The sequence below is a fragment of the Campylobacter sp. JMF_14 EL1 genome (genome assembly GCF_027737585.1).
Classification (GTDB): domain Bacteria; phylum Campylobacterota; class Campylobacteria; order Campylobacterales; family Campylobacteraceae; genus Campylobacter_B.
This window is the reverse complement of the sequence record NZ_JAOVTW010000005.1, coordinates 1-110,110: the sequence shown is the minus strand read 5'-3', so window position 1 is coordinate 110,110 and position 110,110 is coordinate 1. Positions and strand designations below refer to the sequence as shown.

The 110,110-nt window shown below is 41.2% G+C and carries 103 protein-coding genes and 1 tRNA gene; 71 read left to right on the top strand and 33 right to left on the bottom strand.

The window, feature by feature from the left end; genetic code table 11:
- Positions 1 to 382 precede the first annotated feature (382 nt).
- Genes OFN73_RS06930 through OFN73_RS06890 form a run of 9 tightly spaced genes read left to right on the top strand, consistent with a single transcriptional unit; the run spans position 383 to position 11,831 of the window.
- Positions 383 to 1,450, top strand: coding sequence for an epoxyqueuosine reductase QueH (locus tag OFN73_RS06930; protein WP_270862811.1), 1,068 nt, complete (start codon positions 383 to 385; stop codon positions 1,448 to 1,450).
- 30 nt (positions 1,451 to 1,480) lie between these two features.
- Positions 1,481 to 1,939: a 3-hydroxyacyl-ACP dehydratase FabZ gene (gene fabZ, locus OFN73_RS06925; protein WP_270862810.1), complete on the top strand. Its 459-nt coding sequence runs from the start codon at positions 1,481 to 1,483 to the stop codon at positions 1,937 to 1,939.
- Between the two features lies 1 nt (position 1,940).
- Entirely contained in the window at positions 1,941 to 2,729 is a 789-nt protein-coding gene (gene lpxA, locus OFN73_RS06920; RefSeq protein WP_270862809.1) for an acyl-ACP--UDP-N-acetylglucosamine O-acyltransferase, read from the top strand.
- The gene (gene clpX / locus OFN73_RS06915) at positions 2,729 to 3,964 is read left to right on the top strand and encodes an ATP-dependent Clp protease ATP-binding subunit ClpX (RefSeq protein ID WP_270862808.1); all 1,236 of its coding nucleotides are present in this window, start codon (positions 2,729 to 2,731) and stop codon (positions 3,962 to 3,964) included. Before lpxA ends, clpX begins: the two co-directional genes overlap by 1 nt.
- Before the next feature lie 8 nt (positions 3,965 to 3,972).
- On the top strand, positions 3,973 to 5,007 hold the full coding sequence (locus tag OFN73_RS06910) for a rod shape-determining protein (protein ID WP_270862807.1): 1,035 nt from the start codon (positions 3,973 to 3,975) through the stop codon (positions 5,005 to 5,007).
- On the top strand, positions 5,000 to 5,749 hold the full coding sequence (mreC, locus tag OFN73_RS06905; RefSeq protein ID WP_270859932.1) for a rod shape-determining protein MreC: 750 nt from the start codon (positions 5,000 to 5,002) through the stop codon (positions 5,747 to 5,749). The genes OFN73_RS06910 and mreC overlap by 8 nt, the downstream gene beginning before the upstream one ends.
- On the top strand, positions 5,749 to 9,009 hold the full coding sequence (carB, locus tag OFN73_RS06900; RefSeq protein WP_270862806.1) for a carbamoyl-phosphate synthase large subunit: 3,261 nt from the start codon (positions 5,749 to 5,751) through the stop codon (positions 9,007 to 9,009). The genes mreC and carB overlap by 1 nt, the downstream gene beginning before the upstream one ends.
- Entirely contained in the window at positions 8,999 to 10,951 is a 1,953-nt protein-coding gene (locus OFN73_RS06895; protein WP_270862805.1) for a hypothetical protein, read from the top strand. Before carB ends, OFN73_RS06895 begins: the two co-directional genes overlap by 11 nt.
- On the top strand, positions 10,938 to 11,831 hold the full coding sequence (locus OFN73_RS06890) for a DMT family transporter (protein WP_270862804.1): 894 nt from the start codon (positions 10,938 to 10,940) through the stop codon (positions 11,829 to 11,831). The genes OFN73_RS06895 and OFN73_RS06890 overlap by 14 nt, the downstream gene beginning before the upstream one ends.
- 79 nt (positions 11,832 to 11,910) lie before the next feature.
- Here the strand turns inward: OFN73_RS06890 and OFN73_RS06885 are convergent, their stop codons facing one another.
- The 4 genes from OFN73_RS06885 to OFN73_RS06870 all read right to left on the bottom strand — a co-directional run bounded on the left by OFN73_RS06885 (position 11,911) and on the right by OFN73_RS06870 (position 17,250).
- Positions 11,911 to 12,408 (bottom strand): flavodoxin, encoded by a 498-nt coding sequence (locus tag OFN73_RS06885; protein WP_270862803.1) that lies wholly within the window; start codon positions 12,406 to 12,408, stop codon positions 11,911 to 11,913.
- A gap of 246 nt (positions 12,409 to 12,654) precedes the next feature.
- Positions 12,655 to 12,978 carry a DUF2325 domain-containing protein gene (locus tag OFN73_RS06880; protein ID WP_270859923.1) on the bottom strand — a complete coding sequence of 108 codons (324 nt, stop codon included), beginning with the start codon at positions 12,976 to 12,978 and terminating at the stop codon, positions 12,655 to 12,657.
- Between the two features lie 168 nt (positions 12,979 to 13,146).
- Entirely contained in the window at positions 13,147 to 16,698 is a 3,552-nt protein-coding gene (gene nifJ / locus OFN73_RS06875) for a pyruvate:ferredoxin (flavodoxin) oxidoreductase (protein WP_270862802.1), read from the bottom strand.
- Positions 16,699 to 16,836: 138 nt separating this feature from the next.
- Positions 16,837 to 17,250: a hypothetical protein gene (locus tag OFN73_RS06870; RefSeq protein WP_270862801.1), complete on the bottom strand. Its 414-nt coding sequence runs from the start codon at positions 17,248 to 17,250 to the stop codon at positions 16,837 to 16,839.
- Between the two features lie 97 nt (positions 17,251 to 17,347).
- On the opposite strand from OFN73_RS06870, the gene dut reads away from it, so the two are divergent.
- From dut to OFN73_RS06855, 3 genes are read left to right on the top strand one after another with little or no spacing between them, the layout of a single operon-like run.
- Positions 17,348 to 18,040, top strand: a complete 693-nt coding sequence (gene dut / locus OFN73_RS06865) for a dUTPase (protein ID WP_270859920.1) — start codon at positions 17,348 to 17,350, stop codon at positions 18,038 to 18,040.
- A gap of 9 nt (positions 18,041 to 18,049) precedes the next feature.
- Positions 18,050 to 18,799 (top strand): EI24 domain-containing protein, encoded by a 750-nt coding sequence (locus tag OFN73_RS06860; RefSeq protein WP_270862800.1) that lies wholly within the window; start codon positions 18,050 to 18,052, stop codon positions 18,797 to 18,799.
- A gap of 55 nt (positions 18,800 to 18,854) precedes the next feature.
- Complete coding sequence (locus OFN73_RS06855; protein WP_270862799.1) at positions 18,855 to 19,070, top strand: hypothetical protein; 216 nt, start codon at positions 18,855 to 18,857, stop codon at positions 19,068 to 19,070.
- Between the two features lie 35 nt (positions 19,071 to 19,105).
- Here the strand turns inward: OFN73_RS06855 and OFN73_RS06850 are convergent, their stop codons facing one another.
- Positions 19,106 to 19,513 carry an acyl-CoA thioesterase gene (locus OFN73_RS06850; protein WP_270862798.1) on the bottom strand — a complete coding sequence of 136 codons (408 nt, stop codon included), beginning with the start codon at positions 19,511 to 19,513 and terminating at the stop codon, positions 19,106 to 19,108.
- 122 nt (positions 19,514 to 19,635) lie between these two features.
- Between OFN73_RS06850 and ciaB the strand changes: the two genes are divergently transcribed.
- A complete protein-coding gene (ciaB, locus tag OFN73_RS06845; protein ID WP_270862797.1) occupies positions 19,636 to 21,456 on the top strand; it encodes an invasion protein CiaB in 1,821 nt (606 codons plus the stop codon).
- 532 nt (positions 21,457 to 21,988) lie between these two features.
- On the opposite strand, the gene OFN73_RS06840 is transcribed toward ciaB, so the two are convergent.
- Both OFN73_RS06840 and OFN73_RS06835 read right to left on the bottom strand, forming a co-directional pair.
- Positions 21,989 to 25,210 carry a hypothetical protein gene (locus OFN73_RS06840; protein ID WP_270862796.1) on the bottom strand — a complete coding sequence of 1,074 codons (3,222 nt, stop codon included), beginning with the start codon at positions 25,208 to 25,210 and terminating at the stop codon, positions 21,989 to 21,991.
- A 222-nt stretch (positions 25,211 to 25,432) separates the two neighbouring features.
- Positions 25,433 to 25,960 carry a hypothetical protein gene (locus OFN73_RS06835; protein ID WP_270862795.1) on the bottom strand — a complete coding sequence of 176 codons (528 nt, stop codon included), beginning with the start codon at positions 25,958 to 25,960 and terminating at the stop codon, positions 25,433 to 25,435.
- Between the two features lie 100 nt (positions 25,961 to 26,060).
- Between OFN73_RS06835 and OFN73_RS06830 the strand changes: the two genes are divergently transcribed.
- Positions 26,061 to 29,504, top strand: a complete 3,444-nt coding sequence (locus tag OFN73_RS06830) for an acyl-[ACP]--phospholipid O-acyltransferase (protein WP_270862794.1) — start codon at positions 26,061 to 26,063, stop codon at positions 29,502 to 29,504.
- 64 nt (positions 29,505 to 29,568) lie between these two features.
- Here the strand turns inward: OFN73_RS06830 and luxS are convergent, their stop codons facing one another.
- The 4 genes from luxS to mqnF are packed head-to-tail and all read right to left on the bottom strand — an operon-like array spanning position 29,569 to position 32,329.
- Positions 29,569 to 30,072 (bottom strand): S-ribosylhomocysteine lyase, encoded by a 504-nt coding sequence (luxS, locus tag OFN73_RS06825; protein ID WP_270862793.1) that lies wholly within the window; start codon positions 30,070 to 30,072, stop codon positions 29,569 to 29,571.
- Between the two features lie 10 nt (positions 30,073 to 30,082).
- Positions 30,083 to 30,238 (bottom strand): hypothetical protein, encoded by a 156-nt coding sequence (locus tag OFN73_RS06820; RefSeq protein WP_270859783.1) that lies wholly within the window; start codon positions 30,236 to 30,238, stop codon positions 30,083 to 30,085.
- 16 nt (positions 30,239 to 30,254) lie between these two features.
- A complete protein-coding gene (gene sppA / locus OFN73_RS06815) occupies positions 30,255 to 31,127 on the bottom strand; it encodes a signal peptide peptidase SppA (protein WP_270862792.1) in 873 nt (290 codons plus the stop codon).
- Entirely contained in the window at positions 31,115 to 32,329 is a 1,215-nt protein-coding gene (mqnF, locus tag OFN73_RS06810; protein ID WP_270862791.1) for an aminofutalosine deaminase family hydrolase, read from the bottom strand. The genes sppA and mqnF overlap by 13 nt, the downstream gene beginning before the upstream one ends.
- Positions 32,330 to 32,450: 121 nt before the next feature.
- Here mqnF and aroQ point away from each other — a divergent pair, with 121 nt between their 5' ends.
- From aroQ to OFN73_RS06760, 10 genes are all read left to right on the top strand, one after another.
- Positions 32,451 to 32,918 (top strand): type II 3-dehydroquinate dehydratase, encoded by a 468-nt coding sequence (gene aroQ / locus OFN73_RS06805; RefSeq protein ID WP_270859780.1) that lies wholly within the window; start codon positions 32,451 to 32,453, stop codon positions 32,916 to 32,918.
- Positions 32,919 to 32,927: 9 nt separating this feature from the next.
- Positions 32,928 to 33,959: a M24 family metallopeptidase gene (locus OFN73_RS06800; RefSeq protein WP_270862790.1), complete on the top strand. Its 1,032-nt coding sequence runs from the start codon at positions 32,928 to 32,930 to the stop codon at positions 33,957 to 33,959.
- Positions 33,959 to 34,477: a 2-amino-4-hydroxy-6-hydroxymethyldihydropteridine diphosphokinase gene (gene folK / locus OFN73_RS06795; RefSeq protein ID WP_270862789.1), complete on the top strand. Its 519-nt coding sequence runs from the start codon at positions 33,959 to 33,961 to the stop codon at positions 34,475 to 34,477. Before OFN73_RS06800 ends, folK begins: the two co-directional genes overlap by 1 nt.
- Positions 34,474 to 35,247: a nucleotide-binding protein gene (locus OFN73_RS06790; protein ID WP_270862788.1), complete on the top strand. Its 774-nt coding sequence runs from the start codon at positions 34,474 to 34,476 to the stop codon at positions 35,245 to 35,247. Before folK ends, OFN73_RS06790 begins: the two co-directional genes overlap by 4 nt.
- A 14-nt stretch (positions 35,248 to 35,261) precedes the next feature.
- Positions 35,262 to 35,864 (top strand): TIGR00730 family Rossman fold protein, encoded by a 603-nt coding sequence (locus tag OFN73_RS06785; RefSeq protein WP_270862787.1) that lies wholly within the window; start codon positions 35,262 to 35,264, stop codon positions 35,862 to 35,864.
- Positions 35,861 to 36,892 (top strand): tRNA 2-thiouridine(34) synthase MnmA, encoded by a 1,032-nt coding sequence (mnmA, locus tag OFN73_RS06780; RefSeq protein ID WP_270862786.1) that lies wholly within the window; start codon positions 35,861 to 35,863, stop codon positions 36,890 to 36,892. Before OFN73_RS06785 ends, mnmA begins: the two co-directional genes overlap by 4 nt.
- Positions 36,893 to 37,514: 622 nt before the next feature.
- The gene (gene metE, locus OFN73_RS06775) at positions 37,515 to 39,791 is read left to right on the top strand and encodes a 5-methyltetrahydropteroyltriglutamate--homocysteine S-methyltransferase (RefSeq protein ID WP_270862785.1); all 2,277 of its coding nucleotides are present in this window, start codon (positions 37,515 to 37,517) and stop codon (positions 39,789 to 39,791) included.
- Positions 39,792 to 39,849: 58 nt separating this feature from the next.
- Positions 39,850 to 41,361 (top strand): MBOAT family O-acyltransferase, encoded by a 1,512-nt coding sequence (locus OFN73_RS06770; RefSeq protein WP_270862784.1) that lies wholly within the window; start codon positions 39,850 to 39,852, stop codon positions 41,359 to 41,361.
- The gene (locus tag OFN73_RS06765) at positions 41,362 to 42,444 is read left to right on the top strand and encodes an SGNH/GDSL hydrolase family protein (RefSeq protein WP_270862783.1); all 1,083 of its coding nucleotides are present in this window, start codon (positions 41,362 to 41,364) and stop codon (positions 42,442 to 42,444) included.
- Entirely contained in the window at positions 42,437 to 43,465 is a 1,029-nt protein-coding gene (locus OFN73_RS06760) for a GDSL-type esterase/lipase family protein (protein ID WP_270862782.1), read from the top strand. The genes OFN73_RS06765 and OFN73_RS06760 overlap by 8 nt, the downstream gene beginning before the upstream one ends.
- A 459-nt stretch (positions 43,466 to 43,924) precedes the next feature.
- On the opposite strand, the gene OFN73_RS06755 is transcribed toward OFN73_RS06760, so the two are convergent.
- Complete coding sequence (locus OFN73_RS06755; RefSeq protein ID WP_270862781.1) at positions 43,925 to 44,467, bottom strand: HD domain-containing protein; 543 nt, start codon at positions 44,465 to 44,467, stop codon at positions 43,925 to 43,927.
- Complete coding sequence (gene putP, locus OFN73_RS06750) at positions 44,467 to 45,972, bottom strand: sodium/proline symporter PutP (RefSeq protein WP_270862780.1); 1,506 nt, start codon at positions 45,970 to 45,972, stop codon at positions 44,467 to 44,469. Before putP ends, OFN73_RS06755 begins: the two co-directional genes overlap by 1 nt.
- Positions 45,973 to 46,071: 99 nt before the next feature.
- Here putP and OFN73_RS06745 point away from each other — a divergent pair, with 99 nt between their 5' ends.
- The 7 genes from OFN73_RS06745 to OFN73_RS06715 all read left to right on the top strand — a co-directional run bounded on the left by OFN73_RS06745 (position 46,072) and on the right by OFN73_RS06715 (position 52,231).
- A complete protein-coding gene (locus OFN73_RS06745; RefSeq protein ID WP_270859767.1) occupies positions 46,072 to 46,779 on the top strand; it encodes an amino acid ABC transporter permease in 708 nt (235 codons plus the stop codon).
- On the top strand, positions 46,772 to 47,500 hold the full coding sequence (locus tag OFN73_RS06740) for an amino acid ABC transporter ATP-binding protein (RefSeq protein ID WP_270862779.1): 729 nt from the start codon (positions 46,772 to 46,774) through the stop codon (positions 47,498 to 47,500). Before OFN73_RS06745 ends, OFN73_RS06740 begins: the two co-directional genes overlap by 8 nt.
- Positions 47,501 to 47,511: 11 nt before the next feature.
- A complete protein-coding gene (locus OFN73_RS06735) occupies positions 47,512 to 48,240 on the top strand; it encodes a basic amino acid ABC transporter substrate-binding protein (protein WP_270862778.1) in 729 nt (242 codons plus the stop codon).
- 63 nt (positions 48,241 to 48,303) lie between these two features.
- Positions 48,304 to 48,906 (top strand): hypothetical protein, encoded by a 603-nt coding sequence (locus tag OFN73_RS06730; RefSeq protein WP_270862777.1) that lies wholly within the window; start codon positions 48,304 to 48,306, stop codon positions 48,904 to 48,906.
- The gene (thiE, locus tag OFN73_RS06725; RefSeq protein ID WP_270862776.1) at positions 48,899 to 49,513 is read left to right on the top strand and encodes a thiamine phosphate synthase; all 615 of its coding nucleotides are present in this window, start codon (positions 48,899 to 48,901) and stop codon (positions 49,511 to 49,513) included. Before OFN73_RS06730 ends, thiE begins: the two co-directional genes overlap by 8 nt.
- Positions 49,500 to 50,276, top strand: a complete 777-nt coding sequence (locus OFN73_RS06720) for an undecaprenyl-diphosphate phosphatase (protein WP_270862775.1) — start codon at positions 49,500 to 49,502, stop codon at positions 50,274 to 50,276. The genes thiE and OFN73_RS06720 overlap by 14 nt, the downstream gene beginning before the upstream one ends.
- Positions 50,277 to 50,536: 260 nt before the next feature.
- A complete protein-coding gene (locus OFN73_RS06715; protein WP_270862774.1) occupies positions 50,537 to 52,231 on the top strand; it encodes an ankyrin repeat domain-containing protein in 1,695 nt (564 codons plus the stop codon).
- Between the two features lie 171 nt (positions 52,232 to 52,402).
- Here OFN73_RS06715 and OFN73_RS06710 read toward each other — a convergent pair whose 3' ends face one another.
- A complete protein-coding gene (locus tag OFN73_RS06710) occupies positions 52,403 to 53,716 on the bottom strand; it encodes an aminotransferase class V-fold PLP-dependent enzyme (protein WP_270862773.1) in 1,314 nt (437 codons plus the stop codon).
- Positions 53,717 to 53,841: 125 nt separating this feature from the next.
- Between OFN73_RS06710 and OFN73_RS06705 the strand changes: the two genes are divergently transcribed.
- A complete protein-coding gene (locus OFN73_RS06705) occupies positions 53,842 to 54,651 on the top strand; it encodes a DUF234 domain-containing protein (protein WP_270862772.1) in 810 nt (269 codons plus the stop codon).
- 71 nt (positions 54,652 to 54,722) lie between these two features.
- Positions 54,723 to 55,289 carry an elongation factor P gene (efp, locus tag OFN73_RS06700; RefSeq protein WP_270859759.1) on the top strand — a complete coding sequence of 189 codons (567 nt, stop codon included), beginning with the start codon at positions 54,723 to 54,725 and terminating at the stop codon, positions 55,287 to 55,289.
- Positions 55,290 to 55,372: 83 nt separating this feature from the next.
- On the opposite strand, the gene OFN73_RS06695 is transcribed toward efp, so the two are convergent.
- Entirely contained in the window at positions 55,373 to 55,681 is a 309-nt protein-coding gene (locus tag OFN73_RS06695; protein ID WP_270862771.1) for a hypothetical protein, read from the bottom strand.
- A 138-nt stretch (positions 55,682 to 55,819) separates the two neighbouring features.
- Between OFN73_RS06695 and OFN73_RS06690 the strand changes: the two genes are divergently transcribed.
- From OFN73_RS06690 to OFN73_RS06655, 8 genes are all read left to right on the top strand, one after another.
- Positions 55,820 to 55,896 (top strand) — tRNA-Ile (locus OFN73_RS06690).
- A gap of 197 nt (positions 55,897 to 56,093) precedes the next feature.
- Positions 56,094 to 57,335 carry a tyrosine-type recombinase/integrase gene (locus OFN73_RS06685; protein ID WP_270862770.1) on the top strand — a complete coding sequence of 414 codons (1,242 nt, stop codon included), beginning with the start codon at positions 56,094 to 56,096 and terminating at the stop codon, positions 57,333 to 57,335.
- The gene (locus OFN73_RS06680) at positions 57,329 to 58,252 is read left to right on the top strand and encodes a hypothetical protein (RefSeq protein ID WP_270862769.1); all 924 of its coding nucleotides are present in this window, start codon (positions 57,329 to 57,331) and stop codon (positions 58,250 to 58,252) included. Before OFN73_RS06685 ends, OFN73_RS06680 begins: the two co-directional genes overlap by 7 nt.
- Before the next feature lie 155 nt (positions 58,253 to 58,407).
- The gene (locus OFN73_RS06675) at positions 58,408 to 58,629 is read left to right on the top strand and encodes a helix-turn-helix transcriptional regulator (protein WP_270862768.1); all 222 of its coding nucleotides are present in this window, start codon (positions 58,408 to 58,410) and stop codon (positions 58,627 to 58,629) included.
- On the top strand, positions 58,626 to 58,922 hold the full coding sequence (locus tag OFN73_RS06670) for a helix-turn-helix domain-containing protein (protein ID WP_270862767.1): 297 nt from the start codon (positions 58,626 to 58,628) through the stop codon (positions 58,920 to 58,922). Before OFN73_RS06675 ends, OFN73_RS06670 begins: the two co-directional genes overlap by 4 nt.
- A gap of 61 nt (positions 58,923 to 58,983) precedes the next feature.
- On the top strand, positions 58,984 to 59,787 hold the full coding sequence (locus OFN73_RS06665) for a hypothetical protein (RefSeq protein WP_270862766.1): 804 nt from the start codon (positions 58,984 to 58,986) through the stop codon (positions 59,785 to 59,787).
- A gap of 41 nt (positions 59,788 to 59,828) precedes the next feature.
- Entirely contained in the window at positions 59,829 to 59,960 is a 132-nt protein-coding gene (locus OFN73_RS06660) for a hypothetical protein (protein ID WP_270862765.1), read from the top strand.
- A gap of 80 nt (positions 59,961 to 60,040) precedes the next feature.
- Complete coding sequence (locus OFN73_RS06655) at positions 60,041 to 60,580, top strand: hypothetical protein (RefSeq protein ID WP_270862764.1); 540 nt, start codon at positions 60,041 to 60,043, stop codon at positions 60,578 to 60,580.
- A 401-nt stretch (positions 60,581 to 60,981) separates the two neighbouring features.
- On the opposite strand, the gene OFN73_RS06650 is transcribed toward OFN73_RS06655, so the two are convergent.
- Positions 60,982 to 61,407, bottom strand: coding sequence for a desulfoferrodoxin family protein (locus tag OFN73_RS06650; RefSeq protein WP_270862763.1), 426 nt, complete (start codon positions 61,405 to 61,407; stop codon positions 60,982 to 60,984).
- A 208-nt stretch (positions 61,408 to 61,615) separates the two neighbouring features.
- On the opposite strand from OFN73_RS06650, the gene OFN73_RS06645 reads away from it, so the two are divergent.
- Entirely contained in the window at positions 61,616 to 62,935 is a 1,320-nt protein-coding gene (locus OFN73_RS06645; protein WP_270862762.1) for a dicarboxylate/amino acid:cation symporter, read from the top strand.
- Positions 62,936 to 63,616: an aspartate/glutamate racemase family protein gene (locus OFN73_RS06640; protein WP_270862761.1), complete on the top strand. Its 681-nt coding sequence runs from the start codon at positions 62,936 to 62,938 to the stop codon at positions 63,614 to 63,616.
- A gap of 89 nt (positions 63,617 to 63,705) precedes the next feature.
- On the opposite strand, the gene dnaE is transcribed toward OFN73_RS06640, so the two are convergent.
- The 4 genes from dnaE to OFN73_RS06620 all read right to left on the bottom strand — a co-directional run bounded on the left by dnaE (position 63,706) and on the right by OFN73_RS06620 (position 70,985).
- Positions 63,706 to 67,833 (bottom strand): DNA polymerase III subunit alpha, encoded by a 4,128-nt coding sequence (gene dnaE, locus OFN73_RS06635; protein WP_270862760.1) that lies wholly within the window; start codon positions 67,831 to 67,833, stop codon positions 63,706 to 63,708.
- A gap of 716 nt (positions 67,834 to 68,549) precedes the next feature.
- Positions 68,550 to 69,092: a DJ-1 family glyoxalase III gene (locus tag OFN73_RS06630; protein WP_270862759.1), complete on the bottom strand. Its 543-nt coding sequence runs from the start codon at positions 69,090 to 69,092 to the stop codon at positions 68,550 to 68,552.
- 9 nt (positions 69,093 to 69,101) lie between these two features.
- Entirely contained in the window at positions 69,102 to 69,671 is a 570-nt protein-coding gene (locus OFN73_RS06625) for a cytochrome c (RefSeq protein WP_270862758.1), read from the bottom strand.
- A 78-nt stretch (positions 69,672 to 69,749) separates the two neighbouring features.
- Positions 69,750 to 70,985 (bottom strand): OprD family outer membrane porin, encoded by a 1,236-nt coding sequence (locus tag OFN73_RS06620; RefSeq protein ID WP_270862757.1) that lies wholly within the window; start codon positions 70,983 to 70,985, stop codon positions 69,750 to 69,752.
- 230 nt (positions 70,986 to 71,215) lie between these two features.
- Here OFN73_RS06620 and OFN73_RS06615 point away from each other — a divergent pair, with 230 nt between their 5' ends.
- Positions 71,216 to 71,368 carry a hypothetical protein gene (locus OFN73_RS06615; protein ID WP_270862756.1) on the top strand — a complete coding sequence of 51 codons (153 nt, stop codon included), beginning with the start codon at positions 71,216 to 71,218 and terminating at the stop codon, positions 71,366 to 71,368.
- 4 nt (positions 71,369 to 71,372) lie between these two features.
- Here OFN73_RS06615 and OFN73_RS06610 read toward each other — a convergent pair whose 3' ends face one another.
- The 7 genes from OFN73_RS06610 to OFN73_RS06580 form a co-directional block, all read right to left on the bottom strand.
- Entirely contained in the window at positions 71,373 to 71,759 is a 387-nt protein-coding gene (locus OFN73_RS06610) for a hypothetical protein (protein WP_270862755.1), read from the bottom strand.
- Positions 71,760 to 71,998: 239 nt separating this feature from the next.
- Positions 71,999 to 72,130: a hypothetical protein gene (locus OFN73_RS06605; protein ID WP_270862754.1), complete on the bottom strand. Its 132-nt coding sequence runs from the start codon at positions 72,128 to 72,130 to the stop codon at positions 71,999 to 72,001.
- A gap of 598 nt (positions 72,131 to 72,728) precedes the next feature.
- On the bottom strand, positions 72,729 to 73,346 hold the full coding sequence (gene hisG, locus OFN73_RS06600) for an ATP phosphoribosyltransferase (protein WP_270862753.1): 618 nt from the start codon (positions 73,344 to 73,346) through the stop codon (positions 72,729 to 72,731).
- Positions 73,343 to 73,963: a type III pantothenate kinase gene (locus tag OFN73_RS06595; protein ID WP_270862752.1), complete on the bottom strand. Its 621-nt coding sequence runs from the start codon at positions 73,961 to 73,963 to the stop codon at positions 73,343 to 73,345. The genes hisG and OFN73_RS06595 overlap by 4 nt, the downstream gene beginning before the upstream one ends.
- On the bottom strand, positions 73,950 to 74,282 hold the full coding sequence (locus OFN73_RS06590; RefSeq protein WP_270862751.1) for a hypothetical protein: 333 nt from the start codon (positions 74,280 to 74,282) through the stop codon (positions 73,950 to 73,952). Before OFN73_RS06590 ends, OFN73_RS06595 begins: the two co-directional genes overlap by 14 nt.
- On the bottom strand, positions 74,272 to 75,282 hold the full coding sequence (locus OFN73_RS06585) for an L-seryl-tRNA selenium transferase (RefSeq protein ID WP_270862750.1): 1,011 nt from the start codon (positions 75,280 to 75,282) through the stop codon (positions 74,272 to 74,274). The genes OFN73_RS06590 and OFN73_RS06585 overlap by 11 nt, the downstream gene beginning before the upstream one ends.
- Positions 75,282 to 75,833 carry a hypothetical protein gene (locus OFN73_RS06580; protein WP_270862749.1) on the bottom strand — a complete coding sequence of 184 codons (552 nt, stop codon included), beginning with the start codon at positions 75,831 to 75,833 and terminating at the stop codon, positions 75,282 to 75,284. Before OFN73_RS06580 ends, OFN73_RS06585 begins: the two co-directional genes overlap by 1 nt.
- Before the next feature lie 116 nt (positions 75,834 to 75,949).
- Between OFN73_RS06580 and gatC the strand changes: the two genes are divergently transcribed.
- The 9 genes from gatC (at position 75,950) to OFN73_RS06535 (ending at position 84,181) form a co-directional block, all read left to right on the top strand.
- Positions 75,950 to 76,237, top strand: a complete 288-nt coding sequence (gatC, locus tag OFN73_RS06575; protein ID WP_270859743.1) for an Asp-tRNA(Asn)/Glu-tRNA(Gln) amidotransferase subunit GatC — start codon at positions 75,950 to 75,952, stop codon at positions 76,235 to 76,237.
- Positions 76,238 to 76,248: 11 nt separating this feature from the next.
- Entirely contained in the window at positions 76,249 to 77,331 is a 1,083-nt protein-coding gene (locus OFN73_RS06570; RefSeq protein ID WP_270859742.1) for a type IV pilus twitching motility protein PilT, read from the top strand.
- A 2-nt stretch (positions 77,332 to 77,333) separates the two neighbouring features.
- Positions 77,334 to 78,002: a CvpA family protein gene (locus OFN73_RS06565; RefSeq protein WP_270862748.1), complete on the top strand. Its 669-nt coding sequence runs from the start codon at positions 77,334 to 77,336 to the stop codon at positions 78,000 to 78,002.
- Positions 78,002 to 78,469, top strand: coding sequence for a Fur family transcriptional regulator (locus tag OFN73_RS06560; RefSeq protein WP_270859740.1), 468 nt, complete (start codon positions 78,002 to 78,004; stop codon positions 78,467 to 78,469). The genes OFN73_RS06565 and OFN73_RS06560 overlap by 1 nt, the downstream gene beginning before the upstream one ends.
- Before the next feature lies 1 nt (position 78,470).
- Complete coding sequence (gene lysS, locus OFN73_RS06555) at positions 78,471 to 79,964, top strand: lysine--tRNA ligase (protein WP_270862747.1); 1,494 nt, start codon at positions 78,471 to 78,473, stop codon at positions 79,962 to 79,964.
- 2 nt (positions 79,965 to 79,966) lie between these two features.
- Positions 79,967 to 81,208: a serine hydroxymethyltransferase gene (locus OFN73_RS06550; protein WP_270862746.1), complete on the top strand. Its 1,242-nt coding sequence runs from the start codon at positions 79,967 to 79,969 to the stop codon at positions 81,206 to 81,208.
- 87 nt (positions 81,209 to 81,295) lie between these two features.
- Positions 81,296 to 82,339, top strand: coding sequence for an SPOR domain-containing protein (locus tag OFN73_RS06545; RefSeq protein WP_270862745.1), 1,044 nt, complete (start codon positions 81,296 to 81,298; stop codon positions 82,337 to 82,339).
- On the top strand, positions 82,339 to 83,124 hold the full coding sequence (locus tag OFN73_RS06540; RefSeq protein ID WP_270862744.1) for a shikimate dehydrogenase: 786 nt from the start codon (positions 82,339 to 82,341) through the stop codon (positions 83,122 to 83,124). The genes OFN73_RS06545 and OFN73_RS06540 overlap by 1 nt, the downstream gene beginning before the upstream one ends.
- Before the next feature lie 631 nt (positions 83,125 to 83,755).
- On the top strand, positions 83,756 to 84,181 hold the full coding sequence (locus OFN73_RS06535) for a hypothetical protein (protein ID WP_270862743.1): 426 nt from the start codon (positions 83,756 to 83,758) through the stop codon (positions 84,179 to 84,181).
- A 317-nt stretch (positions 84,182 to 84,498) separates the two neighbouring features.
- On the opposite strand, the gene OFN73_RS06530 is transcribed toward OFN73_RS06535, so the two are convergent.
- Both OFN73_RS06530 and OFN73_RS06525 read right to left on the bottom strand, forming a co-directional pair.
- Complete coding sequence (locus OFN73_RS06530; RefSeq protein WP_270862742.1) at positions 84,499 to 87,234, bottom strand: M16 family metallopeptidase; 2,736 nt, start codon at positions 87,232 to 87,234, stop codon at positions 84,499 to 84,501.
- Positions 87,235 to 87,429: 195 nt separating this feature from the next.
- Entirely contained in the window at positions 87,430 to 88,026 is a 597-nt protein-coding gene (locus tag OFN73_RS06525; RefSeq protein ID WP_270862741.1) for a peroxiredoxin, read from the bottom strand.
- A 175-nt stretch (positions 88,027 to 88,201) separates the two neighbouring features.
- On the opposite strand from OFN73_RS06525, the gene OFN73_RS06520 reads away from it, so the two are divergent.
- From OFN73_RS06520 to OFN73_RS06490, 7 genes are all read left to right on the top strand, one after another.
- A complete protein-coding gene (locus OFN73_RS06520; protein WP_270859733.1) occupies positions 88,202 to 88,486 on the top strand; it encodes a DUF362 domain-containing protein in 285 nt (94 codons plus the stop codon).
- 106 nt (positions 88,487 to 88,592) lie between these two features.
- Positions 88,593 to 89,006: a nucleoside-diphosphate kinase gene (gene ndk, locus OFN73_RS06515; RefSeq protein WP_270859732.1), complete on the top strand. Its 414-nt coding sequence runs from the start codon at positions 88,593 to 88,595 to the stop codon at positions 89,004 to 89,006.
- A 9-nt stretch (positions 89,007 to 89,015) separates the two neighbouring features.
- Entirely contained in the window at positions 89,016 to 89,366 is a 351-nt protein-coding gene (locus tag OFN73_RS06510; protein ID WP_270862740.1) for a hypothetical protein, read from the top strand.
- 19 nt (positions 89,367 to 89,385) lie between these two features.
- Positions 89,386 to 89,532, top strand: a complete 147-nt coding sequence (gene rpmF, locus OFN73_RS06505; RefSeq protein ID WP_270859730.1) for a 50S ribosomal protein L32 — start codon at positions 89,386 to 89,388, stop codon at positions 89,530 to 89,532.
- Positions 89,533 to 89,536: 4 nt separating this feature from the next.
- Positions 89,537 to 90,529 (top strand): phosphate acyltransferase PlsX, encoded by a 993-nt coding sequence (plsX, locus tag OFN73_RS06500; RefSeq protein ID WP_270859729.1) that lies wholly within the window; start codon positions 89,537 to 89,539, stop codon positions 90,527 to 90,529.
- Between the two features lie 2 nt (positions 90,530 to 90,531).
- Complete coding sequence (locus OFN73_RS06495; protein WP_270862739.1) at positions 90,532 to 91,518, top strand: beta-ketoacyl-ACP synthase III; 987 nt, start codon at positions 90,532 to 90,534, stop codon at positions 91,516 to 91,518.
- A gap of 83 nt (positions 91,519 to 91,601) precedes the next feature.
- Positions 91,602 to 92,945: a DUF2130 domain-containing protein gene (locus OFN73_RS06490; RefSeq protein WP_270862738.1), complete on the top strand. Its 1,344-nt coding sequence runs from the start codon at positions 91,602 to 91,604 to the stop codon at positions 92,943 to 92,945.
- A gap of 89 nt (positions 92,946 to 93,034) precedes the next feature.
- On the opposite strand, the gene OFN73_RS06485 is transcribed toward OFN73_RS06490, so the two are convergent.
- On the bottom strand, positions 93,035 to 93,958 hold the full coding sequence (locus tag OFN73_RS06485; RefSeq protein WP_270862737.1) for a methylenetetrahydrofolate reductase: 924 nt from the start codon (positions 93,956 to 93,958) through the stop codon (positions 93,035 to 93,037).
- 90 nt (positions 93,959 to 94,048) lie between these two features.
- On the opposite strand from OFN73_RS06485, the gene OFN73_RS06480 reads away from it, so the two are divergent.
- The 8 genes from OFN73_RS06480 to polA all read left to right on the top strand — a co-directional run bounded on the left by OFN73_RS06480 (position 94,049) and on the right by polA (position 103,788).
- Complete coding sequence (locus OFN73_RS06480; protein WP_270862736.1) at positions 94,049 to 96,340, top strand: helicase HerA domain-containing protein; 2,292 nt, start codon at positions 94,049 to 94,051, stop codon at positions 96,338 to 96,340.
- 8 nt (positions 96,341 to 96,348) lie between these two features.
- Positions 96,349 to 96,993: a glycerol-3-phosphate 1-O-acyltransferase PlsY gene (plsY, locus tag OFN73_RS06475; RefSeq protein ID WP_270862735.1), complete on the top strand. Its 645-nt coding sequence runs from the start codon at positions 96,349 to 96,351 to the stop codon at positions 96,991 to 96,993.
- Positions 96,990 to 97,307 (top strand): dihydroneopterin aldolase, encoded by a 318-nt coding sequence (locus tag OFN73_RS06470; RefSeq protein ID WP_270859723.1) that lies wholly within the window; start codon positions 96,990 to 96,992, stop codon positions 97,305 to 97,307. Before plsY ends, OFN73_RS06470 begins: the two co-directional genes overlap by 4 nt.
- Before the next feature lie 76 nt (positions 97,308 to 97,383).
- Positions 97,384 to 98,055: a homeostatic response regulator transcription factor HsrA gene (gene hsrA / locus OFN73_RS06465; protein ID WP_270859722.1), complete on the top strand. Its 672-nt coding sequence runs from the start codon at positions 97,384 to 97,386 to the stop codon at positions 98,053 to 98,055.
- A gap of 38 nt (positions 98,056 to 98,093) precedes the next feature.
- Entirely contained in the window at positions 98,094 to 99,314 is a 1,221-nt protein-coding gene (locus OFN73_RS06460) for a sensor histidine kinase (RefSeq protein ID WP_270862734.1), read from the top strand.
- 81 nt (positions 99,315 to 99,395) lie between these two features.
- The gene (locus OFN73_RS06455) at positions 99,396 to 99,641 is read left to right on the top strand and encodes a YfhL family 4Fe-4S dicluster ferredoxin (RefSeq protein WP_270859720.1); all 246 of its coding nucleotides are present in this window, start codon (positions 99,396 to 99,398) and stop codon (positions 99,639 to 99,641) included.
- On the top strand, positions 99,641 to 101,083 hold the full coding sequence (locus OFN73_RS06450; protein WP_270862733.1) for a Ppx/GppA phosphatase family protein: 1,443 nt from the start codon (positions 99,641 to 99,643) through the stop codon (positions 101,081 to 101,083). Before OFN73_RS06455 ends, OFN73_RS06450 begins: the two co-directional genes overlap by 1 nt.
- A 74-nt stretch (positions 101,084 to 101,157) precedes the next feature.
- On the top strand, positions 101,158 to 103,788 hold the full coding sequence (gene polA, locus OFN73_RS06445) for a DNA polymerase I (RefSeq protein ID WP_270862732.1): 2,631 nt from the start codon (positions 101,158 to 101,160) through the stop codon (positions 103,786 to 103,788).
- Between the two features lie 184 nt (positions 103,789 to 103,972).
- On the opposite strand, the gene OFN73_RS06440 is transcribed toward polA, so the two are convergent.
- From OFN73_RS06440 to OFN73_RS06430, 3 genes are all read right to left on the bottom strand, one after another.
- Positions 103,973 to 104,587 (bottom strand): DUF3137 domain-containing protein, encoded by a 615-nt coding sequence (locus OFN73_RS06440; protein ID WP_270862731.1) that lies wholly within the window; start codon positions 104,585 to 104,587, stop codon positions 103,973 to 103,975.
- Positions 104,588 to 105,080: 493 nt separating this feature from the next.
- Entirely contained in the window at positions 105,081 to 106,004 is a 924-nt protein-coding gene (locus OFN73_RS06435; protein WP_270862730.1) for a DMT family transporter, read from the bottom strand.
- 2 nt (positions 106,005 to 106,006) lie between these two features.
- A complete protein-coding gene (locus tag OFN73_RS06430; protein ID WP_270862729.1) occupies positions 106,007 to 106,912 on the bottom strand; it encodes a DMT family transporter in 906 nt (301 codons plus the stop codon).
- A 98-nt stretch (positions 106,913 to 107,010) separates the two neighbouring features.
- On the opposite strand from OFN73_RS06430, the gene der reads away from it, so the two are divergent.
- From der to trpS, 3 genes are read left to right on the top strand one after another with little or no spacing between them, the layout of a single operon-like run.
- Complete coding sequence (gene der / locus OFN73_RS06425; RefSeq protein ID WP_270859715.1) at positions 107,011 to 108,420, top strand: ribosome biogenesis GTPase Der; 1,410 nt, start codon at positions 107,011 to 107,013, stop codon at positions 108,418 to 108,420.
- Positions 108,417 to 108,944 carry a shikimate kinase gene (locus OFN73_RS06420; protein ID WP_270862728.1) on the top strand — a complete coding sequence of 176 codons (528 nt, stop codon included), beginning with the start codon at positions 108,417 to 108,419 and terminating at the stop codon, positions 108,942 to 108,944. Before der ends, OFN73_RS06420 begins: the two co-directional genes overlap by 4 nt.
- A complete protein-coding gene (gene trpS, locus OFN73_RS06415; RefSeq protein ID WP_270862727.1) occupies positions 108,941 to 109,936 on the top strand; it encodes a tryptophan--tRNA ligase in 996 nt (331 codons plus the stop codon). The genes OFN73_RS06420 and trpS overlap by 4 nt, the downstream gene beginning before the upstream one ends.
- The last annotated feature ends 174 nt before the right edge of the window (positions 109,937 to 110,110 follow it).

Genomic DNA, 110,110 nt, shown 5'->3' with positions numbered 1-110,110 from the left:
GCCACTTCTAAGGTTTTACAGGGGTGGGGGTTGGTAAGGGGGAGGGTAGCGTCTCCTAAAAAGCGCGCCCTCCCCCTTACAAGGAATTTCACGGCGCAGGTAAATTTAAAAAATCGTTCAATGCAAAATTTGGGTTGAATTTTGAATTTAAATTTCTCTGGATTGCTTCGCTTTCTGCGAAAGCTCGCAATGACAGCAAATTTAGCGCATGGAATTTTAAAGTCGTAGATTGCTTCGTCGCTGTCAAAACAGCTCCTTGCAATGACAATGGTGAGCAAATTTTATATAATCTGTTATTGCGAGAATTCGCATAGCAAATTCAAAGCAATCTGCGAGCCAGAATTTAAGGCTAGTATTTTTGCGAAATTTAAAAGGAGATTTTTTGTTAGTTCATATCTGTTGTGCGGTGGATTGTGATTATTTTTTGCGTAGGTTAGCGCGCGAGTGCGATGAGCCATTAGTGGGGTATTTTTACGACCCAAACATACACCCTTACAGCGAGTATTTGCTGAGGTTGGAGGACGCAAAGAGCGTGTGCGAGGGGCTAGGGATCAAATTTTACGCTGGGGAATATGATTATGAGGCGTGGCTTAGTGGGGCAAAAGGCCTTGAAAACGAGCCAGAAAAGGGCAGGCGTTGTGAGTTTTGCTTCGATTTTCGTATGCAAAACACCGCCTGCTTCGCGCGCAGTATTGGCGAGCAAAAAATCACCACGACGCTTTTAATGAGCCCCAAAAAATCGCACGCCCAGCTCGCCCGTTCGCTAGAAAAAATCTGCAAAGAGCAAAATTTGGAGTTTATCGCGCCTGATTTTCGCAAAAACGGCGGCACGAACGAGCAGTTTGCCCTAGCCAAAAAAGATAGGCTCTATCACCAAAACTACTGTGGCTGCATGTTTGCGTTATGCGCACAGCGTGGAGAGGGCGAAATTTACGAGCTTATGTCGCCAGTTGGCGGGGAAATTTTGCCTGCTTCGATAGAGGAAAAGTTTAAAATTTATAAAAAAGTAGCGAAATTTAGGCGCGAGGGCGTGAAATTTGAGATTATCAGAGATGAGTTTTTAAACTACCGCTTGCTTAGGGCGTGGGTGAAATTCTCTGGGCAGATAAGGCCTTCGTTTATCTTGCATAACTCCCATTTTAGGCGTGAATTTGTCAAATTTAGCATAAATGAGAGTTGCGAGAAATTTTACTGCGACAAGGGTGAGATTAAAATTTTAAGCCTTAAATTTTTCAACGAAATTTTAAAAACAGATTTCAAAAACACAGCCGAAATTTTAAAAAATCCGCCAAGTCTGAAAAAACAAGAGCAAATTCGCGCGAAAATTTGTGGTGCGCGTTCGCTTTCGCCAATCATCGTCGCAGATGAAATTTACCCAGCCAAAGTGGAGATTTATGCGCTATCTCGGATATTTTTAGATGTTAGGGAAATTTTAGTAAAGTTAGGGTAAAATGGCAAGAATTTTTATCAAGGATACGAAATGATCGACATAACCGAAATCTTAAACATACTTCCGCACCGCTACCCGTTGCTTTTGATCGACAAAGTTACCGATATGGATATGGGAAAAACGATAATCGCTTACAAAAACATCACCTATGGCGAGCAAATTTTCCAAGGACATTTTCCTGGTCACCCGATTTATCCTGGTGTGATGATTATCGAGGGACTTGCCCAAGCTGGGGGAATTTTGGCGTTTAAAGCAATGGAAGCTGAGGGCACGGATTTAAGTGATAAGGTTGTGTATTTTATGAGTATCGACAAGGCAAAATTTCGCAAACCAGTGCGCCCAGGAGACCGCTTAGAATACCGCTTAGAGGCGATTAAACACAGAGGCAGAATTTGGCAGTTAAAGGGCGAAGCGTATATCAAAGATGACGCAGGAGGCGATGTTTTGGCAGCCGAGGCAGAACTTCAAGCAATGGTAATGGATAAATAAAATGAGCAAAATTCATCACACCGCTATCGTAGAAGATGGCGCAGTTTTGGGCGATGATGTCATAATCGAGCCTTATGCGTTTGTAAGCGCTCAGGCCAAAATCGGCTCTGGCACACTTATAAAGCAGGGTGCGCGCATCATCGGCGATACTACAATCGGCGAAAATTCTAAAATTTTCTCTTATGCGATTGTGGGCGATATCCCGCAAGATATCAGCTTCGAAGTAGGCGAAAAAACAGGCCTTATAATCGGCAAAAACGCCACAATCCACGAATTTTGCACCATTAGCTCTGGTTCGCACAAGGGAGACGGATTTACGCGCATTGGCGATAATATCTTTATGATGGCGTATTGCCATGTGGCGCATGATTGTATTTTGGGCGATAATATTATTTTGGCAAATTCAGCCACTTTGGCTGGGCATGTGCAAATGGGCGATTACGCAGTAATCGGTGGTCTAACCCCCGTGCATCAATTCGTCAAAATCGGCGAGAGTTGCATGATAGCAGGGGCTAGCGCGCTTGGACAAGACATAGTGCCGTTTTGTCTAGCGGAGGGAAATAGGGCCTATATCAGGGGGCTAAATTTAACAGGAATTCGCCGTAGATTTGACAGAGATACGGTCGAAATCATCAACAAAGCATATAAATTTTTGTTTAACCAAGGCGTAGGATTAAAAGAACAAGCCGAAATTTTGATAAACGAAACAGATAATGAGCATGTGAAAAAAATGTGCGATTTTATATTAAACACAAAACGCGGAATTCCGCTAGATAAGGGTAGAAATTAATGTCAGATAAATGTAGTTTTTGTGGTTCGAGCGAAAAGGACGGACTTACGATTTTCCCAAACGATAGTGGCACGGCTTCGATTTGTAGCTATTGTATAGATCAGGCTTATGCAGCACTTCATGGCGGGGAGGTCGCGAAAAAGAGCGAACGAATCGCAGGTGAGATAGATTTCGAGGCGATTAAACCAAAGGCTTTAATGGAGGTTTTGGACAGATATGTAATCGGCCAAGAAAGGGCGAAAAAGATTTTTAGCGTGGGTGTTTATAACCACTACAAACGAATTTTTCGCAAAGATGAGATAGAGGGCGACGATACTGAAATTTCAAAATCAAATATTTTGCTAATCGGCCCCACAGGAAGTGGCAAAACGCTTATGGCGCAGACTTTGGCTAGGTTTTTAGATGTGCCTATTGCAATCAGCGACGCCACAAGCCTAACAGAGGCTGGATATGTGGGCGAAGATGTCGAAAATATCCTAACTCGCCTGCTTCAAGCAGCCGGTGGCGATGTCGAGAGGGCTCAAAGAGGCATTGTATTTGTCGATGAGATCGATAAAATCGCTAGAATGAGCGAAAATCGCTCGATTACGCGTGATGTCAGTGGCGAGGGCGTGCAACAAGCGCTTTTGAAAATCATCGAAGGAAGCGTGGTAAATATCCCGCCAAAAGGTGGCAGAAAACACCCTAACCAGGACTTTATTCAGATTGATACGACAAATATTTTATTCGTTTGCGGTGGCGCGTTTGACGGTATAAACGAGATTATCGGACGCAGAATCGGCAAAAATGTGCTTGGTTTTGGGCAAGAAAAACGAAGCAAAAAAGAAAACCAAAATTTGCTTGGCATGGTAGAGGCCGATGATTTGGTGCATTATGGGCTAATCCCTGAGCTTATCGGCAGACTTCATGTCATGGCGAGTTTAAACGAAATCGACGAGGCGGCAATGGTTAGAATTTTAACCGAGCCAAAAAATGCGATTTTAAAACAATACCAAAAACTTTTCGCAATCGACGGGGCAAATTTGAAATTTGACGATGAAGCTCTAAGCGAGGTAGCAAAACTTGCTATCAAGCGCAAAACTGGTGCTAGGGGACTTAGATCGATTATTGAAGAGATTATGATTGATATAATGTTTGACCTACCAGAGCTTAGTGGATATGATGTGATTATCTCAAAAGAGGTAGTCAGTGAGGGCGCAAAGCCGATATTAGTAAAACAAAATTTAACTGCATAGGGGAATAAATGTTACTTGATTCTTTATTAGGCTTATTTTCTAGTGATATGGGGATTGATCTTGGCACGGCAAACACGCTAGTTTTGCTAAAAGATAAAGGTATAATCATAAACGAACCAAGCGTCGTGGCTGTGCAAAACGAACGCTATGGCAAACAAAAAATCATAGCTGTGGGCGCAGAAGCCAAAGAGATGCTAGGTCGCACACCGGGCGATATCGAGGCTGTGCGCCCGATGAAAGACGGCGTTATCGCAGACTTTGATATGACTGAAAAGATGATTAGATATTTCATCGAAAAAACGCACAAAAGACGCTTTTTCGTAAGTCCTAGGATTATCATCTCTGTGCCTTATGGTCTAACGCAAGTCGAGCGCAAGGCCGTGAGAGAAAGCGCGATGATAGCAGGGGCGCGCGAGGTTTATCTAATCGAAGAACCAATGGCAGCAGCGATTGGTGCAGGGCTTCCAGTAGCCGAGGCGAAAGGCTCGCTAGTCGTAGATATCGGTGGTGGCACGACAGAGATTGGTGTGATTTCGTTAGGGGGCATTATAAATGCAAAATCAGTGCGCGTAGCAGGCGATAAAATCGACGCTAGCATTGTAAATTATGTCAAAGAAAAATATAGCCTTCTTATCTCAGAGCGTGCAGCAGAAGAGATCAAAATCAAAATCGGCACCGCAATCCAACAACCAAAAGATCTAACCTACACGGTCAAAGGCAAGGACCAAATCAGCGGGCTTTTAAGCTCGGTTGATTTAACTAGCGAAGATGTCAGAGAAGCGATAAAAGACTCAATCCGCGAAATCGCTGACGCGCTAAAATTTGTGCTTGAAAGTATCCAGCCAGAAGTCGCAGCCGATATCGTAGAAAACGGCGTGGTTTTAACTGGCGGAGGCGCGCTAATTAGAGGGCTAGATAAATATCTAAGCGAGGCTGTGAAACTGCCTGTATTCGTAGCAGATGAACCGCTTCTTTGCGTCGCAAACGGCACTGGCAAGGCCCTAGAAGAGATCAAATCGCTAAAACAAGCAGCAAATGACTAATGTAAAGTTTCTACTCATCGCTGTGGTATTGGTGGCTACTTCGCTTATTTTTGGATCGCAAATTCATGGTAAATTTATCGGTCTTAGCGGAGGAGCTATTGATACTTACAAAGATATTACGAGCTTTATAAAAAACAAAATTTCAAAACATATCGATCAAGCAAACACTATCGAAGCCCTGCGCGCCGAAAATGAGGAACTGAAAAAATCCGCCATGCTTCTTGGCACCTTTGCGGGGGAGTTAAATAAAATTTTGCTTGATAAAAACAGCTCCGCTTACGAACCGCGCGTCGAGCTTGTTAGGACGCTAAGTTACGCTAGCTTAAATGATTACAATAAATTTTGGATAAATTTTAAAAATTTCAATCCAGATAAAGTCTATGGTCTCATTAGCGAGGGCAAAACCGCAGGAATCGTCGTAAATCGCGACAACAAACCCCTAGCCATACTTCAAAAAGATGAAAAAAGCAATTTTTCTGTCTCAATCGGCGAGAGCCAAATTCCAGGCGTTGCAAACGGCGAGGGAAATGCTTTGGTGGTGAAATTTATCCCACAATGGCTAGACCCAAAAGTCGGCGATGAGGTTTATACGAGCGGAAAGGACGAGATATTTTTCGAGGGCGTGCCTGTGGGGCGGGTCAAATCAGTTCAGAGTGGTAAATTATACAAAAGCGCTGTCATAGAGCCATACGCAAATCCAAATATGCCAACGTTTTTGTATGTCGTTACAAAGGAAAGATAATGCCAAAAAGAGAAGATGTAAAGACGATATTGCTCATCGGAAGCGGTCCTATCGTCATCGGTCAAGCGTGTGAATTTGATTATAGTGGCACACAAGCTGCTAAAACTTTGAAAAATTTGGGCTATCGCGTAGTTTTGATAAATTCAAACCCAGCTACGATTATGACAGACCCTGATTTTGCAGATGCGACCTATGTCGAGCCAATCACAAAAGAGAGCATTTTGCGAATTATCAAAAAAGAGGGCGTCGATGCGATACTGCCTACTATGGGCGGTCAGGTTGCGCTAAATGTCGCAATGGAAGTCTATGAAAGTGGCGAGCTAGGCGATGTGAAATTTCTAGGTGCTAAACCAGAAGCGATTAAAAAGGGCGAAGACCGCGTGGCTTTTAAAGAAGCAATGATTAAAATCGGCATGGACTTGCCAAAGTCAAAATACGCCTACACTATGGAAGAAGCTCTCCGTGCAGCCGAAGAAATCGGCTTTCCGCTCATTATCCGCGCTAGTTATACACTAGGCGGGGCTGGTTCAGGTGTAGCGTATAATATCGACGAATTTAAAGAAATCGCACAAAACGGCATTGATATCAGCCCAATCCATGAAATTTTGATTGAAGAGAGTTTGCTTGGCTGGAAAGAGTATGAAATGGAGGTTATCAGGGACAATAAAGATAACTGCATTATCGTCTGCTCTATCGAAAACCTTGATCCTATGGGCGTGCATACGGGCGATAGCATTACGATTGCACCGGCTTTGACGCTCACAGATAAAGAATATCAGCGCATGCGTGATGCGAGTTTTGCGATTTTGCGTGAGATTGGCGTCGATACGGGCGGAAGTAATGTGCAATTTGCCATAAATCCGCGCACAGGTCGCATGATAGTAATCGAAATGAATCCGCGCGTCAGCCGTAGCTCAGCCCTAGCTAGCAAGGCCACAGGCTACCCGATAGCCAAAGTCGCTACCATGCTAGCTGTGGGATTTAGCCTAGATGAGATCAAAAACGATATTACTGGCACGCCTGCGAGTTTCGAGCCTGTGATTGATTATATCGTTACAAAAATCCCTCGCTTTGCCTTTGAGAAATTCCCGGGCGCGAACCCACACCTTGGCACTGCGATGAAGAGTATCGGCGAAGTAATGGCGATTGGGCGCACATTTAAAGAGAGTATCCAAAAGGCGCTTTGCTCAATGGAGAAAAGCTACTATGGCTTTATCGAGTTAAATTTAAGCAAAGATGATTTGATTTTTGGGCTTAGAAACGCAGGACAGGATAGAATTTTATATGTCGCGCAAGCTTACCGTGAGGGATTTAGCGTAGATGAGGTCTTTGAATTTAGCAAAATCGATCCGTGGTTTTTGCGCGAAATTCACGAAATTGTCGAATTTGAAGCCAAAATCGACATGGATATCCTAAATGCTCCAAATTTGCTTCGCAAAGCCAAAACCATGGGCTTTTCGGACAAAATGATTGCGCATTTGATCAACAAAGTCGATAATCTAGGCCTTACGCAAAATGATATTTTCTTTGCGCGCGCAAAACACGGCATAAATTTAGAGTATAACGAAGTCGATACCTGCGCAGGCGAATTTAAGGCTCTCACGCCGTATTTGTATTCTAGCACAAATATCACGCCAAACCTGCCAACTAGAACGCCGCAAAATGCTAAAAAAGTCCTAATCATCGGCGGTGGCCCAAACCGCATAGGTCAAGGCATAGAGTTTGATTATTGTTGTGTGCATGCAAGTTATGCGCTAAGGGATCTTGGCATAAAGAGCATTATGTATAACTGCAACCCAGAAACGGTTTCGACCGACTACGATACGAGCGATATTTTGTATTTCGAGCCGATTGATTTCGAGCATGTTCGCACCGTAATCGAGACAGAAAAGCCAGAGGGCGTAATCGTGCATTTTGGCGGACAAACTCCGCTTAAATTTGCCAAACGCCTAAACGCAATTGGAGCCAAGATTATCGGCACGAGTGCGCGCACGATTGATATCGCAGAAGACCGCAAGAAATTTAGCGAATTTATTACTAAAATCGGCGTAAAACAGCCTAAAAACGACACGGCCATAAGCGAAGCCGAAGCAATCGAAAAAGCCGCAATCATCGGCTATCCGGTCCTTGTGCGCCCTAGTTATGTGCTTGGCGGACGGGCTATGAGAAGAGTGCATAATGTCGATGAGCTAAAAGAGTATATGAGCGAGGCCGTGAGCGTGAGCTACCACTCACCGGTATTATTAGATAAATTTTTGCTTGATGCAACTGAGCTTGATGTCGATGCTATAAGTGATGGCAAAGATGTCTATATCGGCGCTATAATGGAGCATATCGAAGAGGCTGGAATCCACTCAGGAGACAGTGCAAGCATACTGCCTCCAATGAGCCTAAGCGATGAGATGATTGATAAAATCAACGAAACCACAAAACAAATCGCACTAAATTTGGGCGTCGTGGGGCTTATGAATATTCAGTTTGCGATTTTTGAGGACGAGCTTTATATGATCGAGGTCAATCCGAGAGCTAGTAGAACCGTGCCGTTTGTGAGCAAGGCAACTGGAATTTCAATGGCAAAGGTCGCCACTCGCGTAATGTGGCAAGGAAATTTGCGCGAGGCGCTTAAATTTTACGATAAATTTGGCGTTTTATGCGAGGAAAAGGGCATTTTAAAACCACGCGTGAGTGGCAGAGTATGTGTCAAAGAAAGCGTATTTCCGTTTAATAAACTCCCAGGCTGCGATATCGCGCTAGGACCAGAGATGAAAAGCACGGGCGAGGTTATGGGAATTAGCGAAAATTTCGCAAAAAGCTTTGCCAAAAGCCAAATTTCAGCCAGCAATGTCTTGCCAAGCAAGGGCGCTGTGTTTATGAGCCTGACTGATCGCGACAAAGAAAAAGGGGTAAGCCTAGCTAAGACTTTGGTTGAGACTGGATTTAGTCTGATTGCCACTGGCGGGACTTGCAAGGCGCTAAAAGAGGCAGGTTTGGAGTGCGAGTTCGTCTATAAAATTTCAGAAGGTCGCCCAAATATCGAAGATAAGCTAAAAAATGGCGAAATCGCCCTTGTCATCAACACCAGCGACACCAAATCAAGCTCGTCAGATACATTTAAAATTCGCCAAGCTGTGGTGAGATTTAAGTTGCCGTATTTTACAAATATCAAATCAGCCCTTGCTGCTACGATGTCGGTTTGCGCTGTGCAAGACGGAAGCGCGCTGGAAGTGAAAAGCTTGCAAGAGTATCTAAATGCAAGATAGAATTTCGTCTGAAAATGACGATGAATTGGGGCTAGGGGACAATCTCCTACTCCAAATTCAAAATTTAGCTAATGGCAATCAAGTTAGCAAAAACGATGTTAAAAAAATTTCAAGCCAAATTTTCCCATTTAATACCAAAATTTTCGTTTATTGGCAGTTTTACGGCTCATACGCCACCCAAACCCTAAAAGGCGACGCGAGCGTTGATATACACTTTGGCGATAACAAAATCGATTTTGAGGAATACACACAAAGTCTTTTGGATTTAGCCCAAAACGACGAACAAAGTCGCCAAGATTTTGTGGAAAATTTAAAAGCCACCAAAGCAAACGAAGCGATTAAACTCTCAGGTTCTACAAAAAATTTAGGCGATTATGAGAAATTTTCGTTTTCGTATTATTGCGGTAGTTGTTGCGGGCGCGGTTTAGTTCGCTGTAATAACTGCGGCGGGCGCGGAAATGTGGGCTGCTCATCTTGTGGCGGAAGTGGCAGAAGCAACTGCTTTGCTTGCGGTGGCACTGGAAGCGTGCTTTCATATAGGCAGGTGTATCAAAACGGCGAGTATGTCTCGCAAAGCTATTATGCGACCTGCTACTCGTGTGGCGGAAGCGGTTTGCAGACCTGTGGCTCGTGCTATGGCTCAGGAAGCCTTAGGTGTAATTCGTGTAGAGGTAGTGGGGAGGTAACCTGCCAAAAATGCAGTGGATACGGGATTTTCACAGATGTTAGAACCGTAAGCATAATGGCAAAATCAAGCGCAAATTTAAAAACTTCGTCCAAAAAATATGCTAACGAATTTGACGAATTTGCCCAAAGTGCTGGTATGGAGCTTTTAAGCGAGAAAATTCCTTTTGAATTGGTCGAATTTAATAATTATTCTAGCGATATCGAGCTTTGCGTTTATGAGGGAAATAGCCATTTTAGCGAACTGCAATATCAAATTCTAGACAAAACATATCTTGGCGTGGGGTTTGCAAATCCGCCTTATGCCTTTATCAAATCGAAATTTTTCGATGATTTATTTGCCGATGAAATCGAGTGTTTAGAAAAAATCGGACTTGACGGCAAGATAACCAAAAGAGAGGCTTATTCGTTTTTTAACAAATACGCCTCCCAGAGCGTTTTGGATAAATCAATGAAGCTAATCGCCTCTATTAGGCGCGATAAAAACGAAGAGTTAGGCTATGCGGTAAGGCAAAGTTGCGATGATTATATCAGCGATGAGAGCGCGCTTAGGCTAAGTGCGATGATGAAGGGGGTGCTAGATAGGATTTCGCCTGTGTATTCTGGGCTAATCTGGGGGCTTGGAGGGGCGATTTTTGCGATTTTTGCACTGATTTTAACGGAGCTAAATTTAGAAAGCTCATTTTCGCGCGCCCCATTTAGCGCAATTTTTCAAAGCGCGTTTGGAGTGTTTGTGTTAAGCCTTGTTTTAGGGCTAGTTTTTTACATGCTAAGCTCGCTTTCTACGCTACTTAAAAGGCGCAAAATCCCAAAAGAATACCGCCAAAAAATGCGAAATAAAGATCCGTTTAAAAAAATGGTGATTTGCGGAGTTTTCGCTTGGATTGTGGGTGGAATTTATGGCTATTTTGCGTCGCAAAATCCCGCTTTGCGCCTTGAAAATAGGGTAGAAAATTTTGTTTTAGAGCAGATTGAAATCAGTGAAAAATTTATAAAAGATTATGAAATTTGCGAGAAATTTAAAACTCTAAACTGCACTAATGAAATTTTGCCTGCCAAAAACAGCGAAATTTCGCCAAGCTACGAGCAAAAGGTCATATTCATACAACAAACCCTGCGCCAAAACGGCTACAATGTCGCAATAGACGGCAAATTTGGCAAAAAAACAATAAACGCTTGCACCAAATTTTTAGGCAAAAGCTTTAATTCGATTGATGAAATTTATGATGAAATGCTAAGACGAAATGAAGGCAAATAGTCAAATTTTTGGCATTTTCATAACCTTTCTTGGTGGGGTTTTGTGGGGATTTAGCGGGGTTTGCGGTCAGTATCTCTTCGAAATAAAGGGCGTGAGCGCAAATTGGCTTGTTCCGTATCGACTTTTTTGCGCTGGGGGAGTTTTGGTGATTTATTGCGCTTTTTCGTTGCGAGATAGGCGAGTTTTTGCGCCGATTTTGGACGCGAATTTGAGGGCGCAATTTTTGGCTTTTTCGATTTTGGGCTTAATGCTGACGCAATATTTTTACTTTTATTCTATCGAGCTTTCAAACGCCGCTGTTGCCACTGTGATCCAATACACCGCGCCCGCGATGATTTTGGCGATTGTGTGTATCACAGAGGCGCGACTACCTAAAATCAATGAGTTTATTTCGCTGATTTTGGCGATTTTAGGCGTTGTGATTTTAGCCACACACGGTGATTTGGGCTCGCTTGTAATCAGCCAAAAAGCGCTTATTTTTTGTCTGCTTAGCGCGGCTTGCGTTTGCGTGTATAATCTCGCGCCCAAAAAACTAAACCAAAAATACCCCGTCGTGCTAAATTTAGGCTGGGGCATGGTGCTTGGCGGAGTGGTTTTAGACGGGATTTTGGGCGTGTGGAATTTAGCTGGCGTTAGCGATTTAAGCGGTGTTTTGGCGTTTTTGGGCGTGGTGTTTTTCGGCACGGTTTTGGCATTTAGCTTTTATATGGTTGGGGTGAAATTAATCGGCGCGCCAAAAGCAAGCCTAATCGCCGCGATTGAGCCAGTTAGCGCAGCTGTGTTTGCGCATTTTTGGCTAGGGACAAAATTTGTGTTTTTGGATTTCGTAGGATTTGTGCTGATACTTTCGTGTATATTTTTATTAGCGAAAAAAGGCTAAATTTAGCCAAATTTGATAATTTGAAAGCTTTAAAAATTAAAATTTGAAAATCAAAAATACACCCTAAGGTGTCTTAAAATTATTGAAGCTCTTGGGTGATTTGGGCCAACCAAGCTTTTATGCGACCTTCTGTTAGGGCGCTTTGGTTGTCGTTATCGAGGGCAAGGCCTACGAATTTGCCGTCTTTTATGGCTTTGCTTGCGCTAAATTCATAACCCTCGGTCGGCACCGCGCCTATGATTTTTGCGCCGGCGGTTTTAAATCTGGCATACAATTCCGCCATTGCGTTGCAGTATGCGCCAGAATAGCTCGAACTATCGCCCATGCCAAAAATCGCTACCGTTTTGCCAGCTATATTAATCGCGAGCGAATCAAAATCAAAGCTCGCCCAATCGTCTTGGAGTTCGCCATCGTTCCAAGTAGAGCTTCCTACGATGAGCGCGGTGTAGTTTGCGAGGTCCGCTGGCGTGATATCTGCTACATTTTTGATTTCATTTACAATGCCTAAATTTTCGCTTATGAGTTTTGCGGCTGCTTCTGTGTTTCCCATCGAGCTACCGTAGATAATGCCTATCATTTAAAATCCTTTATAAGCTAAATTTCGAGGGTCTATATTACTAATTTTGCTATGAATTTATACTTAAATTTGATGATTAATTCGCATACAAATCATGCAAAAATGTGAAATTTGGATTTCATATAAAGTGCGATGAAATCGCGGTTTGGTTAAATTTAGCAAATTTTAAAAGGGCTAAATTTGGGAATTTGTAAAAAGCTAAATTTCACCCAAAATTTCAGCGAGAAATTTGGGCGAAATTTTAGATTAATCGTTTTTGTCTTTGTCGCAACAAAAGCTGTTTTTTAGCCCGAAAATCTTGCAATACTCGCAAAATACACAGCTCACGCTTCGTTTTGCGCACACAAGCGGGATATTGCGCTTTTTGACTTCGCTTTTGATTTTTTTCATCGTGTTGTGGTTTAAAAAGCTAGTTAGCATTACCACGCAGTCGGTGTTTTGTGGGATTGGTTTGCGATTGACGCGGTTTTCGTTGCGTGCGTCCCAATGCTCGATATGCGTCGCGCCAAGATTGTGCAAAACAGCCTTTATCGGAGTGATTTCATCCGCGCCTATTACTAAAACACTCATTTTATCCCCTTTTGTTTTGATATTGGTTATTATAACATAAAAAATTTAAAACTTTCTGATAATGAATATAAAAATCTCAGAATTTTATAAATTTAAAAAGGCTAAATTTAGGGAATTTCGAAAGAATAAAGAAAAAAGGTTGCGGTAAATTTACCGCAACCTGCGAGATTAAATCTCGTCTGAATAATCAGAATTTGCTAAGCGTTTTAGCTGTCTGTATCGTTTTTGAGAGTCTTGTTTGTTTTTAGCATAAAGCTCGTCAGCGTGCTCTGGGTTGTTTTTCCTTAGAGCGTTGTAGCGAACTTCGTTCATCAAAAAGCTCTCGTATAGATCCCAATCAGGCTCTTTTGAGCTGATTTTTAGTGGGTTTTGACCAGCGTCTGCTAAGCGTGGATCGAAGGTATAAGTTGGCCAGTAACCGCATTTTGTCGCAAGCTCAGCTTGTGCGCCAGAGTGGTTTAAACCGCCTTTGATACCATGAGCGATACAAGGGCAGTAGCAGATGATGAGTGATGGGCCATCATAAGCCTCTGCTTCCAAAATCGCTTTTATTGTAGCAGCTTGGCTAGCGTTTGAGTTGATTTGAGCTACGAAAATATTTCCGTAAGTCATAGCGATTTGTCCCAAATCTTTCTTTTGAACTGGTTTTCCGCCAGCTGTGAATTGAGCGATAGAACCGCGGCGGCTAGCTTTTGAGCTTTGGCCACCTGTGTTTGAATAAACCTCAGTGTTTAGAACCAAAACATTTACATTTTCGCCACTAGCTAAAACATGATCAAGTCCGCCGTATCCGATATCATAACCCCAGCCGTCGCCACCGATAATCCATTGTGATTTTTTGCTTAGGTAAGATTTTCTCTCTAAAATTTCGCTAACGCCCTTAACGCCTTTGTTTTGCTCTAAGATTGGGATTAGTTTGTCTGCAACTTCGCGAGATTTTACAGTGTCGTTGCGATTTTCGATCCAGTCATTATATAGAGCTTTTAGCGCGTTTGGAGCTTCTTCCATTGTATTTAGCATAACATCTTCGATTTTATGGCGAATTGTCTCTGTTGCTACCTTCATACCAAGGCCGAATTCTGCGTTGTCCTCGAATAGTGAGTTTGCCCATGCGACACCGCGTCCGTTTGCGTCTTTGCGGTATGGAGTCGAAGGAGCAGAACCGCCATAAATCGAGCTACATCCTGTCGCATTTGCTACAATCATGTGATCGCCAAATAATCTTGTGATAAGTGTGATATATGGGGTCTCGCCGCAACCTGGGCATGCGCCGTGGAATTCGAAATATGGTCTAGCAAAGCCGACATTTTTGACATTGTTTTTCGGTGCCAAATCATCTTTGTAGCGAACATTTTCAAATAAATAATCAGCGCTTGTTTGCTCGCCTTTATCCATTTCTTCGCCAAGCGGAACCATAACCAAAGATTTCTCTTTGCTTGGGCAGTTTTCAGCACAAAGCGCACAACCGGTGCAATCTAGCGGGCTTACTTGAATTTTATATTTCATACCTGCAAAATCTTTACCTTTTGCGTCAAGTAGGTGCTCTTTTGTGTATTGTGGAGCGTTTGCTACATCGTTTTCATCTAGCAAGAACGGTCTGATTACAGCGTGTGGGCAAACAAACGCGCATTGGTTACATTGGATACAATTTGCCTCGATCCATTTTGGCACAAGCACGCCTACACCGCGTTTTTCGTATTTTGTAGTGCCTGCTTCAAATGAGCCGTCTTCGTGTCCGATAAATGCTGATACTGGCAAATCATTACCGCGCGCCGCATTTACAGGTTTTACGATTTTTTCGACGAATTCTGTGCCTTTGTATCCTACGCTATCAGATTTTACTTCGTCTTTCAAATTTGCCCATGCAGGATCGACTGGGACTTGGACTAAGCCGTCAGCGCCCTTATCAATCGCATCGTAGTTCATTTGCACGATTGCGTCGCCTTTTTTAGCGTATGATTTGTATGCAAATTCCTTCATATATTTTTGAGCTTCTTCAAACGGAATAATTTTTGCTAGTTTGAAAAATGCTGATTGCATAATGGTATTTGTGCGGTTGCCTAGTCCGATTTCGTGGGCTAGTTTAGTAGCGTTTAAAATGTAGAATTTAACATTTTTTTGCGCTAGGATTCTTTTTACTTTGTTTGGTATTTTTTTGATAGTTTCCTCTGCGTCCCAGATTGAATTTAAAAGGAAAGTTCCGCCGTTTTTAATACCGTCGATTACATCGTAAATTTCAAGATACGCTGCTACTGAACAGGCTACAAAATTTGGATTTGAAACTAGGTAAGTTGAGCGAATTGGTTTTTTGCTAAATCTTAAATGGCTTCTTGTATAACCGCCTGATTTTTTGCTGTCATAAGCAAAATAAGCTTGTGCATAAAAATCAGTGTGATCGCCGATAATTTTGATTGAGTTTTTGTTCGCACCGACTGTGCCGTCTGCGCCAAGTCCGTAGAAAAGACACTCGATCTCATCTGCTTCGCCAAGAGAAATTTTCTCGCCGACTTTTAGTGATAGGAAGGTGACATCGTCTTCGATACCCACAGTGAAGCCATTTTTTGGTTGGTCTGATTTTAGGTTGTCAAATACAGCGATCATTTGAGCTGGATCGACATCTTTTGAGCTTAGGCCATAGCGTCCGCCGATGATTAGTGGAGCTTTTTCTTTGCCATAAAATGCTGATTTGATATCTAGGTATAGTGGCTCGCCGATACTTCCTGGCTCTTTTGTTCTATCTAAAACACAAATTCTCTCTACTGATTCTGGTAGGACAGCAAATAGGTGTTTTACGCTAAATGGTCTGTAAAGATGAACTTTGATAACGCCAACTTTTTCGCCTTTTGAATTTAGATAATCAACTACCTCTTCAAGAGTTTGATTAACTGAACCCATTGCGACTACAACGCTTGTAGCGTCTTTTGCGCCATAGTAAGTGAAAGGTTTATACTCTCTGCCTGTGATTTTTGAAATTTTTTCCATATAATCAGCTACGATATCTGGCAAAGCGTCGTAGAATTTGTTTGTTAGCTCTCTTGTTTGGAAGTAAATGTCATCGTTTTGAGCTGTTCCGCGAGTTTTTGGGTGCTCTGGGTTTAGTGCATTATCACGGAAAGCCTTAACTGCGTCATAATCGAGCAATTTGTCAAATTCAGCGTAATCCATAACCTCGACTTTTTGAATTTCGTGGCTTGTGCGGAAGCCGTCGAAGAAGTGTAGGAAAGGAACGCGACCTTTAATCGCTGCTAGGTGAGCGATACCGCCTAGATCCATTACTTCTTGCACGCTGTCGCTTGCTAGCATAGCAAAGCCTGTTTGGCGACATGCATAGACATCTTGGTGATCACCAAAGATAGAAAGAGCTTGCGCTGCAAGGGCTCTGGCTGCTACATGGATAACGCCTGGTAGCATTTGACCAGCGATTTTATACATATTTGGAATTTTAAGTAGTAAGCCTTGTGAAGCTGTGTAAGTTGTAGTAAGCGCACCAGCTTGTAGTGAGCCATGCACTGTTCCAGCGGCACCTGCCTCGCTTTGCATTTCTACGACTTTAACTGGCATACCAAAAAGGTTTTTCATGCCTTTTGCAGCCCACATATCTGTATAATCAGCCATTGGTGAGCTAGGTGTGATAGGGTAAATTCCTGCAACCTCGGTAAAAGCGTAAGAAACATAAGCCGCGGCTTCGTTTCCGTCCATAGTTTTCATAACTTTTCCCATATTTTCTCCTTACTGTTCGGGATTGTGTAAAACCTGAGAATTCTAGCTAAAAGTTGCTTAATTTGTTGTAAGTAATTAAAATAAAAATAGAATTTTACGGATACAAATTCAACTGAATTTAAGTAAAAGGAGTAAAATTTACTCCTCTTTTTTGCGCTCCCAAACGCGCTTTTTACCGAAGGTTACGACATTATCGGTTAGCTTCATCCAATCAAGCCTAATGGCAAAAAGCTCAGGGTTCATCGCCTTGGCAACGGCAAATCTTTTGAAGTAAATTTTAGCTTCGTTTTCATCTGCGCTACGAATTTTACCCTTAAACTGAATTCCTTTAATCCTAGAAATGATTTTGGTATCCAAAGCAATCGTGCCAGAGACGAAACGATTGGTAAAAAGTGCCTTGATATGCGTAGAATCTTCATGCCCTGAGAAAATCAAGGTTTTGTTATCTTTATCGTAAGCGTAAAATGCGTTTGAGCAATACGGCAGATTTTCGACTAGCACGGCGATTGACATAAGCTTCATTTTGCTTAAAAATAGGTCAAATTTATCCATAAATCCCCCTGTAAAATTTAAAATTTCAAAAATTTGGGTAATTATACCTACATTTTCTTTTATGCGCTATAATTTCGCGCTAAATTTAGGAGAAGTTATGGAAAATTATAAAAAAATAAAAGAGATGTTTTTAATGCAACAACGCCTAAACGACGAAACTAACGGCGTGGGCTGGGAGGACGGATACACCAAAAACGGCAAATTAATCAACTGGAAGCGTTGCATTTATATGGAGTGCGCTGAGCTGATCGACAGCTTTGCATGGAAACACTGGAAAAACATCGCCGCAGCCCCTGATATAGATAATATCGTCATTGAAATCGTGGATATTTGGCACTTTGTGATGAGCTATGTTTTGGAACAAAACAAAAATTTAAAAAGCATTGATGAGATTGCTAGCGAAGTAATCAGCGTAAGCGCGTTTAGAGAATTTAGCGCGCACCGCGCGAATATCGAGGATTACTCGATTTATGAAATCGTAAATGATATCGAGCTTTTGATTCATGAGACGAGTGGATTTAATTTTAGCGTGGGTTCGCTTTTGCAGGATTATTTCAGAGTGGCGATCAAGTGCGGGGTAAATTTGGAGGTGCTTTTCGCCAAATATATCGGCAAAAATGTGCTAAATAAATTCCGCCAAGACAACGGCTACAAAGAGGGCAGCTACCGCAAAATTTGGAACGGCAAAGAGGATAATGTCGTTTTGGTAGAAATTTTAAATAGTGGCGTTTTGGAAGTGGGCGAAATTTACGCAAATTTAGAAAAAGCCTATAAAAACAGCGAAATTTAAAGAAATTTAATGGGTAAAATTTTTCGCCTTTCAATCAAAGATTTTTTTACAAAAAAATTCATCACCCTTTCGCTTTTGCCGTTTTTTTGCGCACTTTTGGCGCTTGGGTATTTTATGTATTTTGGCGGAAGCGAGATTTTTGCTCTGCTCGAAGAGGGGGCAAAAAGCGGTGATTTTAGCTTTTTGGACGAGGCGAGATTTCCGCTGATTGCAAAACTTTTAGCGTTTGGCGCCACAAAATGGATAATCGGCGTGATTTTTTATACCTTTGGGACATTTTTGGTGCTTATGCTAAGCGTGTTTTGCGCGCTTTTTATCGCTGGATTTCTCACGCCGATTGTCACAAAAGAGATAAATTTAAGACACTATCATTTAGAGCGCGCCGATGAGCCAAATTTGGGGCGAGTGCTAACCCTAATGGCGATTGAAATTTTAAAATTTATTGGAATTTTACTGCTTTGCTTGCTACTTTTAGCAGTTCCCTTAATAAATCTTTTTGTGATAAATATACCATTTTTTTATATTTATTATAAACTCATTTTAATCGATGTCGCTTCAAATACACTAGATAAAAAAAGCTTTGAGAAATGCTATAAAAAGGGCGGTGGGTATAAATTTATGCTTAGCGTGTTTTTGTTTTATTTAGCGTGTTTGATTCCGCTTGTGGGTCTGTTTTTCCAGCTGTTTTTTATCATATACTTATCGCATATAATATTTTTATCGCAACTAAAATTTAAAAAAATTAATGCAAATCAATGAAATTTATGCCGAATTTGTATAAAATAGCGGTTTAGTTTATTTCAAAGGATTTCTCATGAAAACTGGCAATGTCTATATCTGCAATATCTGCTCACTCAAAAGTAGCGATGACGAAAACGCTGTATTCATCAAAGCCCACAAAAACGGCGAAACCGTGCATATTTGCACCGCTTGTATGCCAAATGTAATACATGGCTCTGGTATGATTGTAAAAAGCAATGCTGAGCTAGAATCTGAATTTTTCGAAGAGTTTAAAAAACACACAAAATAAAAATTTGGCAAATTTTAAAATTTGCCAAATTTAGCCTAAAATCCCTTTAATTTTTTTAGCTCTGGATCGATTACGAGTTTGTTGCCCTCGCTATCGACGGCTACATAGGTTACTTCTGCGCTTGTTACATGCTGGCAAATGCGAGAGCGCGACTCTTTGCAATACCTCTCGGCTGTGACATTTACCAAAACCGTAATCGAAGTGTTGCCGATTTTGGTCACGGTTGCGTGGCAAGTGACTAAATCTCCCACGAAAACAGGCTGTTTGAAAATCACCTCTTTCATCGATATCGTGACCACTCGCTCAGGCGCGAACTCCCTTGCTGCGACCGTTCCGGCCAAATCAATCTGCGATAAAATCCACCCGCCAAAGATATTTCCGGCTGGGTTAGTGTCTGTTGGCATAGCGATGATTTTTATAACTGCTTCGCCCATGTGTTCCATATTTTCTCCTTATTTGTAAATTTAGGCTTGGCATTGTAGCAAAGCCAGATTAAATAAAAAGTTACTAAAACTCTCTTAAAAAAAATTTTGCTAAAATTAGCCAAAATTTTAAAGGGAAAAATATGAATAATTTCGATCGATTAAATGAATTGGTGAGCGAAACGAAGGCAAATTTAAACGCACTTTATGCAAACTCAGATAACGAAATCATAAAACAAGGTCTGCAAATTTGCGAATTTAGCGACACGCAAAGCGCGAAAATCGCGATTTTAAGGCGCATTGTGGATTTAAAAGAAGAAGCGATGATGCAAGAATTTCGCAAGCTAGGCTATGACGCAAACAAACAAAGCTTGCTACGCGAAAAAATGTATGATTATGTCAGGCAAATACACTCTGACATGCACGCCGCGCTTATCGCAAAAATCGAAGAGGAAAAAATTTTAAACCCATTTTATTTAGAACTTATCAAAAGCGTGCATAAAATCGGGCTTGTAATCAATCAAATGCAAAAAAGCTGGCAAAAACTCATTATCGACACAAATAACAAACGCTTAGAGATGAATTTCGCCAGTATCGCGGACGCCAAAGAGTATCTTTTTGAAAACGAGCTTTTACAGCGCACGCCACACGATGAAATTTGCGATCGTTGCTATGGCGCGATTATCCAAGATAGCGAGGGCAAATTTGTCATGGCACCCTATGCCGTGGCGTTTGAAGAGGATAGCAAGGAGCTAATCGGCACATTTAATAAAGCGATTTTAGAACTCGAAGATCTAGCTAGCAACGCCGAGGAGCGGGCATATATCTACTACCTAGCCAAGCTTCGCACAGCCTTTGCCGAGCGCAACAATGTCTTTGTAATCGGCGCGTGGCGGGACGCTGAAATGGCGTGGATGGAGACCAAATCCCCGATACAAATCGGTCACCCGCTTGAATACTACGAGGATAACTACACACACGCAGTCGCGCTAGAATGGGACATCAGACTATCTCAGCCAACTAGGTTTGACGCGGATAAATTTAAGGCCGAAATAAGTGCTAGTTTTGATAAAATTTACAAACAAATCGGCGCAAATAGCCCTGTAATGCGCTCACTCGTGCTTTCAAATATTGATAAAACCCAGCTTTATATCTCCACGCCGATGATTTATTACGGCGCAGATTTAAACGGGCTATTTTCGGCGCAGGTCGTGCCAAATGACGAATTCGTCAGCACAAACTGCGGAAAGAAAATTTTCGCATTTGTAAATTTTGTCTATGAAAGCGCCAAAGCTAAGCCTTTTATGAAAATTTCATCGCAAATTTTCGATTTGGATTATCTAAATTTTGGGCGTGAAATTTTATTCAAACAGCCTGAAATTTGGCGTATGGTTTATGAAATCTCCACAATCGGCCACGAGTTTGGTCATATATTTTTCATCGACGAGGACACGGAGTCGCTGATGAATAAATCAGGCGCTTTCAAGCTCGTCGAAGAATACAAGGCCACCACAGGCGGATTAATCAACTTCTTTTTCAACGAAAAATCAGAAATGCGCCTGCCGGTCCTTGACGAGCTAATCCGCCGCAGCGTGGGGCTCATCGCGTGGCAAAGGGTAAATGATGTGAGGCCGTATTATTGCGAGGGGCTAATTCATCTGACGCTACTATTCCGCGCTGGCGTGCTGAAATTTGACAGCGCGAAGCTCGCGGTCGATTTCAGCGAGGCGGGGTATGAGAGATTTAAGGAAATTTGCCTGAAAAATTACGAAATTTTAGCGAGCACTTATTACAAAAAGCTCGATGCTTACGACTTTTTGGACGGATTTGTCGAAAATACTAGCGGCGTGTATCTGCCAAAAGACGCGGTGTGTAGGGAGTTTGTGGAGTATTACTACGCGCTTTATGAAAAAATCGGCAACGAAATCGACGAGAGTGGCGAACGCGAAAAATGGGCAAATTAGGGTCAAATTTAGCCTTTTTGGGGTTTTAAACACTGCGCCTGAGATTTTGAATTCGAAATTTTGCTTGCCATTGTTATTGCGAGCGAGCTTTGCTCGCGTGGTAATCTAGCAACGCCGTTAGGCGTTCAGTAAAATAAAACCAGCAAAATTTAGAAAAACGCAGTTTTTCTAAATTTTGCCACTTCTAAGGTTTTACAGGGGTGGGGGTTGGTAAGGGGGAGGGGAGCGTCTCCTAAAAAGCGCACCCTCCCCCTTACGGAGAATTTCATGGCGCAGGTTAAATTCAATAATAATTCAATGCTAAATTTAGGTTGAATTTTGCTTTAAATTTTTCTGGATTGCTTCGGCGTTATCACGCCTCGCAATGACAAATTAAACAAATTTCGACTATTCCAACCCATAAAAAAACCCGAGATTGCTCTCGGGTTTGGGTAAAATTCAGAGTTAAATTCAAGGGTTAAATTTAGCGTTTGAAATTTTAAATTTTTAGGGGTTGTGGCAGGTTTCCCTGCCACGAAGCAATCAAATCTAACTAAAACGCAATGCTAAGTGCCATTTGTGCGCTTACGCCTTCTTGTTTGCCAGCGTATCCTTTTACGCCAGCGTCGAATTTAAGCGTTTCGGTTTTGTATTGATAGCCAATCTCGCCAATTCCTGTTAGGCCTTTTAGATCTGGGCTTAGCATCTCGCCTGTGCTACCATTTGGCACGATAAATCGTCCGCCTGCTTCTGAGCTAAACTCATATTCGCCGGCAAGACCAACGAAGAATTTATTATGCTCATCTATTTTGAAGTTATCTTGCAAGCCGGCTCTAATCTTGTGTGATTGTAGGGCGTCGAAATGAGTATCCACGCCATCTATTTTGATATCGGCTGCGTCGATATGAGTGTAGAAATATCTAGCGTAAAAATCCAAGTCATTGCTATCGCTTAGCGGGACGATTTTGCCGCCGCCTACATGCACGGCGTAGTATGTAGAGTCTATGTCCCAATCATAGTATTTGCTAACGCCGTTGAAATTTAGAGTGCCGTCGAAATTCGTAGTTAGCTGACCTACTCTAAATGAGCCCTCATAGTATGAGCCACTCGCATTTTCTTGTTTGCCAAATGCGCCCACACCAGCGTAGTATGCGTCTCCACTGCCCTTGGTGCCGTCATCTAGGTAAGCATCATAATCTACATTGCCGTATTCGATGAAAATACCCATTGTAAATTCGCCCTTGCTATTTGGTGCTTTGCCTGCAAGACCAGCGTTTGCGTTAAAGCCCAAACTATCTACATGAGAGCCTGTGTTGTAGCGTTTGTCGTAACCCTCAAAGATAACATAAGGGAAAAGCTCGGTGTATCCATCAGGCGTAATGCGCTCTAAGTGGTTTGAGATGAGATACGAACCCTCCCAAACAGCCGCCATACCAGCAATCCTTGCTTCGTTGAAAATTTTGGTTTGGTCATTGGCGATAACAGTCTTCGCAGACGCTAGATCCACACTATCTTTCAAGTCGTATTTCACGGTTGCGCCAATTTGAATATTTGTGCTTAGCGGTTTATTGCCAGCGATATTACTTCCGTTGGCTGTTTTTAGTAAATGAACTCTACCGCCATTGTTTTGCAAATTGCTCAAATTATCGACAAACACATTGATATTTGATTTAGTTAGATCTGTGCCTGCTCCGCCAGTTAGCGTAATGGCGGTTTGTCCCGGACTTGGGTTGCTAGGCAAATAAAAGTTAATGGTTTCAAAATTTTTGATATCTTTTACCTTAATCTGATCCATTTTTATTGGATTATCTTTATCTTTGCCTACATTTAGGGTGTTTTCGCCTGTTCCGCCGTCAAATGTAACTGTGCCTAAATCCAAATTTCCATTTGGTATAATCGAAATCGTATTTCCGTCCTTTCTTTGACCAAATTTAGTGAAAAAATCATCTCCACCGATTGTATCTTTTATCCCTTCTGTTATATCGTGATTACCTGCGATATATAGAGATTTTTTATCAGTGCTTACAAACATACCGCGAATATTTCTTGTAAAAGTAGAAGCATTGTCGATAATATAATCTTGATTTGTTTGATACGCATCGATTACTATACCTTCTGAGTTATCCCAGTCGTGTTTTACGGTTGTGCCACTAGCGCCTATATTTGTATTGTAGTTCGCCATTTTAGTATAGTCGGCTAGTTCGCTTGTGGTGCTATCGATTAGATAAAATTTTGTCTCTTTTTTTGTCAAATCTAAATCGCCTGGTTCCCCCCAAGAATAATCCCGTCCTGTATTATATGTAAAACCATTTGTAGTCTCTGTTTTCTCATTGTTTTTATCTATCGTATTTACAACTTTTATTGTTGTTGTATTTTGGGCGGTATATTTATCGTAAGTAACCCCACTTAACGCTTGCGTTGCGCCATTACCACGCTCATCGCTTATCGTGTTGCCGCTACTTAAAAATTTTACGCTAACGCCGTCTAAGCTACTAGAATTTGTTCCTGTTAGAGTAAGCACGGCTTTGCTTTTATCACCTTCTTGTAAAACATTAAAATTTAAACTATCAAAGCCAGTTATTTCTCCTGCTTTTCGTGTGCCCCAAGTGCTAGTGTCATTGCCTAGGATTAGTGTATTTTCTGTTTTTTCTTTGTTTCCACCTACGACAGCTCCTGCGACATTTCCGTTTAGGAAATACACGGCGTTGCCTGTCGTGGTTCCCAAAGATGTATCAAATATATATCCGCCATATACATTTTCTGTAACTTTTCCATTGCCTGATAAATCTAAAATGACTAAATTTTTATTTGCGCCTTTTGATATATTAGTTACTCTATTGTCTGCCTTCACGCCTGCTGCACCACCATAGATATTTGCAATTTTACTCTCGCCCACTGCGACAGCTATATTGCCATCTGCACCACCTGATTTTGGTCTCCAAGTCGCGCCACCGTAAATATTGGTTTGTACGATATTATCATCTACATCTTTATTAAAATCGCTTATATATGCGCGGTTGTTATTTGCTTCGCCTTGCCTTGCAGCGCCACCGAAAAGTTTTCTGGTAGTGCTGTTTTCATTACTATCATAATAAGCATGAGAATCTTCAAAAATTATTTGATTATATTGCACATTGGCTTGTTGTTCTCCTTCATCTGTCTGCGAAAAAGCACCAGTTATTTCAAAGTTGTTACCTTGCCCATAAATAGTGCTGCCTTTGACATGTAGAGTGTTATAATCCGCGAACGAAGCTATTCCGTATGTGATAGCACCACGAAGATTACCACTATTAATAGTTACGGTGCTTTTATTAACTACGGTTGTATTGTAATTAGTGGTAGTATTTTTTCCTGTCGTTCCTTCTTTGCCTGCTCTACCAGCCCAAGCACTACCTGTATATGTCGCATTATCAAAAAAAACAGAATTGTTATTTGCCTTTACATCGTTGATTGTTGTGCCAAGACGAGCTGCTTCTATACCTTTGGTAACATCGATATTGCCAGTAATTTTAATTTTATTATTTAATACATTTTTACTATTGGAATAACCACCAAAAACAGCATTTTTAAATGGTATACTTCCAGTCCCAGCAGTGTTACTAATGGTAATATTCGAATTTTCTGTCTCGCCATCGCCTAAATGGCGACCACTTTCTGTTTCTATTTTGTTCGCTCCTGTAATATAAGAAGCTGCGTTTAAGGCGCTCACACCACCTACGGCAAACAAAATTGTAGCTAAGACGATACTTCCTCTGCTTTTGTTTAATGTTTTCATCTCAAACTCCTTTGAAATTTTATAAATAGCTGAAATTATAACTAAAATTACAGAAAAAAGCGGTAAAATTTAAAGAATTTATGGGAATTTTTGCATTTTTTTAAAAATTTGACAAATTAGGCGTTTTTGGGCGCGGATTAAGCGCAAAATTCTCGCAATGACAAATTAAACAAATCGCTCGCTATTGCCATTGCAAGGAAGCGAAGCACTGACAAAACAAAATCAAATTTTCTGATTTAAATCCACGCTTTCGATTGCTAAATTTCGAAATTTAGCCAAATTTTCCACTTCGCGCGCAGTATCTTCGGTGCAAGGCAAAACTATATGAAATCCACGCTCAAAGCCCAAAAAATAGTTTTCGCCACTCCTAGCTATGCGGTTTAAATCGCTAGTAGCGAACTTCTCGCTAGCACTGGCTTCGCCGTTTGAAAAGCTAATCTCACTCTCGCTCCACAAAAAATTCATCACCACGCTCGAAGGCTCGATATTTTCGGCGTTTGCGATATGTTTGCGAAGCATTTTGCGATAAAATTTAGGGAAAAACACCAGCCACAGCGCGCCCATGATTAGCGAAGCGACGCTTGCAATCGGGGCTGTTTTGAAAAGTCCGTCGATGATGATACCAAAAATCAAAAACTCAAAAGCGATCGCATAGGTGCTGACGATTTTTTGTTTTTTTGCTTTTTTGCTGTGAAGTAGCATAAATTTGTTAAGTGCGACGACATCGCGCTCGGTGATAGTTACTTGCATAATTTTCCTTGATAAAATTTGGCGCATTTTATCAAATTCGGCTTAAATTTTCTATGTTAAATTTAAAAGGCTAAAATTCGCGCAAATTTAAGGAAAAATTATGAAAAATTTACTCAAAATCAGCGGATTTTTGCCCTTTATGATAATAATGTTTATCAACGCTAGCGTAGATCTCGCGCACAAAATCACTATCCAAAATGTCCTAGTCAAGAGCTTTTCGGGCGACACGCTCATTGCCCTGACCGCGCTTGTAAATATGCTAATCTTGCTTCCATATATTTTTTTATTTAGCACTTCTGGCTTTTTAAACGACAAATTCTCGCGCACGAAAATCACTCGCGCTTGCGCCCTGCTTGGCGTGGCTTTGTGCGCGCTAATCACGCTTGGATACATTTGCGGGTGGTTTTATTTCGCATTTTTTATGACGATTCTTTTAGCTGCGCAAAGCGCGATATACTCGCCCGCGAAATATGGATTAATCAAAAAAATCGTCGGAGCGAAAAATTTAGGTGCGGCAAACGGCGCAGTGCAGGCTCTAACCATAATCGCGATTTTGCTCTCTTCTCTTGTGTTTTCTGTGATTTTCGAAAGCTTCGCAAAGCAAGGCGCAGGTGCTGGCGAGCTTTTGCGCTCGGTGTGGTTTATAGGGCTTTTGCTAGTGGCTGGCTCTATGGTGGAGGCGTATTTTGCCTATAAAATTCCATATTTTGACGCTGCCGAACCTGAGGCAAAATTTGAATTTGCCAAATTCGCAAAATTTGAGTATCTAAGGCAGAATTTAAAATTCGTAACCTCGGATAAAAATATCTTGCTCTGCACGCTTGGACTTTCGATGTTTTGGGCTGTTTCACAGCTAGTAATCGCGACATTTCCGGCGCATTTCAAGGCTATTAGCGGAAATGATAATGTGATGATTATCCAAGTCATTTTAGCACTAAGCGCAATCGGAATCGCGCTGGGAGCGGTGTTTGCGGGAAGCTACTGCAAAAAACATATCGAGCTAGGAATCGTGCCATTTGGCGCGTTTGGGCTAGGACTTGCGCTGATGATTTTGGCAAACGCAAATTCGGCTTTTACGCTATCTTTGGCGTCGCTATTTTTCGGATTTAGCGGCGGAATTTTCATCGTGCCACTTAATGCGAATATTCAGTTTTTTACCCGCGATGAGCGCATGGGGCGCGTGCTAGCGGGGTCAAATTTTATCCAAAATATCTTTATGGTGCTGTTTTTGATAATCGCGATAATTCTAGTAAATTTTGCTGTGTATAGTGGCGAAATCTTTGTAATGTGCGCGCTGTGCGTGCTAATTTGCGGAATTTTTAGCGCGCGATACCTGCCGCACCTTTTCATGCGAATTTTGCTTTTGCCGTTTTTGAAATTTGGATATAAAGTCCGCGTCGATGGGCTAGAAAATATCCCGCAAAGTGGCGGAGTTTTGCTACTTGGAAATCACATTAGCTGGATTGATTGGGCAGTCGTGCAGCTTGCCTGCCCGCGTGCTGTGCGCTTTGTAATGCATAGAAGCTATTATGAGCTGTGGTATTTGAAGTGGTTTTTGAAAATTTTTGGCGTAATTCCAATCGGCGCAGGGGTCAGCAAAAGTGCGCTTGGCGCGATAAAAGAAGCCCTAAACGCTGGCGAAGTGGTGGGGCTTTTCCCAGAAGGGCACATTAGCTACAACGGCAGAATTGATGAGTTTCAAGCTGGATTTGAGCACGCCGCAAAGGGCGCAAATGCCGTGATAGTGCCGTTTTATATCCGTGGGCTTTGGGGTTCGACATTTTCAAGGGCTAGCGAACATTATAAAAAAACAATCTCCAAGCTTGGCACGCACGCTTTGAGGGTGAGTTTTGGCACGGCTTTGGATATAAATGCTAAGGCGCACGAGGTCAAAAAGGCTGTGCGAGAACTATCGTTTTTTAGCTGGGAAAAATACCTTAGCTCGCTCGATCCACTCGCGTATAACTGGCTAAATCAGGCAAAAATTTCGCCATTTAAGGTGGTTTCGGTCGATAGCACAGGGGTGAAATTTACAAATTTAGCGATGATGAGCGCGCTAATAATGTTTCAAAAGCGCCTAGCACCGCGCATAGGAAATGAAAAAAACATAGGCATAATCCTGCCTAGCTCCGTGATTGCAAGTGCGATAAATTTGACGATTTTAGCCATGGGAAAAATCAGCGTAAATCTCAACTACACTCTAAGCGAAGAAAATCTCGTGTATTGCGCCACAAAGGCGAATCTGCGCACCATAATCAGCTCGAAAAAATTTGTCGAAAAGCTAAAATCGCGCGGATTTGAGCTAGAAAGTAGCCTTGGTGAGAGATTAGTGTATTTGGAGGATATCGGCGCAGATATCACGCGCAAAGAGCGCATAAGCACGGCGATAAAGGCTCTTTTGATGCCGAAATTTTTATTCGAGGTTTTGTATATCGCGCCACACGCAATCGACGATGAGGCTACAATTTTATTTAGCAGTGGAAGCGAGGGACGCCCAAAAGGCGTGGTGCTCACGCACAAAAACATAATGGCAAATGTGCGCCAAATCTCCGAACTCGTAAATGCCACGGGCGAAGACGCACTTTTGGCGTCTTTGCCGATTTTTCACTGCTTTGGGCTAACCGTTACGACGCTATTTCCGCTAAATGACGGACTTTTGAGCATACATGTCCCAGACCCGACAGACGCGTTTTGTGTGGGCAAAATGAGCGCGAAATACGGCGCGTCGATTATGTTTGGAACCTCGACATTTTTTAGACTTTATGCCAAAAACAAACGCCTAAATCCGCTAATGCTTCGAAATTTGCGCCTTGCAATCGCAGGTGCCGAAAAACTGAGCGAGAGCGTGAAAAAGGACTTTAAGGTCAAATTCGGCGTGGATATCTACGAGGGATACGGCACCACTGAGACTGCACCTGTGGTGAGCGTAAATACGCCAAATATTTTAGAGCCTGATTTTTTCAAGGAACTTGCCTTCAACCGCGAAAAAAGCGTGGGTTTGCCACTAGCTGGCACGATAATAAAAATCGTCGATCCCGCAAATTTCGCCGAGCTTGGAAACGGCGAAGCAGGGCTAATCCTAATCGGCGGAGCGCAGGTGATGAAATGCTACTACGACGAGCCAGAGCGCACAGAGCGCGCAATCTTGGAGATCGATGGCGTGAGGTATTATAACAGCGGCGATATCGGATACTGCGACGATGACGGGTTTTTGTTTATCACAGACCGCCTTTCGCGCTTCGCAAAAATCGGTGGCGAGATGATAAGTCTGGGCGCAGTAGAGGGGGCGATAGGCGAAATTTTAGGCTCTACGGTTAGCTTTTCGTGCGTAAATTTGGCTGATGAGAAAAAGGGCGAGAAAATCGCGCTACTATATAGCGCCGAATTTGGCGAAGATGAAATTTCGCAGATGATAAAGGGCGCAAATTTAGCTCCGATAATGCAGCCAAGCGTGGTAAAAAAAGTGGGCGAAATACCGATTTTAGGCAGCGGCAAGGTGGATTTTAAAGCTGTGAAAAAAATGGCAGAGGATATGGGGATTTAAAATTTTACTGGGCAAATCCTCGCAATGACAGATTAAGCAAATTTACTGCCATTGCGAGTGAAATTTACTTCACCAAAGATAAATCAAGTTTGATTTCGTCGTTTTTGATGACGCAAATGCCCTTGTTTAGCACATTTTGTGCGATTTGCTTGGCGCCTTGCAAAGAGTGCATTTCGCAGGTGCCACACTGAAATTTATTCAGTTCTGGTATGTCGCTTTGGCATTTTACCGCTAGCACATCGCGCATAGAGCTCTTCCATGCGTGAATTATCTCTTCTTCGCGCGGTTCGCCAATTAAACTCATATAAAATCCAGTCCTGCACCCCATTGGCGAAATGTCGATGATTTCGACATCGGCGCTGTTTAAATGCGCTCTCATAAAGCCCGCAAAAAGGTGTTCGAGCGTGTGTGTGGCGCGCTCACTCATAATCTCTAAATTTGGCCTGCAAAATCGCAAATCAAAAACGCAAATCCTATCGCCACCCTTTGTGGTCATTTTTTTGGCGAGTCGCACGCCAGGGGCTTTCATCTTGGTATGATCTACTAAAAAACTATCAAGCAGTGGCATTTTTTCTCCTTTAAAGTCGTTTGATTTCTTTTTTTTCAAATAAAATTTCGCTAGGGCTTTTCTCGTCAGAGAAAAAGACATTATAAACAAACATCGAAAACACCGCGGTCGTGACGATAGCCATAAAAATCAAAACCGCGAAAATTATCTTGCGAATTATTAGCATGAGCGCGCCTGAGCCCTTAAAACGCCATTAAACGCGCGCGTGCTAGATTATAAATCATCGCGGAGCCCTGTGTGGCGAGTTTATTTAGCATTTTTTCATACGGGCTTGGTTCTAGCCAGATTGGATTTGATACGCCACTTAGTTTTTCGCACGCTGTTTTGGCGTTTTGCAGTGAGCCGACCTCGTCGATTAGGCCTAGTTTTTTGGCCTGCGCGCTTAAAAACACCCTAGCGTTCGCCCATGTATCGCGCTCGTCGAATTTAAGCTTTCTTGCGCTTGCTACTTCGCGTGCAAACAGCTCGTAGCTTTGATTTACCAAATTTTGCAGGCTTTGCTTCTCAGCCTCGCTCCACGGCCTCATCATGGTTCCAGCTTCTTTAAATTCCCCAGCCTTAACAACCTGCTCGCTAATGCCGATTTTTTCGGTTAAATTCGAAACATCAAGCCCTTGCATAATCACGCCGATTGAGCCGATAAACGAGCCCGGGTTTGCGTAAATTTTACTAGCCCATACGCCACTAAGATAGCTTCCACTCGCCATTGTGCCCTTGGCGTATGCTACGACTGGCTTTTTGGCGTTTAGGGATTTTATCGCTTGCGAGATTTCTACGCTTGGGCTTAGAGCTCCGCCTGGGCTATCGATGATGAGCAAAACGCCCTTGATTGCGCCGTTGTTTTCGATTTCTTTGATTTTTTCTAAAATTTGGCTATCGTCCATAATCGCGCCGGTCAAATTTATCGTGGCTAAATTTGCATTTGGGCTTTGCGTGCTCTTATCCCCGCTAAAAATCAAAAACACAATGAGCAAAAATATCATTGATTTAAAATATTTATTTATAAAGCCAAGCACCGCTAAAATGGGCGTAAAAAGGTTTTTTAGAAATTGCATTTTTTGCCTTTGATATATAGTGATTTCGCGTTTTTGCTCTGTAAAATCAGCTGTAATGCTAGCTGGCTCTCATCGCACTCAAATCCCTCAAATACGGCGATATCTGCGATTTTGCCACTGCTTAGTTCGCCTAAATTTAGATCCAGCGATTTTGCCGCGCGGTTTGTCGCACCTAGCAAAAGTTCGCGCGCAAGCTTGCTAAGCTCCAATTCGTCATGCACAAATAGATTTGCCCTAAGCTCGTCTAAGAAATTTAGGCTGATATTCGAGCTTAGCCCGTCTGTGCCGATAGAAAATAAATAGCCGTTTTTGATAACGCTAGTTAGCTTTAATCTATCCCTGCCTAAAAGGCGGTTTGAGACCGCGCAGTGCGTGATAGAGTGGAGTTTTTTATCAAAAAGTTTGAGATCTGCAAAGACGCAGTGCGTAAAGAGCGTGCGCACGCCCTTAAAATACTCGATATAGCTTTTTGGCGAATAAAATGGTTTTGGGTTTGGCAAAAACGCCCCAAGCCACTCTTTAAACGCGCCCTTGCCGTGTTTGAGCCAGTCGCGCTCGTGGTTGCTCTCCATGAAATGCGAACTCATCAAAAGTTCGTTATCGCGGGCAAAATCAGTGGCAAATTTCGTGATTTCTGGGTGTGTGGAGTATGGCGCATGCACGGAGACTGCCGGGATAAACAGATCGCTTACAAGCTCAGCGGACCTTGTGAAGCGCTCGCTAAATTTATCTATATTTGCGTCGATTGTGTTTTTATCTGCGCCTAAAATTTCGTTGAAAAACACGAAGCGCGCAGGCGATTTGGCGCAAATTTGAGCCTCTGTGCCAAAGCTAGAAATTTCGCCGATTGTAGCCACGCCTGATTTCATCATGGTTAAAATTTCTTTTTCGATTATCGTTTCTAAGGCCTGTTTGGAGAGCTCTTCTCTGGCATTTACGATCGAGGCGACCCATTTTACGAAATCGCCGTAGATTAGGTGCGTGCGGTTCGCGCTAAATTCTAAATGTGTGTGAGTGTTGATAAACGCTGGCATGGCGATATCGCTTCCGCAATCGATAAATTCAGCCTCGGGGTATTTTTCCCTAGCTTCATTTGGTTTTAAAATTTCTTCTATTTTTTCGTCGAAAACTACGGCTTTATCGCGGTGAATTTTAAATTTCTCATCGCAGGTTAAAATCCACTTCGCCTTTAAAATTTTCATAATTAATCCTTGTGATTTGTGATGAAATATTTTACAATAAATTAGTAAAAATTTAAGATAGTCAAAAATAAGCAATATTTGGCTATAATGAGCGATTAAATTTTTTTAAAAAGGACAAAAAATGAAAATTATGGTAATCCAAGGACCAAATATCAACCTTCTAGGACTACGCGAGCCAGGGATTTACGGCCGTATGAAAATGGAAGATATCCACAGACAAATGCAAGTCGTAGCAGAGCAAAGTGGCGTAGAAATCGAGTTTTTCCAAAGCAATTTCGAAGGCGAGCTAGTCGATAAAATCCAAGAGTGCTACGGCACATGCGATGGAATCATCATCAACCCAGCCGCTTACACTCACTCATCAATCGCTATGAGAGACGCGCTTATGGCTGTGGCGTTGCCTACTATCGAGGTGCATATCTCAAACATCAACCGCAGAGAAGAATTCCGCGAAAAATCAATGATAGCCCCTGTTACAGCTGGTCAAATCATCGGCTTTGGCCCTGTGGGATACCATTTGGCGATGATTGGTATGCTTCAAATTTTCGAGCAAATCAAGGCTGCAAAAGAGGCGAAAAAAGAGGCGTAATCAAACCAGATGAATTACATTTTAAGGGATACTAACGCCGTATTTTGGGAGTGCGGATATGCGTGCGATAACTGCATATTTCTAGCTCTTAATGGCGCGCGTTTTTTTATCACAGACGCTAGATACAGCCTCGAAGCTAGCGAGTTAGCCAAAAATGCGCAAATCGTGCAAAGCTCGGATTTAACCTTTTCTGCGCGTAAAATTTTGCGCTCTTACAAGGTGCGGGCTGTGATTTTTGATCCTAATGATTTTAGTTTTGGCGCGTTTAACGCACTAAGTAAAAATTTAAAAACGCGCTTTATCCCAAAGCCAAATTTTAGCCAAATTCGTCGCACGATAAAAAGCGAAAATGAGCTTGAAATACTGCGCACTGCGGCTAAAATCGGCGCTAGCAAATTTGATGAATTCGCCAAATTTGTGAGCGAAAATGGGCTTGGTATGAGCGAAAAAGAGCTATTTTATAACGCGACTTTGATTTTCAAAGATAGCGGAAATTTAGCCCTTAGCTTCGAGCCGATTGTGGCGATTAACCAAAACGCCGCCAAGGCTCACGCTCTGCCTAGCGATGAGCGTTTAAAAGATGGCGATTTGCTTTTATTGGATGCTGGGGTGAGGTATAAAAACTACTGCTCGGATCGCACAAGAACGGCGAAATTTAGCGCACAAGAGGGAATAAATTTTAGCAAAAATCAAAATTTTGGCGATACGAAAAAAGATAAAATTTACGCCATTGTAAAAGAGGCTCAAAAACGCGCCATAAACGCCGTAAAACCTGGTGTTGCTGCGCGCGAAATAGATAAAATCGCGCGAGATTATATCGCAAGCGAGGGCTTTGGGGCGCAGTTTTTGCACTCTACGGGGCACGGCGTGGGCGTGGATATCCACGAACTGCCGATTATTAGCCCGCGCTCGAAGGCCATTTTAGAGGAAGGCATGATTTTTAGCATAGAGCCTGGGATTTATTTGCAAGGCGAGTTTGGCGTGAGGATCGAAGATACCGTAATCGTGACAAAAAATGGTTGCGAGGTCATGAGCGAATAATGCAAATTCTAGCGCAAAAAAACGGATTTTTAAGGCTAAATGAGGCTGTGCGAGTGATAAAAAGCCGGAATTTCCCGCGCAAATTCCCAAAAAAAGAGAATTTTAAATTTTGCTATATTTTAGGGCTTGGCGGAAACATAGGCGACAGCAGGGCAAGGTTCGAGCGTGTGTATCGCCTGCTACAAAAAAATCCGAATTTTTTCGTTTGCGCTTCGTCGCAAATTTTAGAAAACAAGCCATTTGGGTTTTTAGAGCAGAGCAATTTTTTAAACGCTACGCTATGCGTGCAAAGCTCGCTTGCGCCGAATTTAATGCTAAAAACAATGCAAAAAATCGAGCTTAAATTTGGGCGCAAACGAAGCTTCAAAAACGCCCCGCGCACGCTAGATATTGACATTTTGTATTCTAGCGCGAAAATTAGGCAAAACGAGCGCTTAATCGTGCCGCACCCAGGCGCGGCAGAGCGCATAAGCGTGATTTATCCACTTGGAAGTATGATTGAAAAAGGTTTGGTATGAAAAATAAAATTCTAACATTTCTAAGCGCAAAAGGGGGAGTTGGCAAGAGCCAGATTGTGGCGAATTTCGCTCAAATTTTAGCTAACGCAGGATACTCTGTGGCCGTGCTAGAAGTGCCAAATTTCAATAACCAAGAGATAATCTTAAACGCTAAAATCGACAAAAACCAAATTTTTGTTTTCGCAAACTCTCAGGCCAAGGGGCTTAAAATTTTGCCAAATTTGACACTGATTGCGCCAAATGACGGCGTGTTTTTGAGCGAAAATGGCGCGATAGAGAGCTTTTTGGGCGCAACGCTTGGCGCGGATATGTTTGATTTCATCTTAATCGACGCTTCGCTAGATTATGCGAAAAAACTAGTAGAATTTGACACCGAGCCGATTGTGGTGTGCGCGAACGAACCCTGCGCTATCAGCAACACTTACGCGTTTTTGAAATCGCTAAATTTGCCACAAAAAGAGATTTTGTTTTTGATGAATTTTGCCTCTTGCGAGGACGAGGCTGTGGGGATATTCGAAAATCTAAAATCCGTGGCCCAAAAGAATTTGGGCGAGGTGAAATTTGGGCTAGTTGGCTTCATGCCTTATGATAAATATGTCTTTATAAACGCCCAAAATAGGGAGCTTTTCAGCATTTCGCGCCCGTTTTGCAAGGCTAGTATCGCGCTTCGTGATAGCGTAAGCAGGACGCTGGTGGCACTTGGGCTTGAAGCTTTGCCAAAGCGCGGCACTTTTGGTGGCTTTCTAGGAAAGCTTAGTAATTTAATCTAAATTTTAATCACACAATGCAAATACGAGAAATTTTACAAGATATCAGAACGGCGAAAAATAGCCTAAATTTCATTGAGCCGGGCGTTACGATTTTTGGCTCAGCGAGGCTAAATGCGAGCAATCAATATGTCAAAGACGCAGAAAAACTCTGCGCGGTGCTCGCTGATATGGGATATGCGGTCATCACAGGCGGAGGCGGCGGGATAATGCGCGGGGCAAACAAAGGCGCATTTGCTCGCGCAAAAGCCCCAAGCGTGGGCTTTAACATAAAACTTCCCTTCGAGCAAAAAAGTAATGCGTTTTTGACTCACGATGTGCATTTTAAAACCTTTGCCCTTAGAAAAGGCGCACTCATCGCAAATAGTGAAATTTTCGTCATTTTCCCAGGCGGGTTTGGGACGATGGACGAGCTGTTTGAGGTATTAACCCTCAAACAAACAGGCTTTAAAACAGCCCAAATTTACCTATACGACGCCAAATTTTACGCCCCTTTGGTGGAGTTTTTCAAAAGCTCAATGTTAGCTTTGGGGACGATTGATAAGGGTGATTTGGCGGGATTTAGGCTCTGTTTTAGCGTAGAAGAGATAATAGAGCACATCAAAAAGGAGAAAATTTGAAAATCATGGTCGCCCTAAGCGGGGGCGTGGATAGCTCGATGAGCGCGAAGCTTTTAAAGGACGCTGGGCACGAGATCGAGGGCTGCTATATGAAGCTACACGAAAAGCCAGGCTATCACGAGAAAAATATCGAAAAAGTGCGCAAAGTAGGGGAGTTTTTGGGGATAAAAATGCATATTTTGGATTTGCAAGATGAGTTTAGGCGCGAGGTTTATGAGCCATTTGTGCGCACATACCAAAACGGCCTTACGCCCAATCCCTGCGCGCTGTGTAACCGCACAATCAAACTTGGCAAGCTTTTGGAATTTGCCCATAAAAGCGGCTGCGAACGCCTAGCCACTGGGCATTATGTGCGCGTGGAAAATGGACTTTTAAAAAAGGCGCGCGATGAGAGCAAAGATCAAAGCTATTTTTTGGCAAATGTTAATCCAAATGCCTTAAAATCTATGATTTTCCCGCTTGGCGAAATGCTTAAAAGCGAGGTCAAAGCCAAGGCTAGCGCGTATCCAGAGCTCATCGAAATTGCCGCACAAAGTGAGAGTAGCGAGATTTGCTTCGTGGATAAAACATATATCGAAATTTTACAGCGCCACACAAACACCAAAACCCCGGGCGTGGTAAAAAACGCAAATGGCGAAATCATCGGCACTCACGAGGGCTATATGCATTATACAATCGGCAAAAGGCGCGGGTTTCGCATAGACGGCGCGCATGAGCCACATTTCGTGCTAAAAATCGACGCGCAAAATAACGAAATCATCGTCGGCGGGCGCGACGAACTCGATACTTACGAGTTTTCGACGCGAAATTTAAACGCATTTGTGAGCGTAGATGAAATTTTAAACAGACCAAATTTGGGCGTGAAACTTAGATATCGAAGCACGAAAATCCCTGTAAAAATCGCGCTAAACGAGCGTGGCGGGGTTAGTGGCACGCTCTCTCAGCCAGCAAATGGCGTAGCTGGGGGACAGCTGGCGGTTTTTTACGACGAAGAGGACCGCGTGCTAGCCAGCGGGTTTATTGAGTAAAATTTTAAATTTGCAACGCTAGCCATTGTCATTGCGAGCGAGTGTAACGAGCGAAGCAATCCAGTAAAATTTAAAGCAAAATTCTACTTAAATTTAGCATTGAACGATTTTATGAATTTAACCTGCGCCGTGCTTTTTTCGTAAGGGGGAAGGGGGCTTGAATTACTCTGCTTAGCTTCGCTCGCAAGGAATGCCGGCTGTCGCCGTCGCTACGCTCATTTTGCGAGGTCGCTCCCCTTCCCCCTTACAATCCCCCTACCCCCGACGACGCTTTACAAGGTGGCTAAATTTAGAAAAACTTCGTTTTTCTAAATTTAGCTGATTTTATTTTACTGAAATGCTTCGCATTTCTGTGCAATTGCAAAGTAAAATTCCGGGGCAGTGTTTGTGGAAATTAAAATTTCAAAATTTTATCTATATCAAAGCAAAATAAGGCTAAAATGCTCAGATTAATTTGAAATTTAAAGGAAGCAATAAATGCGCTGTCCCATGGCGACTTGATATTATCGGTGTTTTTCTAGGGCTAATCATTTATTCACGCATATTCATGCCGCGCTAGCGGCGCAAAATTCAGACTTTTTCTCAATACAATTTATAAAATTTTAAAACAAAAAGGATAAAAATGAAAAGTTATATCACAGGTTTTCCGCGCATTGGCGAACAACGAGAACTTAAAAAAGCATTAGAAAGCTTTTGGGCAGGAAAGTGCGAACTTGGCGCACTAGAAAAGGTAGCAGACGAGCTAAAAGATCGCCACATAAAATATCAGCTTGATGCTTGGACTGGCTTAATTAGTGTAAATGATTTCTCATTTTATGATTTAATGCTTGATAATAGCGTGCTTTTTGGTGCAGTGCCCCAAAGATTTGCAAATTTGAGTGGAGCGGAGCAGTATTTTGCGATGGCGCGTGGAAACAAAGACGCCGTGGCAATGGAAATGACAAAATGGTTTAACACAAACTACCATTACATCGTGCCTGAAATCAGCAAAAACACAAAATTTAGCCTAAATGCAGACAAAATTCTAAACGAATACAAAGCAGCTAAAAACAACGATTTTAAGGATAGTTGCGCGTTAAAGATAAATTTAATCGGACCGATAACCTATCTAGCGCTTTCGAAAAGCACGGACGGGGGCGAACCGCTAGCCAAACTCGATGAGCTAGTAGAAAAATACGCCGAGCTTCTAGGCGAGATTTCAGCCCTTGATAACGAAGTCGTCGTTCAAATCGACGAGCCGATTTTTGTAACCGATAGGGGCGTGGAGCTAACGGGAAAAATTGCACCTGTTTATAACAAGCTAAATTTGGTCGCAAATAACATTAAAATCGTATTTATGACATATTTTGAGCACGCCACAGAAGCGTTAAGGGAAGTCGTTAAAACGGACATTTGGGCTGTGGGGTTAGACTTTGTCTATGCGAGTAAAGAAAATATCAAAGCCGAGCTTGAAATCTTAAAAAATGCCAAAACTACGCTATTTGCAGGAGTTATTGACGGACGAAATATTTGGAAAAGCGACATTGATAAAAAGTTAGAATTTTTGGAATTCATCTCCCAATATGTCAGCAAAGATCGCCTTTATGTGGGAACTTCGTGTTCGCTTTTGCATGTGCCTTTTACACTAAAATATGAAGAAAAACTAAACCCTGAGATTAAATCGTGGCTAAGTTTTGCGTGTGAAAAACTCGAAGAAGTCTGCATTTTAAGCCACCTTTTCTTTAAAATTCCAATCTGTGATAGCGGTATCAAAAAATATGAAGAAAATCGCAAATCTGCCAAAACACGCCTAAATTCGCCGTTAATCCACGATATAGCGGTGCAAAATCGCGTGAAAAATTTAACCAAATTTGAGCGAAGTGATAAATTTGAAGACCGCATTAAAATTCAGCGCGAAGCCCTTGCTTACGGCGATTTGCCGACCACGACGATAGGCTCTTTCCCACAAACAACCGAACTTCGCCAAGTTCGCAACGCTTATAAAAAGGGTCTAATTAGTAAGGAAGCCTACGAAAAAGATATAAAAGCCTATATCGATGAGTGCGTGGCGTTTCAAGAAGAGATTGGGCTTGATATTTTAGTCCATGGTGAGCCTGAGCGAAACGACATGGTTGAGTATTTTGGCGAACAGCTCAAAGGCTACGCATTTAGCGCAAATGGCTGGGTGCAAAGCTACGGCAGTCGCTGCGTAAAACCGCCACTTTTATTTGGCGATGTTTCGCGCCCTGCACCGATGACCGTAGAGTGGATAAAATACGCGCAAGGCAAAACAAGCAAGATTATGAAGGGTATGCTAACAGGTCCAGTAACCATTATGAACTGGTCGTTTGTGCGTGATGATAAGCCTAGAAGCGAGGTTGTCAAGCAACTAGCTTTGGCAATTAGCGATGAAATTTCTGATTTACAAGTTGCAGGTATTAAGATAATCCAAGTCGATGAAGCAGCCTTTAAAGAGGGCTATCCGCTTCGTAAGGAAAATATCAGCCAATACGAAAATTTCTCGGTGGGCGCGTTTAAACTCGCAGTTTCAAGTGCAGACGCTAAGACGCAAATTCACACTCACATGTGCTATTCTGAATTTAACGATATTATCAAAACGATTGAAGCAATGGACGCCGATGTCATCAGTATAGAAACGGCGCGTTCTGGCAATGAACTTTTGAAAATTTTCAAATCTGTCGGCTACAAACAAGAAGTAGGACCTGGCGTGTATGATATACACAGCCCTCGCGTGCCAAGTGTAGAGGAAATGGTAGCGCAAATTAACGCACTTTTAGAAGTTTTGCCAAAAAGCCAACTTTGGATAAATCCTGATTGTGGGCTTAAAACTCGCAAATGGGAAGAGGTAAAACCAAGCCTAAAAAATATGGTAGAAGCTGTAAAAATCGTAAGAGGATAGGAGTAATGCGGCGCGAGCAGGGCGGTGCAAAGCCCTGCGCGCTTCATAATCAATCAAAATGACATTTTTTTCGCCCGAGTTTATTTTGCTTTTTACGCTGTTTTTTGCCCTGTATTGGTCGCAAAAAGACAGCGTCTTTATCCAAAAAATCCTAATTTTGGCTGCAAGTTACGGCTTCGTCTGCTCTGTAAGCCCAAAATTTGGCGCGATTTTGTTTGCTTACTCGTGTTTTGTGTATAGTGCGGGTAAATTTTTAGAGCGAAATTCCAGCAATTCTGCCATTTTATCGGCAGTTTTTGGCTCTATTTGTTTTTTGTGTTTTTTCAAATATTTTAGCCATATTAGAGAATTTTTCGCCATTGTTACAAATTTTTTTGGTCTCTCCCCAATCGAGTCAATCGCCCTGCCACTGGGCATTTCATACTATACTTTTATGTCGATAACCTATCTCGTGGCTGTGGGCAAAAAGCAGTGCGAGGGGGCGGATTTTTTGAGCTTGCTTTGCTATCTGGCGTTTTTCCCAAGCGTGGTAATGGGCCCCATAGGTAGGGCAGTCGCGCATAAAAACTCCAAAGGATACACTAAAATTTATCCGGTTTTGCCACAATTTAATCAAAAAAAGAGCTTTAAAAACGGCGATAAAATTCTCGCGCTTTTTATCATCGGCGCTTTTAAAGTTCTTGTTGTTTGCGGTCATCTCACGCCGTTTGTGGGCGAGATTTTTAGCAATATTTACGATTTTAGTGAGGTTAGCGCGCTAAAAATTGTGCTGGCGATTTTGCTTTATTCTTTTGTGATTTATACGAATTTTAGCGGATTTATCGACATTGCGCGCGCCTTAGCGCTGGCACTCGGATTTGCTTTGCCGCGCAACTTTCACATGCCATATACTGCGCGAAATATCGATCAGTTTTGGGATAGGTGGCATATCAGCCTTTCTACCTTTATCCGCGATTACATTTATATCCCGCTTGGTGGGAATTGTGGCTGGGGTAAAAAACTGCCAGTAAAGCTCAAAATCGGCGCAAAGAAAAAGAAAAAAGCCAAAAAAGAGATAATCGAATTTGTCGAAGTGCGCGGTGCGTGGAAGTTTTGGCGTATGAATTTGAATATAATGCTAGCATTTTTGCTCTCTGGAATTTGGCATGGAGTGGGGCTAAATTTCGCCATTTGGGGGGCGTTGCATGGGGTTGCTTGCGTGTGGTTAAAATGCCTACGCGCCTGCAAAGTAAAGCCACTAAATTTACACTTTTCTAGGCTGATTACATTTATCTATGTCAGTTTTGCGTGGGTGTTTTTCGCAAACACTGATTTTAGCGAGATTGGCGCGATTTTCTCGGCTTTAATCACAGCGCCGATTTATCAGAGCAAATTTGAAATTTTGCTAGTTTTGGCTGTTTTGATTTTTGTTTTGATTTATCCTAAATTTTTGGTTACAAACCGCCTAATTGAGGGCTTTTTAAAGAGATTGCCATTTTGGTTAAAAGGTATAGTTTTGGGCGCGGTTTTTTGCGCGATTTATCTTTTGATGCCAAGTGGAATTCCAAATTTTATTTATGCGAGTTTTTAGATGATTAAATTTTTGTTTTCGTTGGTTGTGGCGTTTTTGATTTTAGCTTTTTTTGCGCAAAATTCCTTGATTTATTACGCGAATTCGCGCTTTGGCTCGAATTTTGGTTTGGAAGAGTATTTGGCGAATTCGCCTTTGAGATTTGGGGGCGAATTGCAATCAAACATTAGCCAAAAAATCCAAAATTTCACGCCAAATTTAAAGGCGAAATTTGCGAGCCTCTCTCCGCAAACAGCCACTTACACGCTCGCTAGTAACACTGCGCCCATTATTGCTCCAAGCGATAAAGACGCAATCATTGAGCGTGAGCTTAAAAAAATCGAAGCAGTTAAGCTAACTGACACAACTCTGCCTAAAATTGATAACAACAAAAGCGCGAATTTAACCGCGCCAAAGCCTAGCGAGGCGAACGAAACCGCGCCCGTTTCCAAGCCAAAAATTGCGAAAAAATCTAATGAAAAAATCGCGCTTAAAGCCGGTCAAACCGTGCTATTTATCGGCGATAGCCTAATGCAGTATGTGGGTATGAGCGCTAAGAAATTTTTTCCAAAATCAGGGCTAAAAGTGCTTGATCTTAGCAAACAATCAACCGGCCTAGTCGATAAAAAGGGGCACAACTGGCAACAGGTTTTATCCGAAAATTTGGCAAATAACGAAAATATCGGGCTAGTGGTGGTGTTTTTGGGTGCGAACGATACTCACCCGCGCAAAATCAACGGAGCTGTGCGAAGCGTAGGGAGCGAGGTTTGGAGCGAATTTTATGCTAGTAGGGTCAGGGAGATTTACGATACTGCCGAAAAATACGGCGCAAAGGTGCTGTGGCTGGGGCTTCCGTGCATGAACGAAGCGAAATTTGAGCAAAAAACCGAGGCGATTAACAAAGTTTATAAAAGTGTGAATAAAGAATTTGGCGAAATTTACATGCCTACAAGCCCATTTGTGTGCGAAAACGGCGCATACAAGGTCTATCTCAAAAACGGCAAAAACCAAATTCGCGTCCGCCAAGACGACGGGATCCACATCAGCAAAAAAGGCTGCGAAATCATAACCCAAAAAATCTTAGCAAGGATTAGCGTTGAGTAGCCTTGCACGCGCGCTTTTCGCGGTTTTGCTCTGCATTAGTGGCGCGCTAGCGCAGGGCTTTGGGGTGAAGTTTTTGGGCGATTCGCACCTAGGAAGCGACGCGCTAATACAGGCATTTAGAGATGAATTTTTTGGTGGAAGCGACGATAGTGTGGGCTTTATCGCCCCGCTAATGCCTAAATTTCACGCTAGTGAGGCAGTGAGATTTAAAAACGAGGGCTTTGAGATTATCTCATCGCGCAGGGATACAGACCCGGATTTCCCGCTATGCGGGGTTATCGCAAGGGCGAGAAATGGGGCGAGCTTGCAAATTGAGCTTAAAAAACTAAGTGGCGACTTTGAGGTCGAAGTGCTTCACAGAGTGGGCGGAAATGGCGAAATTTTCGAGATTATCGACGCTAATGGGCGGAAATTTCGCATAAATCATCTTTTGCGAAATTCTTGGGAATACACGCGTTTTACGCTCGCTTTTCCGGTGCAAATCCGCTCTTTGCGCGAGGGTGCGGAGCTTGGCGGGTATAAAATTTACCGCAAAAATGGCAGTTTCGCCGATAGTTGCGCAAGTAATGGCGCGTATTCGAGCGTGTATCAAAAATGGGGCAAAAACGCCTTTATTAGGGATTTGGCGCGACTTGATTACGAGCTTTTTATTATCGCTTATGGCACAAACGACGCCCTTGATAGCAACTTTGACGAGGCGAAATTTTACGCGACTCTTCGGGGGCTGGTGCGCTCGCTTCGCAAAGGCTCGCGCAGGGCAAAAATCCTGCTACTCGCCCCGCCTCGCAGCCCCAAAGTGCCAAACGCCCATCGCGCAGCGGCCGTGATAAGGCACCTAGCCAGCGATATGGGGCTTATGTTTTATGATTTTGATATGGCGATGAGCGAGGACGGAGGCTGGGAGGGCTGGCGCAAAATGGGGCTAATCCGTCCCGATGAAATCCACCTAGAAGCTGGGGGTTACGAGAGGCTTGGGCGAAATTTAGCTAGGCTTTTGAAGCGAAATTTGATAGAATTTTAAATTTAGCATAACCCGCTAGCGCAACCTTTTAAACACTGCCCCGAAATTTCACACTAAATTTCAAAGAAATGCGAAGCATTTCCGTAAAATAAAATCAGCTAAATTTAAAGCGAAGCTTTAAATTTAGCCACCTTGTAAAGCGTCGTCGGGGGTTGGGGGATTGTAAGGGGGAAGGGGAGCGACCTCGCAATTCAAGCCCCCTTCCCCCTTACGAGAAAAGCAAAATTTTGCCTAAAATTTAAAAAATAATTCAATGCTAAAATTTAGGTTGAATTTTGCTTTAAATTTTACTGGATTGCTTCGAAAACTTCGTTTTCTCGCAATGACAAATTAGGCAAAATTTACGCTTGATTTGTCATTGCGAAAATTTTGCGTTAGCAAAATTCGTGGCAATCTATGAATTTAAAATTTCGGGGCAGTATTTTGCAGAAATTTAAAATTTAAAATTTCACTGCTGTATCAGGCCTGGTGCAGTTCTCTCATGCCTTTTATGCAGATTTCTACGACCTCTTTGATATCCATGCTAAGCATTTCGCAACCCTTTAAAATCACGCTTCTATCGCATTTGGCTGCGAATTTTTTATCTTTAAATTTTTTCATTACACTGCTAGCGCCTAAATCCGCAAAGCCGTTTGGGCGCATTTTGGCGCAGGCATCGATTATGCCTGTTAGCTCATCGACGCAAAATAGGCTCTTTTCTAAATTTGAAATCGGCTCGACATCGGTGCAAATGCCGTATCCGTGGCTTAAAATCGCTCGCACGCTAGCTTCATCTACGCCAGCGCCCAAAAGTGGCCCCTTCGTGTGCGCTAGGTGCTCGTGCGGGAATTTTTCGTAGTCGAAATCGTGCAGATAGCCGATCGCTTGCCAGTATTCTTTATCCTCGCCGAAATGCTCCGCCATAGCCCCCATTGCGGCCATTACATTTTCGCAATGCGCTAGTAGATTTGGCTGTGAAATTGCGCCTGAGATTAAATCTTTTGCCATTTTCAAATTTAGCATTATTTTTTCTCGCTTTCGTTTCGTGCTTTCATTTTTTCAAATTCGATTGAAATTTCGCTTAAATTTGGCTCGTCCGCCATTTTATCTAGCACGGAGTTGTATTTATTGACTAGCATTATGGCAATCATCGAAAATGTAAATCCAGGCAGTAGCGAATAAATATAGCCCGATAAATCGGCAATTATCCAGATTATGACGGTGATTCCGCCCACTAGCATGCCACACAGCGCACTTAAAGCGCTCATGTGCCTAGAATACAGGCTAAAAAGCAGCACCGCGCCAAAACTCGCACCAAAGCCCGCCCAAGCGTGTCCGACGATATTTAAGACGCTATCGTCCCACAAAAACGCCGCAATCGTAGCTAGCACCGCGATGAAAACGACCGCGAGACGGGAGACTAGGGTTTGCGTGGCTGATGAGACCTCTTTTTTATAAAATGCGAAAATGAAGTCTTTCGTAACCGAGCTAGCACTGACCAAAAGCTGGCTAGAAATCGTGCTCATAATAGCAGCTAGCACGGCCGAAATAATCACGCCAAGGATAAATGGGTGGAAGAAAATTTTGCCAAGTTCTAGGAAAATTTTCTCTGGATCGCTGATAGATAGGGAGTTTTGGTGAAAATACACTAGGCCGATTAGTCCGCTAGCCATCGCCCCAAGCAGTCCAAAAACCATCCACGAAATGCCAATTCTGCGCGCAGAGCTCATCTCGGCTGAATTTCTAATCGCCATAAATCGCACGATGATATGAGGCTGTCCGAAATAGCCAAACCCCCATGACAAAAGCCCCAAAATTCCAAGAAAAGTTTGCCCCTCAAACAGATCCAAATGCGACGGACTGATTTTTGATACCTCGCCCCAAAAGCTCGAACTATCTGGGATTTGTAGCGCATTAAACGAAAATGCTGGAATCATAATTAGCACTATAAACATTAAAGCGCCTTGGAAAGCGTCTGTTATCGCCACAGCCTTAAATCCACCAAAAAATGTATAAAACACAACGATACAAATCGTCGCAATCGCGCCGTAAGCGAAATTTAGTCCGAAAAATGTCTCAAAACTCTTTCCACCTGCGATGATTCCGCTAGAAACATAGAGTGTGAAAAATACGATAATCAAAAGCCCAGAGATTATGCGCAAGGATTTTGTTTTGTCTTTAAATCGATTTTCCAAAAAATCAGGGATTGTAATGCTATCGCTTGCGACCTCGGTATAAATTCTAAGCCTTTTTGCGAGAAATTTATACGCACACCACGCACCGATACAAAGTCCGATTGCAATCCAAACCGTGCTAATTCCAGTAGCAAAAAACGCCCCAGGAAGCCCTAGAAGCATCCAACCACTCATATCGCTAGCACCCGCGCTAAGAGCTGTTACAAAGGGATTTAATCTGCGATTATCGATGAGGTATTCGCTTAGGCTTGCGTTTTTGTCGTAGTAGTGTCTGCCGATGATGACGAGGGCTAGGAAATACATAGCGATCGAGGCATAGATCCAATAATTCATTTTCCACTCCTTAAAAGGTGCGATTTTATCAAAATTTACTTGAAATTTATCAAAATTTTAGTATGCTTTTAGGCTAAATTTTAATTTAAAGGCTGGGGATTGAACGAGAGAATTTTAAAGATTGTTTTTTCGTTGATTATCATCTGCGCAGGAATTTATTTTTGCTATCCAGATAACTTAACAGACGCGCGCAAAATGGCGCTTGTAAATGCTTATGGTGTCACGCTGATACTCACAAGTGGTGGTATCGCGCTTGGTATAGTTTTGGGATTTATTTTGGCGTTTTTGAAATTTTTGGATAATAAAATTTTAAATTTTATCATTGATGAGTATGTCGATATCATCCGTGGCACGCCGATAATCATACAGCTTATGATTTTTGTCTTTGTCGTTTTTGCGACTTGGCAAAACAACATTTTCGCCGCAATCGTAGCGCTAGGTCTTAACAGCTCAGCCTATGTTTGTGAGATCGTCCGTAGTGGAATAAACAGCGTCGATCGCGGTCAAATGGAGGCTGCGCGCGCTATGGGTCTGTCGTATTCGACAGCGATGAAAGTCATTGTTTTCCCGCAAGCGATAAAAAATATCTTGCCAGCTTTGGCAAACGAATTTATCAGCCTTTTTAAAGAAACTTCGGTCGTGGGACTTGTGGCGATTACGGATTTGACATTTTATTCAAAAAGCCTGCAAGCCTCGCTATATACGGTTCAGCCGATACTTTTCGCTGGTGTGATTTATTATGCGAGTGTGAAATTTTTCTCGCTTTTGGTTAAAATTTTAGAATCAAGGTTAAATAGACATGATTGAGATTACAAATTTGAGCAAAAGTTATGGCGATCTTTGCGTTTTAAAAGACATTTCCAAAACCATAAACAAAGGCGATATTGTCGCAATCATCGGACCTAGCGGGAGTGGAAAATCGACATTTTTGAGATGTTTAAATTTGCTCGAAACCCCAAGCGAGGGCAGTATCAAAATCGGTGGCGCAGACATTACCGATAAAAAAACCGATATCAATAAAATTCGCCAAAAAGTCAGCATGGTTTTTCAGCATTTTAACCTTTTTGCGAATAAAAATGTTTTGCAAAATTTAACCCTAGCCCCGGTAAAAGCTGGAATTTATACCCCAGAAAAAGCCAAAGAAAAGGCAATGGAGCTTTTGCGAAAGGTGGGATTAGAGAGCAAGGCCCAGTCTTTCCCGCACAAACTCTCAGGCGGTCAAAAACAGCGCATCGCAATCGCTAGAAGCCTAGCGATGAACCCAGATGTGATACTTTTCGACGAGCCTACGAGTGCGCTAGATCCTGAGATGATAGGCGAGGTTTTGGCTCTTATGAAAGAGGTTGCCAAAGAGGGCATTACAATGCTTGTCGTAACCCATGAAATGGGCTTTGCACGCAATGTGGCAAATAGAATATTTTTTATGGACGGCGGAAATATTTTAGTCGATGATACGCCTAAAAATGTTTTTGAAAATCCGCAAAATCCACGCTTAAAAGACTTTTTAAATAAAATTTTAAACCATTAAAAGGAGCAGAAATGAAAAAATTTCTTAAATTTATGTTGGCAGCTAGCTTGGTTGGCTCAATTGCTTGTGCAAAAGATGTCTATGTAATGGGCACAAACGCCGAATATCCGCCATTTGAGTTCGTAGATGAAAACTCAACTATCACTGGATTTGATATTGATTTGGTAAATGAAATTTCAAAAAGAGCCGATTTGAAAATCGAAATTTTAAATATGAGCTTTGACGGCTTAATCCCAGCGCTAAAAAGCGGCAAAATCGATCTAGCAGGATCAGGTATGAGCGCGACAGCAGAGAGAAGAAACGCTGTGGATTTCACAAACTCATACTATGAAGTCGAAAATTTATATATCAAACACAAAGACGACGATAGCCTAAAAACTAAAGACGATCTTAAAGGCAAACGCCTAACAGCGCAACTTGGCACAATCCAAGAAAACGCAATCCGCGAAATTCCTAGCGCAGATGTCAATCCAGCAGAAACCGTGTTTGCTGGCGTGCTATTAGTAAAAAACAAAAAGGTTGATGCGCTTTGCGTGGATTCATCTGTGGGCGTGGAGTATTTGAAGAAAAACGACGATATCGTGGAGTTTATGAGAGAGTCTGACGGAAGCGACGGATTTGCCTTTGCTTTCGATAAGGGCAAATATCCTGAGCTTGTGGAGAAATTCAACAAAGCAATCGATGAGATGAAAAAAGACGGTTCATACGACAAACTTTTAGAAAAATACAACCTAAAATAATCCAAATTTGGCGCAAAATTTAGCCTTTTAAATTTTGCGCTTTTTTCTATTTAAAGGGCTTTTATGAAAAAACTGATTTTTATATTTTTATCGCTTTTGGTTACGAGTGCGTGTGCGAGAAATGATGTGATGTATGCGAAATTTTTAGCTTATGTTCAAGATGAAAATCTTTTTTTGTTTAAAAAAGGTGATCGCAGATTTGTTTGCACGCCAAATCAAATTTATTTAATAAACGAAAAAGACTTAAATAGATGTAAAGCGAATAATCAAGAGATTAAAAATTTTATTAAAAATCAAAAAAAAATGATAGAAAATATTATTAAACCGGGCGCAAGATATTTCGTAACCATACGCAAGCAAACAGCTAAAAAATTATATTGCGATTTTAGTACAGATAAAAAAAATCTCAGTTTAGAACTTGTAAGACAAGGTGTTGCGAGCTTAAAAAATGATGATAGCGAAGCGCTAATAGAGGCTAGTGTGTATGCTATGGAAAACAAGCGCGGTTTGTTTGGAAAAAAATATGAAAAACTCACCAAATGTGCTCTTGGGATTAAAGATGAGCCAAAAAAAGTAAAAAATGAAGAAGAAAATAATGCTAGTCAAAATTTAACTATCATTAATGCAGAAGAAAAACCAAAAATAGAAATGTCAATCAATGAGTGAAATTTACGCCCTTACCGATGATGTTTTGACGCCAAATTCTAGCGTTTTTTCGCAGGTGCGTGAAATTTTAGATAGTGGCGTCAAACTCGTGCAGTATCGCTCCAAACTCCCGCGCCAAGACGAAGCTCTCATCGCCTCGCTAATTTCGCTTTGCGAGGATTACGGTGCGAAGCTAATCATCAATGATAATGTCGTTTTGGCGAAAAAACTCCGCGCTCACGGCGTGCATATCGGCAAAGACGACGGTGAAATAAAAAATGTGCGCGAATTTTTGGGCGCAAGCTCAATCATCGGCGTGACATGTTATAGCGATATAAAAAGGGCCAAAATCGCCCAAAGCTGCGGTGCGAGTTACGCTGCGTTTGGGGCGATGTTTGCAAGCTCCACCAAAAAAGAAGCCCCGCTTTGTCCGCACGAAATCGTGCAAATGGCAAAGCGTGTGCTTGAAATCCCAGTTGCGATAATTGGCGGGATTAGCGAGCAAAATTTAGCCCAAATTTTGGCGTTAAACCCCGATTATATCGCGCTTGTGAGTGCGATTTACAGACCAAATAGCATTTCACAAAACATAAAAAATTTACAAGGTATAATCAATGGATATAATTAGTGCGATAATTTTAGGCGTTGTCGAGGGGCTGACCGAGTTTTTGCCCGTAAGCTCGACAGGACACATGATTTTGGCGTCGCATTTTTTGGGTTTGGAGCAGACAGACGCGCTTAAATGCTTCGAGGTCGTAATTCAGCTAGGCTCGATTTTAGCGGTAGTTTTTATGTTTTTCGAGCGACTTAAACAGGATTTTTCGCTTTGGGTTAAGCTAATGGTCGGATTTTTCCCCACAGCAATCATCGGATTTTTGATGTATAAGACGATAAAATCGCTATTTTCGCCTGCTACGACCGCGTATATGCTTGTCATTTGGGGCGTGATTTTTATCGTGGTCGAGCTACTTCGCAAGAAAAATCCGCCTGTGAGCCAGAGCGAACATTTTAGCGAAATTTCATACAAACAAGCCTTTATAATCGGGCTTTCGCAGTGTTTTGCTATGGTGCCGGGGACTTCTAGATCGGGAGCGACCATTATCGCTGGGCTTCTTTGTGGGCTTAGCCGAAATTTAGCAGCCCGTTTTAGCTTTTTGCTTGCGATTCCTACGATGTTTGCGGCGACTTTGTATGATACTTACAAAAACCTTGACACCTTCGCACAAAATTCGCAAAATATTTGGATTTTTCTGCTTGGTGGAGCGGTTGCCTTCGTGGTCGCGCTAATCGCAATCAAGCTGTTTTTGAGCTTTGTTAGCAAATTTGACTTTATCCCGTTTGGAATTTATCGCATAATTGTAGGAATTTTGTTTTTGGTTGTGATTTTGTGATTTAAATTTTGCTAAATTTGCTTTTGCGTGGAATTTTGCCCTTTAAATTTCGCTTCGCAAATTTTGGGATACTGCGCCGAGAATTTTATTTTTTAATTTTGCCTATAAATGTCATTGCTTCGAATTTGCGTAGAAATTCGAAGCAATCGCCAAAAGCTAAATAACAAATTTGCAAAATCGTAAATTTAAACAAATTTATATCGTGGTTAAACGATACGACCTGAATTTAAATTTACAAATAAAAAAATAAAAGGAAATATATGAAAGATTTATTGTGGATTTTACCTGTGATTTTCTTAGCTATTATACTGAGAATTGTAGAATTAGATAAGAAAAAGTCGAATTTTATAGTTACAGCAGATACTAATGTTTCACAGACAAAAGGCTTGTCAAAATATGTTACACAAGAAGAAATTTATAATTTTGCAGTGGAACATTGGGCGATTTCAAACGAAGCCGACCATAAAGACGAAAACGAAACGCAAAAAGCGTTAAGACATTTGCTAGAAACAAGACAAACAGATAAAGTGTTAGAATTTTTAAAAGATAACAACCTTTCAGCTGATACCAAACTTCAAGCAAACACTACGCCATTAATGTATAGTGCTTTTTATAACGATGAAAACACAACAAAAGAACTTATAAAACTAGGTGCAAATATAAGAGCAAAAGATAATTATAAGCTTAGTCCTATGGCATACGCTATCGAAAATAATGCAACAAAAGTAGTTAAAATTTTGTTTGATAACGGCGTTAAATTTGATGAAGTGGAAGTGGTTCAGTGGGGTCCGATTGATGCACCGCTATATACATATTGGGATAGAATTATACTTGATGATAACGGAAATACAGAATATATCCTTAAAGATGAAAAGAGAGAATTTGTGGGTGGTTCTGCTGTGTATTTATTTGATGTTTTGATTAATTCTGATTTATATGAAATTGCAGAAATGGTATTAGAAAGTGGATATAAACCATATTTATTTTTTGGTGAGCCAAAGTATGGCATGTATAGATACACAAATAGTTTAGAAGATATGTTTGCGGGAACAAGCATAGAAAAAATATATAATCGTAGCAATTTAAATCGTTCAATATTTAGTAAATTCGATGAACGAAGAGTATCTTATAAACCTATGCTAAATTTATTACTGAAATATGTAGAATTTGTGCCAAATGAAGAAACCTTGAAATTTTTTAAAGAAGAATATGAAAATTGCCATAGAAATTATCAGAATTTGATACATGATAAAATTTCATATCTTTATAAGATAGTAGATGGAAAAGATAAAATACTGCAAGATTATTTGGTGTATAAATACGCAAAAGAAAAAGGCTTAAAAGCAAAAAAACTTGAAAATGAATTGGATAGAAAAAACCAATATGCAAATCCTTATGATTATATATTGCGAAAATTAAAAGAAAACAACACAATAGTAAAACTAGAATTAAAACCAAATCCATACATAATAGAACAATATGATGAAGAAATAAATTTATATGGTAAATATTGTGGTGATGATAGCTTGGATTATAAAGTAGATTTTGAAAATTTTAACAAAGAAGATTTTATAAAATTTTATCAAAATTTTCGCATTATTAAATCTGATGAAAATTTAACTTTCAAAGATATATCGCAATATTTAGAATATAAAAATGAAACTGAAACATTTGGATATACAAAATGGTTTCAAAATATTGACAAATATGTGCGTGACAATAGAGATAATCTTATACCAAATACTAGACTTTTTCTTAAAGATAAAAATATGACATATTTTGAATATACGGAAAAATACAAAAAAGGCGAAATTGTTTTAGATGAAAATTCGTTTATAGATAAAAGACTGAAAAGTGCAAAAACAGAAGATGAAAAGCAGTTTTTTGGCATATCAAATATCGATAGAGAAGAAGTTTTAAAATTAGAAAATGAATTTTATGAAAGAAAATTTTAATAAAAGGAGCTTTTATGGCAGACATTACAACACAAGAAAGTAGTGCAGTATCGTAGGGCGGGTATCCTTTTGCCCACCGAATTTTATATTTTTATCAAATTTCATAATTTTTAATTCTTTATTTATCATTATTTTTAAACCTGGCGCAGTATTTCCGCCTTGCGGGGGCGATTAGCAACGATACTTTCCGCTGACAAAATTTATCTTAGTTCGTATTTTGACGATTTCTTTGAGCGCGTGGGCGAGATAGGCGATATCGTCCTCGTCATTGACCCATGAGAAGCTTGCTCGCACCCAGCTTGGTTTGGTCTGATTTATGGGATCTGGCGCAAGGGCTGTCAGATCAAATCCATACGGTGCTGCGCAGTCGCACCCAGAGCGCGTTTGGATTTCGAATTTAGAGCTAAGCACGGAGGCTAGGGCATCAGAGGCTAAATTTTGCATATTAAAGGCGAAAATCGGCACCCTTGGCGCGCTTAAATTTCCGTAAATTTTAATCTCTTTGATTTTTGAAATTTCATCGATAAATTTCGTATTTAGCGCGCGCTCTCGCTCTTTTATAGTCGCAAAGCCCACCTTACGGCGCAAATCTAGCGCCAAATATGCCCTAATGAGCGCCGTAATTCCCGGCGTACCGGGCTCTTCTAGCCTCTCTTTGTCGATGACGAAGCTTTGCGAGTTAAAATCAGCGTATTTTACCGCGCCACCGCCCGCAAATGTGGGCTCTGCGCCTTCTAAAAACTCTTTTTTCAGCGCCAAAATCCCGCACGCACCCACTCCGCCGATGAGTTTGTGTGCGCCAAAAAACAGCCCGTCGCAAAAGCCCAAATCCACATTATCATGCGCCACAAGCGCGCTAGCGTCGATGAAAAGTTTCGCGCCGTGCATTTTCAGCGCCAAAAACACCCGCTTATAATCGACTAAAATCCCAGTGGCGTTCGAACACGCGCTAAATACACCATAAATTTCGCGCCCTTTATTTGCGCCTAAAATTTCATTTAATTTGCCAAAATCCATAAGCCCGTCTGCACCCAGTGGCACGCGCACGAGTTCGCACAGAGCCTGACGCAGGCTGATTTCGACCGAGTGGTGCTCGTATGGAGAGATTACGATTAGTGGAAATTTCGCGCGCTCATTTGTGGCGAAATTTGTCAAATTTAGCCGTTTTTTGGTATTTGGTGGCAGGTAAATGCCTAAAATTTCCCATAGCTTCTTAATCGCGGCTGTCGCGCCAAATCCGCACGAGATGAGGTAGTATCTGCCAGCGCACCCTAGCATTTCTTTGATTTTGGCGCGCGCGTTTTCGTAGTATTCGCTCGTGGTGTGGGCGTTTTCGCCGCCAAGCGAGTGTGTGTTGGCATAAGTGCGCAAAACCCGCTCGATTTCGCGCTCGACGCTATTGCAGGCTAGCCCAGACGCGGCGAAATCGAAATATTTGAGCCCCTCTTTTAGTATTAAATCATTTTTTATTTTTTCGATTTGCATTTTTTTGCTCCAAAATTTTGTAAATTATACCTAAACTTGCTAAAATTAGCCGTTTTAGGAGGGGTGAAATTCTAGGGTTAAAACACACGGCTAGCAAATTTGGCCATTTGGAACTGGGTGAAATTTTGAAATTTCACTTCGTATTCGATGCTTTTGATATTTGCGCGAAATATGACGATGTATTTAGCGCGATAGAGACTGAAATTTTGCCGAATTTTAGGGAGATTGGCGAGAGGTTTAGTTTCGGTGGCGAGTATGAAAAAGAGCTAAAACAAGCGTTGATGAAATTTGCTAGATCAGATCGCAAAAAAATCGGTGTCGCAAAGATACTGCCCCGCTTCACCGCCCAAAAAATCACGCAAATTTTGCTAGAAGCTGGGTTTTTAAATTTAGAAAAATCACACGAAAAACGCCCCGTAAAACTGCATAAAAATGATAAATTGCCACGAATTTTAAGACGCTATCAAATCACAGACAAAGTCCATTTTAACGACAATTTCTCGCGGTTTTGGTTCAGGTTTATCGAGCCAAATTTGCAAATTTTGGCGCAGGGCGAATACGAAAAAGTCATCGGCGAGATTAGGGAGGATTTCGATAATTACGCGAGTTTTGGCTATGAGATACTCTGCCGCGAACTGCTCGCAAACTACCTAAATATCGATATTTCGCAAATTTCGAGTTATTGGGATAAAAATAGCGAGATTGATATTTTTGCGAAATTTGAGGGGTTTTTAGTCGTGGGCGAGTGCAAATACAAAGAGCGCAAAATCTCAAAAAATGTCCTAAACGAACTGCTCGCAAAGTGCGAAAATTCCGCGCTTGCGCCCGATATGGTGGCGCTGTTTTCGAAATCTGGGTTCTCAGGCGAGCTAGAAAAAATCAAAAATGATAGAATTTTGCTTTTTGATATAGAGGATTTTAAAATTTTACTTTGATTAAATTTGGCTAAATTTAAAGCTAAATTTAGTATAATCGCAGTTTTATGCAACCAAACTAAGGAGAAAAAATGGCTTATTCAATGGGCGATTTGAAAAAAGGTCTTAAAATCGAAGTTGATGGAATTCCGTTTAAAATCGTAGAGTATCAACATGTAAAACCGGGCAAGGGTGCGGCTTTCGTGCGCGCAAAACTAAAATCCTTCATCGACGGTAAGGTTTTGGAAAAAACTTTCCACGCAGGCGATAAATGCGAGGAGCCAAATTTAGAGCAAAAAGATATGCAATACCTTTATGATGACGGCGAGTATTGCCAATTCATGGACACAGAGAGCTACGAGCAAGTGGCAATCGCTGACGAGGATGTGGGCGAGGCGAAAAAATGGATGCTCGATGGCATGATGGTTAGCATTATGTTTTACAACGGCAAAGCGATCGGCGTGGAAGTTCCGCAAGTAGTCGAGCTAAAAATCGTCGAAACTGCGCCAAATTTCCGTGGCGATACACAAGGAAGCAATAAAAAACCAGCGACCCTTGAAACTGGCGCGGTCGTGCAAATCCCATTTCATGTGCTTGAAGGCGAGGTTATTCGCGTAGATACCGTGCGTGGCGAATATATCGAAAAAGCAAACAAATAATTCTTCCTTCCCTGATTAAATTTGGCGAATTTGCAAAATTTGTTGAATTTGCCGAATTTAGCGGGGAATTTTAAATTTAATCCTTAAAATTTGTTGTTAAATTTTGTTAAATATTCTTGCGCTTTTAAACACTGCGCCGAATTTTGTTTTGGGCTTGAATTTGGTTTGCGCTTGATTTTGTTTTGCGCTTGAATTTGGTTTGGGCTAATACTGCGCCGAAATTTGGCGATATTTTTAAGCGCGTTTGCGTGGGTTTGCGTGGGTTTGCGTGGGTTTGCGTGGGTTTGCGTGGGTTTGCGTGGGTTTGCGTGGGTTTGCGTGGGTTTGCGTGGGTTTGCGTGGTTTATACTGCGCCGAAATGCGCGCGGTTTGCGCGTGTCATAATGTGTCATGATTTGGCGCTAAAATTTGCGTGCGCGGGTTGGATTGCGTATCGTATGTAAGAAATTTGGCGTTTGGCGAAATTTTGCGCTTTAACTCAAATTTAAGAAATTTTTTGTAAAATTACAGCTTATCCAATTTATTCAATCGGGCTCATAGCTCAGTTGGTTAGAGCATCCGGCTCATAACCGGATGGTCCCAGGTTCGAGTCCTGGTGAGCCCACCACTACCCCTTTTTAACCATTTTCAAAACCTTTCACAAACCACGATTTTAAGAGAGTTTAAAGCCTTTTTTAATTAAAATCAATTTCAAAGAAAATCACTGATTTTCACAAAAAAGAATACATAAAAGGTTACATAACAGCACCATAAAAATAAGTTATGTATCCCTAAATGCAATAAACGATTTTAAGGGGTTTGGCTATGAATACTTACGAAACAGACACGCAACTAAAAAATTATAAGTTACCGCAAGGCAAAACGGAAATTTGGCTAAAAGACAAAAAGACAGAAAATCTATATTGCATAGTCAGACAAAACACAAAAAGATTTTATTATAAATACAAAACAAACGGAAAAGAGAAAAAAATACCCATAGGCAAATATCCGAGTTTTAGCCTAAGCGAAGCAAGATTAAAAGCCCTTGAATATCAAACAGCAAGGGATAGGGGCGAAAATATCCAAAGCGCAAAAATCAAAGCCCTAACCTTTGGCGAGATTGCGAGTGAGTATATCGACAAGAAAAAGAGTGAATTAAGACCCGAACAAATGCAAGATTTCAAAAGGAGCACGCAATTAGGCAAAAATATAGGGCGCATTGAAAAACACATTTATCCAAGCATAAAAGAGCGTAAAACAAGCGAGATTAAGCGAACTGAGATTATAGAAGCGATAGAAAAAATCCAAGACCACGAAGTCAAAAACGGCTTAACCTTTGAGACTTCAAGGCGAACATTTAATTTCACAAAAGAGATTTTTAAATACGCAGTTAGTAGGGGTTATATTGAATATAACCCCCTTAGTGAAGTAGAATTTAAGGACGCTTTTAAAACGCAAAAGCGAGATAAGCACTTCAAAGCCATAACAGACACCAAAAGATTAAGCGAGTTTGTAAAAGCCATATATAGCGATACTAGCATAAGATTTCAAACCATTAACGCTTTAAAATTTGGACTTCATACAGGGTTAAGAACGAAAAATATAAGGCTTTTGAAATGGGAATATATTGATTTTAGCAAGAATTTAATCACAATTCCAAGCCCTAATATGAAAACAAACAAAGACAAAGACAGCTTTAAACTTCCGATAAGTAGGCAAGTAAAGGCGATTTTGCTAGAAATGCAAACGAGAAAAAAGGGCGAATATGTATTTTATAGCGATATTGCGAGAAGTAAAGCTATAAACGAAAACGCTATAAATCAAGCTATTAAGTGGTTAGGGTTTGGTGATGAAATGCACGGACACGGACTAAGGAGCGTATTTTCGACCACAGCAAACGCAAACACCAAAGAACACGGCTTAAACTCCGATATAATCGAGTTAAGCCTCGACCATACACTAAAAGACCGCATAAAGGCGATTTATGACCGAAACCTGTATTTAAGCGAACGAGCCGAGTTAATGCAGTGGTATAGCGATTATTTAGAGAGCTTAGCAAAATGCTAGATAAAGACCTGTTAAGCGATACACAAATTCAAAGGCTACAACATAAAAAAGAGCTAAAAGGCTTTTTTACTTTTGCTTATCAAGGGCTAAAATATCCGTATTTATTAAATTCCGAATTCTTTAAAAATCAAACAGAATTTATAAATTTTTGCGATAATAAAATTAGCGAATTTATAGATTTATGTGTAAATCGCTTACAAGCAAGAGAACACGAAATAAATAATAAATCGCTTAACGATTTTATAAATGGAGGCGATATTGTTATCAATGAACTTGATTTTGGGACTTTTGAAAATATAAAGAATAACCTATATTATGCTTTAAGCGATTACGATTTAATGCGTAATTATATTTTGCCGATACCTACATTTTTGCTTTTTATATCAGGCGACAAAAAAATAATAGATAAAAATATAAAAGATTTTGCAAAAATTGAGAGCGAAAAAGAATTTGATTTTTGCAAATATCTAAAACGAAACTTTATACAAATACCGCCAACAGATTACAAAGCAAATACACAACTTTTAAAACTTTTATATAAAACGAATAAATTCAAACCTATTATAGTCAATGTCGTTAGAGAATTTATGTTTGTATATACTAGCTTATTGCGGGAAAATGCAAAAAACGAAACAAAAGATAATCTAAGTTTTTACACTCAATTTGAACGAAAAAAAGATTTTTCAGATGATTTAATCAAATGGAATTTTAAAAACAATTTTTTACCTTGCCGATTGATTAGACAATGCAAAGGCTTTAAAGATAAATTTATTTTTAGCCCTAGCACTAATTTTAATGATTTGCTTAATGAAACTCTTATCAAAAAATTAAAAATAGACGGAACATTTTATAAAGCCCTTTATTTGACCCACACAAACCATTTTATACAAGAATTTTCGAAAAATTTACACATTTAAATCAATAAATTTAGCCGAAGTTGATAAAGCCCTTATTATCGGTATTTGAGCTACTTTTTTTAAAAAAATCTCAAAAAAACCCTTAAAATACACTCATAATTTTTCATAAACTAGCTAGAAAATGAAAATTAAATCTAATTTTTAGGAGTTATCAAATGGATAACCAAAATTTTAACAAATGGTTAAACGCTAAACAATTAAGAGCGTATTTAGGGGGTATCAGCCAAGCGACTTTATGGCGATACTATAAAAGGGAAAATAAACTTCCACAACCAAAAAGGATAAGTAAATCAATCCTTTTATGGGATATAAACGAAGTTAATGCAAAATTAGGCTTAACTTCCGAAGCCGAAACGGCACAAGGAGGCGAAAAATGAGCGATAAAAAACAAAAAAGACTAGGCACGATTGAAAGTTTAATCGCAACTTTGCAAGGCTTAATAAACAATGCTGATGATATTACCGCCCTTAATGGTGGTAAATATCTAACAACACGAATCAGCAATAATATCGTGGAATTAAGAGATAAAGGCATTACGATTATAACCGAGCGTATTGAACTAGCAAATAAAAAGCATTATGGACGCTATAAACTAGCAAAATCAAAGGATAATTTAGTAAGAGCGAAACGACTTTTAAAGGCATATTCAAATATGCAAAAATCAAAATAAAAAAGGGCGGTTTGACCGACCGCCCTAAATTCTTTAAAAACCTATGGAATTATACCAAAATATGGCGCATAATGCGAGTATTTTCAACAAGATTTTAGATAAAATTTCCGAAGCTGATTTATTTAGCATTTCGCAAAATTTATCTCAATTCGCATCGCCAAATTTTAGCGGTATCGACAGCCTAAGATTTACCTCAACCGCCAAATTTATAAGCAAATTTACCAACTTCCTACAAACGCAAGGACTAACCCTAAACGAAACAGCCTTTAAAACCAACCATTTCAGATTATACGATTTATATGGCTATAAAACGCCAAAGACCGCCCTATTTTGCAAAGTAAGCCAAAAAGTAAGTATTTATATATACTCCACCTCAGAGACGCTAGACAAAGCAAGAAAAGCGCATAGAGACTTAAAGGGATTTCGCTTTTTAGAAATTCACGGATTAAGCCAATACGACAGCCAAGCCAAAGAGCCGCTAAAACTCGACCGAAAAACCGAACGAATTTTAAAATTTTTACTCGAATTTATCGATAATAGAAAAAATCGCCAAAACTTGATTTTAAAGAGCCTTGATTACTCACTCGACTATTTTATCAAAAAAGAAGTTAATGCAGTTTTGGCGCAAAGTATAGCCCCTTATTTAACAAATTTGGATAATTGTAAATTATACAAACCAAAAGCCCTTAATACTATTTACGCTCAGACCTCGACAAGAAAAAGGGCAAAGCCTATAAACGGAATTTTGCAAAAAGTAAGATTTTATGATAAAAAAATCAAACACGATAGCTCACGGGCGCGCGAGACTATGCAAAGGCATATTATAAGGGCTGAACTCGTTTTTGTTTTTGATAAGACCCCTTAAAAAAGTCATAAAATCGATATTTGCTGAGGTTATGAAACGAAATGAAAGCGAAAGACAATAACTTCCGCACTAAATCGCCCTTTTTGACCTATGCTAAACACCAAGCAAACCACGCAAGGGGCGCACTCGCAACCGCTTATATAAATAGACTTTCTAGTAGTGAATTAACATAATAATTAACCCAAGACTATACAAAACTATCAACTATTGCTATAATAACAATTATCAAAATATATAAAATAGAAAGGTTAAAATGAGACAAAAAACAAGCGATAAATACAAAGAACTAACAGCCGAATTTATAAGCGGTAATACTGAAATATCCAAGCTATCTAAAAAATATAAAATCCCTAGAACTTCGATTTATAGCCATTTTGACCGCAACGGATACGACCCAAGCACGGATTTAATCAAGGCTAGACACTTTATAAATCAAGGGCTAGAACACCTAAAACACTTCATTAAATCGAATATTTGCGACAATCCTAACAAACACACAAAAGAGCTAAACGAATTAGCAATTAAAAGCCTAATGGATACGCTAGAAAAAGAACACGGCACAACGGCCACAGCCATAAACGATTTAATCCTAAATGCAATAATTAAGGCTGATACTATGCTAGACCAAGCGAACGACCCTAAAAGCCTTTGCGAAACTATGCAAGGCATAAAAAAGTTAAGTGAAGCAATAGGGCTACCCCCTAAACTTTCTAAATATGATATAATGCAAGAAATCAAAGAGCTAAACGACAAAGAGCCGTTTAAAATTGAGATTAATTATCTAAATTCATAGCGTAAGCTTAATTAAGTTTATAGTTAAAATTTAGCTAATTTTTTGCGAAACTTAAAAAAATTTAGCGTGAAACATAACTTTTAAGCTTTGCAAACTTAAACGGAAAAAGCGCAAAATTTACAAAGCCCTAAAATAGGGGAATATTAAAATTAAGTTATGAAAATGATAGTTTTCAATACAAAATTTTAAATTAAGCAAATCTTAAAAAATCGGTTACATAAAAGAATACATAAATTAATCAGAATAAAATCTTTATATCGCTAAAATAGGGCTTTACAGGCTATTTTAGTAAAATGGTGAGCCCACCACCACACAATTTCAGCCTTTTTTTAAAAGCTTTTTAAAAACGATTATATAAAATTAAAAAATAAAATCAAAGCCCCGAATTTGGGGCTTAGTGGTTATAAATTTATCGAAAATGTAAAATTTCCGTGCAGGTTACAGCGAGAGATTGCTTTGAGGGTTTTGACATCTTTTAGATTTAGTCTTGCGCTCAAAAATCCCCTGCTTGCGACTGGTTCTAACGAGGCTTTGGCTACGAGTTTATCATCTGCGTAAAGCTCAATCGCATAAATCCAGTGATCAGCGTCGCTTGGGTGGATTATTCCGCCTTGTCCGATATTGACATCTACTAGCGAATATCCCTTTTCATCGGCGTCGCGCACAGTGATTTCTGGGGTGTGTTTTTTCTCGAAATCGTTTAGGTTTTTTGGATCTTCGGGCGTGATATCCTCGGTGTTTGCGATAAGGCTTTCGTCGTATGCGCTTAGTGTGCTAACGGCTGCGGCTGCCGTAACTATGGCTTTTAATGCGGTTCGTCTTTGCATTTTTTCCTCCTTAAAAAATATGATAAATATTGTATTGTTTTATATTAAAGATAAAGTAAATCTTATTTTAAATTCGCCAAATTTATGGTGCAAAATTTAGAAAACAAACGAAATTTTAACCTTTCGTTATAAATTCAGCCCTAATTAAATTTGTTCTATGCAAATTTATTGTAAAATCGTAGGAACATTATATTTTAAAGGGGAAAAAATGTCGCAAAGTGACGCTAATGCGCCTAAAAAGCGCGGTATATTTGCATGGTATTTTGAGTCAAGCCTACTTTGGCGCATAATGATTGCGCTTGTTTTGGGTTCGGTTTTGGGTATAATTTTACCGCAAAATGCCACCGTTGGCGATACCACTTGGGTATCGATTTTAACGCCGTTTGGTGATCTTTTTGTGCGAATGCTCAAAATGATTATGGTGCCTGTAATCGTCTGCTCACTGATAATTGGCACAAGTTCGATTGATCCAGCTCACCTTGGTAAAGTTGGCGTCAAAACGATAATTTTCTACGCGATTACGACGCTGTTTGCGATCGCCATAGGTTTGGCGTGCGGATTGATTTTCAGCCCTGGTAGTGGGTTGGAGCTAGATGCTGCCAAAGCTGTGGAAAAGAGCGCAAACGCTCCTGCGATGAGCCAAATTCTGCTAAATATTATCCCTACAAATCCGTTTGAAGCTATCGTTAAGGGCGAAATTTTGCCTATTATCGCATTTTGTATTTTTGTGGGAATTGGCCTAGCGTATTGCAAAAGTAGCGACGATGAGCGTATTGCGCGCAGTGCAGATACTGTGTATGCGTTTTTTGATGGTATGAGCGAGATTATGTTTAAGGTTATCCGCTGGGTTATGCAATACGCACCAATCGGCGTTTTTGCGCTAATGTTCGTTGTATTTAACAAAGCTGGAATTGGCGCGATTAGCTCGCTTTTGACCGTTACGATTGCGCTATATGTGGGGCTTGCAGTGCAGGTGTTTGCGATATACTGCGTGGTTTGTATGCTAATTGGCATAAATCCTGCGAAATTCTTAAAAAAAGTCCGCGCGCCTATGCTTACGGCGTTTGTTACCAGAAGCTCGAACGGCACGCTTCCGATTACAATGAGGACAGCTGATGAGGAAATGGGAATTCCAAAATCAATCTACGGCTTTGTTTTGCCTGTGGGTGCGACTGTGAATATGAACGGAACGACCGTATATTTGGGCGTTTGCACGCTTTTTATCGCTAATGCGTGCGGTATTGATCTAACCGCTCAAAACTACTTTACGATTATCATCACATCTATGCTAGCAGCTATCGGAACAGCCGGTGTGCCCGGTGCTGGCGCGCTAATGCTACTTTTGATACTAGAATCAGTAGGTATCAGCGTAACTGGAACTGTGGCAGTGGCTTATGGTATGATACTAGGCATTGACGCGATACTAGATATGGGACGCACATCTATGAATGTTACAGGTGATGTCGTGGCTTCGCTATATGTGGCTAAAACAGAGGGCAAACTAGATACCTCAAAATGGGAGAATTAAATGCGTAGAGTCGGAGTAATCGGCGGTATGGGACCGCTAGCAAGTGCTGATTTGTATCTAAAAACGATAGAATTAACGGGGGCTAGAAGCGATCAAGAAAATATCCCGCTTCTAATCGATAGTTATCCGCAAATTGAGGATAGGACGGCGTGCATTTTCGGCGAGGGCGAGGATCCTACGCCAAAGCTAATCGAAAGCGCAACTCGCCTTAAAAATGCAGGTTGCGAGGCGTTTGTCATGGTTTGCAATACAGCGCATTATTTCGCACCAAGGGTTTTGGAGGTTGTGGATTTGCCACTAATCCATATCGCAAAAAACGCAGTTAGCATGATACAGACCCGCTATCCAAATGCCAAAAAAATCGCAGTTTTGGCTACTTCTGGCACGAAAAAGGCTAGGGTGTATGATGAGCACTTAGAGAATGCTGGATTAATCAGCGTAGAGCTTGGCGAGGAAAATCAAGCTAAGCTAATGGATTGTATTTACAAAGGTGTGAAAGCTGGCAAAACCGCAGAATATGTGGAGACTTTCAAAAGCGTGCTAGATAGCATTGACGCGGATGTTTATATCGCTGGCTGCACGGAGATTCCGCTGTTTTTGCCACTTATTGAGACGGATAAGGTTTTCCTTGACGCTACGCTTGAACTTGCGCGCGCGATTGTGGAATTTGCCCGTTCGTAGCCAAATTTAATCAAATTTAATAAATTTAGCCCAAATTTTGGGCTAAATTTAGATTTTCAAATTCCTAAAATTCGTAAATTTCAGAAATTTCACGCAGCTAAAATTTCGCCCACTTTCTCGCCAAAATCGTCGCCGACGATGTATTCGGTAGGATAGATCAAAACCTCGTTTTCAAACCTCACGCGCAAAATTAGCCGTTTGGAGTTTTTCAAATCCCGGTCGTTGAAGGCTAGGGAGTAGATTTTTTGAATTTTGTCGCGGTTTAGCTCGCTAGCACTTATTTCAAACTCGAAATCCACAGCCTTTTTGCGCTGTTCTTCGCGCTCTTTTTTGCTTTGTTGCAAGGCCACAAGTGCGGCGTTTTCGCCCTTTTCAAAGCCATTATCGCCAAAATTTCGCCTCTCTTTGCGCGCAGAGCCGCCATAAGCCTTCGCTTCGCTAGGGGCGTAGTTTTCGATATTTCGCGCCTCATCGAGCGATAAAATTTCATCTAGGTAAATTTGATATTTTCCGCCGTAAGTTCCTGTGTTTTTCGCAAGCCTTACCCAAAATGCCAGCGGGCGTTCTAGGTCGCTATCGCTTAGGGCTAGCACGCTTTCGCACACATCGCCAAATGCCGCGACTTCGAAGCTCCCTGATAAATCGAGTATGGTTAAATTCGCCATTTGCGAGCCAGATTTTGTGGTGCGAGAATTTACGCTTTCGATTTTACCGACACACAAAAGCTTCATTGATGAGCCATCGTTTTGCAAAATTTCATCAAATTCGCTCGATTTGCTGTGTGCGATAGGCGAAATTTCGCTTTCGAAAACTTTGAGCGGATTTCCCTCTAAAAATACGCCAGAGCGTGGTCTAAACCCAGCGTCTTTGGCGTTTTCTAGGCTTAGCATTGAAAGGAAGGAAACTTGATACGCTCCCTCGCCAGCGGCACTTTTGCTGATTTTTATCATAAAAGCGTATGGTTTTTCAAGCTCAGCAGGGCTTAAATTTTCGATAGTTTTTAGCGTGTTGTCAAATACGGCTAGTTCATACGAGCCGTGCAAATCCAAAATGGTCAAAATTCCCATTTTTTTGCCAGTTTTTGTGATACGAGTAGTGATATCCTCGATCCGCCCAACGCTTAAAATTTCGGCATTATCGCCCGTAATCTCGCCAAATTGCGATGAGAGCAGGTAATCTATACCGCTCATTTGCTCTTTATAATCATCGAGCGGGTGACCTGAGAGATACACGCCCACGGTTTGTTGCTCGAATTTTAAAATTTCACTTTGCGCAAATTCCTCAGCGTTTTCCACGAAGCTTACTTTTATTCCCTCGGTCATCTCCTCATCTTCGCCAAATAGCGAGTTTTGAGCGTCTTTTTTGATTTCTGTGATTTTTTTCATCACATCTAGGATATTTTCCATGTTTTGGATAATACTAAGCCTAGTTTTACCCAAACAATCCATCGCACCGCCGTAGGTTAGGGACTCGATGACCTTTTTATTGACCTTGAAATTATCCACTCTGGTGGCAAAATCATCGATATTTTCAAAAAGCCTTTCGTTTTGAAGCTCCAAGATATTCTCAATCGCAGCAGATCCTACGCCCTTAATTGCGCCAAGTCCGTAGATGATAGACTGCCCTGATTCGCTTGCTTCATCGTCGATTACGCTAAATCCGCGCAAACTTTGGTTGATTGATGGTTGTTTTAGCCCGATACCAAGCCGTTTTGCTTCATCGATATATTTTGCAACTTTATCTGTGTTTCCCTCCTCAGATGTGAGCAAACCAGCCATAAATTCGGCTGGATAGTAGGTTTTAAGATAGGCTGTTTGAAATGTAATCATCGAATAAGCCGCCGCGTGGGATTTGTTAAATCCATAAGAGGCAAATTTCATAATCATATCAAATAGCTCGTTTGCCTTAGCGACATCAAAGCCGTTTGTCTTAGCCCCCTCTAAATACTGCTCTCTCATGTGAGCTAGCTTTTTTTCGTCCTTTTTACCCATGGCTCTACGCACCAAATCAGCTTCGCCAAGCGAAAATCCGCCGATAGTTTGCACTAGCTGCATGACCTGCTCTTGATAGACGATGATTCCATAAGTCGGCTCTAAAATTTCCTTGATTTGCGGGAACATATACGAGGCTTCCTCGCGTCCGTGTTTGATATCTATAAAGCGCGGGATTAGATCCATTGGACCTGGGCGATATAGCGAAATCATCGCGATGATATCCTCAAATCTATCTGGCTTTAAATTTACGGCTAAATCTTGCATGCCAGCGCCCTCGATTTGGAAAATTCCAAGCGTGTTGCCTGATTGGATTGTTTTATAAGTCGCAGGGTCGTTAAAATCTATTTTTTCCCAGATTATGTCTTTATCATATCGCCTTTTTATGAGTTTTAGCGCGCTGTCGATGACATCGAGAGTTTTAAGCCCCAAAAAGTCAAATTTGATGAGATCCACATCTTCTAGGTAGTTTTTCATATACTGCGTGACGATACGCGCGTCATCGCCTTTATCTTGCTTGAAAAGTGGAGCCTTGTGCCATAACTCTTCGTTTGAGATAACCACGCCTGCTGCATGCATGCCAGCATTGCGGTTTAAGCCCTCTAATTGAAGCGCGAATTCCCATACTTGCGCGGCTGTGGGGTCGCTTTGCAAAAGCTCGGCGATTTTTGGCTCTTGCTCGTAAGCACCCGGTTTGTATTTATCGCTATTTGGATCGCCGACGCCAGTTAGGGTTACGCCAGGACCTTCTGGGATTAGTTTTGCCATTTTATCAGCTTGTGAGAGAGGCATATCGCATACTCTGGCGACATCGCGGATTACGCCACGAGCTAGCAATTTACCAAAGGTCGCTACCTGGGCGACATTGTATTTGCCATACTGCTTTATGACATAATCAATTACTTCGCCACGCCTTGCTTGACAAAAATCCACATCAATATCTGGCATAGAGATACGAGCAGGGTTTAAAAATCGCTCGAAAAGCAGGTTATAAGGTATCGGATCTAGGTCGGTAATACGAAGCGCATACGCACAAATCGACCCAGCCGCAGAGCCACGGCCGGGTCCTACTGGGATATCGTGGTCTTTGGCCCAGTTGATGAAGTCTTGCACGATAATCATATAGCCTGAGAAGTGCATGCTTTTTATGATTTCAAGCTCTTTGTTTAATCTTTCTTCGTAAATTTGGTGTTTTGCCTCATCAATAAATTTTAATCTCTCTTTTAATCCCTCACGGCATAGATAATCAAACAAAAAATCATCATTGGCAAAGCTATATCTAGCCTCTGGCTCAGGTAAGCTTAGTCCGTGTTTGCTAGCGTATTCGAGGGTAAATTTGAAATTTGGCGGTGTGGGAGCGTAGCCCTTTTCCTCGAAAGCAAAGTGCAAATCGCACTTTTCGACGATTTCAGCGGTATTTGTGATGACCTCTGGCATATCGGCAAAGAGCCTTTGCATTTCTTCATCTGATTTGACATAAAATTCGCTTACGACATGTTTTAGGCGATCTCCGTCGTTTATGGTTTTGCCCATGGCTATGCACTGATACACATCGTGGGCTGTGGCGCGCTCTTTGTAGGCGTAGTGGGCGTCGTTGGTGGCGATGAGTTTGATATCAAGCTCGCGCGCTATGCGAATTAGATCTTTTTCGATATTTAGTTGCTCGCCGATACCGTGTCGCATGATTTCTAGGTAAAAATCATCGCCAAAAATCTCTTTATACTCCATAGCGGCTTTTTTAGCAGCCTCGTATCCGCCAGCACCTCTTTTTAAATTTCGCTCGCTTTGATTTAGGTGAAATTCCACCTCCCCAGCCAGACACGCAGACGAGCAAATAATGCCCTCGCTATGCTCGCGAAGTAGTTTTTTGTTTATGCGTGGGTAGTAGTAAAATCCGTTTAAAAACGCCTGCGAGCTAAGATACATTAGGTTTTTGTAACCGATTTCGTTTTTGGCTAGCAAAATTAGGTGGAAGCGATTTTTGTCGCTTTTATCGCCGATATCATCGTGGTTGTGGATATAGGCTTCGATACCGATTATCGGCTTTATGCCGTTTTTGCGCATGGTTTGGTAAAAATCGATCGCCCCAAACATATTGCCGTGATCTGTGATTGCGCAGGCTTTGGCACCGCGCTCGGCTAGGATTTTGGCTAGTTCGCTGACTTTGTTTGCCCCGTCAAGCAATGAGTATTCTGTATGCAGGTGTAAATGTGTGAATTCGCTCATAAAATGTCCTTTGAATTTGCGCTCATTTTAGCAAAAAGGGGTTAAATTTTGGCTTTTTGAAATTTGGAGAATTTGCTTTGCGTTATCGCTGTGTTTTGGCAGACACTGCGCCGAATTTGTTATGCGAGCAAGCAATTGATTTGCCTTTAATTTGTCATTGCGAGGAGCAAAGCGACGAAGCAATCTACGACTTTAAAAAATTCCTTGCACTAAATTTGCTGTCATTGCGAGCTTTCGCAGAAAGCGAAGCAATCCAGGGGAATTTCAGATAAATTTTAATTCAAATTTCTAACACTCCCTAAATTTTACTGGATTGCTTCGTCGCTTTGCTCCTCGCAATGACACGGAATTCACATGCTCTAAATTTAAAGTCGTAGATTGCCACGAATTTTGCTAACGAAAAATTCTCGCAATGACAAATCAAGCGTAAAATTTTGCTTACCATTGTCATTGCGAGCGTAGCGAAGCAATCCAGGGGAATTCAGATAAATTCCAATTCAAATTTCTAACATTCTCTAAATTTTACTGGATTGCTTCGTCGCTTTGCTCCTCGCAATGACACGGAATTCGTATGCTCTAAATTTAAAGTCGTAGATTGCCATGAATTTTGCTAACGCAAAATTCTCGCAATGACAGATTTGGGATTAGGGAATTTTACTGGATTGCTTCGCTTCGCTCGCAATGACAGATTAAACAGCAATTGCGAGCGAGTGAAATTAGTTAAAAAGTAACTCGGATTTTAGTGTGTTAAAAGCCTCATCGCCTTTTAGTTCGCGCACGATTGCGAGTGCGAACTCCATTGCAGTGGCTGGACCACGAGAGGTAATGATATTTTTATCTATTATGACATTTGCGCTAGCGGTGTAGCCGGTGTGCGCGACAGTGCCCTCGAAGCCCGGGTAGCAGGTGTAGCTATCCTTTAAAACACCGGCTGTGCCCAGAGCCCAAGGTGCAGCGCAGATTGCGCCGATTTTTTTGCCAGCTTTGTCAAATTCGCGTAAAATTTCGCCTAGTTTTTCACTTTTGGCTAGGTGTTCGGCACCTGGCAAACCGCCCGGCAAGACTATCATTTCGTATTCGTTAATGTCTAAATTTACAAGTAAATCATCGGCGATGATTTCCACGCCGTGAGAGCCTGTAACGCATTTTTTCTCTAAGCCGAGAAATTTAGCGTCGATCCCAGCTCGTCTTAGTAAATCAACCACGCTTATTGCTTCGATTTCCTCGAAGCCATTGGCTAAAATAACGGCTACTTTCATTTTTTTCCTTTATTTTAGATATGAGCCTTGCTCACTAGGAGTGGTCGAAATATCGGTGTTGCCACCACGCGCAGAGCCTGAACCGCCAGGCAAAAATGAAGTGTCGCCCTTCAAAAATGCGATGATATAGCCTATCTCTGTCGAGGTCGTAGATAGCGCGATAGGGTTCATCAAAAATGCTTTTTTGCCACCATATTCATAATCTGAGCCGTAGTCGCTAATCGCCATAGCAATTTCGCCTGCGGATAGATTTTTGATTTTTTTAGAGACGCCGTGAGCGCGCTTTTCGCCATTTGCGCCGTGGCATGAGGCGCATTTAGCAGCGAAAAGCTTAGCTCCCTCTTCTTTGGCGGCTACTGGATTGTGCTTGATAGTATTTAGCACGCTACCCTTTGAGCCGTCGTTTTTATAGACATTGACTGTAATATTTTCGTCTTTGGAATGTTTTTCGATGAGGGATTTTAGCTCTTTTGCGAACTCGCCTTTTGCCTCAAACACATAGCTTTCTTCTGGCTCATTAGCCACCAAAAGCGCACCCGCGCAAAAACATGCTAAAAACGAAAGTTTTAAAATCTTCATTTGATACCTTGTCGATAGAATTTAAAAAGGGCGAGGTTTTGCCCTCGCCCTAGGATTATAACTAATCAGAGTAAATGATTAGAAAGCGTATCTAGCTTGGAAGCGGATAAAATCTTGTTCTTGATCTTTGCCGTCCGCGCCATTTCTTTCTAGCTCAGCGTGTGACCAGAAAGTTTTGAAGCTAAGTTTTTTGTTGTATTTGTAATCAGCTCTTACAACTGTTTCCCAGCCATCTGTATCAGTTCCGTTCATACCCTCAAATTCGCCAGCTACATAATCAACACCTAGTCTTAGACCAGTATCTGGGATAGTGTAACCAGCAGTAGCATACCATGCCCAGTTGTCGCCTGCGAAATCTGTATAGCCGATTAAAGCTTCGCCTGCGCCAAGGAAAGAAGCGTCATCTTCAAATGATACTCTTGAATGTGTAGCAGCATCTGTGTCGTATCTGACATAACCAACGCTTGCATCGAAACCAAACAAATCTGCGCTAGCCTCTACACCGAAGTAATCAGCATCATCAACAACGCCACCGCCTTGAATGCTTGTGTATTGTCCGTCGAAATCAGAGAAAGCGTATTGAGCTGTCAAGCCTAGGTTGATATCCTCTGTAACATCGAAGCTTAAACCAGCCTCAACTGCGAATAAATCAACAACATCCTCTAAGCTAGCATACCATAGTTGGAAAGATACTGGATTATAAGAACCGATAGCAGCTACGCCCCATAGGTTGTGTTGGTCTAGTTTTTTACCATCTGGTGCAAGTGTTGCAGCATCTGCATTCTTAGCAATATCGCCATCTGGCTCCAATGCATCCATATATAGAGCAGCAAGAGTTAAGCCCTCGATATCTTGATTGACAACTTTCAAACCATCGCCATACATATCGTCTGTGAAGAATGCGCCTATTTTTTGGCGACCTAGTTGAACTGTCGTGCCACCAATTTTATATCCTAGGTATCCTTGGTATAGATCAAATTTTGTTGTATCTGCATTAGCTGTTCTGCTCTCTGCCCAGTCGCCATCGTGAGCATAGCGAATACCAGCTACAAAGAAGAAGTTATCATCGATTTTTGTATTTACATTAACAACGCTTTTAAATCTCCATCTGTGATCATTGCGTCTTGAAGCATCAGCTTTATCGCCAGCTTCGCCAGCAAATTTATTGTCATTTTTAGTGCTATCAATACGCATCCAAGCGAAACCGCTTACATCTACATCTTTGATTGCATCTTCTAATGCAACAGCACTTGCTGATGTAGCAAATGCACCTGCTGCTAATGCAGCTGCTAAACTAAGTTTGAATAATTTCATTTGAACTCCTTGTAAAAGTTATGGTCGTAATAGTAGCACAAAATACTGAATTATTTGCTTAAAACAATCTTAATTTTACTGAAATATAACCATTTTGTTACCGAGTATTAACCAAAATCGCTGAATTTTGCATAAAAAAAGCGAGACGCTCTTGCGCCTCGCAAATATTGAAAGGAGTTTGATTTCGATAGGGTGATTGTAGCTAAATTTGAGTAAATATATGGCAACAAATGAGAATTATTTTTAATGGTAAAAAATTTGCAGTTAAGCTAAATTTAGCTGATAAAATTCGTAAAATTTATGCGAAATTTAGAATTTTTAGCGCGAAATTTGCCCTTTTTGTTAATTTTTCGTTAAATTTAAAGGGCGAAATTCGGGCGTAAGTTATCAAAAACTGATTTTTTCCTCGGTTGGGGCTTTGATATTTTCGTTTTTGTGGAGCTGTTTTTTGATGATTTTGGTCGGCGTGTAGCTCTCTTTCTTGCCAGGGGTGATTTTGCGAGAGAGTATTTGCGCGCTAGAAACGGTGCCGTTTGTAACGCTGATGAGTGCGACATCGCCTGGGTTGGCGAAGTATTTATTTGATTTGGCGGTGCATTGCTCGCTACCATTTATAAATTTATATGTATATGCGACTTTGCTCTGTCTTGTGTAGCTAGAAATCTGCATTTTGCTGGCGGTGGTGTCTGGGCAAAGTGGCGTGGTGCGTGGCGCGAAAAAGGCGCAACCTGTGAAGCTTAGCGCGATTAGGCAGGGTAGGATTAGGTTTTTCATTTTTTTCCTTTTTTAAATTTTGGTTTTTAATTTTAAAATTTTTTCGGAAAAATTGCAAATTTTGGCTAATTTGTCATTGTAAGGAGCTGTTGTATTACGGCGCCGAAGCAATCTACGAGTAAAAAATTTAAATTTTGCAAATTTGCTGTCATTGCGAGCGAGTGTAACGAGCGAAGTAATCCAGTAAAATTTAAAGTAAAATTCTATTTAAATTTTGGTATTGAACGATTTTTTAAAATTTAGTTGATCTTATTTTTCGTTACGGCTTCGCCGTGCTGGATTGCTCCGTCGCTGTAAAACAGCTCCTCGCAATGACACGGATTAGAGCGTCTGTGAATTTTATACTCGTATTTATACTCGTAGATTGCCACGAATTTTGCTAACGCAAAATTCTTGCAATGACAGATTAAAGGCAATGGAATTTCTCTGGATTGCTTCGACGGCGTTGCCGTCTCGCAATGACAAATCAAGCGTAAATTTTGCCTAATTTGTCATTGCGAGGAGCGAAGCGACGAAGCAATCTACGAGTAAAAAATTTAAATTTTGCAAATTTGCTGTCATTGCGAGCGAAGCGAAGCAATCCAGTAAAATTTAAAGCAAAATTCTATTTAAATTTTGTATTGAACGATTTTTTAAAATTTAGTTGATCTTATTTTTCGTTACGGCTTCGCCGTGCTGGATTGCTCCGTCGCTGTAAAACAGCTCCTCGCAATGACACGGATTAGAGTTTTTAAAAACGCTAAAAAGAGACAAATTTGCGTAATAGTTATGCAAATTTGTCTTTAAATTTTATTTCCCATACCTGATGGATTAGGTGTAAATTTAATTATTTTTCTTTTTTATATGGCAACATAGAGTAAAGAATAGTGCAAAATACAGCTATCGTAGCAAAAAAATAGAGAATTTCAGCCATACTTTTTTGAGCCAAATATGCAATAACATAAGGAAAAGAATTTATTAAAAAATCCACTATTTTCCTGCGATTTCTTTTGCAATTTTGTCGCGCAAATCTAAAATTTCATCTCGTTTGATGACAAAGCTGTTTTTGTTGGCGATGAGGTGCGCTGAGCTGTGCATGATAACCTCGGCGACTTTAAGGCCATTTTGCTTCATCGTAGCGCCTGTTTCGACCACATCGACGATAGCGTCTGATAGCCCTATAATCGGAGCTAGCTCGATCGAGCCGTATAGTTTGATGACCTGAGTGGCGACGGCTTTGGTGGCGAAGTATTCGCGCGTGATATTTGGCATTTTGGTTGCGATTTTGATACCTGGGGTGTTGTAATCAAGCTCGGTTTCGTTTGGCACGCCCACACAAACTCTGCATTTGCCGATTTTGAGATCTAGCAGGCGCAAAACATCTGGTTTGTGCTCTTCGAGCACATCTAGCCCCACTACGCCGATATCTGCTGCGCCTCCGACGACATAGGTAGGAATGTCTTGGTTGCGGACATAAAGAAATTTAAAATCACCCTCTTGCATGATTAATTTGCGGTCTTCAAAGGCAAATTCTAGCCCAAAAATGCTTTTAAAAATTTTGAGTGTATCATCGGCAATGCGACCCTTTGGTAGCGCAATCGTAATCATAAAAGTCCTTTTTGTGAGATTAAATTTTTCATAGCGCGGAAAATCAAATCCCTATCATAAACGCCGTTTTTGAAATGTCGCATTAAAAACGCGCCGTCCCCGCCGGTAAAGTGTATGCGTTTATCGCCGGCAATGTCGGCTATGGCTAGGATTGTGGGCTTGAAAATGCCGTAATTCACGGCGTCGCTTGTTTTTTGTGGAAGCGAGTCTAGGAAAATTTTCGTCGAGAGATTGACATCTAAAACAGATGAAATTTCGCCATAAGTGCGAAGCATAGCGTGGATTCCAGGCAGGATAAATCCGCCAAGGTGGGTGCCACCTTCCATGACATCGACCGTGATAGCGCTGCCTGCATCGACGATGACACCGGTTTCGACCATACTGCACGCGACGATTCTATCGATTCCTAGCCCTTGGTAGGTGGTGTTTATGTGGAAATGGTGCGTAATGTCGATAAATAGGGGATTGTTTAGCTTGCGTTGCACTCTGGCATTTACATTTATACAATACACTCTCTCGATTGGTTCGTAGTTCAAAAACTCGTCGATACCCATAGCAAAGGTTGTGCCGTTATCATAAAATTTGGCATTTGTGTTGCCGATATCACATAAAAGCATAGGTTTTAAATCCGTTTTCTTCTAAAAATTTTTTACTTTTTGAGCAAATTTGGCTGTTGTGGAACAAAACTCGTTTTTTGATAGTTTTGCCTAAATTTGCGCAAATTTGTTCGGTTAAATTTAATAAAAATTCGCTATCTCGCATAATGAAGCGAGATGATGCCTCGCGCATGAAAATCAGGGTATTAAACCCAGATAAATCCACGCCAAAATAGGCGCTGTATGCGCGGGAGCGAGTGAAAATTTTCAAATCTATGGTTTTGAAATTTTTAAGCAAAATTTCATGGCTAACCATGAGATTGGAAATTTTACTTAGCAAAATTTAGCACTTTATCATCGTAGTAAAATGACGAATTTGCGCTAAATGCGCGAGAGTCAATCTCATCGCTTAGCTCAAAAATCGCCTCGCTTTGCAGATTTTTATCCGTGCGGATAACAAAACCTGTGCGCTCTACGATATAAAGGTATTCCCCACTAAATACACCCTCTAATAGCTGAGCGAAGGTAAATTTGCGAGATTTTATTAAATTTAGGTTTTTATCCAAAAGCTCGACCGTGCCGTCTTTTAGCAAAAGATAGATTCTATCACCGTCAAATAGGACATTTCTAATGTCGCGGTTGTAGGTTTTGTTGCCATTTGGGCTGATGAGAACTAGCCTTGTGCCTGTGCCTGCATAAAGGTCGTCGCCACGGGCTTGAAGCGTGGTTATGTTGTTAAAAAATGGTTGATTTGATACGACGAAATCCCTCACAGAGCGGCCGCCTGTGCGCTCTACGATATTTACTAGGCCATCAAGTGCTGGGTAGGCTACTAATTGGTTGATAAAAAGCGGAGCGGCTGTGCGTGAATCTATGGCAAATGCGTCGCCGATTTTATCATCTAGCACCATAGCACCCGAGCTTAGGCGAAAGAGCATTACGCTATTATCGCTCATCACAAGTGCTAAATCATCGCCGTCAATCGCGCCACTTAGGGCATAGCGTTTGAGATCTCGCTCAAATTTCACGCTGCCATCGCTACCCAAAACCCTAGTCGTGCCGTTTGTGTCTGTGGCGATGAAATTTCCATTATACTCGCCTAAAAATCGCTCGTTTTTGTTAAGTTTGATATTTTCATTTACGCCTGATTTGGTGATAACTGCGCCGTTTGATAGCGTGGCGCCCTCTTTGGCAGCATAGACGATTTCGGCTGGAAGCGAGCCGTTAAAGGCCATTTCGCCTGTGATGTTGTCATCGCCTGGGTCGAAATACTGGCGCTTGGTCGAACAACCGAAAAATAAAAACGAAAGCAGAAGTGTGAATATGATTGATTTTTTCATTATTTATTTCCTTTATAATGTTTTAAATTTAACGCTAAATTTCGCACTGGCGAATCTATGGCGATTTTGTCAAATTCGGCGTTTGCAGCCTCGATTTGACCTGTTTTTAAAAGCTCGTATCCCTTTACGATAGCGTCGTAATCGTTAAGCAAAAGCGGGCTTTGTTTGCCGTTTTGCACACTGATAATCTCTTTTAGCAAATAATCGACCTTACTATCGTTTGCAAGGGAAGTTAAATCGTCAGCTGTGCCGTGATTTAGCATATATAATGCGTATAGATTGAAATCTTTGTCTTTTAGTTTGGCAAGTTTTGCGTCATCGCGCGTCTCTAAAAGCTCTGAGTATAGCTCGTTCGCGCTGTTTATGCGAGAATTTTGGATAAATTCGTTCGCCCAGTATCCTACGAAAATCACCATTATAAGGGTAGCGAAAAAGATTAAAGGTTTTTTGTATTTTTTAATGAAAATTTCGCTTTTGATAACGCCTTCTAAAAACTGCTCTTCTGTGCCTATTTCTTTTTTAACGCCTTCGATGTCGTCTTTTAAAGCCAAAGTAGTATCCTTTTGTGATTAAATTTGGCGGTAATTGTAGCATAAAAAAATTTAAATATGCCCAAAGACAAGAATTTTTATGATATAATGTCGCATTTATCAGAAAAGGAAAATTTATGATAATAGATGAAATTTTATTATCAAGGCTCGAAAAATTAGCTGCTTTAAAAATCCCTGATGAAAAACGAAATGAGTTTATCGGTCAGTTAAATAAGGTAGTAGATTTTGTCGAAATTTTAAACGAATTAAAATTAGATGGTGAGGAAGTAGCCATAACTACTTTAAAGGGCGGAACTCCGTTTCGCGAGGATGAGCCACGCGCTAGCGATGTTCGCTCTATTATTCTGGGACATGCACCTTCAAGCGAGGGTGATTATTTTGTAGTGCCTAAAATTATTGATTAGAAAGGAAAAGTATGGAAGATCCAAGAAAAAATTTAGTAGATATCGAAACCTTATTAAAGACAGTTGTTTTTAATAAAGCTTCTGACTTGCACTTAGTTTCTCGCTCAGCACCGCAAATCCGAATAGATGGAACGCTTCGTCCTTTGGCTATGGATAGCCTTAGCGGAAGTGATATCGAGTATATTTGCTATGCGATGATTACAGATCAACAAAAAAGCGATTTAGAGGAAAATAAAGAGCTTGACTTCGCGATTGAGTTGCCAAATATCGGACGCTTTCGTGGAAACTACTATTACACTATGAACGGCGATTTGGCCGCTGCGTTTCGTATTATTCCTATCGATATCCCTAGCCTTGATGATTTGAAAGCCCCAAGCATTTTTAAAGAGGTTGTAAAACGCGAAAAGGGTATGATTTTAGTCACTGGTCCGACAGGATCTGGTAAATCAACGACTTTGGCGGCTATGCTAAATGAAATCAACGAAAAAGAGCGCAAGCACATTATCACGGTTGAAGACCCAGTCGAGTTTGTGCATCAAAACAAAAAATCTCTATTTTCTCACAGAAATATCGGCACGGATACACACTCTTATGCGCAAGCTTTGAAATTCTCACTTCGCGAGGACCCTGATATCATCCTAGTCGGTGAGATGCGTGATAGGGAGACGATTTCTATTGCCATTACTGCGGCTGAGACAGGACACTTGGTTTTTGGCACACTTCACACAAACTCAGCAATCCAAACAATCAACCGTATCATCGATAGCTTTGACGGCGGCGAGCAACTTCAAGTGCGAAACATGCTTTCTGTTTCGCTAACTGCGGTTATTTCGCAATCTTTGCTTCCAAAGCTTGGTGGCGGTCGTATCGCAGTGCATGAAATTTTGATTAACAACAATGCGGTTGCTAACCTAATCCGCGAAAACAAAGTTCATCAAATTTACTCACAAATGCAACTTAACCAACAAAGCACTGGTATGATTACGCAAACACAGGCTATGGTTAAGGCAATCAGAGCAAATCAAATCGCCAAAGAAACAGCATTGCGCTACTCTACAAATTTACAAGAGCTTATCGGCGTTGTGGGTGCGTGATTATGGAAGGTATAAATTGGTTTGACGCCATTGTAGTGGGTCTGATAATCCTTTTTGGATTAAGGGGTCTTACAAATGGCATTATGAAGGAAATTTTTGGAATTTTAGGCTTGATTGGTGGTTTGTGGATCGCTGTGCGCTATAAAGAGATGGCAGGGGCGTGGATAGCTAGCAAAGTCCCTGCATTGCAAAATGCAAATGGAATTTTCTCCGGCGATACTACTCAGACTTTAATCGGATTTTTGGCTGTGCTTTTTGGCGTGTGGATTATCTGCCTGATTTTGGGCGAGATTATCTCAAAACTCTTTAAATGGAGTGGGCTAGGATTTGTCGATAGAATCGGTGGATTTGCATTTAGTGTGGCTAAAATTTTCTTAATTTTTGCTGTTATCGTAACCTTTGCAAGAGGTCCTATGATGCTAAATGAGCAGACAAAGAAATTTTTCGAAACTAGCGCAGTTGCTCCGGTGCTACTAAGCGTGGGCAAGTGGATTATGGATTTAAAAGACGACCCAGTAGTCAAAGAAAATTTGCAAAGCTTAGAACAAAAAGCTAGTGAAATTTTAACCCCAAGCGAAGATAATGCGACAGAAATTCAAAACAATATTTCAAACGAGGTTTTTGATATCAATCAAAGCTTGGATTTAAATGTAAGTGAAGGGAGATTGTAATGGACGCTAAAATCGAAAATTTAGAATTTGACGCGCTTTTGCTTGAATTTAAAAAAGCACTTAGCGACAATGGCTTAAAATACACAAAACAGCGCGAGGTTTTGCTAAGAACGCTTTATAATAGCAATATGCACTTTACGCCAGAGGCTTTGCATAGCGAGATCAAGGCGAAAAATCCTGAGCTAAATGTAGGTATCGCCACAGTGTATCGCACGCTAAATTTGCTCGAAGAATCAGGCATGGCGACATCGATTACTTTCGGTGCGCAAGGTAAGAAATTTGAACTTGCAAATAAGCCTCACCATGACCATTTAATTTGCAAAAGTTGCAACAAAATCGTCGAATTCCGCGACGCTAGTATCGAGAAAAAACAAATCCAAATCGCCAAAGAAAATGGCTTTGTCCTAACTGGCCATATTATGCAGCTTTACGGAATTTGCGCTGATTGCGCGGCAAAAAGGAAATAATTTGTTCGACTCACAATTAGAAATCCAAAGAATAGATAAATCAAACGAATTGCGAAATTTAGGGGTAAATCCATACCCTCATTTTTTAAAACGAGATATGAAAATCGTAGAATTTCGCGAGAAATTCGCTAGTATTGCAAATACAGAAGAAAAAAAATCAGATGAGATTGTAGTTTTGGCAGGTCGCTTGAAACTAAAAAGAGTTGCGGGCAAATCGACATTTGCAAATATCGAAGACGAAAGCGGAAATATTCAAATTTATTATTCGCGCGACAGTATCGGCGAGGAAGATTACGCTAAATTTAAGAAAAATCTCGAAGTAGGCGATATCATTACCGTTACAGGATACGCCTTTATCACGCAAACTGGCGAGTTTTCGATACATGCTTCAAATATCAAACTAGCTTCAAAAGCGATTTCTCCACTACCTGAGAAATTCCACGGCCTAGTAGATATCGAAATGAGATACCGCCAACGCTACCTCGATATGATAATGAACCCAGAGGTTAGAAGCGATTTTATCAAACGCTCTGTCATAATCCGTGAAATTCGCAACTTTTTTGAGGCGCATGGATTTTTGGAAGTAGAAACCCCAATGATGCACCCAATCGCAGGTGGCGCAAACGCGAAGCCTTTTATCACGCACCACAACGCTCTTGATGTGGATAGATACCTGCGAATCGCACCTGAACTTTATCTAAAACGCCTAATCGTAGGCGGTATGGAAGCTGTTTTTGAAATCAATAGAAATTTCCGCAACGAGGGCATGGATTTAACGCACAATCCTGAATTTACCAGCATTGAGTTTTATTGGGCGTGGCATGATTATAATGATGTTATGGATCTGACACAAAATTTAATCTGGGCTGTGATGGATAAGCTAGGGCTTGATAAAAAGCTTCAATACGACGAGCTTGAAATCGACTTTACTAAGCCTTTTGCGCGCGTAAAATACCTTGACGCGCTGGTCGAAATAGGTGGATTGGATCCTGAGATTATAAATGATAAAGACAAAATTTTAGCAAAGCTTAAAGCTGATAAATTCGAAGTCAATGAAAAGCTAGATTTGGGCCACTTGCAAAGCGAACTTTTCGATAATTATGTCGAAGCCAAGCTCATAGATCCGACCTTTATCGTGGATTTTCCTATCGAGATTAGCCCACTTGCAAGAAGGAGCGACGAAAATCCAAAAATCGCCGAGAGATTTGAGCTATATATCGCTGGCAAGGAGATTGCAAACGCATTTAATGAGCTAAACGATCCGCTTGATCAATTTGAGAGATTTAAGGCACAAATCGACGCCAAAAATGCAGGCGATGACGAAGCTCACGAAATGGACGCTGATTATGTCAAAGCACTAAGCTATGCTATGCCACCTACCGCTGGTTGGGGGCTTGGGATTGATAGGTTGGTGATGATTTTGCTAAATAAAAAATCGATTCGCGATGTTATTTTGTTTCCAGCTATGAAACCATTAAATTCAGATAAGGAGTAAAAATGTTGGCAGATTTTGATAAAGAAATTTTTGATTTGATGAGCAAGGAGCTAGCTCGTCAGTGCGACCATTTAGAGATGATTGCAAGCGAAAACTTCACTTACCCAGAAGTTATGCAGGTAATGGGCTCAGTGCTATCAAACAAATACGCAGAGGGCTATCCCGGCAAAAGATATTATGGTGGCTGCGAATTTGTCGATGAAATCGAAACAATCGCTATTGAGCGATGTAAAAAACTTTTTGGTTGCGAATTTGCAAATGTTCAGCCAAATTCAGGCTCACAAGCAAATCAAGGCGTTTATGGTGCATTTTTGAAACCGGGTGATAAAATTTTAGGCATGTCTTTAAGCCATGGCGGACACCTAACACACGGTGCAAAAGTTTCAAGCAGCGGAAAGTATTATGAGAGCTTTGAATACGGCGTCGAGCTAGATGGTCGCATAAACTACGACCGCGTAGCAGACATAGCTGGTATCGTAAAACCAAAAATGATAGTTTGTGGCGCAAGTGCCTATACAAGGGAGATAGATTTCGCTAAATTTAGAGAAATCGCTGATAGCGTGGGTGCGTATCTTTTTGCCGATGTGGCTCATATAGCAGGACTAGTTGTAGCTGGCGAGCACGCTCATCCGTTCCCACACTGCCATGTAGTTAGCTCTACCACTCACAAGACGCTTCGCGGACCACGCGGTGGCATAATTATGACGAACGATGAAGAATTCGCTAAAAAAATCAACAGCTCGATTTTCCCGGGCATTCAAGGCGGACCCCTAATGCATGTCATCGCAGGAAAGGCTGTGGGCTTCAAACACAATTTGAGCCCTGAGTGGAAAGTTTATGCAAAACAGGTCAAAGCAAATGCAAAAATTTTAGGCGAAACTTTGGTAAAACGGGGCTTTGATCTAGTAAGCGGTGGCACGGATAATCACCTAATTTTGGTTAGCTTTTTAAATAGAGAATTTAGCGGAAAAGACGCTGATATAGCCCTAGGAAATGCAGGAATTACCGTAAATAAAAACACAGTCCCAGGCGAGATTCGCAGTCCGTTTATCACAAGCGGTATTCGCGTAGGAAGCCCTGCTTTGACATCTCGTGGTATGAAAGAGGCTGAGTTTGAGTTTATCGCAAATAAAATCGCAGATGTGCTTAGCGATATAACAAACACCGAACTTCAAGCAAAAGTTAAAAAAGAGATTGTGGATTTGGCGCATAAATTTATCATTTACGATAAAGCGATGTATTGATTTTAAGGCGCTTCGTGCGCCTTATTACCCTTTTTAAAAGATTTGTTAAATTTTTTAAAAAGGGTAAATAAATTTTTAGGAGATATTATGACAGATAAATTTGATATGAGCGATATCACTATGAACGGAGCGCCAGGAGACGGCACAGCTAGCCTAAAAAAGCTTTTGACTATTGCGGCTGGAATTATAGTTTTGTTTTTGATAGTTCTTATAATAATGAAAGCTATCAACAAAAACGACATTGACACAAACGCAGCCCTAACAATGCCTAGCGAAGAAGAACTTACTAAAAAAGAAGAGGTAAAAAAAGAGCCAGAGATCAATGTGGTTAGCAGTGATACTTCTAACGCGCAGCCTCAAACCCCGGCTCCAAAGGCAGAGCCAACCCCTGCGCCAAAACCAAGCGAGCTTCAAATTTCAAAGGTTGAAATCAAAAATGAAGTAAAAGATGAGCCAAAGCCAGTGGTGCAAAACACTGCCCCTCAAACAAAGGTAGAGATTAAAAAACCTGAGGTCAAAGAAGAGCCAAAACCAGTAGAGATAAAAAAAGAAGAGCCTAAGCCTGTCGTAGTCCAAAGAATCGAGGTTAAAAAAGAAGAACCAAAACCAGAAGAGGTAAAAACCGTAAAAGAGCAGTTGCAAGCTCCAAAGGTTGAAACCAAAAAAGAAGCCCCAAAAGTCGAAGTCAAAAAAGAGACTCCAAAAACTGAGCCTAAAAAAGCAGAGGTGAAAAAGGCTGAGGTTAAAAAAGATGAGCCTAAAAAGGTAGAGGCGAAAAAACCTGAACCTAAAAAAGAGGAAGTCAAAAAAGCCGAAGTTAAAAAAGAGACTCCAAAAACTGAGCCTAAAAAAGAACCTGCCAAAGTAGGCACTGCGGCAAAAACTGCGAATTCGAGCGTGGGAGCTGGAAATTATATCCAAGTTTTCGCTTCGAACTCTTACGATCCAAACAGCTCAGATGTGCGCAAAATCACAGCCAAAGGTTATAATCCAGTGGGTTTAAAAACCCAAGTAAATGGCAAAGATGTGGTTAAAATTTTGGTCGGTCCATTTAGTGGAGAAGAGCTAAATAAGGCTATTAGCGACATGCGTGCGGTTAATAGTGGCGCATACATTTACAGAGTGAAATAATGCACAAATTTGCCGTTTTTGGCAATCCGATATCTCACTCTATATCGCCTTTAATGCACAATTTGGCGATTAAAGAGCTAGGCCTTGACGCCTTTTATGGGCGGGTTTTGTTAGAAACAGCCGCGGATTTGAAACAAAAATTTCTGAATTTAGGCTTAAATGGCGCGAACATCACCGTGCCTTTTAAGCTAGAAGCTTACCGGATAAGTGATGAGCTAAGCGAGGCGGCGCGCGAGATCGGCTCAGTGAATACTCTCGTGCGAAAAAACTCCAAATTTTACGGATACAACACTGACGCGCCCGGATTTTACGAGGCGATTAGGGAGTTTGGAAGTTTAAAGCGCGTGCTTGTTTTGGGCGCTGGTGGCACGACGCGGGCGATTGGCTATATTTTGGCGAAAAATGGCGTTAAATTTGACATTTTAAACCGCAGCGAAAAAGAGCCAGAAAATTTTAAATGCGAGAATTTTTATACCTACGAAAATTTCAAATTTCAAAGCTACGATTTGGTCGTAAATTCCACAAGCGCAGGGCTAAAAGATGATTTTTTACCAGCCCCAACCGAAATTTTGGACGCTGTTTTCAAGGAAGCAAAATTCGCATTTGACGCAATTTATGGCAAGATTACGCCGTTTTTGGATTTGGCTAGCACTCACGGCGTTCGCACAAAAGACGGACGCGAAATGCTAATCAACCAAGGCGCATTAGCGTTTAATCTTTTTTATGACAATAAATTTGATAAGAATTTGATTTTAAACGCAATGTCTAGGGCGATAAGATTATAAATTTATGCAAAGAGATTACGACAAAGAGCCGTTAGTTTTAAAAGATTATAGTTTGTATGTAATCATTTATTTCGCTTGTCTGCCTATTATGATTTTTATGGTTAGTCTAATTTACGATATAAAAATAGGATTGGTAACTATTGCTTTTTTAGTATTTGGAATACAAGATTTACAAGAATTTGTAAAAAAATAAAGATAAAATATCGGTAAAATTCACAAATACTTCCATAATTTATGCGATTGATAAAACAACAAAAAATACTATAAATTTAAATGATATAACAGGGATAACCAAAACTCTTGGTTTAGCATACGGCAAAAATACCATAGAGAAAAATAAAGTAATCAACAAAAAACTTTTATTTTTAGGTATCGGTCTGATTTTAATAACTTGGTTGTTTTTGGCAACGAAATTTTTACTGATTTTATTGTCGCTGATTTTATTAGTAGTTTGTTATTCTGGTTATAGTGATAATTCAATAGCTCAAATTATTGCAAATGAAACTGGCAAAAAAGTTATAGGTTATACTGGCATATACACATATCACGACTATATGCCAAATTTATTTAGCGGACCAGATTTTATAAATAGTTCATTTAAAAAAACATTCTACCCAAACAAGGATAAATAATGAAAAAAGTAATTTTTATTTTATTTGTTTTAATCGTATTGTTTTTTATATTTTTTAATGGCAGGATAGACAATAAACAAAGTGTTTTGTTGGGCTGTGCTATAAATACGCCAGACACAAAAAATGGTGGCAGTTGTGCAAAAACACTTAAAAAAGATTATGGATTTTACGAAAAATTAAATTCTAACAAAATAGATGAAATTTTACTTGGCGATAACAAAGATGAGTTGCTAATTATTGGATACGATCAACATATAGAGTTGCTAAAATTTATAAAATGCAATTTTTTAAAAAACAATAACCACCTATGTCATGAATTTTGGCATAAAAGTAATGGAAAAATCAAATTAATACAATATGATGATTTTGAAAAATTATCAAAACGAAATTTGAAAATTATAGTTATTGAAAGAAAAAATAATTGAGCACCGTAGCACCATAGCGTGGGCACTCTCGCCCATCTCAATAAATTTAAATCTCAAAAATTTATTTGTTAATAAAACCTTGTCGCTTAAATTTTGGAAAGAATATAAAATTTTCGATAATAATCACAGGTATGTAAATTTCGTTATAAAAAATTCTGATTATTTAGAATTAAAAACATATTTTTTACTAAAAACAGGCAAAAACCTTGACGATATAAAAATAAGTATAAATTATCTGTATTGATAAAAAGAAATTCGACACTGCGCAAATTGCCGAATTTATGGCGCGCGCAGTATCGTTAAAAGGCTAAATTCACTTACTTTTTCGGATTTAAAATCGCGATAAACGGCTCTTTTGCGATTAAATTTGCCCCAAATTTCACATCTTCGTTGCTAAGGGCGTTTATGCGAGCAGCGTAAATTTCATCATCATAAAACGGATAGCCGAAAAGCTCGTGCGAAGCGATGTTGCTTAGCCAAAAATCGTTGTTTTCGCTGGCTCTTTTCATAGATAAAATTTGCGCTTTTTTGAAATTTTCTAGCTGATCTGCGCTAGTGCCGTTGTGCGCGATATCAGCGATGATTTCTTTGATTCCTTCAATCACCGCTTCCTTGTCTTTTTTGTTGCACGAAAACGAGATATTTAGCCCAGATTTTATCTGTGGAAACTGCGCGTATGAGGCACTCACGCTGGCTGAGTAGATTAGCCCTTTGTCCTCTCTGATTTTTTCGGTGATTTGCGTTTTTACGGCACTTTCGAAGGCTTTGAGCTTGTATGAGTTTAAAATGTCAAACTCGCTCAAATCGTAGTTTAGATAAATCATTCTAACCTCGCTTTTATCGCTATCGCCGTAGTTTTCCTCGATTTTTACGGCGTTTGCGCTAAGCTTTGTTTGGGCGATTTCGCCCCTGCCAGCTTTGCCTTTTAAATTTCCTGCGTATTTGGCTAAAATTTCGGTGATTTTATCCTCGTCAAAATCGCCACTTATCACAAATAAATACTCGCCCCCATTAGCGAAAATTTCATCTGCTAAGCCCCCAAAATGCGCTAAATTCGCACTTTTTACATCGCTTATTTCAAGCGGAGTTTTAAAGCGCAAATCCCCGCCAAATAGCGAATTTACGATTTGTTTGTTGAAGCGAAAATCTATCGTCTCATCTCTGAGCGCAAGGTTAGAGATGGCGCTACTTTGGTATTTTTCTAGCGAATTTGCGTGGATTTTTGGTGTGCTCATTTTCACAAACAGCTCCCTCATCATTGCCTCGAAATCCTTGCTAGCGCACTCCCCGCTAAACCCGCTAGAAAGCTCGTTTATGCCAAAGCGCAAAGAGTAGTTAAACCCGCTAGTAAGCCGCTTAGCCTCGTATTCGTTAAACTCGCCAATAGTGCCTGAATTTAGCAATGCGCTTAAAATTTCAGCCTCAGCCTTGCTCGCAAAATTCGAAATTCCGCCTAGTTTTTTCACGCTGATTTGTATGCTATTTTTTTTGCCCAAATTTCGCTTTAAAACCGCCTTGACGCCGTTATCGAAATTTAGTGTGGTTATGTTTTTATCGCTATCGAAATTTTGGCCAAATTTGGCTGGTGAAGGCTCGTTTTCTAAAAGTTTTTTCTCGCCCAGGCCGTTTTTACTAAAATCAAATGGGGTTGCGTTTTGATAAATTTTATCTATTTCCTCCGCGCTTAAATTTAGATTTTTTGTCGAAATTATCTCCGTAAAGTGCGCTCCGCTCGTGATTTGCTTGAAGTATTCATTGACATCGCCAAGCGAAATTTCGCCCAAAATCGCAAGGCTTAAATCGTGTTTATCCTGCTTGCCAAGCTTAGTGTTGCCGTTTATTACAAAATCCAAAATTTCATAAATTTGCTTGTTTTGCGTGTCATTTTTGATGAGATTGGTTTGGACGGAGTTGATAAATTCCGCCTTTGCACTCTCAAAATCCCCAGCCGAAAATCCATGCTCCCTAGCGCCCTTAATCGCGCTAAATAGGCTAGTCAGCGTGGCATTTGCGTCAAAATCAAAAATGTTTGCGCCAAAAGAATAAAGTCTGCGCTCGCCGAATAAATCATTGCTGTCAAATCCCGCTTTTAGGGGGATTTTCGCGCCTATATTTAGGGCATCGTAGCTAAGGCTAAGAAGTTTTGCGATGTAGGTATCAAGCCAGGCTTTTTTCATTTCGCCTACGCTGTTTAAGGGGCTGTGTTCGCCGGCAAACACGATATTTACGGCATTTGTGCCAATCTGTGGCTCTACGATGTTTGCATAACCTGCGCCGAATTTTTGCAGGCTCGTATCGCGCGCGATTTTTTTAGAGCGAGGTTTTAAATCGCTAAATTTGGCTTTGATTAAATTTTCGATTTGCGTCGAATTTACATCGCCTACGACGATGACGCTCATCAAATTTGGCGCATAATTTCTATCATAAAACGCCCGCAAACTCGCACTCGTCGCGCCCGCTATGGCTTCGTTTTTGCCTATTGGGAAGCGTCTTTGAAAGATCGAGTTTGGATAGAGTGATTTGGCTCTTTGTTCGTAAAATCTGGTTTTATAATCCTTTTTTGCCTCTTCTAAAATCACGCCTTTTTCTTTTTCGACCTCGGCTGGGTCAAATTTCACGCCCTTAGCGTAGTCTCTAAATACCGTGAAAATGTCGTTTAAATTTTCATCGCTCACGCTTGCTTGGATATTGTAGGTCGTGTTTTGAAAGCTAGTTTGGGCGTTTAAATCTGCGCCAAATTTCACGCCTAGGCTTTCTAATTTTTTGACTAGTTCGTTTTTGTCGAAATTTTCGCTGCCGTTGAACGCCATGTGCTCGACAAAGTGCGCAAATCCCTGCTCATCGTCGTTTTCGTCGATACTGCCAGCATTTACATTTAGGTAAAAATATGCGCTGTTTTTGGGGACGGGGTTGTGCTGTATGAAGTATTTTAGACCGTTTTCTAGCGTGCCCGTGGTTACATTGGCGTCAAATTTCAGTGCTAAATTTGGATCAAGTGATACGGCGAAATTTAGGCTAAATGCCGCGCAAAGTGCGAAAAATATTTTTTTCATAAATTATCCTTTTTAAAAAAGCGAGATTTTAACTGAAAATAGTAAATTTTAAATGAAAAAAGAGAGCTTTTAAAGGCTCTCTTAAAATTTCAATTTTATGGGGATACATAAAGGTGGAGCCTTAGGGGGAAGGCCCCATACGCACGCGTTTGCGTGATAAATTTGGCGCAGGGGGGCTGCGCCAAATTTGGAGTTTTATAGTTTGTCTGAGTTTTTGCCTAAATACTCGGCTACGCCTTGTGGGTTAGCCTTCATACCAGCGTCGCCTTTGTTCCAGCCAGCTGGGCAGACCTCGCCGTGCTCGTTAGTAAATAGCATAGTATCTACCATACGAATCATCTCGTCGATATTTCTGCCAAGTGGAAGGTCGTTGATGACAGCGTGGCGGATTGTGCCGTCGCTATCTAGCAAAAATGAGCCTCTTAGCGCAACTGCGTTGCCAAAAAGCACATCGAAGCTTCTAGCGATATCTTTTGTGATATCTGAAACTAGCGGGAATTGGACTTTGCCGATACCGCCTTCATTTACTGGTGTGTTTTTCCATGCAAGATGAACGAACTCGCTATCGCAAGATACGCCGATAACCTCTACGCCTCTATCTTTAAATTCTTTATAGCGTTTGTCAAATGCGATAATCTCGCTAGGGCAAACAAATGTGAAATCTTTTGGATAAAAGAACACAACTGCGCCTTTTGGGCCGATGTTTTTGTAAAGGTTGAAGTCCTCTACAATGCTGTTGTCGCCAAGAACGGCTTGTGCTGTGAAATCTACTGCTTTTGTAGTTACTAACATGATATTTTCTCCTTAATAATAAAATTTATCATTTGCGAATTATACACATTTTATCTTATAAAAAATTTAAACCAAATTTACACGCAATATAAAATTCAAATCTAACATAAATTTTTAATGACTTTTTAAAAATAGTGTGTTATTATTTAGGGTATTTTTTGATAAAGGAGAAAATATGGCAGTAAAAATTACTGATATTTGTATAGCATGCGGTTCTTGTATCGATGAGTGCCCAGTTAGCGCGATTGTTGATGATAGCGATAACCCAACAGGGGCAGACACATACTATGTATATGCTGATAAATGCGTAGAGTGTGTAGGTCACAATGACGAACCAGCCTGTGCAAACGCCTGTCCAACTGACGGCTGTATCGTTTGGAGCGAAGTTGTCGCTGGACAACCAAGCAAAGCTGAAATCGGCGCAGAATTGCGCGGTGGCGATACTCCGGTAGTCGCATAAATACAAATTCAAAATTTTCATGGCTTAAATGCCATGAAAATTTAATTCTTAAATAAATTTTAACCTATTTTAGATATAATCACCCTTTTACAATAAAGGAGTTCGTATGCAACAAACACTATCAATAATTAAGCCAGATGCCGTAAAAAAGGGCGTTATAGGCAAAATCATAGATAGATTTGAAAGCAACGGTTTGCGTATAGCAGCAGCAAAAAAATTGCAATTAAGCGTAGATGACGCAAAAGCGTTCTATGCAGTTCATAAAGATCGCCCATTTTTTGGCGAATTAGTTGATTTTATGGTTAGTGGCCCAGTTGTGGTTATGGTTTTAGAGGGCGAAAACGCAGTAGCTAAAAACCGCGAATTAATGGGGGCAACAAATCCAAAAGAGGCAAAGCCAGGCACAATTCGCGCTGATTTCGCCGAAAGTATCGATGCAAACGCAGTCCATGGTAGCGATAGCCTAGAAAACGCAGCTATCGAGATTGCATTTTTCTTTGCTAAAAAAGAGATTTGCTAAGGTAAAATTTTGAAAATTAGCTTTGTAAAAATCACAAAAGAGCCGATTAAATTTGATATCCAAAGTAGCGGTGTTAAATTTAGCGGCGAGTTGCACAAATTAGGAGAAAGCCTGTATAAATGCAACGCCCAAATTTGCGGAGCGATACCATATATTTGTGATCGTTGTGGAAGCGAATTTGAGTTAAGTTTAGACGAAAATGTCGATTTAACGCTAAGTGACGGGATTTACAAAGGCTCTGATAGCTTAGATGTAATCGAGTTTTTCGAGGGCAGTATCGACATAGATGAAATTTTACAAAGCGAAGTAGAAGCGATAAAAAGCGACTACTTTTATTGCGATAAATGTAAAGAATTATAAATTTTATAAAGGAGAAAAAATGGCAGTTCCTAAACGAAGAGTGAGTAAAACTCGCGCAGCAAAAAGAAGAACTCATTACACTGTAACTCTACCTGTGCCAGTCAAAGACAAAGATGGTAGCTGGAAGATTCCTCACAGAGTAAATAAAAATACAGGAGAATACTAATCCCATGACGTCGATTGCTATCGACGCAATGGGTGGCGACTTCGGTTGCGAGCCTATTGTATGCGGAGTTATTGAAGCGTTAAGAGAGCAAAAATTCAAAGCTTTCTTAGTAGGCGACGAGGCAAAAATCGCCCCTTTTATCCCGGCAGAATTTCAAAAATACATAGAGTATGTCCAAACTGACGAAGTTTTCGAGATGAAAGAGGGTGCGACAGATGTTTTAAAGCGCAAAAATTCCACCATTTATCAAGCAGTAGATTTGGTCAGAAATGGCACCTGTAAGGCCGTGGTTTCAGCTGGTCATAGCGGGGCTACGCACAGCCTAGCTACGCTTAGAATCGGCAGAATTCCAGGTATTTCGCGCCCAGCCATTGCTACACTTTTTCCGACTAGTCAGGGTGGTAAAACGCTGGTTTTAGATGTCGGGGCAAATGTGGATTGCAAACCTGAAAATTTATTCGAATTTGCCGTTATGGGCGAGGCTTACGCAAAAGAGATTATGGGGATTAAAACCCCTAGGATCGGGCTTTTGTCAAATGGCGAAGAGGATAGCAAGGGTAACGAGGTCAATAAAGAAATTTTCCCAAAACTCAAAAAAATGCAAAATTTCGTCGGCAACGCCGAGGGAAATCAGATTTTTGACGGCTCGGTAGATGTCGTTATCACTGACGGATTTATCGGAAATATCGTCCTTAAAACCAGCGAGGGCATAGCCAGCGCTATGAATAAGCTTATCAAAAAAGAGGCGAAAAAATCGCCGATTGCGATAGCTGGTTCGATTTTGATGAGGCGAGTATTTAAGATAATCAAAAAATCGACCGATTACGATGAAACTGGTGGCGCGCCACTTTTGGGCGTGAAAGAGTGCGTAATCATAAGCCACGGCAAAAGCACGCCAAAAGCGATAAAAAACGCAATTTTTCAAGCGCTTAAATTTTCGGATTCAAACATAAACTCAGTTATCCAAACCCAACTTAGCAACTATAATCAAGGATAAAGATGAAGGCTTCGGTGGTATCCATAGGCGCCTACGCCCCAAAGAGAGTTCTAACAAACCACGATTTGGAGGGTATGGTCGATACCAGCGATGAGTGGATTACCCAAAGAACGGGCATTAAAGAACGCCATATCGCAGATACGCACGAAACTACTAGCGATATGGGCGCAAAGGCCGCTGCTTTGGCACTTCAAAGAAGTGGGCTAAGAGCAGAGCAAATAGATGCCGTGCTTTGTGCCACAATCACGCCTGATTATTTTTGTATGCCATCAACTGCGGCTTTGATTGCTGATAAATTAGGGCTTAAATTTGGCGTTATGGCGTTTGATATAAGTGCTGCGTGTAGTGGATTTGTATATTTACTAGACCTAGCAAAATCACTTATCGAAAGCGGAGCGAAAAAACATATACTAATCGTCGGAAGCGAAAAACTAAGCGCGATTACGGATTATAGCGACAGGAGCACCTGCGTGCTTTTTGGCGACGGCGCTGGCGCAGCAGTAGTGAGCGAGGGCGATGGCGAGGGCATAATCTACACAAACAGCGCGAGCGACGGAGCAAAGGCTGATTATTTGATCACGCCAGCACCTGGTAGCGCAAATCCTATCTCGCAACAAATTTTAGACGATAAGCTCGGATTTATCAAAATGCGAGGTCAAGATGTCTATAAAATCGCGGTTCCAACGCTGATAAAATCGGTCGAAGAGGCATTAGAAAAAAACAGTTTAAAAGCTAGCGATATTGATCTATTTGTCCCGCACCAGGCGAATTTGCGCATAATCGAGGCAGTGCGCGAAAAGATAGGCTTTACGGAAAATCAATGTGTCGTAACCGTGCAAAAATACGGCAACACAAGCTCGGCTTCAATCCCAATGGCACTAAACGAAGCTTATGAGGCTGGCAGGCTAAAAGATGGCTCACTAGTCTTGCTAGACGCCTTTGGCGGTGGATTTACTTGGGGTTCTGTGCTATTTAAATTTAACGCTTAAATTTCAAAATTTATCAAATTTAGACATTAATTGTCGAATTCTTATTGTAAAATTCACTAAAATTTTAAAGTAAAGGAAAAATCATGTCTGAGATCAAATGTCCAAACTGCGGCGAAATTTTCGCAATTGATGAGAGTGAATACCAAAAAATCGTAAGCCAAATCAGAAATAGCGAATTTGAGAAAATTTTAAACGAGAGATTGCAAAACGAAAATGCAAAATTTCAAAGCGAATTAGAGCTTGTAAAATCCCAAGAAATCGCTAGGGCAAAAGAATATATCGCAAATTTAAAAGCGCAAAAAGATAGTGAAATTTCACAACTTAAAGAAATTTTGGCGAAATCACAGGCCGAACTAAAAGGCAAAGATGAGAATTTAACGCAAAAATTTGAGATTGAAAAAAGCAAAATTTCCCTCGAAAATGAGGCTAAAATCGCCGAGCTAAACCAGAAAATTATCGAGTTAAACGCCAAAATCAGCGCAAGTGAAAATGAGAAAAATTTGGCTGTGAGCAACGCTATTTCGAGCAAAGATAGCGAAATTTCCGAGCTTAAAATCACACTGAGCGAAAAAGAAAAAAATTTCGTCGAAAAAGAGCAAATTTTGCGTGAAAATTTCGAAAAAACAATCAGCGACAAAGACGCGATGATAGATTATTACAAGGATTTAAAGGCGAAATTATCGACAAAAATGGTTGGCGAGAGCTTGGAGACCCATTGTAGCACGGAGTTTGAGAAGCTCCGCACTACCGCATTTGCAAACGCTTATTTTGAAAAAGACAATGAGGTCAAAGAGGGTGGCAAAGGCGATTTTATATTTCGCGATTTCAAAGACGGCGTAGAGTATATTTCGATAATGTTTGAGATGAAAAACGAGGCCGATACGACCGCGTCAAAGCATAAAAACGAGGAATTTTTTGCCAAATTAGACAAGGACAGAAAGGCGAAAAACTGCGAATACGCGGTGCTTGTCTCGCTACTTGAAAGCGATAGCGAGCTCTATAACACAGGCATTGTCGATGTTTCGCATAAATATGAAAAAATGTATGTAATCCGCCCGCAGTTTTTCTTGCCGATAATCTCGCTGCTACGCAACGCTGCGCTAAATTCGCTCGAAGATAAAAAGCGTCTAGTAGAGTATCAAAACCAAAATTTAGATATCGAAACCTTTAAAAGCAATATTGACGAATTTAAGGATAAATTTGGCAAAAATTACCGCCTAGCAAGCGAAAAATTTCAAAAGGCAATCGATGAAATCGACAAAACCATAAGCCACCTAGAAAAGGTAAAAAATGAGCTTTTATCTTCTGAAAATAACCTGCGCCTAGCTAATGATAAAGCCGAAAAACTAACTATCAAAAAGCTAACCAACAACGCTCCGAGCGTGCAAAAAATGTTTGATGAAGCAGGGCAGAATTCGGGCGAGTAAATTTGGCGAATTTGGCGCAAAATTTAGCAAAATTTGAGTGAAATTTAAACAAAATTTTGCGCCACAAATCTGCTAAATTTTGGCGAAATTTACTTTTCGCCAATTCCTAGATTTTCCCTTTTTACGATTATTTCTTTGATTTTTTTCAAAAGCTCGATCGAAGCCTCGATTTCAGCCTTTTTGGTGCTGACACTCTCCACATTTGCCCCCACGCTAATGCCCTTTGCAAGCGAGTATTTGTAGATGAAATCAAACAGCTCCACGCACAGGCTCACCGAGCTTTGCAAGATATCGGTGCTGGTTTTTAGGCGATTTTCCAAAAAATCCGGCACGCTAATGCCAAGCCACTTCATAAATTCGAGCGTTTTTTCGCTTCCGCACGGCGTGAAAGTAAAGATTATAGGCACTTTTTTGCACCCAAGATTAGCATAATCATCTATGAAATTTTTCACACTCTCAGCGTCATAGACGGCTTGGCTTATGAAATACTCGCACCCGCTTATGCTTTTTGACGCGATTTTTAGGTGCTCGGCGCGTGTTTGTTTGTGGCGCTCAGCTATGCAAATTCCGCCCAAATGCAAATCGCTAGCAATCTCTTTTTTTATCTGATACGCCCGTTTTAGCGGGATTTTCATCGTATCGTATTTCGAGGAGGCTCCCACAAATACGCCAAAATTACTCGCCCTTGTATTTAAAATTTCGCCAAATTTGCTCTCATCGTATTTTCCCACGGCGCGGTAGATTATGGCGGGTTTGACCTCGCGCAGGTGTTTGGTGTAATACAGTGCCGGATCTAGCGTTTCGATGAATTCATAAGTGCGCGCCTCGCTCGTCCTTGCGCTCTCATCTTGCAAATCATAAATGATTATGCCATCGCATGGCATGGAGGTTATGCGCTCTCTCCAAAGCGCGCCAAGTCGCTCGATTTTTTCGGGCTCGAAACTGATTTTTGGCGGAACGATACCATAGAGCAAAATTCCGCTAGCATTGTTTTTAATTTTTTGTTCCAACATTGATAAATTCCTTAAATTTAGGATATTGTAGCAAATTTAAATTTAAAAATTTAAATGATATAATGCGCCAAATTTTACGAAGGAAAATTTATGAAGACTTTGCAAGAAAATTTGAAGCTTTTTTATTTGGGGCTCGAAAATTCTGAGCCGTATTTGTATAAAAACAAAGATCTCACAACCCACGCGCTAATCATCGGTATGACTGGTAGCGGTAAAACCGGTCTTGGAATCACGCTTTTAGAAGAGGCCGCGATTGATAATATCCCGTCTATCATCATCGATCCCAAGGGCGATTTGACAAATTTAGCTCTTACATTTCCAAATATGAGCGCGCAGGATTTTTTGCCTTATATCGACGAAACAGAGGCTGCGAATAAAGGCCTTAGCGTGGAGCAAATGGCGAGCGAGACCGCGCAAATGTGGCGAAATGGCATAGAAAATTCTTACCAAAATTTAGACAGAGTTGAGCTACTTAAAAACAGCGCCGAGTTTAAAATTTACACACCAAAATCAAGCGCGGGGCTAGGAGTTAGCCTGCTTAGCGACTTTGAAGCGCCGAAAAATTTAAACGACGAGGATATGAATAATTATATCTGCGGTATCGCTTCTAGCGTGCTTAGCCTAGCTGGCATTACTAGCGATAATCTAAGCTCGCCAGAATTTTTGCTGATTTCTCAAATTTTTAGTTCAAATTTCAGCGAGGGCAGGGGCGTGAGCGTGGTCGATCTCATCAATCAAATCATCACTCCGCCATTTGATAAAATCGGCGTTTTTGATGTGAATAATTTCTTCCCTAGCGACAAACGCATGGCGCTAGCTATGAAAATCAACGCCCTAATCGCAAGCCCAAGTTTTAAGCTTTGGTGCGAGGGCGAGAGGCTAGATATCGCAAAAATGCTATTTGATGAGAGTGGTAAGGCTAGGGCGAATATCTTTTGTATCGCGCATTTAAACGACGATGAGAGGATGTTTTTCGTAACCTTGCTTTTAAACGAAATGGTAAATTGGATGCGCCAAACGCAAGGCACCAGCGCGCTTAGAGCGATTTTGTATATGGACGAGATTTATGGATTTTTCCCGCCAAATGGCAATCCGCCGTCAAAAACCCCTATGCTAACCCTGCTAAAACAAGCGCGCGCTTTTGGGCTAGGCTGCGTTCTTAGCACGCAAAACCCTGTGGATTTGGATTACAAAGGCCTTAGCAATATCGGCACTTGGTTTATCGGTCGCCTTCAAACCGCCCAAGATAAAGAGCGAGTAATCGGCGGGCTTAGCGGAATTGGCTCAAATCCTGTGGATAAAAGCGAGCTAATGGAGCAAATCTCAAACCTTAAAAAGCGAAATTTCTTGGTCAAAAATATCAACGAAGATAGCTTAAAAACGATAGAAACTCGCTTTGCGCTTAGCTATTTAAAAGGCCCTTTAAGCAATGAACAAATTTCAAATTTAATGAGCGAAAAAAAGGGCGCACCAGGCGCGAATAGCACTGGAAGCAAAGTAAAAAGCGCAAGCGGTGCCAAACCAATCGTATCAAATGAAATTTCGCAAATTTACAGCTACGGCGCTTCTCGCGAGCTAAGCCCGTATTTATACGCCACAGCCAAGGTGCGCTATGCTGACAAAGAGGGCGAATACACGAGGGATTACGCGTATTTGCTTGATATCTCGGATGCTAGCGAGATTAACTGGGACGAGGCGAGCGATAGGGCTATTGATAATATACGAAGCGATGAGTTAGAGGATTCGTCGTATTGCGCTTTGCCAAGCTTTATTGCGAGTGTGAAAAATTTCGCCACTTTTATTCGCAATTTCAAAGACTGGGTTTATCGTAACCAAAGGCTAGAACTATACAGCGCACTTGATATGCACAGCGCGCCAGATGAGAGCAAAGAGGAATTTTATCAAAGACTGCAAGATAAGGCAAATGAAATTTTAGAGCAAAAAACAGATGAAATTCTAGCTAAATTTGAAAAAGAAAAATCTACGCTTCAAACCCGCATAAACCGCGCCGAAGAGAAGCTAGAAAAAGAAAAAAGCGATGTTACTAGCCAAGGAATTAACGCAGCCCTTAGCATAGGTAGCGCGATACTAGGCTCGCTTTTTGGCAGATCGCGCACAAGTGCGACTACGATTAGCAAAACCGTAAGTGGTGTGCGAAATGCTCATCGCGTGCTAACACAGCGCAACGAAGCTAAAAACGCAGAAGCTAGCGTAGATGAGCTATACTCGCAAATGCAGGCCCTGCAAGAGAGATTTGATGAGCAAATCGCGCAGTTAAAAGAGAGTTTGGATATCAAAAATATCGAGCTTGGCATAGTGTCGCTAGCTCCGAAAAAGACAGATATTTATGATGAGAAAATTTCGATTTTGTGGAAGAGTTAGGGTAAAAAATGATATTAGATGTGATTTTGGGACTTTTTAAAGCGCCAAATTTTTGGTGCTATCTAATAGCGTATTTGCTAGGAGCTGTGCCGTTTGGCTTGCTTATTGGCAAATACTTTGGCAAAGTTGATATCAAATCTGCTGGAAGTGGCTCGATAGGGGCTACAAATGTCTTGCGAGTGCTTAAAGAAACAGACCCCAAAAAGGCTAAAATTTTAGCGATTTTAACCGTGGTTTGCGACGCTTTAAAGGGTGTGGTGCCGATTTTGGTGGCGAGGGCTATGGGTTTTGATGAAAATGTGCTTTGGGGCATGGCTGTGTTTGCTGTGGTGGGGCATTGCTTTTCGCCATACCTTGGATTTAGCGGTGGCAAGGGCGTAGCCACGGGTGCTGGCGTGCTAGCATGCTTCGTGCCAATCGAGCTAATCATCGCGCTTGTTGTTTGGTTTATTGTGGGCAAAGTGCTTAAAATTTCGTCCGTAGCCTCGCTATCAGCGGCGCTCGCGCTAATTGTGGCTAGCTACATACTCCACGCAGATATGCCAGCAATCCACACTCACGCGCCGATTTTTATCATAGTTTTTATCGTGTTTTACAAACATATTCCAAATATCGCAAGATTGCTTCGTGGCGAGGAAAAACGGGTAATATGATTCGGGTTTTGATTGAGGATTTGAAATTCGACGCGATTGTTGGAATTTTGGATTTCGAAAGAGAAAAAAAACAAGAAATTTTAGTAAGCGCAAAATTTGGCGCAGATGAATTTATAGACTACGCCAAGGCGTGCGAATTTATAAAATTTAGCTTTGAGAGGGAGAAATTTTTGCTCGTCGAAGACGCGCTAAATTTCTTCGCCAAGAGCTTTAAAACCCAGTATAAAAGCCTGAATTACTTCTATATGAAAATTTACAAAACCCAAATTTTAGCTGACGCAAAAGTCGGCGCGCAAATAGAAATAAATTTTTAAAATTTCTTTAAAAAAACTTGAATTTTGGCTTAAAATATGCTACAATCACGCCAAATTTTATTACGAAGGAAAATCAATGAGAATTTTGATTGTTGAAGATGAAGTTACTCTAAACAAAACTATCGCCGAGGGTTTGGCGGAGTTTGGTTACCAAACAGACAGCTCAGAAAGCTTTAAAGACGCTGAATATTACATAGGCATACGAAATTACGATTTAGTTTTAACCGACTGGATGTTACCAGATGGTAGTGGCGTCGATTTAATCAACATTATAAAACAAAAATTCGCTCGCACAGCAGTCGTCGTGCTATCTGCAAAAGACGATAAAGAAAGCGAGATAAAAGCCCTAAAAGCTGGCGCAGATGATTATATCAAAAAACCATTTGATTTCGATGTTTTGGTTGCCCGCCTTGAAGCTAGACTTAGATTTGGTGGCTCAAATATCATCAAAATCGACGATCTTATCATCGACCCAGATGAGGAGAAAATCACATATCTTGGCCAAGAAATTGAGCTAAAAGGCAAACCTTTCGAGGTGCTAACTCACCTAGCTCGCCACAGCGATCAAATCGTAAGCAAAGAGCAACTACTTGACGCTATTTGGGAAGAGCCAGAGCTAGTAACCCCAAATGTAATCGAGGTCGCAATCAACCAAATCCGCCAAAAAATGGATAAACCACTAAATATTTCTACAATCGAGACAGTTCGTCGTCGCGGATATAGATTTTGCTTTCCACAAAAAGCCTAAGAACCCGTTTCATAATCCAATTAGCATCTGCTTCGGCGATGCTAATTTTGATTTTTTCCGTAATGCTTTATAACTACATAAGGATTACGATTTTCGAAAATTCAGTGCATGGACTTTTATTAAGAGCCGAAAATATCACAAGATTACCCAAAATTCCAGCAGAAAAAATATCAGAATATCTGCCAGATCCCAAAGGCGAGTTTATCACGAGTTTTATTTCTGGTGAAAAAATCAGCAAACCTAAATTTTATGAATCCAAAGAAGATGATATTTATTTTTTGACGATTCAGTATCCATATAGCAACGAGGAAATTTTGCAGATCAAAACTGATGTCACGGTCTATGCAAATATCGCAAATCAGATACTTGTGGATATTATTATCCTAAATTTGACAATGATATTTTTGATAATTTTTTACGCTATGTTTCTATCGCGCACGCTTTTGATGCCGATTAAGGTAATTTCGCAAAAATTAGCCAGTCTCGATGAGAAATTCCTAGCCCCGCTTGATACACAGAGGTGTGAGAGCGAATTCCGCCCGATTTTGACAAATATAAACCGCCTAATCGATCGAATTCAGACCTTCATAATGTATCAAAAAGAGCTGTTTATCGGTATCGCGCACGAGCTAAAAACCCCGCTAGCGGTGATGAAAACCAAAAACGAAGTAACGCTCATAAAGCCAAGAGAGGCGGAAAAATACATCGAGGCGCTCCAAAACAACAACAAATCAATCGACGATATGAATAAAATGATAATCTCGATTTTAGAGATCGGTCGCCAAGAGGGAGCGCAGTTTGAGAGCCCAGAGCAGCTTGATATCGCGCAGTATCTAGGCGAGCTGTGCGTGAATTTTAAAATTTTGGCTAGACATGAAAAAAAAGATGTCGTAAGCAAAATTTCGCCAAAATCCCTAGAAGTGAGTATCCAAAAAAACCTTTTTATGCATATTATCCAAAATTTCGTCCAAAACGCGATTAAATTTTCCCCAGAGGGCGAAGTAATCGAGGTTTTCAGTGAAATTTCGGGCGATGAATTTATCGTGCGCGTAGAAAATTTAGGCGAGAGTATCGACGAAAGCCAAGACTTTTTCGCGCCGTTTAAACGCAAGGGCGGCAAGCCTGGCGCTGGGCTTGGGCTGTTTTTGGCCAAAAACGCCGCACAGGCTATGGGTGCATCTGTGAGCCTTAAAAATTCGCCCGCCAAAGATAAGATTGTAGCGACCCTTACAATTCCGCTAAAAAATCTCAAAAAATAGCGCAAATTTGGTATTTTTTAAAATAAAATTAAAAGTTTTTAGTGTATAAATGCACTAATTTTTTTTGTAAAGGTTAAATTTATGTCTTTGATGATTACAGACGAGTGTATCAGTTGCGATGCGTGTCGCGAAGAGTGCCCAAATGAGGCGATTTTCGAGGACGAGCCGACATATATGATTGATTCTGATAGGTGCTGTGAGTGCGTGGATCAATACTCAGAACCAGCCTGCATCGTAGTCTGCCCTGTCGAGTGTATAACTTACGATCCTGATAATATCGAAACCGAGGGTGAGCTTAAATACAAACACGCTCACATGGATTATTAATGCCAAAACGCGTTGGAGTGATTGATTTAGGCTCAAATTCTGCCAGATTAGTGATTTTTGAGCGAACGAGCAGATTTGGGTTTTTTATCCTTGCAGAGCACAAAATCAAAGTTCGCCTAGGCGAGGGCGCGTATGAAAACGGCGGAGTTTTGCAACCAGCGGCTATGCAAAAATGCCTTGATGCGTTTGTGGAATTTAAAGAACTGCTCCAAAAATACGGCGCCAAAAGGGTGCTTTGCGTAGGCACTTCTGCACTGCGCGACGCTCCAAATGGGGGCGAGTTTATCAAGCTAGTTTTTCAAAAAACCAAAATCGCAATCCGCAAAATAGATGGCGAGAGTGAGGCGTATTTTGGAGGATACGCCGCACACAATCTCCTTAGCGATTTCAAAGACGGCGTGAGCGTGGATATCGGCGGAGGCTCGACTGAGCTTGCGCGCATTAAAAATGGCAAAATCGAGGCCAAAATTTCGCTAAATTTAGGCACCGTTCGCCTAAAAGAGCTATTTTTCGACAAAGGCGATATGGCCGGGCTATATGGCTATGTAAATGAGGCAATCAGCGCGGTTGGCGACGAATTTGCCAGCTCAAATTTAATCGCTATGGGCGGTTCGGCAAGAGCGCTAAGCAATGCCATAATGGCGATTGAGAATTATCCGATTAAAATCGTGCATAATTACTGCTACGATTACGAAAAATACGCGCCGTTTTTTAGCAAACTAATCGGCGCCAAAACCCTAGAACTAGCCAAATTTCCGATAAAAAAAGAGCGTTACGACACGATTAGAGAGGGTGCGATAATTTTTAGCGAGATTGCTAAAAAAATCGGCGCAAAAAGCGTGATTACAAGCGGTGTGGGCGTGCGAGAGGGTGTGTTTTTGGGCTCGATTTTGCACGGGGCAAATTTGCCAAAGAATTTCAACCCAAGCCTAAAAAGTCTGCAAGATAGATTTGCTAGCGAAAGCTCGCACGCAGACAAGTTCGCCAAAGCCCTTTTTAGCGTGCTTTTCTCCCTTCACAAGCTAGAAGACAGATACATTAGCCCGCTTTGCTACGCCGCTAAACTTTGCGAGATTGGCGCAAGGCTTGGCTTTTATGCCAAACACGAAAGCGCAGCTTCCATGGTGCTAAATGGGCTAAACTACCGCACGAGCCACGAGCAAAAAGCCCTAATCGCGGCGATTATCGCAATGCACGGCAAGCCAAATTTAAGCCAAAATTTTGCAAATTTAAGCGAAATTTTACCAAATGAGCGAACATTAGCGTGGCTTAGCTTTTTGTGCGAATTCGCTAGGATCTTAAACGAAAACGCACTTAAAAATTTGGAGTTTAAATTCGAAAATTTAACCCTGCAAATCGCGGGCGCAAAAAATAAATTAATGCTCAAAGACAGCCTACGCAAACTCCCAAAACCAGCTGTTTTTGCGATAAATTTCATATAAATTTGAATTTGGCAAATTTGCAAAATTTAGCCAAATTTCACTACACTACGCAAAATCAAAAATCAAGGAAATGTATGAAAACTATCACGATTATCGACACTTTTGGCTTTTTTTTCCGCCTGTATTACGCGATGAGCGGCCTAAAAACCAAAAGTGGCAAGCCAAGTGGCATGGTGAGCGGATTTGCAAATTTCATCGCAAATTTGGAGCGAGAGTTCAAAAGCGATTATATAATTTTCGCCCTTGATAGCAAGGGTAAGACCTTTCGCTCAGACATTGACCCAAATTACAAAACAAACCGCCAAACCCCGCCGGACGCTCTTTTGGCACAGCTTCCGGTTTGCATAGAAATGATAGAGAAAATGGGCTTTTGCACAGCGCAGAAAGAGGGTTACGAGGCCGATGATTTGATCGCAAGCGTGGTCAAAGCCTACCGCGACACGCACAAAATCAATATCGTCACAAGCGACAAAGACCTTTATCAGCTAATCGGTGGCGAGACGCGCATTTATAGCTACGCTAAAAAAATGCTTTACGGCCGCGATGAGTGCTATGAAAAATACGGCGTCTATCCTGAGCAAATCATCGATTTTTTAGCGATTTGTGGCGACAGCGCAGATAATATCCCGGGCGTAAAAGGCATAGGCGAAAAGGGGGCGAAGAAACTGCTTGATGAGTGGGGGAGTTTGGAGAGGATTTACGAAAATATCGAGCTTTTGCCACCAAACAAACAGCGCGAGTATCTCATCGCCTCCAAAAATGAAGCTTTTATGAGTAGGAAGCTTGCCACGCTTTGCGATGAGGTCGAAATTTCGCCACTGCAAAACGCCGTATTTCCCGAGCAAAATCCGCTTCATAAAATCAAAGAAATTTTGCGCGAATACGAGTTGCACAAGCTTCTTACCACGCTCGAAAACGAAGCGGGCAAAAGCGAAGAGAGCCTAGCTTTTAAGCCAGTGTGTGTGAGGGACGAGAGCGAGCTAGCGCGCCTTTGCGAGGGCATTAGCGAGGATACTATCGTGGCATTTGATACCGAAACCACTGGCCTAGATAGCAAAAACGCCAAAATCGTGGGCTTTTCGTTTTGTTTCAACGAGCAAAGGGCGTATTATGTGCCACTAGCGCATAATTACTTAGGCGTGGGCGAGCAAATTTCATTAAATTCGGCGAAAATGGCGATTGAACGGATTTTTTCTGGCTTTGTTGTAGGGCAAAATTTAAAATATGATTTTAATATCATAGAGCAAAATTTCGGCATAAAACCGCCACGCAAATTCGCTGATACGATGATTTTAGCGTGGCTCATAAATCCTAGCGAGAGCGTGGGCATGGATAATTTAGCTAAGCGGTATTTCGACTATGACACGATTAAATTCGAAGAAATCGTGGCCAAGGGTGAGACTTTTGCGAGTTTGGAGTTTGATGAGGCCACGAAATACGCAGCCGAAGATGCGTGGATAACTTTGAAATTTTATTTTAAATTTCAAAATTTACTCTCGCCAGAGTTGCTAAATTTGGCAAAAACGCTAGAATTCCCATTTGTGCGTGTTTTGCGTGATATGGAAAATGCAGGAATTAAAATTTCAAAGCCAAATTTAAGCGAGTTGATTTCTCACAACGAAAGCGCGCTTAGGGTGCTGACAAACGAAATTTACGAGCTTAGTGGCGAGAGTTTTAATATAAACTCCACAAAACAGCTTGGCGTGGTGCTTTTCGAGCATTTGGGTTTGCCATGCCAAAAAAAGACCAAAACAGGTTACAGCACCGATGAGAGTGTGCTTGCCCTGCTTATACAGGCGCACCCAGTGATTGAAAAAATCCTAGCTTATCGTGAGCTTTACAAGCTTCAAAGCACCTATTGTGAGCCACTTTACGCCCTTGCGATGAAAAACGAAAATAGCAGAATTTATTCAAATTTCATGCAAACAGGCACCAGCACCGGCAGGCTATCTTCCAAAAATCCAAATTTGCAAAATATCCCAGCGCGTGGGGCTTTGGCGAAGGATATGCGAAACTGCTTCATCGCGCAGGAGGGGTATAGCCTGCTTTCACTTGATTATTCGCAAATCGAGCTTAGACTTTTGGCGCATTTTAGCAAGGATCCTGCGCTTCTTAGCGCTTTTGGGGCGGGCGAGGACATACACTCGCGCACTGCAATCAGCATTTTTGGCGATAGCGAACCCGCACACAGGGCGATTGCAAAGAGCATAAATTTTGGCTTGATTTATGGCATGGGGGCAAGCAAACTAGCGCAAAATTTGCAAATTCCACGAAATGAGGCCAAGGGCTATATCGAGCGATATTTCGCCTCGTTTGCGACGATTAAGGAGTTTTTGGAGGGGCTAAAAAACAGCGCCAAAAACGACGGATTTATCACTACACTTTTTGGGCGCAGGCGGTATTTTGATTTTGCTAACGCTTCGCCAATGCTTCTAGCCACTTATGAGCGAGAGGCGGTAAATACGAAGTTTCAAGGCTCGGCAGCGGACATTATCAAAAAGGCTATGGTTGAGATTTCGCCACATTTAAGCGATGAGGCAAGGCTAGTTTTGCAAATCCACGATGAGCTGATTTTCGAGGTAAAAAGCGAGTATGCGCAGGAATTTGGCGCGAAAATTAGGGAAATCATGCAAAATGTTGTGAATTTAAATGTCCCACTCGTAACGAGCCTAGATATCGCTACTAGCTGGGGCGAGTTGAAGTAAATTTTTAAATTTTGCAAAATTTCGCTTGCGCAACCTTAAAAACACTGCGCCGAAATTTTGCCACTAAGTGTCATTGCTAGCCCACAAAGCGGGCGCGGCAATCTACAAAGTTTAAATTAAAAGTCGGGCAAATGGCAAAATTTCACAGTTCTTTATGGTGGGCAAGGATGCTCACCATACTATACTATAAATTTGAATTTAAAATTTTCGTTATAAACAAACAATGCAAAATTTGCCTTTTTAGCGGTAAAAACGGACTTTCTCTCAAAACGCTTTTAGTAAATTTGGGTTCAAAATCGCCCAAGCCGGTATTTAGAAAAATATAAATTTTATTATCCGTTAAACTTATAAGCCTTTTTTCAAATTTCATCAATCGTTTCATAAATTTTGGCGTTAAAATTTGTGCCACACTCTCTGTATCGCCCCCAAAAACGCTAAAAATTTTATTAAATTCGCTCTCATTGATCGCTACTTTTTTACACTTTTTATTTTCAAAACCAATCTCATTTGGAACTATAAAAGTCGCCTGTTTTACACTTTTTTCAAGTGTTGCATGAAAAAATATCCCCCAAAAGTCCCCGCCGTTTATATCATCATGAACGCCAAGCCTAGCAAATTCAAATTTAACGCCACCGCAAATTTCGCCAGATATTTGCATATCTGAGTAAAATGCGTAATGTTTTTTAAAAAATCCGCTTTGTATCAACGGGTCAAATTCGATTTCGCCGTATAAATCACAATCAAAACTGCATTTTTCAAAAGCCGTGCTTTGAAAAAACATTGAGAATTTTTTCTGCATTTTTTCTTTAATATGTCGCATAATAAAAAAATAAGACAGAACAAAAGAGAGACAAATCATAAGCATTATCAAAATTTCAATTTTAAATTTAGAAAGTATTATAAAAAGAATAATATAAACACCAATAAGACTAAACGAAATTTTTGTCTGCGGCGACAAACACATACAAATTACCGTCGCAACAAAAATCAAAGGCATAATATCAAAAAATTTAAAATAGCAAATCATAGTAGTAGCGACCACAAACGCCGTAGCCAAGCCAAATTTGGCGAGATTATATTTTTTAATAAGATTTAATCTAAAATTTTCTAATTCGTTCATTTTTTTGCCCCTGCATTTTTGCTAACGCAATTTTTTAAAACCTGCACCCAGCCCCGTAGGGTGGGCATCCTTGCCCACCATAATACTAAATTTTGTTATTTAAGTCAAAATTTTAAAATTTCGGCGCAGTATCCAAGCTTGCGGACAGCGAAATTGTAAAATTCGGCTAAATTTAGCGTTCTCTTGCGATTAAAACTCCGCTTATGATGACGACCAAAATCCCTAAAAACGCCATTAAATTCGGCAAACTATCGCCTAGCATGACGCCTAAAATCAGCGTAAAGATAATGTCTGTGTAGCTAATCGCAGCCGCAACGCCAGCCTTTTTGGAGGCTGCGTAAGAGCGCGTCATGTATTTTTGGAAATAAATTCCGCTAATTCCTAGCAGTGCGACCAAAACCCAGCCAAAGAGATTTGGCATGTTAAAATAGGCGAATTTGCTTAAATTCGCGCTCGAAATCACGCCTAAAATTTCAATCTCGCCTCCTCTTAGCGCAAATTCCGCGCACATTAGCGCAGAGCTTACAAGCGCAGCGCCAAAGACGAAAACTAGGATTATGATATCCGTGGCGTAGTATTTGCGAAGCTCCCTGACGCTGGTGTATGCAAGCCCTGCGCACATACCGCCAAAAACGCCGATGATATCAGTCGGCGCAATGCTAATGTGAGGCTGAATAACGAGCAAAATCCCGCCAAAACCTAGCATTATGGCGCACCAGCCTTTAAAGCTAAGCTTTTCGCCTAGGAAAATCGACGAGAAAAGTGCGGTGAAAATCGGGGCTGTTTTTTGGAAGGTAAAAGCCGTGCCAAGCTCGATGTGAGCGATATTATAAAAGGTTGCTATAATCCCGCAGCTGCCGATAAATGCGCGGAAAAAAAGTAGCCACGGCTTCCCGCCCACGCCGAAATTTTTTAGCCTTTTTAGCGAAACTAGCACGATAGCTAGCCCCACGGCGTTTCTGAAAAACACGATTTCTACGCTACTCATTTGCTCTGCCATGACCTTGGCTAGCGCTCCATTTAGCGCAAAATAAAAGCTAGCGATTAGCATATAATACACGCCTAAATTTTTAAGCCAAAATTTAGAATAACCCAAAATTATCTCCTATTTGCTATTAAAATTCCGGCCGCAATTATCAGCGCGATTCCGCAAAGTGCGGTGAAATTTGGGAGCATATCTCCCAAAGCTAGCCCAAAAATCATCGAAAAAATAATATCCGTGTAGCTTAGTGTGGCGACGATCCCTGCCTTTCTGGTAGCGGCGTAGGCTTTGGTGAGATAGGACTGATAATACAGCCCACAAACGCCCAAAATCGCGCCAATTCCCCAGCCAGCAAGATCTGGCATGACAAATTTACTAATCATAAAATTTAGCGCAGGAATTTGGGTAATTTCGGCAATCGCCATGAAAAGTATCGGCATTAGCGTGCCTGCAAGTAGGGCTGAGAGTATGATTACATTTGCGCTGTAATACTTGCGCAGCTCCCTGACAGCCGTGAGCGCAATCGCGGCAAACAGACCGCTTAAAATCCCAAAAATATGTCCAGCATGAATCCCAAAGTGAGGCTGTATCACCAAAACGATACCCACAAAGCCCAAAAATACGGCAAACCAGCCAAATTTGGATAATTTTTCTTTTAGCGCAAAATATGCAATCACAGCGATAAAAATCGGCGCTGTTTTTTGGAAGGTAAAGGCCTCGCCTAGGCTTAGTTGCGTAAGGTTGTAAAAAAATACGATTAAGCCCAAAATCCCGATAACTCCGCGCGTAGCAAGCATCCACGGATGTCCGCCGCGGTTTGGTTGGGTTTGAATTTTGCGGTTTTTGCGCATAATGTATAAAATGATAAAAAGGGCTAATAAATTTCGAAACAGCACGACCTCGATGGCTGGGATTTGCATGGCCAAAATTTTAGCAAATGTCCCTGCAATGGAGTTGTAAAAGCATGCAAGCAACATATAATAAATGCTTAAATGGTGCAATAAAAAGCTGTTGTATTTCAAAATTTGACCCCTCAAAAAAGCCTATAATTATAGCTGTTTTTAAATTTTGATTTACTTAATAAAATTTGGCTATAATGAGAAAAATCAAAGGATGTATTATGAAAACAGTGATGATAATAGGGCGCCCAAATGTGGGGAAATCGAGCCTTTTTAACCGCTTCGCAAACGCAAGAATTGCCATTACTAGCGAGGTTTCAGGCACCACGAGGGATACGAACAAAATCGCCGTGCAAATTTATGATAGAAATGCGATGATAGTCGATTCTGGCGGGCTTGATGATACGAGCGAGCTTTTTGCGCGCGTGCAGGCAAAAACCCTAGCCGAGGCGCAAAATGCGGATATTATTCTTTTTATGGTAGATGGCAAACTGCTCCCAGATGAGCAGGATCGCAAAATTTTCTTTTCTTTGCAAAAGCTAGGCAAGCCGATAGTTTTGCTCGTAAATAAAGTAGATAGCAAAAAAGATGAAGAAAGAAGCTGGGAATTTAACGAATTTGGCGCGCAGATGTTTGCGCTATCTGTCAGCCATAATGCCGGTATTGACGAGCTTAGGGATTGGATCTATACTCACTTAGATCCTGCGCCTGTGCGAGGGGACGAGAGCGAGGATTTCGATGATTTTTTAGAAAATTTTGACGATAATGGCGAAATCAAAGAGAGCGATGAGAGCGAGTATTACGAGAACAAAACCATAAATGTAGGCATTATCGGGCGGGTAAATGTGGGCAAATCTAGCCTTTTAAACGCTCTTGTGAAAAACGAACGCTCGGTGGTAAGCAGTGTGGCTGGCACGACGATAGACCCTGTCAATGAAAGCTATGAATTTGAGGGGAGAAGATTTGAGTTTGTGGATACTGCTGGTATCAGAAAGCGCGGTAAAATCGAGGGAATAGAGAGGTTTGCGCTAAATAGAACGGAGAAAATTTTAGAAAATTCAGACATTGCGCTTTTGGTTTTGGACTCTTCTGAGCCATTTAGCGAGCTAGATGAGCGAATTGCAGGGCTCGCGGCTAAATTTGAGCTAGGCGTGATAATCGTGCTAAATAAATGGGACAAAAGCGAGGCCGAATTTGACGCTATGGTGCGCGATTTGCGCGATAAATTTAAATTTCTAGCTTACGCGCCGGTTATTAGTGTAAGCGCGCTTGGTGGCAAACGCATACACAAGCTCTACCCGCTGATTTTGCAGGTTTATAAAAATTACACGCAAAAGATAAAAACCGCCCATTTAAATGCGCTAATCGAGGAAGCGACCAAAGCTCACCCGCTTCCGCACGATAAGGGCAAGAGCGTGAAAATCTACTATGCGGCGCAGTTTGGCTTCGCTCCGCCTAAAATCGCGCTTGTGATGAATCGTCCGCGAGCTCTTCATTTTAGCTATAAACGCTATTTGGCGAACAAACTTAGAGAGAAATTCGATTTAAGCGGGACGCCTTTGGTCATAATCCCTAAAAATCGCGGAAATGACGATGAGGGCGAGGCAAATTTGAAAAAAGGGCAAAAATGAGCGCAAAAAATATAATCCTAATCGGTTTTATGGGCGTTGGCAAGGGGACTTTCGCGCGAGCTTTGGCTGGGGCTAGCGGGCTGTTTGCAATAGATTGCGACGATATGATCGAAAGCTACGCAAACAAAAAAATTCGCAAAATTTTCGAGGAGCAGGGCGAGGTTGAATTTCGCAAAATAGAGAAAAAACTCGCTAAATTTTTGGAAAAAAATGTGAGTGGCGCGATAATCTCGACTGGCGGCGGGTTTTATGCTGTTAAAAATTTAAACAAAATTGGCACTGTAATCTACCTAAAATCGAGCTTCGATGCGATAATTAAGCGCATAAATTCTAGCCAAAACGCTAGCAAAAAAATCGCAAAACGACCGCTTTTGGCTGATTTGAAAAAGGCGCGCGCCCTGCATGAGCAAAGGGATAAAAAATACAGCGCCAAGGCCGATTATATCGTAAATGTAGAGAAAAATTCGCAAAAAGAAGTTATTGAAAAATTGCTAAAAATTATCAAAAAAGAGGTTAAAAAATGAGTGAAAAATCTAAAATTTCAAATCCACGCACACTAACTGGGCTTCAACCCTCAGGCAGGTTACATTTGGGGAATTATTTCGCCAGCATTAAGCAAATGGTAGATGCGCAAAATGCGGGCGAGGAGCTGTTTTTGTTCATCGCAAACTACCACGCGCTCACCTCTGTTAGCGAGGGTGCGAAGCTCAAAGAGAGCACTTATGAGGCGGCTGCGGCGTTTTTGTCTTTGGGAATCGATCCAGAAAAATCGACATTTTGGGTGCAAAGCGATGTGAAAGAGGTTTTGGAGCTTTACTGGATACTTAGCGGATACACGCCAATGGGGCTATTAGAGCGCGCTCACGCTTACAAAGACAAGGTCGCAAAGGGCTTTGAGAGCAAGCACGATTTGTTTTCATACCCTGTGCTAATGGCGGCTGATATTTTGCTATACGACGCTACGAGCGTGCCTGTGGGCAAAGATCAAATTCAGCATGTCGAAATCGCGCGCGATATCGCTTTGAAATTTAACAACGCGCATGGCGAAATTTTGACCCTGCCAAGTGCTAGAATTAGCGAAAATGTGGCTATTGTGCCGGGCACAGATGGCGCAAAAATGAGCAAAAGCTATGGAAATACGATTGATATTTTTTCTTCGCCAAAGGAGCAAAAAAAGCAAATCGGCTCGATTGTTACGACATCTGAGCCACTCGAAGCGCCAAAGCAGTGGCAAAACTGCAATGTTTATAATATAGCAAAACTCTTTTTAGACGAAGCAGGACAAAAAGCCTTGCAAGAGCGATATAAGCGTGGTGGCGAGGGGCATGGACACTTTAAAATGTATCTTGGCGAGCTTATGAGTGAGTATTTCGGACAGGCGCGCGAAAAATACACTGAGTTGCTAGCTGATAAGAAAAAGCTAGATGAAATTTTGGCTTATGGTGCGCAAAAGGCGCAAAAAATCGCGAGTGAAAAAATGCGCCTAATACGCGAAAGTGTGGGGATTTATAGATAAATTGTAGTTAAATTTCGCCAAGCAAAATTTGGCGAAATTTATAAGTTCTGCAAAATTTCAAAATTCCCCCCTCCATTTAATCTCTTTTTAAGCAACCCTTGAATATAATCCACTTTCCGTTTTTGAAATCTAACTTCTGTTATTTTCCAATGCGTGTTATTTTATTTATTATTG

Bases quoted from the DNA above. Each gene is read 5' to 3' on its own strand.
- fabZ (WP_270862810.1), top strand. From the start codon at position 1,481: ATGATCGACATAACCGAAATCTTAAACATACTTCCGCACCGCTACCCG.
- lpxA (WP_270862809.1), top strand. From the start codon at position 1,941: ATGAGCAAAATTCATCACACCGCTATCGTAGAAGATGGCGCAGTTTTG.
- clpX (WP_270862808.1), top strand. From the start codon at position 2,729: ATGTCAGATAAATGTAGTTTTTGTGGTTCGAGCGAAAAGGACGGACTT.
- OFN73_RS06910 (WP_270862807.1), top strand. From the start codon at position 3,973: ATGTTACTTGATTCTTTATTAGGCTTATTTTCTAGTGATATGGGGATT.
- mreC (WP_270859932.1), top strand. From the start codon at position 5,000: ATGACTAATGTAAAGTTTCTACTCATCGCTGTGGTATTGGTGGCTACT.
- carB (WP_270862806.1), top strand. From the start codon at position 5,749: ATGCCAAAAAGAGAAGATGTAAAGACGATATTGCTCATCGGAAGCGGT.
- OFN73_RS06895 (WP_270862805.1), top strand. From the start codon at position 8,999: ATGCAAGATAGAATTTCGTCTGAAAATGACGATGAATTGGGGCTAGGG.
- OFN73_RS06890 (WP_270862804.1), top strand. From the start codon at position 10,938: ATGAAGGCAAATAGTCAAATTTTTGGCATTTTCATAACCTTTCTTGGT.
- OFN73_RS06885 (WP_270862803.1), bottom strand. From the start codon at position 12,408: ATGATAGGCATTATCTACGGTAGCTCGATGGGAAACACAGAAGCAGCC.
- OFN73_RS06880 (WP_270859923.1), bottom strand. From the start codon at position 12,978: ATGAGTGTTTTAGTAATAGGCGCGGATGAAATCACTCCGATAAAGGCT.
- nifJ (WP_270862802.1), bottom strand. From the start codon at position 16,698: ATGGGAAAAGTTATGAAAACTATGGACGGAAACGAAGCCGCGGCTTAT.
- OFN73_RS06870 (WP_270862801.1), bottom strand. From the start codon at position 17,250: ATGGATAAATTTGACCTATTTTTAAGCAAAATGAAGCTTATGTCAATC.
- dut (WP_270859920.1), top strand. From the start codon at position 17,348: ATGGAAAATTATAAAAAAATAAAAGAGATGTTTTTAATGCAACAACGC.
- OFN73_RS06860 (WP_270862800.1), top strand. From the start codon at position 18,050: ATGGGTAAAATTTTTCGCCTTTCAATCAAAGATTTTTTTACAAAAAAA.
- OFN73_RS06855 (WP_270862799.1), top strand. From the start codon at position 18,855: ATGAAAACTGGCAATGTCTATATCTGCAATATCTGCTCACTCAAAAGT.
- OFN73_RS06850 (WP_270862798.1), bottom strand. From the start codon at position 19,513: ATGGAACACATGGGCGAAGCAGTTATAAAAATCATCGCTATGCCAACA.
- ciaB (WP_270862797.1), top strand. From the start codon at position 19,636: ATGAATAATTTCGATCGATTAAATGAATTGGTGAGCGAAACGAAGGCA.
- OFN73_RS06840 (WP_270862796.1), bottom strand. From the start codon at position 25,210: ATGAAAACATTAAACAAAAGCAGAGGAAGTATCGTCTTAGCTACAATT.
- OFN73_RS06835 (WP_270862795.1), bottom strand. From the start codon at position 25,960: ATGCAAGTAACTATCACCGAGCGCGATGTCGTCGCACTTAACAAATTT.
- OFN73_RS06830 (WP_270862794.1), top strand. From the start codon at position 26,061: ATGAAAAATTTACTCAAAATCAGCGGATTTTTGCCCTTTATGATAATA.
- luxS (WP_270862793.1), bottom strand. From the start codon at position 30,072: ATGCCACTGCTTGATAGTTTTTTAGTAGATCATACCAAGATGAAAGCC.
- OFN73_RS06820 (WP_270859783.1), bottom strand. From the start codon at position 30,238: ATGCTAATAATTCGCAAGATAATTTTCGCGGTTTTGATTTTTATGGCT.
- sppA (WP_270862792.1), bottom strand. From the start codon at position 31,127: ATGCAATTTCTAAAAAACCTTTTTACGCCCATTTTAGCGGTGCTTGGC.
- mqnF (WP_270862791.1), bottom strand. From the start codon at position 32,329: ATGAAAATTTTAAAGGCGAAGTGGATTTTAACCTGCGATGAGAAATTT.
- aroQ (WP_270859780.1), top strand. From the start codon at position 32,451: ATGAAAATTATGGTAATCCAAGGACCAAATATCAACCTTCTAGGACTA.
- OFN73_RS06800 (WP_270862790.1), top strand. From the start codon at position 32,928: ATGAATTACATTTTAAGGGATACTAACGCCGTATTTTGGGAGTGCGGA.
- folK (WP_270862789.1), top strand. From the start codon at position 33,959: ATGCAAATTCTAGCGCAAAAAAACGGATTTTTAAGGCTAAATGAGGCT.
- OFN73_RS06790 (WP_270862788.1), top strand. From the start codon at position 34,474: ATGAAAAATAAAATTCTAACATTTCTAAGCGCAAAAGGGGGAGTTGGC.
- OFN73_RS06785 (WP_270862787.1), top strand. From the start codon at position 35,262: ATGCAAATACGAGAAATTTTACAAGATATCAGAACGGCGAAAAATAGC.
- metE (WP_270862785.1), top strand. From the start codon at position 37,515: ATGAAAAGTTATATCACAGGTTTTCCGCGCATTGGCGAACAACGAGAA.
- OFN73_RS06770 (WP_270862784.1), top strand. From the start codon at position 39,850: ATGACATTTTTTTCGCCCGAGTTTATTTTGCTTTTTACGCTGTTTTTT.
- OFN73_RS06765 (WP_270862783.1), top strand. From the start codon at position 41,362: ATGATTAAATTTTTGTTTTCGTTGGTTGTGGCGTTTTTGATTTTAGCT.
- OFN73_RS06755 (WP_270862781.1), bottom strand. From the start codon at position 44,467: ATGCTAAATTTGAAAATGGCAAAAGATTTAATCTCAGGCGCAATTTCA.
- putP (WP_270862780.1), bottom strand. From the start codon at position 45,972: ATGAATTATTGGATCTATGCCTCGATCGCTATGTATTTCCTAGCCCTC.
- OFN73_RS06740 (WP_270862779.1), top strand. From the start codon at position 46,772: ATGATTGAGATTACAAATTTGAGCAAAAGTTATGGCGATCTTTGCGTT.
- OFN73_RS06735 (WP_270862778.1), top strand. From the start codon at position 47,512: ATGAAAAAATTTCTTAAATTTATGTTGGCAGCTAGCTTGGTTGGCTCA.
- OFN73_RS06730 (WP_270862777.1), top strand. From the start codon at position 48,304: ATGAAAAAACTGATTTTTATATTTTTATCGCTTTTGGTTACGAGTGCG.
- thiE (WP_270862776.1), top strand. From the start codon at position 48,899: ATGAGTGAAATTTACGCCCTTACCGATGATGTTTTGACGCCAAATTCT.
- OFN73_RS06720 (WP_270862775.1), top strand. From the start codon at position 49,500: ATGGATATAATTAGTGCGATAATTTTAGGCGTTGTCGAGGGGCTGACC.
- OFN73_RS06715 (WP_270862774.1), top strand. From the start codon at position 50,537: ATGAAAGATTTATTGTGGATTTTACCTGTGATTTTCTTAGCTATTATA.
- OFN73_RS06710 (WP_270862773.1), bottom strand. From the start codon at position 53,716: ATGCAAATCGAAAAAATAAAAAATGATTTAATACTAAAAGAGGGGCTC.
- efp (WP_270859759.1), top strand. From the start codon at position 54,723: ATGGCTTATTCAATGGGCGATTTGAAAAAAGGTCTTAAAATCGAAGTT.
- OFN73_RS06695 (WP_270862771.1), bottom strand. From the start codon at position 55,681: ATGACACATTATGACACGCGCAAACCGCGCGCATTTCGGCGCAGTATA.
- OFN73_RS06685 (WP_270862770.1), top strand. From the start codon at position 56,094: ATGAATACTTACGAAACAGACACGCAACTAAAAAATTATAAGTTACCG.
- OFN73_RS06680 (WP_270862769.1), top strand. From the start codon at position 57,329: ATGCTAGATAAAGACCTGTTAAGCGATACACAAATTCAAAGGCTACAA.
- OFN73_RS06675 (WP_270862768.1), top strand. From the start codon at position 58,408: ATGGATAACCAAAATTTTAACAAATGGTTAAACGCTAAACAATTAAGA.
- OFN73_RS06670 (WP_270862767.1), top strand. From the start codon at position 58,626: ATGAGCGATAAAAAACAAAAAAGACTAGGCACGATTGAAAGTTTAATC.
- OFN73_RS06665 (WP_270862766.1), top strand. From the start codon at position 58,984: ATGGCGCATAATGCGAGTATTTTCAACAAGATTTTAGATAAAATTTCC.
- OFN73_RS06660 (WP_270862765.1), top strand. From the start codon at position 59,829: ATGAAAGCGAAAGACAATAACTTCCGCACTAAATCGCCCTTTTTGACC.
- OFN73_RS06655 (WP_270862764.1), top strand. From the start codon at position 60,041: ATGAGACAAAAAACAAGCGATAAATACAAAGAACTAACAGCCGAATTT.
- OFN73_RS06650 (WP_270862763.1), bottom strand. From the start codon at position 61,407: ATGCAAAGACGAACCGCATTAAAAGCCATAGTTACGGCAGCCGCAGCC.
- OFN73_RS06645 (WP_270862762.1), top strand. From the start codon at position 61,616: ATGTCGCAAAGTGACGCTAATGCGCCTAAAAAGCGCGGTATATTTGCA.
- OFN73_RS06640 (WP_270862761.1), top strand. From the start codon at position 62,936: ATGCGTAGAGTCGGAGTAATCGGCGGTATGGGACCGCTAGCAAGTGCT.
- dnaE (WP_270862760.1), bottom strand. From the start codon at position 67,833: ATGAGCGAATTCACACATTTACACCTGCATACAGAATACTCATTGCTT.
- OFN73_RS06630 (WP_270862759.1), bottom strand. From the start codon at position 69,092: ATGAAAGTAGCCGTTATTTTAGCCAATGGCTTCGAGGAAATCGAAGCA.
- OFN73_RS06625 (WP_270862758.1), bottom strand. From the start codon at position 69,671: ATGAAGATTTTAAAACTTTCGTTTTTAGCATGTTTTTGCGCGGGTGCG.
- OFN73_RS06620 (WP_270862757.1), bottom strand. From the start codon at position 70,985: ATGAAATTATTCAAACTTAGTTTAGCAGCTGCATTAGCAGCAGGTGCA.
- OFN73_RS06615 (WP_270862756.1), top strand. From the start codon at position 71,216: ATGAGAATTATTTTTAATGGTAAAAAATTTGCAGTTAAGCTAAATTTA.
- OFN73_RS06610 (WP_270862755.1), bottom strand. From the start codon at position 71,759: ATGAAAAACCTAATCCTACCCTGCCTAATCGCGCTAAGCTTCACAGGT.
- hisG (WP_270862753.1), bottom strand. From the start codon at position 73,346: ATGATTACGATTGCGCTACCAAAGGGTCGCATTGCCGATGATACACTC.
- OFN73_RS06595 (WP_270862752.1), bottom strand. From the start codon at position 73,963: ATGCTTTTATGTGATATCGGCAACACAAATGCCAAATTTTATGATAAC.
- OFN73_RS06585 (WP_270862750.1), bottom strand. From the start codon at position 75,282: ATGAAAAAATCAATCATATTCACACTTCTGCTTTCGTTTTTATTTTTC.
- gatC (WP_270859743.1), top strand. From the start codon at position 75,950: ATGATAATAGATGAAATTTTATTATCAAGGCTCGAAAAATTAGCTGCT.
- OFN73_RS06570 (WP_270859742.1), top strand. From the start codon at position 76,249: ATGGAAGATCCAAGAAAAAATTTAGTAGATATCGAAACCTTATTAAAG.
- OFN73_RS06565 (WP_270862748.1), top strand. From the start codon at position 77,334: ATGGAAGGTATAAATTGGTTTGACGCCATTGTAGTGGGTCTGATAATC.
- OFN73_RS06560 (WP_270859740.1), top strand. From the start codon at position 78,002: ATGGACGCTAAAATCGAAAATTTAGAATTTGACGCGCTTTTGCTTGAA.
- OFN73_RS06550 (WP_270862746.1), top strand. From the start codon at position 79,967: ATGTTGGCAGATTTTGATAAAGAAATTTTTGATTTGATGAGCAAGGAG.
- OFN73_RS06545 (WP_270862745.1), top strand. From the start codon at position 81,296: ATGACAGATAAATTTGATATGAGCGATATCACTATGAACGGAGCGCCA.
- OFN73_RS06540 (WP_270862744.1), top strand. From the start codon at position 82,339: ATGCACAAATTTGCCGTTTTTGGCAATCCGATATCTCACTCTATATCG.
- OFN73_RS06535 (WP_270862743.1), top strand. From the start codon at position 83,756: ATGAAAAAAGTAATTTTTATTTTATTTGTTTTAATCGTATTGTTTTTT.
- OFN73_RS06530 (WP_270862742.1), bottom strand. From the start codon at position 87,234: ATGAAAAAAATATTTTTCGCACTTTGCGCGGCATTTAGCCTAAATTTC.
- OFN73_RS06525 (WP_270862741.1), bottom strand. From the start codon at position 88,026: ATGTTAGTAACTACAAAAGCAGTAGATTTCACAGCACAAGCCGTTCTT.
- OFN73_RS06520 (WP_270859733.1), top strand. From the start codon at position 88,202: ATGGCAGTAAAAATTACTGATATTTGTATAGCATGCGGTTCTTGTATC.
- ndk (WP_270859732.1), top strand. From the start codon at position 88,593: ATGCAACAAACACTATCAATAATTAAGCCAGATGCCGTAAAAAAGGGC.
- rpmF (WP_270859730.1), top strand. From the start codon at position 89,386: ATGGCAGTTCCTAAACGAAGAGTGAGTAAAACTCGCGCAGCAAAAAGA.
- plsX (WP_270859729.1), top strand. From the start codon at position 89,537: ATGACGTCGATTGCTATCGACGCAATGGGTGGCGACTTCGGTTGCGAG.
- OFN73_RS06495 (WP_270862739.1), top strand. From the start codon at position 90,532: ATGAAGGCTTCGGTGGTATCCATAGGCGCCTACGCCCCAAAGAGAGTT.
- OFN73_RS06490 (WP_270862738.1), top strand. From the start codon at position 91,602: ATGTCTGAGATCAAATGTCCAAACTGCGGCGAAATTTTCGCAATTGAT.
- OFN73_RS06485 (WP_270862737.1), bottom strand. From the start codon at position 93,958: ATGTTGGAACAAAAAATTAAAAACAATGCTAGCGGAATTTTGCTCTAT.
- OFN73_RS06480 (WP_270862736.1), top strand. From the start codon at position 94,049: ATGAAGACTTTGCAAGAAAATTTGAAGCTTTTTTATTTGGGGCTCGAA.
- plsY (WP_270862735.1), top strand. From the start codon at position 96,349: ATGATATTAGATGTGATTTTGGGACTTTTTAAAGCGCCAAATTTTTGG.
- OFN73_RS06470 (WP_270859723.1), top strand. From the start codon at position 96,990: ATGATTCGGGTTTTGATTGAGGATTTGAAATTCGACGCGATTGTTGGA.
- hsrA (WP_270859722.1), top strand. From the start codon at position 97,384: ATGAGAATTTTGATTGTTGAAGATGAAGTTACTCTAAACAAAACTATC.
- OFN73_RS06460 (WP_270862734.1), top strand. From the start codon at position 98,094: ATGCTAATTTTGATTTTTTCCGTAATGCTTTATAACTACATAAGGATT.
- OFN73_RS06455 (WP_270859720.1), top strand. From the start codon at position 99,396: ATGTCTTTGATGATTACAGACGAGTGTATCAGTTGCGATGCGTGTCGC.
- OFN73_RS06450 (WP_270862733.1), top strand. From the start codon at position 99,641: ATGCCAAAACGCGTTGGAGTGATTGATTTAGGCTCAAATTCTGCCAGA.
- polA (WP_270862732.1), top strand. From the start codon at position 101,158: ATGAAAACTATCACGATTATCGACACTTTTGGCTTTTTTTTCCGCCTG.
- OFN73_RS06440 (WP_270862731.1), bottom strand. From the start codon at position 104,587: ATGCAGAAAAAATTCTCAATGTTTTTTCAAAGCACGGCTTTTGAAAAA.
- der (WP_270859715.1), top strand. From the start codon at position 107,011: ATGAAAACAGTGATGATAATAGGGCGCCCAAATGTGGGGAAATCGAGC.
- OFN73_RS06420 (WP_270862728.1), top strand. From the start codon at position 108,417: ATGAGCGCAAAAAATATAATCCTAATCGGTTTTATGGGCGTTGGCAAG.
- trpS (WP_270862727.1), top strand. From the start codon at position 108,941: ATGAGTGAAAAATCTAAAATTTCAAATCCACGCACACTAACTGGGCTT.